Source organism: Ferrimonas balearica (assembly GCF_019802055.1).
GTDB classification, from domain to species: Bacteria; Pseudomonadota; Gammaproteobacteria; order Enterobacterales; family Shewanellaceae; genus Ferrimonas; species Ferrimonas balearica_A.
Genome location: NZ_JAHVHW010000006.1, coordinates 171093 through 284973, shown reverse-complemented (window position 1 = coordinate 284973; position 113881 = coordinate 171093). Strand labels below are relative to the sequence as shown.

111 protein-coding genes (2 of these 111 only partly in view) are annotated in these 113881 nt (G+C 60.0%); 63 read left to right on the top strand and 48 right to left on the bottom strand.

The window, feature by feature from the left end:
- The 19 genes from KUV52_RS06660 to KUV52_RS06570 all read left to right on the top strand — a co-directional run.
- Positions 1-883: the end of a formate dehydrogenase subunit alpha gene (locus KUV52_RS06660; protein ID WP_222525159.1), read on the top strand. The gene continues 1982 nt to the left of window position 1, outside the view; the window shows 883 of its 2865 coding nt (coding positions 1983-2865); its start codon lies beyond the left edge, outside the window; the stop codon is at positions 881-883.
- 15 nt (positions 884-898) lie between these two features.
- On the top strand, positions 899-1477 hold the full coding sequence (gene fdh3B, locus KUV52_RS06655) for a formate dehydrogenase FDH3 subunit beta (protein WP_222525158.1): 579 nt from the start codon (positions 899-901) through the stop codon (positions 1475-1477).
- Between the two features lie 139 nt (positions 1478-1616).
- A complete protein-coding gene (locus KUV52_RS06650; protein WP_409996472.1) occupies positions 1617-2558 on the top strand; it encodes a formate dehydrogenase subunit gamma in 942 nt (313 codons plus the stop codon).
- 395 nt (positions 2559-2953) lie between these two features.
- Positions 2954-3145 (top strand): twin-arginine translocation signal domain-containing protein, encoded by a 192-nt coding sequence (locus tag KUV52_RS06645; RefSeq protein ID WP_222525156.1) that lies wholly within the window; start codon positions 2954-2956, stop codon positions 3143-3145.
- 9 nt (positions 3146-3154) lie between these two features.
- Positions 3155-6025: a formate dehydrogenase subunit alpha gene (locus KUV52_RS06640; protein WP_222525155.1), complete on the top strand. Its 2871-nt coding sequence runs from the start codon at positions 3155-3157 to the stop codon at positions 6023-6025.
- Positions 6026-6048: 23 nt separating this feature from the next.
- Complete coding sequence (gene fdh3B / locus KUV52_RS06635) at positions 6049-6621, top strand: formate dehydrogenase FDH3 subunit beta (RefSeq protein WP_222525154.1); 573 nt, start codon at positions 6049-6051, stop codon at positions 6619-6621.
- 53 nt (positions 6622-6674) lie between these two features.
- Positions 6675-7658, top strand: a complete 984-nt coding sequence (locus KUV52_RS06630; protein WP_222525153.1) for a formate dehydrogenase subunit gamma — start codon at positions 6675-6677, stop codon at positions 7656-7658.
- 257 nt (positions 7659-7915) lie between these two features.
- Complete coding sequence (locus KUV52_RS06625; protein WP_222525152.1) at positions 7916-9670, top strand: hypothetical protein; 1755 nt, start codon at positions 7916-7918, stop codon at positions 9668-9670.
- 203 nt (positions 9671-9873) lie between these two features.
- Entirely contained in the window at positions 9874-10410 is a 537-nt protein-coding gene (locus tag KUV52_RS06620; RefSeq protein WP_222525151.1) for a hypothetical protein, read from the top strand.
- A gap of 485 nt (positions 10411-10895) precedes the next feature.
- Positions 10896-11093, top strand: a complete 198-nt coding sequence (locus tag KUV52_RS06615) for a formate dehydrogenase (protein WP_222525150.1) — start codon at positions 10896-10898, stop codon at positions 11091-11093.
- 14 nt (positions 11094-11107) lie between these two features.
- Complete coding sequence (locus KUV52_RS06610) at positions 11108-13969, top strand: formate dehydrogenase subunit alpha (RefSeq protein WP_222525149.1); 2862 nt, start codon at positions 11108-11110, stop codon at positions 13967-13969.
- A gap of 25 nt (positions 13970-13994) precedes the next feature.
- The gene (gene fdh3B, locus KUV52_RS06605) at positions 13995-14567 is read left to right on the top strand and encodes a formate dehydrogenase FDH3 subunit beta (RefSeq protein ID WP_222207714.1); all 573 of its coding nucleotides are present in this window, start codon (positions 13995-13997) and stop codon (positions 14565-14567) included.
- A gap of 60 nt (positions 14568-14627) precedes the next feature.
- On the top strand, positions 14628-15611 hold the full coding sequence (locus KUV52_RS06600) for a formate dehydrogenase subunit gamma (RefSeq protein WP_222525148.1): 984 nt from the start codon (positions 14628-14630) through the stop codon (positions 15609-15611).
- 322 nt (positions 15612-15933) lie between these two features.
- The gene (locus KUV52_RS06595) at positions 15934-16329 is read left to right on the top strand and encodes a DoxX family protein (RefSeq protein ID WP_222525147.1); all 396 of its coding nucleotides are present in this window, start codon (positions 15934-15936) and stop codon (positions 16327-16329) included.
- 70 nt (positions 16330-16399) lie between these two features.
- On the top strand, positions 16400-17377 hold the full coding sequence (locus KUV52_RS06590) for a glutathione S-transferase family protein (RefSeq protein WP_222525146.1): 978 nt from the start codon (positions 16400-16402) through the stop codon (positions 17375-17377).
- Positions 17378-17433: 56 nt separating this feature from the next.
- A complete protein-coding gene (locus KUV52_RS06585; RefSeq protein WP_222525145.1) occupies positions 17434-17949 on the top strand; it encodes an aminoacyl-tRNA deacylase in 516 nt (171 codons plus the stop codon).
- Between the two features lie 122 nt (positions 17950-18071).
- Positions 18072-18941 carry a 4-hydroxybenzoate octaprenyltransferase gene (gene ubiA / locus KUV52_RS06580; protein ID WP_222525144.1) on the top strand — a complete coding sequence of 290 codons (870 nt, stop codon included), beginning with the start codon at positions 18072-18074 and terminating at the stop codon, positions 18939-18941.
- Between the two features lie 48 nt (positions 18942-18989).
- Positions 18990-19232, top strand: coding sequence for a Rho-binding antiterminator (locus KUV52_RS06575; protein WP_222525143.1), 243 nt, complete (start codon positions 18990-18992; stop codon positions 19230-19232).
- 179 nt (positions 19233-19411) lie between these two features.
- Positions 19412-19702 carry a putative quinol monooxygenase gene (locus tag KUV52_RS06570; RefSeq protein ID WP_222525142.1) on the top strand — a complete coding sequence of 97 codons (291 nt, stop codon included), beginning with the start codon at positions 19412-19414 and terminating at the stop codon, positions 19700-19702.
- 64 nt (positions 19703-19766) lie between these two features.
- Here KUV52_RS06570 and KUV52_RS06565 read toward each other — a convergent pair whose 3' ends face one another.
- From KUV52_RS06565 to ubiD, 3 genes are all read right to left on the bottom strand, one after another.
- Positions 19767-20366, bottom strand: a complete 600-nt coding sequence (locus KUV52_RS06565; protein ID WP_222525141.1) for a GNAT family N-acetyltransferase — start codon at positions 20364-20366, stop codon at positions 19767-19769.
- A gap of 139 nt (positions 20367-20505) precedes the next feature.
- Positions 20506-21198 (bottom strand): NAD(P)H-flavin reductase, encoded by a 693-nt coding sequence (gene fre / locus KUV52_RS06560; RefSeq protein WP_222525140.1) that lies wholly within the window; start codon positions 21196-21198, stop codon positions 20506-20508.
- 10 nt (positions 21199-21208) lie between these two features.
- Positions 21209-22687, bottom strand: a complete 1479-nt coding sequence (gene ubiD / locus KUV52_RS06555) for a 4-hydroxy-3-polyprenylbenzoate decarboxylase (protein ID WP_222525139.1) — start codon at positions 22685-22687, stop codon at positions 21209-21211.
- 146 nt (positions 22688-22833) lie between these two features.
- On the opposite strand from ubiD, the gene KUV52_RS06550 reads away from it, so the two are divergent.
- The 3 genes from KUV52_RS06550 to traF all read left to right on the top strand — a co-directional run bounded on the left by KUV52_RS06550 (position 22834) and on the right by traF (position 25100).
- Positions 22834-23286, top strand: a complete 453-nt coding sequence (locus tag KUV52_RS06550; RefSeq protein ID WP_222525138.1) for a hypothetical protein — start codon at positions 22834-22836, stop codon at positions 23284-23286.
- Entirely contained in the window at positions 23264-23734 is a 471-nt protein-coding gene (locus KUV52_RS06545) for a hypothetical protein (protein ID WP_222525137.1), read from the top strand. Before KUV52_RS06550 ends, KUV52_RS06545 begins: the two co-directional genes overlap by 23 nt.
- 175 nt (positions 23735-23909) lie before the next feature.
- Entirely contained in the window at positions 23910-25100 is a 1191-nt protein-coding gene (gene traF, locus KUV52_RS06540) for a conjugal transfer protein TraF (protein ID WP_222525136.1), read from the top strand.
- Positions 25101-25165: 65 nt separating this feature from the next.
- Here the strand turns inward: traF and KUV52_RS06535 are convergent, their stop codons facing one another.
- From KUV52_RS06535 to trxA, 3 genes are all read right to left on the bottom strand, one after another.
- Entirely contained in the window at positions 25166-25318 is a 153-nt protein-coding gene (locus KUV52_RS06535) for a hypothetical protein (protein ID WP_222525135.1), read from the bottom strand.
- Between the two features lie 131 nt (positions 25319-25449).
- Positions 25450-26715 (bottom strand): transcription termination factor Rho, encoded by a 1266-nt coding sequence (gene rho, locus KUV52_RS06530; RefSeq protein ID WP_222525134.1) that lies wholly within the window; start codon positions 26713-26715, stop codon positions 25450-25452.
- A gap of 247 nt (positions 26716-26962) precedes the next feature.
- Complete coding sequence (gene trxA / locus KUV52_RS06525) at positions 26963-27289, bottom strand: thioredoxin TrxA (RefSeq protein WP_222525133.1); 327 nt, start codon at positions 27287-27289, stop codon at positions 26963-26965.
- Positions 27290-27480: 191 nt separating this feature from the next.
- On the opposite strand from trxA, the gene rhlB reads away from it, so the two are divergent.
- The 4 genes from rhlB to KUV52_RS06505 all read left to right on the top strand — a co-directional run bounded on the left by rhlB (position 27481) and on the right by KUV52_RS06505 (position 32770).
- Positions 27481-28764, top strand: coding sequence for an ATP-dependent RNA helicase RhlB (gene rhlB / locus KUV52_RS06520; RefSeq protein WP_222525132.1), 1284 nt, complete (start codon positions 27481-27483; stop codon positions 28762-28764).
- 99 nt (positions 28765-28863) lie between these two features.
- Entirely contained in the window at positions 28864-29796 is a 933-nt protein-coding gene (locus tag KUV52_RS06515) for an exopolyphosphatase (RefSeq protein ID WP_222525131.1), read from the top strand.
- A 178-nt stretch (positions 29797-29974) separates the two neighbouring features.
- Entirely contained in the window at positions 29975-31372 is a 1398-nt protein-coding gene (locus KUV52_RS06510; RefSeq protein ID WP_222525130.1) for an L-cystine transporter, read from the top strand.
- 63 nt (positions 31373-31435) lie between these two features.
- Complete coding sequence (locus KUV52_RS06505; RefSeq protein WP_222525129.1) at positions 31436-32770, top strand: CoA-disulfide reductase; 1335 nt, start codon at positions 31436-31438, stop codon at positions 32768-32770.
- Positions 32771-32823: 53 nt separating this feature from the next.
- Here KUV52_RS06505 and KUV52_RS06500 read toward each other — a convergent pair whose 3' ends face one another.
- From KUV52_RS06500 to ubiE, 11 genes are all read right to left on the bottom strand, one after another.
- Positions 32824-33195, bottom strand: a complete 372-nt coding sequence (locus KUV52_RS06500) for a DUF3718 domain-containing protein (RefSeq protein ID WP_222525128.1) — start codon at positions 33193-33195, stop codon at positions 32824-32826.
- A gap of 255 nt (positions 33196-33450) precedes the next feature.
- Positions 33451-33993 (bottom strand): thioredoxin family protein, encoded by a 543-nt coding sequence (locus KUV52_RS06495; RefSeq protein ID WP_222525127.1) that lies wholly within the window; start codon positions 33991-33993, stop codon positions 33451-33453.
- Positions 33994-34148: 155 nt separating this feature from the next.
- Entirely contained in the window at positions 34149-35159 is a 1011-nt protein-coding gene (gene hemB / locus KUV52_RS06490; protein ID WP_222525126.1) for a porphobilinogen synthase, read from the bottom strand.
- A gap of 90 nt (positions 35160-35249) precedes the next feature.
- Complete coding sequence (locus tag KUV52_RS06485; protein ID WP_222525125.1) at positions 35250-36032, bottom strand: TatD family hydrolase; 783 nt, start codon at positions 36030-36032, stop codon at positions 35250-35252.
- Complete coding sequence (locus KUV52_RS06480; RefSeq protein WP_222525124.1) at positions 36032-36577, bottom strand: hypothetical protein; 546 nt, start codon at positions 36575-36577, stop codon at positions 36032-36034. The genes KUV52_RS06485 and KUV52_RS06480 overlap by 1 nt, the downstream gene beginning before the upstream one ends.
- 37 nt (positions 36578-36614) lie before the next feature.
- Positions 36615-37367 (bottom strand): twin-arginine translocase subunit TatC, encoded by a 753-nt coding sequence (tatC, locus tag KUV52_RS06475; protein ID WP_222525123.1) that lies wholly within the window; start codon positions 37365-37367, stop codon positions 36615-36617.
- Between the two features lie 3 nt (positions 37368-37370).
- The gene (gene tatB / locus KUV52_RS06470) at positions 37371-37769 is read right to left on the bottom strand and encodes a Sec-independent protein translocase protein TatB (protein ID WP_222525122.1); all 399 of its coding nucleotides are present in this window, start codon (positions 37767-37769) and stop codon (positions 37371-37373) included.
- Between the two features lie 6 nt (positions 37770-37775).
- On the bottom strand, positions 37776-38009 hold the full coding sequence (tatA, locus tag KUV52_RS06465) for a Sec-independent protein translocase subunit TatA (RefSeq protein ID WP_222525121.1): 234 nt from the start codon (positions 38007-38009) through the stop codon (positions 37776-37778).
- 71 nt (positions 38010-38080) lie between these two features.
- A complete protein-coding gene (gene ubiB / locus KUV52_RS06460) occupies positions 38081-39715 on the bottom strand; it encodes a ubiquinone biosynthesis regulatory protein kinase UbiB (protein WP_222525120.1) in 1635 nt (544 codons plus the stop codon).
- Positions 39712-40314, bottom strand: a complete 603-nt coding sequence (locus tag KUV52_RS06455; RefSeq protein ID WP_222525119.1) for an SCP2 domain-containing protein — start codon at positions 40312-40314, stop codon at positions 39712-39714. The genes ubiB and KUV52_RS06455 overlap by 4 nt, the downstream gene beginning before the upstream one ends.
- A 5-nt stretch (positions 40315-40319) precedes the next feature.
- Entirely contained in the window at positions 40320-41075 is a 756-nt protein-coding gene (ubiE, locus tag KUV52_RS06450) for a bifunctional demethylmenaquinone methyltransferase/2-methoxy-6-polyprenyl-1,4-benzoquinol methylase UbiE (protein WP_222525118.1), read from the bottom strand.
- 154 nt (positions 41076-41229) lie between these two features.
- Between ubiE and KUV52_RS06445 the strand changes: the two genes are divergently transcribed.
- Together KUV52_RS06445 and KUV52_RS06440 are read left to right on the top strand one after the other, a co-directional pair.
- Entirely contained in the window at positions 41230-41892 is a 663-nt protein-coding gene (locus KUV52_RS06445; RefSeq protein ID WP_315900188.1) for a transglutaminase-like cysteine peptidase, read from the top strand.
- 8 nt (positions 41893-41900) lie between these two features.
- A complete protein-coding gene (locus KUV52_RS06440) occupies positions 41901-43850 on the top strand; it encodes a LapD/MoxY N-terminal periplasmic domain-containing protein (protein WP_222525117.1) in 1950 nt (649 codons plus the stop codon).
- Here the strand turns inward: KUV52_RS06440 and KUV52_RS06435 are convergent.
- Both KUV52_RS06435 and rraA read right to left on the bottom strand, forming a co-directional pair.
- Complete coding sequence (locus tag KUV52_RS06435) at positions 43824-44876, bottom strand: formimidoylglutamase (RefSeq protein ID WP_222525116.1); 1053 nt, start codon at positions 44874-44876, stop codon at positions 43824-43826. The genes KUV52_RS06440 and KUV52_RS06435 overlap by 27 nt on opposite strands.
- Entirely contained in the window at positions 44873-45358 is a 486-nt protein-coding gene (rraA, locus tag KUV52_RS06430; RefSeq protein ID WP_222525115.1) for a ribonuclease E activity regulator RraA, read from the bottom strand. The genes KUV52_RS06435 and rraA overlap by 4 nt, the downstream gene beginning before the upstream one ends.
- A 216-nt stretch (positions 45359-45574) precedes the next feature.
- Between rraA and KUV52_RS06425 the strand changes: the two genes are divergently transcribed.
- From KUV52_RS06425 to KUV52_RS06415, 3 genes are all read left to right on the top strand, one after another.
- On the top strand, positions 45575-46093 hold the full coding sequence (locus KUV52_RS06425) for a phosphatase PAP2 family protein (protein ID WP_222525114.1): 519 nt from the start codon (positions 45575-45577) through the stop codon (positions 46091-46093).
- A gap of 28 nt (positions 46094-46121) precedes the next feature.
- Positions 46122-47183, top strand: coding sequence for an MJ1255/VC2487 family glycosyltransferase (locus tag KUV52_RS06420; protein WP_222525113.1), 1062 nt, complete (start codon positions 46122-46124; stop codon positions 47181-47183).
- A gap of 96 nt (positions 47184-47279) precedes the next feature.
- Complete coding sequence (locus KUV52_RS06415) at positions 47280-48737, top strand: DUF2867 domain-containing protein (protein WP_222525112.1); 1458 nt, start codon at positions 47280-47282, stop codon at positions 48735-48737.
- 1 nt (position 48738) lies between these two features.
- Here the strand turns inward: KUV52_RS06415 and KUV52_RS06410 are convergent, their stop codons facing one another.
- The 9 genes from KUV52_RS06410 to KUV52_RS06370 all read right to left on the bottom strand — a co-directional run bounded on the left by KUV52_RS06410 (position 48739) and on the right by KUV52_RS06370 (position 55801).
- Positions 48739-48978 (bottom strand): DUF2164 domain-containing protein, encoded by a 240-nt coding sequence (locus tag KUV52_RS06410; protein WP_222525111.1) that lies wholly within the window; start codon positions 48976-48978, stop codon positions 48739-48741.
- Positions 48979-48987: 9 nt separating this feature from the next.
- The gene (gene aqpZ / locus KUV52_RS06405) at positions 48988-49680 is read right to left on the bottom strand and encodes an aquaporin Z (RefSeq protein ID WP_222525110.1); all 693 of its coding nucleotides are present in this window, start codon (positions 49678-49680) and stop codon (positions 48988-48990) included.
- Between the two features lie 54 nt (positions 49681-49734).
- Positions 49735-50196 carry a methyltransferase family protein gene (locus tag KUV52_RS06400; RefSeq protein ID WP_222525109.1) on the bottom strand — a complete coding sequence of 154 codons (462 nt, stop codon included), beginning with the start codon at positions 50194-50196 and terminating at the stop codon, positions 49735-49737.
- A complete protein-coding gene (locus tag KUV52_RS06395) occupies positions 50193-50360 on the bottom strand; it encodes a hypothetical protein (RefSeq protein ID WP_222525108.1) in 168 nt (55 codons plus the stop codon). The genes KUV52_RS06400 and KUV52_RS06395 overlap by 4 nt, the downstream gene beginning before the upstream one ends.
- A 109-nt stretch (positions 50361-50469) precedes the next feature.
- The gene (locus tag KUV52_RS06390; protein ID WP_222525107.1) at positions 50470-51096 is read right to left on the bottom strand and encodes an NTP transferase domain-containing protein; all 627 of its coding nucleotides are present in this window, start codon (positions 51094-51096) and stop codon (positions 50470-50472) included.
- A gap of 216 nt (positions 51097-51312) precedes the next feature.
- Positions 51313-51705 (bottom strand): gamma-butyrobetaine hydroxylase-like domain-containing protein, encoded by a 393-nt coding sequence (locus KUV52_RS06385; protein WP_222525106.1) that lies wholly within the window; start codon positions 51703-51705, stop codon positions 51313-51315.
- Between the two features lie 9 nt (positions 51706-51714).
- On the bottom strand, positions 51715-53043 hold the full coding sequence (hslU, locus tag KUV52_RS06380; protein ID WP_222525105.1) for an HslU--HslV peptidase ATPase subunit: 1329 nt from the start codon (positions 53041-53043) through the stop codon (positions 51715-51717).
- Positions 53043-53579, bottom strand: coding sequence for an ATP-dependent protease subunit HslV (gene hslV / locus KUV52_RS06375; RefSeq protein ID WP_222525104.1), 537 nt, complete (start codon positions 53577-53579; stop codon positions 53043-53045). Before hslV ends, hslU begins: the two co-directional genes overlap by 1 nt.
- Positions 53580-53773: 194 nt before the next feature.
- Positions 53774-55801, bottom strand: coding sequence for a methyl-accepting chemotaxis protein (locus tag KUV52_RS06370; protein ID WP_222525103.1), 2028 nt, complete (start codon positions 55799-55801; stop codon positions 53774-53776).
- A gap of 240 nt (positions 55802-56041) precedes the next feature.
- Between KUV52_RS06370 and phbB the strand changes: the two genes are divergently transcribed.
- A complete protein-coding gene (gene phbB, locus KUV52_RS06365) occupies positions 56042-56782 on the top strand; it encodes an acetoacetyl-CoA reductase (protein ID WP_222525102.1) in 741 nt (246 codons plus the stop codon).
- Here phbB and KUV52_RS06360 read toward each other — a convergent pair.
- From KUV52_RS06360 to priA, 5 genes are all read right to left on the bottom strand, one after another.
- Positions 56757-56954 carry a hypothetical protein gene (locus KUV52_RS06360; RefSeq protein ID WP_222525101.1) on the bottom strand — a complete coding sequence of 66 codons (198 nt, stop codon included), beginning with the start codon at positions 56952-56954 and terminating at the stop codon, positions 56757-56759. The two genes, phbB and KUV52_RS06360, sit on opposite strands and share 26 nt — an antisense overlap.
- 74 nt (positions 56955-57028) lie before the next feature.
- Complete coding sequence (locus KUV52_RS06355; RefSeq protein ID WP_222525100.1) at positions 57029-57619, bottom strand: tRNA-uridine aminocarboxypropyltransferase; 591 nt, start codon at positions 57617-57619, stop codon at positions 57029-57031.
- Between the two features lie 25 nt (positions 57620-57644).
- On the bottom strand, positions 57645-58217 hold the full coding sequence (locus KUV52_RS06350; protein WP_222525099.1) for an SPOR domain-containing protein: 573 nt from the start codon (positions 58215-58217) through the stop codon (positions 57645-57647).
- Positions 58218-58221: 4 nt separating this feature from the next.
- Positions 58222-59970: an arginine--tRNA ligase gene (gene argS, locus KUV52_RS06345; protein WP_222525098.1), complete on the bottom strand. Its 1749-nt coding sequence runs from the start codon at positions 59968-59970 to the stop codon at positions 58222-58224.
- A 106-nt stretch (positions 59971-60076) separates the two neighbouring features.
- On the bottom strand, positions 60077-62263 hold the full coding sequence (gene priA, locus KUV52_RS06340; protein WP_222525097.1) for a primosomal protein N': 2187 nt from the start codon (positions 62261-62263) through the stop codon (positions 60077-60079).
- 226 nt (positions 62264-62489) lie between these two features.
- On the opposite strand from priA, the gene rpmE reads away from it, so the two are divergent.
- From rpmE to KUV52_RS06310, 6 genes are all read left to right on the top strand, one after another.
- Entirely contained in the window at positions 62490-62705 is a 216-nt protein-coding gene (gene rpmE / locus KUV52_RS06335; RefSeq protein WP_013347023.1) for a 50S ribosomal protein L31, read from the top strand.
- A gap of 324 nt (positions 62706-63029) precedes the next feature.
- Positions 63030-64280, top strand: coding sequence for a malic enzyme-like NAD(P)-binding protein (locus tag KUV52_RS06330; protein ID WP_222525096.1), 1251 nt, complete (start codon positions 63030-63032; stop codon positions 64278-64280).
- Positions 64281-64398: 118 nt separating this feature from the next.
- Entirely contained in the window at positions 64399-65694 is a 1296-nt protein-coding gene (locus KUV52_RS06325; RefSeq protein ID WP_222525095.1) for a MipA/OmpV family protein, read from the top strand.
- 113 nt (positions 65695-65807) lie between these two features.
- Positions 65808-66194, top strand: a complete 387-nt coding sequence (locus tag KUV52_RS06320) for a VOC family protein (RefSeq protein WP_222525094.1) — start codon at positions 65808-65810, stop codon at positions 66192-66194.
- Positions 66194-66667 (top strand): nuclear transport factor 2 family protein, encoded by a 474-nt coding sequence (locus KUV52_RS06315; protein WP_222525093.1) that lies wholly within the window; start codon positions 66194-66196, stop codon positions 66665-66667. The genes KUV52_RS06320 and KUV52_RS06315 overlap by 1 nt, the downstream gene beginning before the upstream one ends.
- Before the next feature lie 12 nt (positions 66668-66679).
- Positions 66680-67171, top strand: coding sequence for a GNAT family N-acetyltransferase (locus KUV52_RS06310; RefSeq protein WP_222525092.1), 492 nt, complete (start codon positions 66680-66682; stop codon positions 67169-67171).
- Positions 67172-67780: 609 nt separating this feature from the next.
- Here the strand turns inward: KUV52_RS06310 and KUV52_RS06305 are convergent.
- Both KUV52_RS06305 and metJ read right to left on the bottom strand, forming a co-directional pair.
- Positions 67781-68512 (bottom strand): sulfite exporter TauE/SafE family protein, encoded by a 732-nt coding sequence (locus tag KUV52_RS06305; RefSeq protein WP_222525091.1) that lies wholly within the window; start codon positions 68510-68512, stop codon positions 67781-67783.
- Positions 68513-68579: 67 nt separating this feature from the next.
- Positions 68580-68900: a met regulon transcriptional regulator MetJ gene (metJ, locus tag KUV52_RS06300; protein WP_222525090.1), complete on the bottom strand. Its 321-nt coding sequence runs from the start codon at positions 68898-68900 to the stop codon at positions 68580-68582.
- A 184-nt stretch (positions 68901-69084) separates the two neighbouring features.
- Between metJ and metB the strand changes: the two genes are divergently transcribed.
- The 3 genes from metB to metF are packed head-to-tail and all read left to right on the top strand — an operon-like array spanning position 69085 to position 73535.
- Positions 69085-70230: a cystathionine gamma-synthase gene (gene metB, locus KUV52_RS06295; RefSeq protein ID WP_222525089.1), complete on the top strand. Its 1146-nt coding sequence runs from the start codon at positions 69085-69087 to the stop codon at positions 70228-70230.
- A 21-nt stretch (positions 70231-70251) separates the two neighbouring features.
- A complete protein-coding gene (metL, locus tag KUV52_RS06290; RefSeq protein WP_222525088.1) occupies positions 70252-72612 on the top strand; it encodes a bifunctional aspartate kinase/homoserine dehydrogenase II in 2361 nt (786 codons plus the stop codon).
- Positions 72613-72641: 29 nt separating this feature from the next.
- Positions 72642-73535: a methylenetetrahydrofolate reductase gene (metF, locus tag KUV52_RS06285; RefSeq protein ID WP_222525087.1), complete on the top strand. Its 894-nt coding sequence runs from the start codon at positions 72642-72644 to the stop codon at positions 73533-73535.
- A gap of 41 nt (positions 73536-73576) precedes the next feature.
- On the opposite strand, the gene KUV52_RS06280 is transcribed toward metF, so the two are convergent.
- Positions 73577-74464, bottom strand: coding sequence for a M28 family peptidase (locus KUV52_RS06280; RefSeq protein WP_222525086.1), 888 nt, complete (start codon positions 74462-74464; stop codon positions 73577-73579).
- 127 nt (positions 74465-74591) lie between these two features.
- Between KUV52_RS06280 and KUV52_RS06275 the strand changes: the two genes are divergently transcribed.
- From KUV52_RS06275 to KUV52_RS06260, 4 genes are all read left to right on the top strand, one after another.
- Complete coding sequence (locus tag KUV52_RS06275; protein ID WP_222525085.1) at positions 74592-76166, top strand: PAS domain-containing methyl-accepting chemotaxis protein; 1575 nt, start codon at positions 74592-74594, stop codon at positions 76164-76166.
- A 107-nt stretch (positions 76167-76273) separates the two neighbouring features.
- Positions 76274-76729 (top strand): DUF2059 domain-containing protein, encoded by a 456-nt coding sequence (locus KUV52_RS06270; RefSeq protein ID WP_222525084.1) that lies wholly within the window; start codon positions 76274-76276, stop codon positions 76727-76729.
- Between the two features lie 186 nt (positions 76730-76915).
- Positions 76916-78175: a DUF3137 domain-containing protein gene (locus KUV52_RS06265; RefSeq protein ID WP_222525083.1), complete on the top strand. Its 1260-nt coding sequence runs from the start codon at positions 76916-76918 to the stop codon at positions 78173-78175.
- Positions 78176-78201: 26 nt separating this feature from the next.
- Positions 78202-78771, top strand: a complete 570-nt coding sequence (locus KUV52_RS06260; RefSeq protein WP_222525082.1) for a LemA family protein — start codon at positions 78202-78204, stop codon at positions 78769-78771.
- Between the two features lie 329 nt (positions 78772-79100).
- Here KUV52_RS06260 and KUV52_RS06255 read toward each other — a convergent pair whose 3' ends face one another.
- Genes KUV52_RS06255 through KUV52_RS06240 form a run of 4 tightly spaced genes read right to left on the bottom strand, consistent with a single transcriptional unit; the run spans position 79101 to position 86083 of the window.
- Complete coding sequence (locus KUV52_RS06255; RefSeq protein ID WP_222525081.1) at positions 79101-79556, bottom strand: GNAT family N-acetyltransferase; 456 nt, start codon at positions 79554-79556, stop codon at positions 79101-79103.
- Positions 79556-80401, bottom strand: coding sequence for a hypothetical protein (locus tag KUV52_RS06250; protein WP_222525080.1), 846 nt, complete (start codon positions 80399-80401; stop codon positions 79556-79558). The genes KUV52_RS06255 and KUV52_RS06250 overlap by 1 nt, the downstream gene beginning before the upstream one ends.
- Positions 80394-83252, bottom strand: coding sequence for a BRCT domain-containing protein (locus KUV52_RS06245; RefSeq protein WP_222525079.1), 2859 nt, complete (start codon positions 83250-83252; stop codon positions 80394-80396). The genes KUV52_RS06250 and KUV52_RS06245 overlap by 8 nt, the downstream gene beginning before the upstream one ends.
- Positions 83253-83269: 17 nt before the next feature.
- Positions 83270-86083: a hypothetical protein gene (locus KUV52_RS06240; RefSeq protein ID WP_222525078.1), complete on the bottom strand. Its 2814-nt coding sequence runs from the start codon at positions 86081-86083 to the stop codon at positions 83270-83272.
- A gap of 91 nt (positions 86084-86174) precedes the next feature.
- Here KUV52_RS06240 and KUV52_RS06235 point away from each other — a divergent pair, with 91 nt between their 5' ends.
- A complete protein-coding gene (locus tag KUV52_RS06235; protein WP_261389910.1) occupies positions 86175-87404 on the top strand; it encodes a VWA-like domain-containing protein in 1230 nt (409 codons plus the stop codon).
- Between the two features lie 6 nt (positions 87405-87410).
- Complete coding sequence (locus KUV52_RS06230; protein ID WP_222525077.1) at positions 87411-88517, top strand: AAA family ATPase; 1107 nt, start codon at positions 87411-87413, stop codon at positions 88515-88517.
- Between the two features lie 347 nt (positions 88518-88864).
- Here KUV52_RS06230 and KUV52_RS06225 read toward each other — a convergent pair whose 3' ends face one another.
- Entirely contained in the window at positions 88865-90280 is a 1416-nt protein-coding gene (locus tag KUV52_RS06225; protein WP_222525076.1) for a multiheme c-type cytochrome, read from the bottom strand.
- Positions 90281-90558: 278 nt separating this feature from the next.
- On the opposite strand from KUV52_RS06225, the gene KUV52_RS06220 reads away from it, so the two are divergent.
- Together KUV52_RS06220 and KUV52_RS06215 are read left to right on the top strand one after the other, a co-directional pair.
- Positions 90559-91188 (top strand): trimeric intracellular cation channel family protein, encoded by a 630-nt coding sequence (locus tag KUV52_RS06220; protein ID WP_222525075.1) that lies wholly within the window; start codon positions 90559-90561, stop codon positions 91186-91188.
- Positions 91189-91242: 54 nt separating this feature from the next.
- Positions 91243-92886: a phosphoethanolamine transferase gene (locus KUV52_RS06215; RefSeq protein WP_222525074.1), complete on the top strand. Its 1644-nt coding sequence runs from the start codon at positions 91243-91245 to the stop codon at positions 92884-92886.
- Between the two features lie 63 nt (positions 92887-92949).
- Here the strand turns inward: KUV52_RS06215 and KUV52_RS06210 are convergent, their stop codons facing one another.
- Positions 92950-93237, bottom strand: coding sequence for a hypothetical protein (locus tag KUV52_RS06210; protein ID WP_222525073.1), 288 nt, complete (start codon positions 93235-93237; stop codon positions 92950-92952).
- A 173-nt stretch (positions 93238-93410) separates the two neighbouring features.
- On the opposite strand from KUV52_RS06210, the gene KUV52_RS06205 reads away from it, so the two are divergent.
- Entirely contained in the window at positions 93411-94658 is a 1248-nt protein-coding gene (locus tag KUV52_RS06205; RefSeq protein WP_222525072.1) for a cation:proton antiporter, read from the top strand.
- Between the two features lies 1 nt (position 94659).
- Here KUV52_RS06205 and KUV52_RS06200 read toward each other — a convergent pair whose 3' ends face one another.
- Complete coding sequence (locus KUV52_RS06200) at positions 94660-95010, bottom strand: DMT family protein (RefSeq protein WP_222525071.1); 351 nt, start codon at positions 95008-95010, stop codon at positions 94660-94662.
- 308 nt (positions 95011-95318) lie between these two features.
- On the opposite strand from KUV52_RS06200, the gene KUV52_RS06195 reads away from it, so the two are divergent.
- The 3 genes from KUV52_RS06195 (at position 95319) to KUV52_RS06185 (ending at position 98784) form a co-directional block, all read left to right on the top strand.
- Positions 95319-96176 (top strand): hypothetical protein, encoded by an 858-nt coding sequence (locus KUV52_RS06195; RefSeq protein ID WP_222525070.1) that lies wholly within the window; start codon positions 95319-95321, stop codon positions 96174-96176.
- Between the two features lie 303 nt (positions 96177-96479).
- Entirely contained in the window at positions 96480-97664 is a 1185-nt protein-coding gene (locus KUV52_RS06190; RefSeq protein ID WP_222525339.1) for a PrnB family protein, read from the top strand.
- Positions 97657-98784, top strand: a complete 1128-nt coding sequence (locus KUV52_RS06185) for an aminotransferase class V-fold PLP-dependent enzyme (protein ID WP_222525069.1) — start codon at positions 97657-97659, stop codon at positions 98782-98784. Before KUV52_RS06190 ends, KUV52_RS06185 begins: the two co-directional genes overlap by 8 nt.
- Positions 98785-98859: 75 nt before the next feature.
- On the opposite strand, the gene KUV52_RS06180 is transcribed toward KUV52_RS06185, so the two are convergent.
- Complete coding sequence (locus KUV52_RS06180; RefSeq protein ID WP_222525068.1) at positions 98860-99540, bottom strand: cation transporter; 681 nt, start codon at positions 99538-99540, stop codon at positions 98860-98862.
- Positions 99541-99633: 93 nt separating this feature from the next.
- On the opposite strand from KUV52_RS06180, the gene KUV52_RS06175 reads away from it, so the two are divergent.
- Complete coding sequence (locus tag KUV52_RS06175; protein WP_222525067.1) at positions 99634-100062, top strand: MerR family transcriptional regulator; 429 nt, start codon at positions 99634-99636, stop codon at positions 100060-100062.
- A 4-nt stretch (positions 100063-100066) separates the two neighbouring features.
- Here KUV52_RS06175 and KUV52_RS06170 read toward each other — a convergent pair whose 3' ends face one another.
- Positions 100067-101170, bottom strand: a complete 1104-nt coding sequence (locus KUV52_RS06170) for a GlxA family transcriptional regulator (protein WP_261389909.1) — start codon at positions 101168-101170, stop codon at positions 100067-100069.
- A 29-nt stretch (positions 101171-101199) separates the two neighbouring features.
- Here KUV52_RS06170 and KUV52_RS06165 point away from each other — a divergent pair, with 29 nt between their 5' ends.
- Positions 101200-101808, top strand: coding sequence for a LysE family translocator (locus KUV52_RS06165; protein ID WP_222525066.1), 609 nt, complete (start codon positions 101200-101202; stop codon positions 101806-101808).
- Between the two features lie 71 nt (positions 101809-101879).
- Here KUV52_RS06165 and KUV52_RS06160 read toward each other — a convergent pair whose 3' ends face one another.
- The 3 genes from KUV52_RS06160 to uvrA form a co-directional block, all read right to left on the bottom strand.
- Entirely contained in the window at positions 101880-102338 is a 459-nt protein-coding gene (locus KUV52_RS06160; protein WP_222525065.1) for a hypothetical protein, read from the bottom strand.
- Between the two features lie 880 nt (positions 102339-103218).
- Positions 103219-103413, bottom strand: a complete 195-nt coding sequence (locus KUV52_RS06155; RefSeq protein ID WP_222525064.1) for a hypothetical protein — start codon at positions 103411-103413, stop codon at positions 103219-103221.
- 246 nt (positions 103414-103659) lie between these two features.
- Positions 103660-106482: an excinuclease ABC subunit UvrA gene (uvrA, locus tag KUV52_RS06150; RefSeq protein ID WP_222525063.1), complete on the bottom strand. Its 2823-nt coding sequence runs from the start codon at positions 106480-106482 to the stop codon at positions 103660-103662.
- Positions 106483-106756: 274 nt separating this feature from the next.
- On the opposite strand from uvrA, the gene KUV52_RS06145 reads away from it, so the two are divergent.
- From KUV52_RS06145 to mshL, 8 genes are all read left to right on the top strand, one after another.
- On the top strand, positions 106757-108115 hold the full coding sequence (locus KUV52_RS06145) for an MFS transporter (RefSeq protein ID WP_315900187.1): 1359 nt from the start codon (positions 106757-106759) through the stop codon (positions 108113-108115).
- Between the two features lie 93 nt (positions 108116-108208).
- A complete protein-coding gene (ssb, locus tag KUV52_RS06140; protein WP_222525061.1) occupies positions 108209-108895 on the top strand; it encodes a single-stranded DNA-binding protein in 687 nt (228 codons plus the stop codon).
- A 250-nt stretch (positions 108896-109145) separates the two neighbouring features.
- On the top strand, positions 109146-111056 hold the full coding sequence (locus KUV52_RS06135) for an EAL domain-containing protein (RefSeq protein ID WP_222525060.1): 1911 nt from the start codon (positions 109146-109148) through the stop codon (positions 111054-111056).
- A gap of 190 nt (positions 111057-111246) precedes the next feature.
- Positions 111247-112104 carry a hypothetical protein gene (locus KUV52_RS06130; protein WP_222525059.1) on the top strand — a complete coding sequence of 286 codons (858 nt, stop codon included), beginning with the start codon at positions 111247-111249 and terminating at the stop codon, positions 112102-112104.
- The gene (locus tag KUV52_RS06125) at positions 112088-112690 is read left to right on the top strand and encodes a PilN domain-containing protein (RefSeq protein ID WP_222525058.1); all 603 of its coding nucleotides are present in this window, start codon (positions 112088-112090) and stop codon (positions 112688-112690) included. Before KUV52_RS06130 ends, KUV52_RS06125 begins: the two co-directional genes overlap by 17 nt.
- Complete coding sequence (gene gspM / locus KUV52_RS06120) at positions 112687-113355, top strand: type II secretion system protein GspM (RefSeq protein WP_222525057.1); 669 nt, start codon at positions 112687-112689, stop codon at positions 113353-113355. Before KUV52_RS06125 ends, gspM begins: the two co-directional genes overlap by 4 nt.
- Positions 113309-113620, top strand: coding sequence for a hypothetical protein (locus tag KUV52_RS06115; protein WP_222525056.1), 312 nt, complete (start codon positions 113309-113311; stop codon positions 113618-113620). The genes gspM and KUV52_RS06115 overlap by 47 nt, the downstream gene beginning before the upstream one ends.
- On the top strand, positions 113611-113881 hold the 5' portion of the coding sequence (mshL, locus tag KUV52_RS06110) for a pilus (MSHA type) biogenesis protein MshL (protein WP_222525055.1). 1391 nt of this gene lie beyond the right edge of the window; only the first 271 of its 1662 coding nucleotides appear in the window; the start codon lies at positions 113611-113613; its stop codon lies beyond the right edge, outside the window. Before KUV52_RS06115 ends, mshL begins: the two co-directional genes overlap by 10 nt.

Sequence of the window (113881 nt, the reverse complement as noted above, 5' to 3'; positions counted from 1 at the left end):
CGACACCTCCAAGAACGTGATGGAGGGGGGCGGTAACTTCCGTGCCCGCTTCGGTGTGGAGTACGAAGGGGAGAATCTGTTGGCGGATGACCCGGGCTCACTGGGTAACGACATCGGCGCCGGCTTCCCCGAGTTCACCGCCGACATGCTGAAGCAGCTGGGCTGGTGGGATGAACTGACCGCCGAAGAGAAAGTCGCGGCAGAGGGCCGAAACTGGAAGACCGACCTCTCCGGCGGTATCCAGCGGGTGGCGCTGATGCACGGTTGTATCCCATACGGCAATGCTCGTGCCCGCTGTCGGGTATGGACCTTCCCGGATGAGATCCCGGTACACCGGGAGCCTCTCTACTCCCCGCGTCGTGACCTGATGGTGAAGTACCCGAGCTACGAAGATCGTCAGGTGGCTCGTTTGCCGACCCTGTATCGCTCCATCCAGGAGAAGGTGATGGCCGAAGACCTGGATAAGAAGTTCCCGCTGGTGGTGACCTCCGGGCGCCTGGTGGAATACGAGGGCGGTGGTGAGGAGACCCGTTCCAACCCATGGCTGGCGGAACTCCAGCAAACCATGTTTGTGGAGATCCACCCGTCGGATGCGGCGGATCGTGGTATCCAGGACGGCGATGCCGTAGTGCTGCACTCTCCGGAGGGACCGAAGATCTACATCCATGCATTGGTGACCGAGCGGGTGACAAAGGGTGAGTGCTTTATGCCCTATCACTTTGCCGGGATCTTCGAGGGCGAATCACTGGTACCCCGCTATCCGGACGGTACCGTGCCCTATGTCCAGGGTGAGTCGGCCAACACGACCATGACCTACGGCTATGACATCGTGACGCAGATGCAGGAAACCAAAGTGTCACTCTGCCAGATCAGCAAGGCTTAAGGACGGGAGTCACTTATGGCTACGATGAAATTTCTGTGCGACACCAAACGCTGCATCGAGTGCAACGGTTGTACTGTCGCCTGTAAGAACGTCAACAACAGCGCCCTTCAGTGGGGGATCGCGCGGCGACGCGTGGTCACCATGAATGACGGGATCGAAGGAAAAGAGGTCTCCATCTCGGTGGCTTGCATGCACTGCTCCGATGCCCCTTGTATGGCGGTGTGCCCGGCGGACTGCTTTGAGCAGACTGCCGATGGCATTGTCCGTCACAGCAAGGATAAGTGCATCGGTTGTGGATACTGCTTGTACGCCTGCCCCTTTGGTGCGCCTCAGTTCCCGAAGAAGACCGCGTTCGGCTCCAAGGGCAAGATGGACAAATGCACCTACTGTGCTGGCGGCCCGGACGCCGAGCCGGGTTCCGAGAAGGAAGCCGAGCTCTACGGCGCCAACCGGATTGCCGAGGGCAAGCTGCCCTTCTGTGCGGAAGTGTGTTCCACCAAGTCGCTTCTGGCGGGTGACGCCGAGGTGATCTCCCAGATCTTCCGTCAGCGGGTCGCGGTGCGCGGTGCGCCTGAAGCGGGCTGGGATGGCTGAGCAAGGAGGAAGGGTTATGAAACTCTTAATCACGTTCCGACGCGCTCTGGCGATCCTGGCGTTGGGTGCGGCATTCGCCGTGCCTGCGCTGGCCGCTGAGTCGCCACCGGATGCGGATGCCCAACTGGTGCAGGCGGTGATGGCTGCCCAGGCTGCGGAGGTGGCGGGCGAAGAGTCCGCCATTAAGCAGCAGGGGGAGCTGGATCCATTCTGGAGCGCCGTCAAAGCTGGCGAAGTGGGGAGCAGCAGTTACCCTGGCCAGTTTAATGGCACCCTGATCAACACCTACGATCCAACGCTGATTCAGGCGCGGGCCGGGTGGTTGTCTCAGGTGCTGGCCCTGGCGCTGTTCGGGATGATCGTGATCTTCGCGCTGTTTGTGCTGGTGAACGGAGCCGCCAAGCTGGAGAAAGGCTTCTCCGGCGTGGAGGTACTGCGCTGGTCCAAGCTGGATATCCTGGTGCACTGGTTGATGGCGATCCCCTGTGTTCTGTTGATCCTGACGGGACTGTCTCTGATGGCGGGGCGCTTTGTGTTCGGCTCCTTCCTGGGGCCGGATGGGGTCGCGGCACTGGCGGCCATCGCCAAGCCGATCCACGACTACATGGCGATCCCCTTTGCCATCTTTGGCGTGATAGCCATGCTGCGCTGGATGAAGCACAACTTCCCGGCCGCCTACGACCTTAAGTGGTTTATGGTGGTGGGAGGCTACCTCAACTTTGGGCCGTTTAAAGGCCAGCACCCGGACTCCGGGTTCTCCAATGCCGGCGAGAAGTTGTGGTTCTGGAGCTTCACCATCTTTGGTCTGGCGTTGATCGGTTCCGGCGTCGTCATGCTGTTCCCCGAACAGATTGAGCCAAGTCGTACTGCCAGTCTGACCGCCCTCTACATCCATGGCATCTCCGCCATTGTCATCACCGGTTTCACCGTGGTGCACATCTTTATGGCGACGGTGCTGTCGGAAGGCGGCTTCCCGGCAATGACCAGTGGCTATGTCGACGAGAACTGGGCCAAGCAACACCACAATGTCTGGTATGACGAGATCAAAGCCGATGGCAGCATCCAGTATAAACAGGGCTGACCAAAGTAATTGAGAGGCGTTCTTATCGCCATGCTCATACCCCGCAAAACCCCGCTACGGCGGGGTTTTTTTGAACAGTTTGGTGCGTGATCCAGTCCGCAAAAGTCACATTTTGTGGCTTTGGCAGGAACCCTGTAATCAACGTGTCGAAATAACCATAAATGACTCTCAAAGAGGCCCACTTTGACGTGGAATATTTGGGAGGGACAAAACGGCCCAACCTTTACAAATCCCTAACAGGTGGGGATTTACCCCGCCGAATTTTCGGAAATTACGGCAAATTTCTTCGTGAGCCGGATCAATTTTCTCAAGTGCCCAGTAAGCGATCCTTAGCGCCGCTTGTGAGTGGGTCGCCATATCGGCGCGCCCCGCTTCATGAACGACAAAGGATGATTATGAAAAACCAACCCTCTCTGGCTCGTCGCCAGTTCCTCAAGCAGGTAGCCACCGGCACTGCGGCTGGTGCCGCTGTGATGGCGGTACCGGCTGCCGTAGCGCAGGCTCAGCCTGCAGCTGAGGCCAAGAACAAGGGCTATCAAGAGTCCGAACACGTTCGCAACTACTACGCCGCGGCTCGCGGTCTGTAAGGAGAACCGATGAAACTGACTCCGAACAAGCAAGCTGTTGCGACCAAGACTGATGCCCCGCTGGGCCTGAACCGTCGCCAGTTTCTGAAAAATGCCGGTATCACCACCGGTGGTATCGCTGCTGCGTCCATGCTGGGTGCGGGTATGGTTAAGCGCGCTGAAGCCGCTTCCCACGTTGACCCGAACGCCCCGACCGAGATCAAGCGCACCGTATGTTCTGCCTGTGCGGTAGGCTGTGGTGTTTACGCTGAAGTCCAGAACGGTGTCTGGACTGGACAGGAGCCGGCCTTCGACCATCCCTTCAACCGCGGTGGGCACTGTGCCAAAGGTGCCGCGCTGCGTGAGCATGGCCACTCCATTAAGCGTGTTAAGTACCCGATGAAGCTGGAAGGCGGCAAGTGGAAGAAGCTGTCTTGGGAACAGGCCATCGAGGAAGTCGGCAACCAGATGCTGAAGATCCGCGAAGAGTCCGGCCCGGATTCCGTGTACTTCATGGGTTCTGCCAAGTTCTCCAACGAAGGCTGCTACATGTACCGTAAGTTTGCGGCCATGTGGGGTACCAACAACGTCGACCACTCCGCCCGTATCTGTCACTCCACCACTGTAGCTGGTGTGGCAAATACCTGGGGTTACGGTGCGATGACCAACTCCTTCAACGACATCCGTCACGCCAAAGCGATCTTCTTCATCGGTTCTAACCCGGCTGAAGCGCACCCGGTCTCCATGCAGCACATCCTGACTGCTAAAGAACGCGGCGCTAAGATCATCGTGATCGATCCTCGTTTCTCCCGTACCGCTGCGCACTCCGACCTGCACGTTGGCATCCGCCCCGGTACCGACATTCCGTTCATCTACGGCATGCTGAACGTGATCTTCGAAAACGGCTGGCACGACCAGACCTTCATCGACCAGCGTGTATGGGCGATGGACGAGATCCGTCAGGAAGCGGCTAAGTTCCCGCTGGCTGAAGCTGCCGAAGTGTGTGGCGTAGAAGAGCAAGCGATCTACAACGCGGCCAAGATGATGGCCGAGAACCGTCCGGGTTCCGTTGTATGGTGTATGGGTGGTACCCAGCACACCGTAGGTAACGCCAACACCCGTGCTTACTGTCTGCTCCAGCTGGCTCTGGGCAACATGGGCAAATCCGGTGGCGGTACCAACATCTTCCGTGGCCACGACAACGTACAGGGCGCGACCGACCTGGGTCTGCTGTTCGATACTCTGCCGGGCTACTACGGTCTGACCAGCGCTGCCTGGAAACACTGGACCCACGTTTGGGATCTGGAAGAGAGCTGGGTTAACGGCCGCTTTGACCAGGGCGAGTACCTGGGCAAGAAGCCGCAGAACACCCCTGGCATGCCGTGCTCCCGTTGGCACGACGGCGTTCTGGAAGACAAGCAGAAGCTGGCTCAGCGCGACAACATCCGCATGGCCTTCTTCTGGGGTCAGTCCGTGAACACCGAGACCCGTCAGCGCGACGTGCGTGACGCTCTGGACAAGATGGACACCGTGGTTGTGGTTGACCCGTACCCGACCATGGCTGGCGTAATGCACCGTCGTAAGGACGGCGTATACCTGCTGCCCGCTTGTACTCAGTTCGAGTCCACCGGTTCTCTGTCCAACTCTGGCCGTTCCGTTCAGTGGCGTGAGCAAGTGGTTGAGCCGCTGTTCGACTCCAAGAACGACATCGAGATCATGTACCTGCTGGCCAAGAAAGTTGGCTTCGCTGAGCAGTACACCAAGCGCATTCAGGTAAAAGGCAACGCACCGGTAGTGGAAGACATCACCCGCGAGATCAACCGCGGTATGTGGACCATCGGTATGTCCGGCCAATCTCCGGAGCGTATCAAAGCTCACACCATGAACTGGGGCGCCTTCTCCGTAGAAGACCTGCAGGCCAAAGGTGGCGAGTTCAAGGGCGAGACTTACGGTCTGCCGTGGCCGTGCTGGGGTACTGCAGAGCAGAAGCACCCGGGCACCCACATCCTGTACGACACGTCCAAGCACGTGCTGCAGGGTGGCGGTAACTTCCGTGCCCGTTACGGCGTGGAGTACCAGGGTCAAAACATCCTGGCCGATGGCTCCTTCTCCCTGGGCGCTGAGATCGAAGACGGTTACCCGGAATTCACCGCCGACATGCTGAAGCAGCTGGGCTGGTGGGACGATCTGACCGCAGAAGAGAAAGCCGAAGCGGAAGGCAAGAACTGGAAGACCGACCTGTCTGGCGGCATCGTACGCGTTGCCATGAAGCACGGTTGTATCCCGTTCGGTAACGCCAAAGCCCGTTGTAAGGTTTGGACCTTCCCGGATCCGATGCCGGTACACCGCGAGCCGCTGTACACCCCGCGTCGTGACCTGATCGCCAAGTACCCGACCTATGACGACATGCAAGTACACCGTCTGCCGACTCTGTACAAGACCATTCAGGACAAGGTGATCAGCGAGAACCTCGACAAGAAGTACCCGCTGGTGATGACCTCTGGCCGTCTGGTTGAGTACGAAGGGGGCGGTGAGGAATCCCGTTCCAACCCGTGGCTGGCCGAGCTGCAGCAGGAGATGTTCATCGAGATCAACCCGGTGGATGCTGCTGACCGCGGTCTGCGTGACGGCGACACCGTATGGGTGGAAGGCGCTGAGGGTGGCCGTATCAAGGTACAGGCCATGGTAACCGAGCGCGTTAAGCCGGGCGTAACCTGGATGCCGTACCACTTCGCTGGTGTGATGCATGGCGTTGACCTGGAGTACCCGGAGTCTGGCGACATCAGCACCAAGCCTTTCGTTGTCGGCGAATCCTGTAACACCGCGATGACCTATGGCTACGACCCGATCACTCAGATGCAGGAGACTAAGTCTTCCCTGTGTCAGATCGAGAAAGCCTAAGGTTCACGAGGAGATAAGCCAAAATGGCCACTATGAAATTCATGTGTGACACCAAACGCTGCATCGAATGTAACGGCTGTGTCACCGCTTGTAAGAACGAAAACAACTCCGCTCTGGAGTGGGGCATCCAGCGTCGTCGCGTTGTAACCATCAACGACGGTAAGCCGGGTGAAGCCTCCATCTCTGTAGCTTGTATGCACTGTGCTGACGCGCCTTGTATGAAAGTGTGCCCGGTGAACGTATTCAGCAAGACTGAAGACGGCATCGTTCTGCACGACAAAGAGCGTTGCATCGGTTGTGGTTACTGCCTGTACGCCTGTCCGTTTGGTGCGCCTCAGTTCCCGAAAAAAGCCGTATTCGGCTCCAAGGGCAAGATGGACAAATGCACCTTCTGCGCCGGTGGCCCGAACACCGAAGCGGGCTCCATCAAGGAGCAGGAGCTGTACGGTGCCAACCGTATCGCTGAAGGCAAGCTGCCGATGTGTGCCGAGCTGTGTTCCACCAAGGCCCTGCTGGCGGGCGATGCGGGCATGGTGTCCGACATCTACCGTGAGCGTGTGGTTAACCGTGGCCACAAAGACGGCGCCTGGAGCTAAGGCGTGACGAGCCGGGGCAGCGTGCTGCCCCGGCCCATCCACTAGGAGCAATCATGTTCTATAAGATGCTGAAACCCTTGCTGCTGATGGTGGCGCTGCTGCCGGGCCTGGCTCTGGCCAGCGACGCCGGTATGGTAGCGGCTCAGGCAGGGAACGAAGCAGAAGTGGTATGGCAGGCGATCCAACAGGGCGCCGAAGGCCGTACCGTTTCTGATTCTGAGTTCCACGCTCAGCTGATCAACCCGCAGGACGAGCGTCTGCTGCCTCTGCGCAGCGACATCCTGGCCCCGGGCCTGGCCCTGGCGCTGTTTGGCATGATCGCCGTATTTGCTGCGTTCATCGCAGTGAACGGCATCTCCAAGCTGCACCACGGCTTCTCCGGCAAGATGGTCTACCGCTGGTCCAAAGCGGACGTGGCGATCCACTGGTTGGGTGCCATTCCCTGTCTGCTGCTGATCCTGACCGGTCTGACTCTGCTGGCGGGCCGCCTGATCATCGAGCCCTACCTGGGCCAACAGACCTTCGCCACCATGGCAGCGATCGCCAAGCCGGTTCACGACTACATGGCCATCCCGTTCATGCTGGGTTGGTTGCTGATGACCGTGAAGTGGGCCAAGAACCAGATCCCGGCCAAGTACGACATCGCCTGGTTTATGGTGGTGGGTGGCTACATCAACTTCGGCCCGTTCAAAGGCAAGCACCCGGATGCGGGTTTTGCTAACGCCGGTGAGAAGCTGTGGTTCTGGACCTTCGCGGCCTTCGGTGCGGTGATCTCTGCCTCTGGTGTGGTCCTGCTGTTCCCCGAGTATGTGGAGCCGTCTCGTAACCTGAGCCTGCTGTCGCTGATCATCCATGGCATCTCCGCCATCATCATCTGCGCCTTCTCCATCGTTCACATCTTCATGGCGACCGTCATGTCCGAAGGTGGTATGGAGTGTATGGTGTCTGGCTACTGTGATGAGAACTGGGCGATCCAGCACCACAACGTGTGGTACGACGAGATCAAAGCCGACGGTACTCTGAAGTACAAAGAGTAAGGGGTTGCGGGAGTCAGATACTGCCTCCATACGCTGAACCTTCTACCAAGATTAAGCCGCCGAAAGGCGGCTTTTTTTGTGCCTGTTGATATCTCATACTCTGTTGGCGCTCCTGGTGTAGGCAGCCCTTCTTCATTATTGACCTTAAAAAGCGCTTTCAATTGAGAAAAATTATTAGTTATTAAACCTCACGCTTTGGATGAAACGGATGTTTAAAATTTTCGCAATATCAATCGGCATTAAGGAGATATTGCGTAATGGAAATACACAACATCCACCGAAACCCAAGGTGGTTAACCGGTCTGACTCTTAAAACACTTCTGTTTGGCACTTTGATTTCAACGGCATCTACCAGCCTGGCTATCGGTATCACCGACGAGAAATTTACTGATCTGGCGGGCGAATTAAGTGCTGACGAAACCGCGGTCAACCTGGCTTATGGCCAACTCAACGAGGCATCACTGGCATCGCACTTTAATCCTGTGGGGATGCTGCTGGCTGGCAACTTAAGATGCACCGCGACCTGGCTGGGCAGCGAGGAGGACTCCGCCTATATCGTGACCGCCGCGCATTGTGTTTATGGGGACAACAAAAGCGAGGAGTCGAGATATATCGGAGAGAGGGCCACATTCCGAACGGGGGACGGACGAATCCTGGCTCATGGTATCGCCACCACAAATTTCGCTGGCTATACCCAGTGCAGTAATGACATTGCAGTGGTGGAGCTCCCTCTTATTGCAAACCCAATAGACTCTAATGGTCAGCTTGTTCCCAAGCCGGTGTTTGCGGATCAACCTGAGTTTACCGGCTTTCAATATCAGCCCATGACTCTGGCGGGTTATGGCTATTGGGGAACCCCCACACTGGGAAATCTTGGTTGGGGGCGTGCTTTCGGGCAAGGGGGTATACCGCTGGATTTTGGCGGTTGCCTGTTGAACCAGGCAGACTCCGAGGAGGCGTGGGCTTTTGGCGCGCCCGGTGACAGCGGTTCCGCGTCCTGGCACTGGCGTGACGGACAGTTTATTGCCACTGGTATCGCTTCACGATGGCTTGGCTGGGCAGGGCGCTCCTCGTTACACACTCGCATTGCGCCTCACCATCAGTGGCTGAAGCGCGTGTACCCCCAAATCAATACGGTGACCCGTTCTCGAACATTGACTGAGTCATCGCCCATCGAGTTGGGCAGTGTTGAAAGGAGTGTAAAAGGATCGGTCTATTACAATGCCGGTGACAATACACTAGGGCCAAGGGATTCCCAATGGGATTACCCCTCTGGGTTCACATACTTGGGTGTGTATTTGACCGATCAAAGTGAAAGGACAAGCAGACTGGTCATATTAAGAGCGCAGCGCCTGACTCATTGTGGCTGGGGCGAAATCAATAATGGCGTTTATTGTCGTGGCGGTGCGAACAAAGGGGATCTCAAAGTCTGGTTTGAACACGAAGATAACGCCGGTCTCGTACCTGGCCTTTATCAGGGCACGTTCACGCTGGAGGCCAAGGGTTGGCACGATGAATCTTACCAATCCAGCATTGCGCTTAAGGCGAACATCCTGATGGAAGGGAATCGCGGTATTGAAGGGACGGTGACCGAGACCAAGGCAACCCGAACCATCCCTTATGACAGCACAGTGCGTGGCACCATTTATTATCAGGCGCACGGCAGCACCAAAAGTGATACGGGCGGGCCGGTCTGGAATGGGGAGGGGGGACGCTGGTCGACACTGGATGTTCTGGTGCGAAATCGTGATACCAAAGAGGCCCACTCGGTGAAGCTCAGAGCTTCTCGGCTTGCCAGCGGCTGTATGTGGGTAACCATGAACAATGCCGTTTCGTGTCAGGGCGACGAGCAGGGCTCGTATGGTCAGCTCGATATCTCCTACCATGAGTCAGATAACCCTGACCTGCCTGATGGTCGATATGAGAGTTACTTCAATCTCAAAGCCATCGGATGGCATACGAACTTCCATAAAGTCCTGACTTTCCGCGTTGATGTGAATAAGGGCGGATGATGAAGCGAAGGTTGATTGGCGGTGCGCTGGTCATCGCAGTGGTCATCGCTGCCTATCTTTCTCTAAGGGTGAGCCCCTCTCCCTTAGAGGGCGCGGTGGAGATGGCGGTGCCAAAAACGGCTCGGTCACCCGGCACCGTGCAAGTGAGCCCTCCTTCAGGTGGTGATCAGGATGAGGTTGCAGTTCGGGATGCGGGGCCAATGATGGCTCCGCGTTCCGACACCATCGAAGCGTACCTTCGGGATGTTGAAGCGATGAACCCGGAGTTGGCTGTGCCGTCCTCTCCGCTGCCGCAAGAAAAGGAAGAGGTGGTGGTGCTCTATGACCTTGACCTTACACTGTGGCGCGCCTCTGCGGCCGCGAAGTCTGTCTTTGCGAACTACGCCCTGAATGTGCAGCTTGATGAGAGCCACTTTGTGGAGTTTGACGAGAGCACTCTGGATATTCTGGAACCAGGCCAGCGATTTTCCCTTCCCCCCCTCAATGGCCTATCTCAGTCGGTCATCGTCAAAACACAGGAGAGCCTGAGGCAAGATGCCATCAACTGGGACTTGGTGGACGATCGTGGCGTGTCCGTTGGCAGCATTACCCGAATCGGTGATGCCGTTGAGGGGATCTTTTTTGTCTCCGCTGGCACTTATCACTTAAGGGCTGTAAATGGTGTTGGCTGGGTGGCGGATGACGCTACGCTCACTGCTTTTCTTGAGAATGAGGCTAAGGCAAGCGAGTTGCCACAGTGAAATGCCGCATTGCGGATTGAGTGACCCCCATCTCTCAATCGATCTCAAGGGCCAATTTTCACCTGTTTGCTCGCTTAAATACGAATGTCTCCTATTCACCCCAATGCCCCGCACTGCGGGGCATTTTTTCGAATGCGATTTTAGGTGATCCAGATCACAAAGTGGTGAAATTAATGAGGATTTCTTACCGGAACGAACGCGGAAAGTAAGAAACCGAAAATCCTTTCCTGTGACGCCCGGCAAAGCTGTCGACTGGGTCACCTGGACACAATGACTCACCTTAAAGGGGGTTTTTACAAAAACCGCGACTTTTTCGAGCCAACGCACGTTTTTCGGCAAATTCCGGCTTGCGCCAGATCAATATATCTTCTCTTTCGCCAAGTCATGATGCCTCCGTCACATGACCATGACCGCTCCGATGATCTGTGTCTCATTGTTTGTCCGAAGGGGCCGAGACGTTTGGATCTGACGACCTAAGGAAGCCTATGAAAACCGAAAAACCATTGGCTCGACGCCAATTCCTCAAAACGCTGGCTACCGGTACTGCTGCCGCTGGCGCCGCTATGGCCGCTGCGCCTGCCGTGATGGCTGCTGAAGCCCCTGCCGCGACTGAAAGTCAGTCCAAAGGGTACCGCGAGTCCGAGCACGTGCGTCGTTACTACGCCGTGGCCCGTGGCCAGTAATTGAGGAGAGAACCATGAAACTGACTCGTAAAGGCACTTCAGTTCAGGCTGGCAATGGCCTGGGCCTGAACCGCCGCCAATTTCTGAAAAACGCCGGTATCACCACCGGTGGTATCGCCGCTGCCTCCATGCTGGGCGCCGGTATGGTACGTAAAGCTGAAGCCAAAGCCGTATCCGCTGAAGGCCCGATTGAGCAGGTGAAAACCATCTGTTCCCACTGCTCCGTAGGTTGTGGTATCTACGCCGAAGTTCAGAACGGCGTATGGACCGGTCAGGAGCCGGCGTTTGACCACCCGATCAACCGTGGCGGCCACTGCGCCAAGGGTGCCTCCATCCGTCACCACGGCCACAGCGAAAAGCGGGTGAAGTACCCGATGAAGCTGGAAGGCGGTAAGTGGAAGAAGCTGTCCTGGGACCAGGCGATCAACGAGATCGGCGACCAGATGCTGAAGATCCGCGAAGAGTCCGGTCCGGATTCCATCTACTTTATGGGTTCCGCCAAGTTCTCTAACGAACAGGCCTACCTGTACCGTAAATTTGCGGCAATGTGGGGCACCAACAACGTCGACCACTCTGCCCGTATCTGTCACTCCACCACCGTAGCTGGTGTGGCCAACACCTGGGGTTACGGCGCACAGACCAACTCCTACAACGACATGCACAACTGTAAAGCGATGCTCTTTATCGGCTCCAACGCCGCTGAAGCGCACCCGGTTGCCATGTCTCACGTGCTCACCGGTAAAGAGCGCGGCGCCAAGATGATCGTGGTCGATCCTCGCTTCACCCGTACTGCAGCGCACGCTGACGAGTACGTGCATATCCGACCCGGTACTGACATCCCGTTCATCTACGGCCTGCTGTGGCACATCTTCGAGAACGGCTGGGAAGATAAAGACTTCATCCGTCGCCGTGTTTACGGCATGGACGCGATCCGTGAAGAAGTGAAGAAGTACACTCCGGAAGAGGTGGAAGATCTGACCTCCGTTTCCGGTGAGCAGATGTACCGTGTGGCCAAGATGCTGGCCGAGCACCGTCCGGGCACCATCGTATGGTGTATGGGTGGTACTCAGCACACCGTAGGTAACGCCAACACCCGTGCGTACTGCATCCTGCAGCTGGCTCTGGGCAACATGGGCGTATCCGGCGGCGGTGCCAACATCTTCCGTGGCCACGACAACGTACAGGGCGCCACCGACTTCGGTCTGCTGTTCGACAACCTGCCGGGCTACTACGGTCTGTCCGAAGGTGCGTGGAAGCATTGGGCCAATGTTTGGAACCTGGAGTTCGATTGGGTGAAAGCCCGCTTCGACCAGGGCTCCCACCTGGGCAAAGTGCCGATGAACACCCCCGGTATCCCGTGCTCCCGTTGGCACGATGGTGTACTGGAAGACAAAGCCAAGATCGGCCAGAAAGACAACATCCGTCTGGCGTTCTTCTGGGGTCAGTCTGTGAATACCGAAACCCGTGGCCGTGAGGTGCGTGAAGCACTGAACAAGATGGACACCGTGGTGGTGGTTGACCCGTACCCGACCATGGCCGGTGTAATGCACCAGCGCAAAGACGGCGTTTACCTGCTGCCTGCTGCGACCCAGTTCGAAACCTACGGTTCCATCTCCGCCTCCAACCGCTCTCTGCAGTGGCGTTCCAAGGTCATCGAGCCGATGTTCGAGTCCCTGCCGGACCACGTGATCATGTACAAGATCGCCAAGAAGGTGGGTATTGCTGACCAGATGTTCAAGCACATCCAGGTCAACAACGACGAGCCGCTGGTTGAAGACATCACCCGTGAATTTAACAAGGGCATGTGGACCATCGGTTACACCGGTCAGTCTCCTGAGCGTCTGAAGCAGCACCAGGAAAACTGGCACCTGTTCAGCTGGGAAGACCTGAAAGCCCCGGGTGGCGCAGTGAAAGGCGAAACCTACGGTCTGCCGTGGCCGTGCTGGGGTACCCCGGAGCTGAAGCACCCTGGTACTCACATCCTGTACGACACCTCCAAACACGTTATGGAAGGTGGCGGTAACTTCCGCGCCCGTTTCGGTGTAGAGCACGATGGCGTCAGCATCCTGGCTGAAGATGCCGGTTCCAAAGGCAACTACTTCCAGGACGGCTTCCCTGAGTTCACTGCTGACATGCTGAAGCAGCTGGGCTGGTGGGACGAGCTGACTGCGGAAGAGAAGCAGCACGCTGAAGGCAAGAACTGGAAGACCGACATCTCTGGCGGTATCCAGCGCGTGGCCATGAAGCACGGTTGTATTCCGTTCGGTAACGCCAAGGCCCGTGTGAAGGTTTGGACCTTCCCGGATGAGATCCCGGTACACCGTGAGCCGCTGTACACCCCGCGTCGCGACCTGATCGCCAAGTACCCGACCCACGAAGACATGCAGGTTCACCGTCTGCCCACCCTGTTCAAGTCCATCCAGGACCGGGTGATCAGCGAGAACCTGGACAAGAAGTTCCCGCTGGTGGTGACTTCCGGTCGTCTGGTTGAGTACGAAGGGGGCGGTGAAGAGACCCGTTCCAACCCGTGGCTGGCTGAACTCCAGCAGGAGATGTTCGTTGAGATCAACCCGGTGGATGCGGCAGACCGTGGCATCCGCGATGGCGATGACGTCAAGCTGAAGTCGCCCGAAGGTGCGGTCATTGGCATGAAAGCCATGGTGACCGAGCGTGTATCCGTAGGCGAAACCTTTATGCCGTACCACTTCGCTGGTGTGTTTGAAGGTGAAGAGCTGCAGTACCCCGAGTCCGGTGGTATCAGCACCAAGCCCTACGTGGTGGGTGAATCCGCCAACACCGCGCTGACCTACGGTTACGACCCGGTGACCCAGATGCAGGAGACCAAGGTGTCCCTGTGTGAAATCGTCAAAGCTTAACGTCGGCCTTAGGAGATAAGCCCATATGGCGACTATGAAATTCATGTGTGACACCAAACGCTGCATCGAATGTAACGGCTGTGTCACCGCTTGTAAGAACGAAAACGACTCCGCTCTGGAGTGGGGTATCCAGCGCCGCCGCGTAGTGACCATCAACGACGGTAAGCCGGGTGAAACCTCCATCTCCGTGGCTTGTATGCACTGTGCTGATGCGCCCTGCATGAAGGTGTGTCCGGTCAACGTGTTCAGCAAGACCGAAGACGGCATCATCCTGCACGACAAAGAGCGCTGCATCGGTTGTGGTTACTGCCTGTACGCCTGTCCGTTTGGCGCACCGCAGTTCCCGAAACAGTCTGCGTTCGGTTCCAAGGGCAAGATGGACAAGTGCACCTTCTGTGCCGGTGGTCCGAACACCGAGGCGGGTTCCGCCAAGGAGAAAGCCCTGTACGGTGCCAACCGTATCGCTGAAGGCAAGCTGCCGATGTGTGCCGAGCTGTGTGCTACCAAGGCCCTGCTGGCCGGTGATGCGGGCACTGTGTCCGACATCTACCGCGAGCGTGTGGTAACCCGTGGCCATAAAGACGGAGCCTGGGGCTAAGTCCCACTCCCAGGGGGACGGCTTTTACAGCCGTCCCCGCTGTTGTCTAAAGGAGCGACTATGTTCAAAACTCTGCTCAAGCCGCTGCTGATGCTCTTGGTATTGGTTCCTGGTTTGGCCCTGGCGTCCGACCCGGGCACCGTGGCTGCCCAGTCCGGCAACGAAGCGGAAGTGGTGTGGCAGGCGATTCAACAGGGCGCTGAAGGGCGTACCGTGTCTGAGTCCGAGTTCCATGCCCAGCTGATCAACCCGCAGGACGAGCGTCTGCTGCCTTTCCGCAGTGACATTCTGGCTCCGGGTATGGCGCTGGCGCTGTTTGGCATGATCGCCGTATTCGCTGCGTTTATCGCGGTGAACGGCATCTCCAAGCTGCACCACGGCTTCTCCGGCAAGATGGTTTACCGCTGGTCCAAGGCGGATGTGGCGATCCACTGGCTGGGTGCCATTCCCTGTCTGTTGCTGATCGTGACCGGTCTGACGCTGTTGGCGGGCCGCCTGATCATCGAGCCCTACCTGGGTCAGCAGGCGTTTGCCACCATGGCAGCCTTCGCCAAGCCGGTTCACGACTACATGGCCATCCCGTTCATGCTGGGTTGGTTGCTGATGACCGTGAAGTGGGCCAAGAACCAGATCCCCGCCAAGTACGACCTGGACTGGTTCCTGGTGGTGGGTGGCTACATCAACTTCGGCCCGTTCAAAGGCAAGCACCCGGATGCGGGCTTTGCCAACGCGGGTGAAAAGGTGTGGTTCTGGACCTTCGCCCTGTGCGGCGCAATCATCGCCGTTTCCGGTGTGATCCTGCTGTTCCCGGAATACGTGGAGCCGTCCCGTAACCTGAGCCTGTTGGCGCTGATCGTGCACGCCAGTGCCGCCATCATCGTCACCGCGTTCTCCATCGTTCACATCTTCATGGCGACCGTCATGTCCGAAGGGGGGATGGAGTGCATGGTATCCGGTTACTGTGATGAGAACTGGGCCAAGCAGCACCACAATGTGTGGTATGACGAGATCAAGGCTGACGGTACTCTGAAGTACAAAGAGTGATACCTTGGTGAGTCACCACTTACCCTGATGAAAAGTCCCGCCTGGCGGGACTTTTTTGTTTCTAGAGGGGGGCTAACGGTGCCCGAAATTGTCATGCCGATGCACTCGGCCACAGGCCTCTATTCAGTGACCACCAGGCGCAGATGGCATCGACAGCGTAAACCGGTTTTGCCCAGCTAATCATCCAACACTTTGTTCGCTTGTTGTCACGACTGTTCTATTGAATCGAATAGTGGCGCCACATTTTTGCGATTTTTATATCAGTAAATCGCACTAAACTGACACCTGTCTTGTTAACCATTTCGACCTCAAGGACCGACTCATGACTGACCCACGTAATCACGCTCTTGCTGCTCCCACTGACCTGCTGGCCCGTGCCCTGATGGCCTTTATCTTTATCGCAGCTGGCTTCCATAAAATTGGCGGCTTCGCTGGTACCCAAGGGTGGATGGAGTCGATGGGCGTGCCCGGCATCCTGCTCTACCCGGTGGTGGTGCTGGAGCTGTTTGGCGGCCTGGCGATTCTGCTGGGATTCAAAACCCGCATCATCGCCTTCCTGCTGGCGGGTTTCTGTGTGCTCTCCGCGGTGATTTTCCATGGCGACCTGGCCAACGACTTCAATGCCTTTGCCAAGAACCTGGCGATGGCAGGGGGCTTCCTGCTGCTGACCATCAACGGTGCTGGCAAGCTGAGCCTGGACGCCAAGCTGGCCAAATAACATCAGAGCGGGGCGAACTGCCGCCCCCTCGTTATCACATTGCCTAGCCAACACACTTCAGGAGCTGACCATGGGACAACTGGTTAACGGCGTCTGGCATGACGTCTGGTATGACACGGAGACCAGCAAGGGTGAATTTGTTCGTGAGCAGGCCAAGCTGCGCAACTGGATCACCCCGGATGGCTCCCCTGGCCCCACTGGAGAGGGTGGCTTCAAAGCGGAGAAGGGACGCTACCACCTGTATGTTTCCTATGCCTGTCCTTGGGCCCATCGCACCCTGATCTTCCTCGCTCTGAAAGGGCTCCGGGATTACATCGATGTGTCCGTGGTCAGCCCCGATATGCTGGATAAGGGGTGGAGCTTTGATCTGGCCTCAGGCTCCAGCGGCGATAAGCTGCATGGCTTTGATTACCACTACCAGGTCTACACCGCCAACCAGGCGAATTACACCGGCCGAGTGACGGTGCCGGTACTGTGGGACACCCAAACCCATCGCATCGTCAACAATGAGTCATCGGAGATCATCCGGATGCTCAACAGCGCATTTGACCACCTCACCGGCAACCAGGATGACTACTGGCCGGAAGCGCTTCGGGATGAGATCGAATCGGTCAACAAGGATGTCTACGACAACATCAACAACGGGGTATACCGGGCGGGTTTTGCCACCACTCAGGAGGCGTATGAGGCCGCTTATGATCGCCTCTTTGACGCCCTGGATCGGCTGGAGAGCCGACTGAGTCAGCAGCGCTACTTGCTGGGAGAGCGTATCACTGAGGCGGATTGGCGCCTGTTCACCACCCTGGTGCGGTTTGACGCGGTCTACTTCGGACACTTCAAATGCAACCGGCAGCTGCTCTCCAGTTTCCCCAACTTGTCCGGGTATGTGCGGGAGTTGTACCAGTGGCCCGGAGTAGCAGAGACCGTCAACATGGCGCACATCAAGCGCCACTACTACTACAGCCATGACATGATCAACCCGACCCGGGTGGTGCCCAAAGGGCCGGAATTGGATTTTCTGACACCCCATGGCCGGGATCACCTCTGAATGTCGGCGCAACGCCTAAAATTAAAGGTGTGGCCGACGTTGCCAGGAGGTGCCTTATGGGTGTTGCCATTAAAGTCAGTGATTACCTCAAGTCTCTTGGGGTTCAGTACGAACTGGTTCCCCACCGCCATAGCCAGTCTGCGTTGCAGTCTGCGGTGAGTGCGGGTGTGCCAGCCAGACAGACCGCCAAAGCGGTGATTCTTGAAGATCATGAAGGCCGACGGGTGATGGCCGTGGTGCCCGCTGCCAACCGCGTGCTGCTGCATAAACTGGGTGAGCATCTGGGCCGTGAACTGCACCTGATCCCGGAATCACGGCTGAAAAACGCCTTCGACGATTGCGAACTTGGCGCTGTGCCCGCTGTGGGAGACCCCTACCAGGTTCAGGCGGTTTACGACGATCAACTCAGTGAGGAGAACGAGATCTTCCTCGAAGCGGGGGATCATGAAAACCTTATCCGCATCAACAAAGAAGCCTTTATGGCGCTGATGGCCAATCACATTCATGGCCGCTTCAGCGTGGTCAGAGGCATCGATTACGGCCAGACCCGGCGGGCCTGGGACTGGCAGTAAATCCGAGATTAACCCCTTGCCGGGAGTCGCCAAAGCGCGGTCTCCCGGCTTTTTTGTGGGCTGACAGGGTGAGGCCAATCACGCATAATGGCGGCCAATTGTGATCATGAAAGGCAGGGACCATGCTGGCTGTTTTGCAGGGCCGCTTTGACGCTTACTGGCGCCTCGCGCGCCTCGATCGACCCATTGGCACATTTCTTCTGATGTGGCCGGCGCTGGCCGCTCTGTGGCTGGCGGCCGACGGCCTGCCCGATCCCTTTGTGCTGGGCATCTTCTTTGTGGGCGTTTGGCTGATGCGCGCTAACGGTTGCATCATCAATGACTTTGCGGACCGAAAGCTGGACAGCCATGTTGAGCGCACCCGTTCCCGCCCTCTGGCCAGTGGCGAGATCAAGGCGAAGGAGGCACTGGCACTGTTCGTGGTGTTGGGGCTGGTCTGTTACGCCCTGGTGCTGCAACTCAATGCGCTGACGGTCAAGCTGGCCTATGTGGGCATTGTGCTGACGGTGATCTACCCCTTTACCAAGCGATTCCTGCCAGCACCCCAGATGTTTCTGGGCATCGTCTGGAGTTGGTCCATTCCCATGGCGTTTGCGGCCCAGACTGGTGAAGTGCCGACCCTGGCATGGTATCTGTTTGCCGCCAACTGGTGCTGGACGGTGGCCTACGACACCATGTACGGCATGGTGGATCGCGAAGACGATTTGAAGATCGGGATCCGCTCCAGCGCCATCTGGTTTGGCCGCTGGGATCGTTTCTGGATTGGCCTGTTCCAGGTGGCCACTCTGGTCCTGCTGCTGGGCATCGGTCTGCGGCTGGAACTGGGGCTTATCTACCAGTTGGGCTTGCTGGGTATGGCCGGGTTCTTTGTTTACCAGCAATACCTGATCCGCGAGCGTGAGCGCGGCGCCTGTTTTACGGCGTTTCTCAACAACAACTGGGCCGGCCTGGTGCTGTTTCTGGCGGTGGTTGGGGAGTACGGCCTCAGATAATCAAAAGGCAGCCAGGGGCTGCCTTTTTTGATCCGGGATGGAGGGGTTATGAGGTGTCAGGAGTACGACTTCATCGAGATCGTCTGCCTGTTCCATTACCCGGTAAGGCTGACACTTAAGTCAGGAGAGAGTCTGGAGGGTACCGCACTGGATACGGTGTGGGACGACGCCAGGCAGGAGTGCCTGACCCTGAAGCAGGGGAAAACGGTACGGAGTGTGGTGCTGGCTAGCTTGATGATGCTGGAGGTGCTGGTGGAAAACCCCCACTTTCAGCTGGCGCGATTTGATTGAGGGAGCCAACGGCTGCACCCCTGCCGAATCCGCATTATCAAATAGTGATTGAAGCTCTCTCTTGGTTGGTCACCTTTATCGCCACCCACTCCAGGTCTACCATTGCTCTACATCGACACCACAGCCGACGCGGTATAGCGCGGGCTGTGGCCCTTTACCGATCCCTAGGAGAGTGAGCCATGGCCCATCTGACCATTGTTGCCAACATCATTGCTCATCCGGAGAGTGCCGAGTTGGTGAAAACCGAGCTGCTGAAGCTGATTGAGGCGACCCGGGCGGAAGCGGGCTGCGTGCAGTATGACCTGCACCAGGACAACGATAACCCGGCCCATTTCCTGTTTTTTGAGAACTGGCAAAGCCGAGCGTTGTGGCGGGATCATATGGCCAGCGAGCACATCAAGGCCTACCTTGAGGCGACGGAAGGGGCGGTGGCGGTGTTTACCGTGAATGAGATGACGCGGGTCGGCTAAGCCCTGAACGACAAAAAGCCAGCATTTCGCTGGCTTTTTTGCTTTGCTGGCAGGCGATTGGGCCTTAAGCCGCTACCGCCGGTATGGTCGGCATCGCGGTGCTGGCGACCGCCTGGGAGCGGCGGTATTGCGCCTCAGTGATGGCAAACCAGCAGCGGTCTACCGTGCCCTCTTCAAAGTAGCCGTACTCCTTGATGGTGCGGCCCAGGCCCACTTTCTCCAGCACGCGCTTGCTGGCGCGATGGTTGTCATAGCAGTCCGCTTTCACTTCGCTGGCACCCATCTGGTCAAAGGCGATGCTCAGCAGCAGGCGGGATGCGGCGGTGGCCAGACCCTGCCCCCAGGCAGAGACGCTCAACTGGTAACCCAGCTCAAACACACCGGATTCGTTGTTTTTTACCAATGCGGCCATCCCCACAAACGCCTGCTCAGCGTTCACAATCGCCACTACCGGAGCCTGGCGCTGAGCCTCCATGGTCAACAGCGGGCCCAGGTGGCCGTGATACACCTCATCGGCGGCCGGCGCGAAGAAAAGGTGACGGTTTACCTGCGGGTCATTCAGCATGTCGCAGCAAGCGGGCAGGTCGGTGGGCAGCATCAGACGAAGTTGAAATTCGCTTTTCAGCGGAAGGGTTTGGCCGTTGAGCAGGGTGGTCAGGGTCATGGCGGTCTCTGGGTCGAAATTTGGGCGGCGGAATTATCCTCAATTGGCGCAGCGGGATCCGTGATCCTGACCTAAATAGGCGACCGTGTACCAACAAAAACGGAACCGATTGGTTCCGTTTTTTTGGCTGACTGGGGGCTTACTTCATAAAGGCGTAAGCGTCGCCATACAGGTGGGCATCCAGCACGCCCTGCTGGCGGAATCTTTCCCGCGCTGCACCGGCCATCTCAAAGCGCCCGGCGATGTAAACGTCATAGTCGTGCAGACTGACAAAGTCCTCACACACCGCATCGATAACGGTGCCCTGGCGATGGCCTGGTACTGCGTCATCAAAGACCGGAATGAAGGTCAGGTGGGGGAATTGGCTGGCCCACTTATCCGCCAGTGCTTTGAGGTACATGGCATCCGGGTCCCGCGCGCCCCAGTAGAGGAAGGTGGTGTGGCTGTCGCCCTGGCGCAGCAGGGTGTCCAACAGACTGTGGATGTAGGAGAACCCGGTACCACCGGCAATCAGGATGCGGGGACGGCCACTGTCGTGACGCAGGTAGGCCTCCCCGAAGGGGGCCTCGATCTCAATGTGGCTCTCCTGACGCAGGCGGTCGACCACCTGCATGGCAAAGCTTTCCGCGACCGAAGCACCGATGTGCAGCTCAATCTTGCCATCCAGCGGGCTGGAGGCGATGGAGAAGGGGCGCTTGTCCTCTTCGCTCATCACGACGGTCAGGTATTGGCCGGGCTTAAAGTCCAGCGGCTGTTCCGGAGTGAGTACCGCCTTAAAGACGGTGTCACTCATGGGGGTCAGTTGCTCTATCTGACAGCGGATACGACTCATGGCGTTCTCGTTATTTTTTTATGGGGTCCAGACCCAGCTCAGCCCAGCGCTCATCCACGCGGGTCTTGATCGCCTCGTCCATAACGATGGGTTCACCCCATTCGCGATCGGTTTCGCCGGGCCACTTGTTGGTGGCGTCCATGCCCATCTTGGAACCCAGGCCTGCCACCGGAGAGGCAAAGTCCAGATAGTCGATGGGAGTGTTTTCAATCATCACCGTGTCCCGGGCGGGGTCCATTCGGGTGGTGATGGCCCAGATCACGTCTTCCCAGTTGCGGGCATTCACGTCGTCGTCGCAGACCACGATGAACTTGGTGTACATGAACTGGCGCAGATAGCTCCAGGCCGCCATCATCACGCGCTTGGCGTGGCCCGGGTACTGCTTCTTGATGGTGATGACCGCCATCCGGTAGGAGCAACCCTCCGGCGGCAGGTAGAAGTCCTGAATCTCAGGGAACTGCTTGCGAAGAATCGGCACGAACACTTCGTTCAGGGCCACACCCAGCATCGCTGGCTCATCCGGCGGACGGCCGGTGTAGGTGCTGTGGTAGATGGCGTCTTTCCGCATGGTGACGTGGGTGACGGTCAGCACCGGGAAGGATTCCACCTCGTTGTAGTAACCGGTGTGGTCACCGTAGGGGCCTTCCGGGGCTTCCAGGCCGGGCTCAAGGTAACCCTCCAGTATGATCTCGGCGGTGGCGGGCACCTCAAGGTCACAGGACAGCGCCTTGGTGACCTGAGTGCGTTCGCCACGCAGCAGGCCAGCAAAAGCGTACTCGCTCAGACCATCCGGTACCGGGGTGACGGCCCCGAGAATGGTGACCGGGTCGGCACCCAACGCCACCGCGACCGGGTAGCGTTCACCAGGATACTTCTGCTGGAAGTCGCGGTAATCCAGTGCGCCACCACGGTGAGCCAACCAGCGCATGATCAGCTGGTTCTTACCCAGCAGTTGCTGGCGGTAGATCCCCAGATTCTGACGCTTCTGATTGGGTCCTTTGGTGATGGTCAGGCCCCAGGTTACCAGGGGCGCAACATCCCCCGGCCAGCAGTGCTGAACCGGCAGTTTGGTGAGGTCCACCTCATCACCTTCGAACACGATCTCCTGACAGGGTGCCTTGCTGACGCGCTTGGGCGGCAGATTCAGGGCCTGCTTGAACATCGGCACCTTGGCGATGGCGTCCTTAAAGCCTGAGGGTGGCTCAGGCTCTTTCAGAAACGCCAGCAACTCTCCCACCTCCTTCAGCGCGGAGGTGTCTTCACGGCCCATCGCCAGGGCGACCCGGCGCGGCGTACCGAACAGGTTGGCCAGCACCGGCATCTCGCTGCCCTTGGGGTTCTCAAACAGGAGCGCCGGGCCTCCGGCCCGCAGTACGCGGTCGCAGATCTCGGTCATCTCCAGGTGAGGGTCCACCTCGGCGGTGATGCGCTTGAGCTCGCCCTGCTGCTCAAGAAACTGGATAAATTCTCGCAAGTCACTGAACTTCATTAGATTTTATTCTCTGTGCTGGTGTGACCTTCGTCAAAGTGCCGGGGTATTATAGCGGTGCGACCGTCGCCGGGACAGGGCAGGTGGAACCCGGGGCGGGTCACGGGGCCTAAACTGTCATCAGAGCGGAAACGGGGGAGAGCCTGATGGGGATCACCACCACACTGTTACTGGCGCTGACCGTGCTGGCCAACCAGCCACCCAACTGGAACGCAGGATATAAGTCTCAGCGCCCCATCGGTGCGCCGCCACTGGAGCAGCGCTGGCAGCAGCAACGGGAGTGGCAGCAAAACCAGCGCTGGAATCAGCAGACCTGGCAGGAGCAGTACCGTGAGCGCCATGACCCGGCCCGTTGGCAGGGCGTGGATGACCCATTGGCTCAGACGCCACCCCGGTTGAGGCTCGAGGGGGACGCCAAACCCCGTACCGAGTTCGATACCCTGGTTACCCCTCCGACCGGCCCCAATCCGACTCTGGGCACGCCCCCGCCCGGGGCAGTTGAGCGGGAGTCTCCCCAGGGGCGATACTGGAAGAACGAAGTGGGTTGTTACCGAAAAAGTTGGATGACCAACGACTATGTGCCGATACCCTGCCCTTAATCGCCAGACTCTGTTGGCCAGTTTGCTGCTGGCAATCAGCGGCGGAGCCCTGGCCGGGGACTGGGGCTGGTCGATTCACTACGGCTCCCCATCGGTGAGCTATGGCCACTATCGTTATGGTGACCCCTACTGGTCCAGTCGCTGGCGCTACCCCTGGTATCCCTCGCACTGGGAGCGTCGCTACTGGCGTGACTGGGGATACCGTTATCCCTACCGTTACTCCACACCAGACAGGGCAAAACCTCAGCCTAAACCGCTGGTTGTACCCACCGACACCACCCTACGGCAGGCGCAGACTCCCCGTAACAGCCGGGCCTCACTCCCCGCCAATGCCCGCTTGATTCAAACCGCGAACGGCACCCGCTACCAGTGGCAGGGTCAATGCTATCGCTACGACTTTCTCTCCGACCGCTACCAGGCCGAATCCTGCCCGCAGCCCACACCGTAATTTCATTCAAGTTTGACCCGCTCCCGGTCGTTAACAAAAGGGGGCGTTACGGCTGTCGTGCTGTGACCACAAGGTGTCAGGATCGTGAGCCCGCTCCCAGCCTCAGAACTCGAACAGGGTTAGATTCCACCCTTTTTAAGGCTCCGTCCGCCGTTATTGGACAAGGAAGTAATTGATGAAACGCGTATACCTTGGCGCCGCGACTTTGGCGCTTCTCCCCCTGCTGACACCCTCCGCCTCCGCCACCGTTTTTGCCGATGCCCGCGCTGGCGGCATGGGCGGGGTTGGTGTGGCCTCCGGTGATTTTACCCGCGCCAGCCAGAACCCGGCTTTGCTGACCCGATTTAAAGAGGGTGAGGATTTCTATTTTCAACTGGGCGCCGGGGTATTGGCCCGGGACTACGAAGAGGCCATTGACGACATTGATGCGCTGCAGGCCAACCTGGACCGCTTCGAAGCCCTGATCAACAGCGGTGATCCGAACGCTGCCCCGGAAGCCTTGGCATTGAAGGATGAGATCGTCGGCCAGTTGGAGAATCTGGACCAGACTAAGCCGGAAGCCAACGGCGGTGCCCTGCTGGGCTTCTTTGTGCCCAGCAAGAGCCTGGGTTTTGGTCTATCCCTCAACACCTTCCTGGTGGGCAATGGCCTGATCAACTACATCGAAGAGGATGAGCAACTGCTGGACGACGCTCTGGCTGGCGCACCCTTTGACCAGAACGACATCCAGTCCAACGCCGATGTGCAGGCGGTCGGGATCACCGAAGTGGCCCTGAGCTTTGCCCGCGAGTTTCAAAGCCCCTGGCTGGGCCAGTTCTCCGTGGGTGTGGCGCCCAAAATGCAGCGTATTGACACCTATTACTACAACGCCACCGTCAGTAACTTCGACGAGGATGACATTACCTCCGATGACAACCTGACCGACCAGACCGAGTTCAACCTGGATGTGGGTTTCCAGGGCAGCTATGGGCCCTGGCAGTATGGCCTGGTGGGGCGCAACCTGATCAGCCAGTCTTTGCGTAACACCAACAATCAGGACCTGGAACTGAAGCCCACGGTGATCGGTGCGGTGGCGTTCCAGCAGGGCGGCTTTACCGCCGCGCTGGATCTGGACCTGATCAAAGATGAATCCTTTGCCGCCCTAACCGATCCGCGCCAGTGGGCCCGCTTCGGTGTGGAGTACGATTTCGGTGGCCACGCGCAGCTGCGTGCCGGTTATCGTCACGACCTGGAAGGCAATTCGGAAGATGTGTTGAGCCTGGGCCTGGGGATCTCCCCCGGTGACGTGTTCACACTGGATCTGGCTGGCCAGTTTGGTGACGACGACGAACGCGGCGCTGTGGTGCAGTTGGGCCTGAAGTTCTGAGCCCGAAATAACGCGCGTAAGTCATACAGAAACGCCCCGGCTGGTCCGGGGCGTTTCTGTATTGCTCAATGGCCGACGGCGCGGTCCTCATGGCGGCGGTCGCTGATGCGGCGATCGCCCCTGTCATCGTCGAACCGGGTCTCTTCACGCCGTTCATGATGCTGACGGCGCTCCTGATGCTGGCGTCGCTCAATCGGTTGTTGTGCCCGTTCACCCATGTTGCTATCCCCCTTTACTGTCCTCCCCTGGTTATAGTCCAGCGGGAGCGCAGCGGTAGCCTTCCGGGGAGCCGGGCAGAAATAAAAACACCGCCCGAAGGCGGTGTTTTTTAGGCGGGTTCAGAACCAACTCAGGACTTGGCGCGCTTCATCGCGTCAAAGAACTCGTCATTGGTTTTGGTCATCGCCAGCTTGTCGATGAGGAACTCCATCGCTTCCACTTCCTGCATCGGGTTGAGGATCTTACGCAGGATCCACATCTTCTGCAGCTCTTCGCTGCCAGCCAGCAGCTCTTCGCGGCGGGTGCCGGAGCGGTTAAAGTCGATGGCCGGGAACACGCGGCGCTCGGCGATCTTGCGAGACAGGTGCAGTTCCATGTTACCGGTGCCCTTGAACTCTTCGTAGATCACTTCATCCATTTTGGAGCCGGTGTCGATCAGCGCGGTGGCGATGATGGTCAGGCTGCCGCCCTCCTCAACATTACGGGCCGCACCGAAGAAGCGCTTGGGACGGTGCAGGGCGTTGGCGTCCACACCACCGGTCAGTACTTTACCGGAGCTCGGTACCACGGTGTTGTAGGCACGGGCCAGACGGGTGATGGAGTCCAGCAGGATCACCACGTCTTTCTTGTGCTCAACCAGACGCTTGGCCTTCTCGATCACCATTTCAGCAACCTGAACGTGGCGGGAAGCCGGCTCGTCGAAGGTGGAGGCCACCACTTCGCCCTTCACCAGACGCTGCATCTCAGTCACCTCTTCGGGACGTTCGTCGATCAGCAGCACCATCAACACACAATCGGGGTGGTTGTAGGCGATGGATTGGGCAATGTTCTGCAGCAACAGGGTCTTACCGGCTTTCGGCGGGGCCACAATCAGACCACGTTGACCTTTACCGATGGGGCTGGCCAGATCCAGTACGCGAGCAGTGATGTCCTCGGTGGAACCGTTGCCTCGCTCCATGCGCAGACGATCGTTGGCATGCAGGGGAGTCAGGTTCTCAAACAGGATTTTGCTGCGGGAGCTTTCAGGACGGTCGAAGTTAACTTCGCTGACTTTCAGCAGGGCAAAATAGCGCTCGCCCTCTTTCGGCGGTCGGATCTTACCTGAGATGGAATCACCGGTACGCAGGTTAAATCGACGGATCTGACTGGGGCTGACGTAGATGTCATCCGGGCCGGCAAGATAGGAAGAGTCCGCGCTGCGAAGAAAGCCAAAGCCGTCTTGCAGGATCTCCAGGACGCCGTCGCCGTAGATATCTTCACCGCTTTTGGCGTGCGCCTTGAGGATGGCGAACAGAATATCTTGCTTCCGTGCACGAGCCAGGTTCTCCAGGCCCATGGACTCGGCCAGGGCAACCAGTTCGGAGACCGGTTTCTGTTTCAGTTCGGTAAGGTTCATATGGGTGGGTCTTTTGATTGTGCACTCACGAAAAGAGCGCGGCTATGTCACTGTTGCTGTGATTTAAAAATGGAGATTTGCCCTGTTAGGGCGAGAAATGTACTGGCTATTAAGCTAGCACCAATGTTTAGGACCGTCCAGCGTTTTGGGGGGGATCCCGGACATAAAAAAGGGCCGTCCGAAGACGGCCCTGTCAAGCAATCAGTGCTAACTCGACTGCCCGATTCCTTTCGTCGCGGCCCCTGAATTACAGGTGGGCGTCGATAAACTCTTTCAGCTGGGTCTTGGAAGCCGCACCTACCTTGGTGCCAGCCAGTTGACCATCTTTGAACAGCAGCAGGGTGGGGATACCACGGATGCCGTACTTCGGCGGGGTTTCGCTGTTCTGGTCAACATTCAGCTTACCGATGGTCAGCTGGTCGCCGTACTCTTCAGCCAGCTCATCCAGTACCGGAGCGATCATTTTGCAAGGACCACACCATTCGGCCCAGAAGTCCACCAGGACAGGCTTGTCGGCTTTCAGTACGTCGTTCTCGAAGCTGCCATCGGACAGCTGTACAATCTTGTCGCTCATTATTGACTCCGTTTCAATGTCGGTAAGCGTCTCCGGGACGCCCCATGAGGTCCTATTTGGGGACACCGCCTTCGGCTTTCAACCCCAATCGTAAAACGGGATTGAACAGGGGGCCGAACCCGGTGAGATATGGCGATTATTTGACTTGATTAGGTTCCCAATGGCAAGCGCTTCCGATATGCTGCACCGTTATGACTAAGACCCATTTGACCGAAACCAAATTCGCCGATTTTCCGCTGGCTCCCCAAGTGGTTGAAGCCCTGGAATCAAGCGGATTTACGCACTGCACGCCGATTCAGGCTCTGACCCTTCCTATTGTATTGTCCGGTAAGGACATTGCAGGTCAGGCCCAGACCGGTACCGGCAAAACCCTGGCGTTCCTGGTCGCCACCTTCCATGAGCTGCTCAAGCAGGACGCTCCGGAAGGTCACGACGGCAAGAGCCCCCGCGCCCTGATCATGGCGCCGACCCGTGAGTTGGCGATCCAGATCTTCAAGGATGCCGAGCCCCTGTCCAAGGCCACCGGTCTGAAGCTGGGTCTGGCATACGGCGGCGAAGGCTACGACAGCCAGCGCGCCACCCTGGAAGCGGGCGTCGATATTCTGATCGGCACCACCGGTCGCCTGATCGACTACTACAAGCAGGGCACCTACAAGCTTAATGGCATTCAGGTGATGGTGCTGGATGAAGCGGATCGCATGTTCGATCTGGGCTTTATCAAGGACATCCGTTACCTGTTCCGTCGCATGCCGCCGCCTTCTGAGCGCCGTAACATGCTGTTCTCCGCCACCCTCTCCTTCAAGGTGCAGGAGCTGGCGTATGAGCACATGAACGAGCCTGAGCATGTGCAGGTGGAGCCGGAGCAGAAAACCGGCAAGCGCATCAAGGAGGAGCTGTTCTACCCCTCCAACGAAGACAAGATGCGTCTGCTGCTGACTCTGATTGAAGAGGATTGGCCGGATAAGGCGATCATCTTTGCCAACACCAAACACCGCTGCGAGGACATCTGGGCCTGGCTGGCGGGCGACGGCCACCGTGTTGGCCTGCTGACCGGTGACGTACCGCAGAAGAAGCGCGTGAAGATCCTGGAGCAGTTCAAGGCGGGCGAAGTCGACTTCCTGGTGGCCACCGATGTGGCGGCCCGTGGTCTGCACATTGCCGACGTGACCCACGTCTTCAACTATGACCTGCCGGACGACTCCGAAGATTACGTACACCGCATCGGCCGGACCGGACGTGCGGGTGCGACCGGGCACTCCATCAGCTTCGCCTGTGAGCAGTATGCTCTCAACCTGCCGGCGATCGAGGAGTACATCGGCCACCAGATCCCGGTGAGTGGCTACGATGCCTCTGCACTGTTGACCGACATTCCGCGTCCGCAACGGATCCAGCGTAACCGCCGTCCCGGTGGTCGCGATGGTCAGCGACGTGATGGCCGCAGTGGCGGCGGTCGAGGCCCACGGCCTCGGCGTTAAGACGGACAACGGCGGCCTTGTGGCCGCCGTTTTGCCATTAGCCTGAGCTGATGGCCTGGACAATCACTCTGCGGGCATCGCCCGGTATCCGTTTCCTCTATGGCAAAACCCCACGCAAATAACTCCGATACCCTGGTTGCCGCCATCACTCTCGGCTCCAACAGTTTCAATATGCTGATCGCCAGGACCGGCAGTCCCGTGCCCACCATCATCGCCAAACATAAGCGTAAGGCGAGACTGGCCCGGGGGCTGGCACTGAACGGCCACATCGGTGACAGCGCGATGACCGAAGGACTGGAGTGCCTGGCCTGGTTTGGCGAGTTGCTGCAGCAGTACCAGCCCGCCAAGGTGGCGGTTCTGGCTACGGCGGCCCTGCGACAGGCGGATAACGCCGCCGACTTTATCGCCCAGGGTGAGCCGCTGCTGGGGCACCCCATCGAGGTGATCAGCGGCGAGCGGGAAGCGACGCTGATCTACCAGGGGATGCGTGCGGCTACGGCGGTGTCCGGCACAGTGATGGTGCTGGACATTGGGGGCGCCAGTACCGAGTTGGTGGTGGGCGATGAGCAGGGGATGGCGTTTAAGCACTCCTTTGAGTTGGGGTGTGTCACCACCATGCAGGGGCCGCTGGCCAACGGCATCAGTGCTGATGGGTTTGCTGCAGTGCAGGAGACCGTCGAACAGGCCCTGGCGCCGTTTGCCGATGCACTGACGCCCTATCATGGCCTCCCTGCACTCGGCGTATCCGGAACCGTACGCAGCCTGTTTGAGTTGTTTGAGACGCGGGGCGTACCACTGGAAGCGATTACCCCAATCGAACTTTCTGAAATCACCCAGGAACTGCAGAGCCTGGGGCACAACGCTTTGCCAGGGCTGGACGCGGAGCGGGTGCCCACCTTTGCCGCTGGCGTTGCCCTGCTGACGGGCTTTATGGACTGCCTGCAACTGCCGAGGCTGGAGTTGGGAGGCGGTGCTTTGCGGGAAGGGGTTTTGGTGGAGTTGGCCAAGGAACTGGCGGAAGAACAGAACTAATATCCTGAATAGACTTTGTTATTCCATTTGGGCATAAAGGATCTGGCGCGTGATTGGGTATCCTGCGCGTCAAAGGGAGAGACCCAGAGCGATCCTTTGGGTTTGAACATAATTACAAATCACTCCCGCCAGTTTTTCGAGGCGAACCGGAGTTATCTCCGGAAAAGGTACGACTACTATGAATTTATTCGTTTTGCTCAACGTCGTGGTGATGCTGGGCCTGTTCTATCTGTTGTTCAACCTGCAACAAAAGCACGTCAAGTTTACCCGCCGGGTGTTCATGGCATTGGGTTTGGGTATCGGCTACGGCGCGCTGCTGCAGTGGGTCTACGGCAGCGGCTCACCGGTTCTGAGCCAGTCCATTGAGTATTTCGATATTGCCGGTAAGGGCTATGTCCAACTGCTCAAGATGATCGTCGTGCCGCTGGTGATGGTGTCGATCATCAGCGCCATTCTCAAGCTTAAGGATGGTCAGTCTCTGGGTAAGATCTCCGCCCTGACCATCGGTGTTCTGCTCTTTACCGTAGCAATTGCCGGCCTGATTGGCATGGGCGTGGCACACCTGTTTGGCCTCTCTGCCGAGGGGCTGACCGAGGGTGCCCGTGAAGCGGAACGTGCTGCGGCCCTGCTGGCCCGTGAAGGTGCAGCGGAGCAGATCTCCATCGCCCGTACTCTGGTGGAGCTGATCCCGGCCAACCCCTTCCTGGATATGACCGGTGCCCGTGACACCTCCATCATCTCCGTAGTGATCTTCTCCGCCTTTGTCGGCATCGCCGCTTTGGGCGTACATAAGAAGCAGCCGGAGCTGGCGGACAAGTTCGACAGCTTTATGCAGGTGGCTTACGCCATCGTGATGCGCATTGTTACCCTGGTGCTGCGCCTGACTCCCTACGGTGTACTGGCGCTGATGACCAAGGTGCTGGCAGGCTCCAACTTTGCTGACATCCTCAATCTGTTCAACTTTGTGCTGGCCTCCTACCTGGCTCTGGCGCTGATGTTTGGTGTGCATCTGGTGTTGGTGGCAATGGCGGGTGGCAACCCGGTAACCTTCGTGAAGAAGGTGCTGCCGGTACTCTCCTTCGCCTTTACCAGCCGTACCAGTGCGGGCACCATCCCGCTGACCGTACAGACTCAGACCCGTCAGCTGGGGATCCCGGATGGCATCGCCAACTTTGCCGCCTCCTTTGGCGCCACCATTGGTCAGAACGGTTGTGCGGGTATCTACCCGGCCATGCTGGTGGTGATGATTGCGCCGGTGGTTGGCATTGACCCGATGAGCCCGATGTTCATCGCCACCGTGATCGCCACCATCGTGGTGGGCTCCTTCGGTGTGGCGGGCGTGGGCGGTGGTGCCACCTTCGCGGCCCTGATTGTGCTGACCGCTCTGGATATGCCGGTGGCCCTGGTGGGTCTGTTGATCTCCATCGAGCCGTTGATCGACATGGGCCGTACCGCTCTGAACGTGAACGGTGCCATCACCTCCGGCTTTATCACCAGCCGGGTGCTGGGTCAGACCGACATGTCCGTCTACAATGGCGAGCAGGAGTTGGAACTGGATCTGGAATCGGTATCCTGATCCCAACCATTTTTGCCCCGGGCCGCCGCATTGGGCGGCCCGTTTGTTTTTGTGGGAAGTCCTATGAAGATTCTGATCATCGGCGCGGAAGCGGCTGGTATGAGTGCGGCAGCCAAGGCACGTCGCAGCGCCCCTGACGCCACCATTACTGTGTTTGAACAGAGCGACATCGTCTCCTTCGGCGCTTGCGGTCTGCCCTATTTTGTCGGCGGCTCCTTTGATGAGCCGGGCTACATGGCGGAGCGCAGTGCCGAGCAGTTTCGCGCGTCCGGCATCGATCTGCGCACCCGCCACCGGGTTGAGCGCATCGACGCAGAAGCCCGGGTGGCCACCGTCACCAACCTGGCCACCGGAGACACGTTCGAGTACGGCTACGACAAACTGATGATCGCCACCGGCGCCTCGGTGGTTCGCCCGCCGATTGCTGGTCTGGAGCTGAACAGCGTGTTCTTCCTCAAGACCATGAACGATGGCCTGCAACTGCGGGAGTTGGCAGAGCAGGAAGCGATTCGCGATGTGGTGGTGATCGGTGCCGGTTACATCGGCCTTGAGGTGGTGGAAGCGATGCATCACCGGGGCAAGCGGGTTCGTCTGATCGAACTGGCGGACCGGGTTCTGGCGGAGTCCTTTGATGCCGAGATGAGCGAGGTGATGGAGGACGCCATTCGTCGTCACCAGATTGCACTGCATCTTGGCGAGCGGGTTGAGGCGCTGGAGGGCGAGGGTTCAGTGCAGCGCGTGCGTACCGATAAGGGCGTTTATGACGCGGACCTGGTGGTGGTGGCCACCGGCGTGAAACCCAACACCGAGTTCCTGACCAACACCGGCATCGAGCGACTGGGCAACGGGGCCATCGTCATTGATGAACAGGGTCGCACCAGTCTGCCGGATACCTACGCGGCCGGTGACTGTGCCACGGTATGGCACCGGGTGCGCCAGGAGGCCGTGTACATCCCTCTGGCGACGACCGCCAACAAGATAGGCCGACTGGTCGGTGAGAACCTCTGCGGCGCTGAGAAGGCGTTTCCGGGCACTCTGGGCAGTGCTGGCGTGCGGGTACTGGATGTGGAAGCGGGCCGCACCGGTTTAGGCCAGCGTGAAGCGGAAGCGCTGGGGCTGAAGGTCAAGAGCGTGGTGATCGACGACAAGAACACCACCAACTACGTACCGGAGCAGGCCGCCATTCGCGTCAAGCTGGTGTATGAGGCGGACAGCAAGCGCATCCTCGGCGGTCAACTGGCCGGTGGAGCGGGTGCCGTGCTGCGGGTGGATACTCTGGCCGCTGCGATTCAGGGCAACCTGACGACAGCGGATCTGGGGATGCTGGATCTGGTTTACGCGCCGCCGTTCGCCCGTACCTGGGATGCACTCAATGTGGCCGGAAACGTGGCCAAATAATGCCGCGAAGAACGTAAGAAAAGGGCAGCCAGTTGGCTGCCCTTTTTGCTGCCTCAGTGATAACGACCGCTTAGGGCGACCACCATCGGCGTTTCAGAACGCTGCGATTCGACACTCACCTCCTGGATGGTGACGGTGCCTTGTGGTGCGTAGATACTGAGGCGACGAACAGAACGCTTGTCTGGGTTGTAGCGGGCCGCAAAGGCCGCAATGTTTTGGTCGTTACATTCAATGGCCCGAACAACCCCCTGCTCGGTCAGTCCCTGATACTTGATGGCCTGATGAAGCTGCATCGGATGCATCGTAGCGGCAGCGATGCAGAGCTTGGTGGCCGGGGTGTTATCCAACGGCACAAACTGCACCTCTGCGGCTTGAACGCCACCAAGTGCCGCCGTCAGCAGGGTGGTGAGTACGAGGGCTTTCATGGGCTCACTCCTTCTCCAGTGGGGCTTCTTAAACCATGGTCACTGGAGGAGCTTTGCGGGGGGAGAGACCCGGCAGTGAATGTAACCAAATCCCTTCGCTCCAAAGGCCGCTATCGCAGGAAGCTTCAGAGTTTTGAGGGGAAAGTGAGGAATGGCTTACCGTGAGCCGACACAGGCGGTCACACTTTTTGGAGGTGGTGGCCGAGGGGCACAAAAAAGCCCGCCATAAGGCGGGCTTCAGCAATCAGGTAACCATTACTCGGTGGTACCGAGAATGTTCAGCAGGTCCTGCTCCAGACTCTCTGAAGTGGGGCGCTCAACGATGCGACCCTGCTCTTCGCCACCCTGGAATACCATTACGGTCGGGATGCGCTGGAAGTCGTACTGAGCGGCCAGGCCTTCCGGATCGGTGCGGGTACGGTCGATGCCGATGTACTTCACCGTCAGGTTGGGGTTGTTGGCTTCGGCAAGGATCTTGGCCAGACGCGGAGTTTCACGGTGGCAGTCCGGGCACCAGGTGCCAACGATCACCACCAGCTCGGTGGGGGTATCGATGGCGGCCAGTTTCGCGATCAGGGCCGCGTCGGCCTGGTAGGCGTCAAAATTCGCTTCGTAACCCGGTTGCTGGCGCAACTCTTCGAAGCCGAGGATTCCGGTCAGAATCACTTCCTTTTTCTCCTCCTCGCAGGTGGCAAACAGGCCACCGTCGGCTTTGTCGAAACCGCAACCGCCCTGAGCGGCCATTGCCGGGCCCATCATCATTGGGGCCAGTACCAGGGCTAACAGAGTGCGTTTCATGGTGAATCTCCCTTGTCCGTTCACGTCTGTGTTCCCAGTATGAAGTGCTTTGTCGGAAAAGTGCTTATGGGCAATGGGAAGTGTGAGGTGGGACAAAAAAGCAGCGTAATCGTGAAAACGGGCAGGAGACCTGCCCGTTTTTTGTGAGAGCCGAATTACTCGGCTTCTTTCAGCCAGCGTGCAACCGGCTTGGCGAAGTAGGTGAGGATGCCGTCAGCACCGGCACGCTTGAAGCACAGCAGGGCTTCCAGTACCACCTTCTTCTCATCCAGCCAGCCGTTTTGGGACGCGGCTTTGAGCATGGCGTATTCGCCACTCACCTGGTACGCGAAGGTGGGAACCTGCAGTTCGGTCTTCACGCGGCGAACGATGTCCAGGTAGGGCATACCCGGCTTCACCATCACCATGTCCGCGCCTTCCTGGATGTCCATGGCCACTTCCTGGATCGCTTCGTCGCTGTTGGCGGGATCCATCTGGTAGGTGTGCTTGTTGCCGCTGCCCAGGTTGCCTGCGCTGCCCACAGCATCACGGAACGGGCCGTAGAAGCTGGAGGAGTACTTGGCGGAATAAGCCATGATCTGGGTGTTGACGTGACCGGCTTCTTCCAGCGCGTCGCGGATGGCGCCAATACGGCCATCCATCATGTCAGACGGGGCTACCATATCCGCACCGGCTTCGGCGTGAGACAGAGCCTGCTTCACCAGCACTTCGGTGGTGATGTCGTTCAGGATGTAGCCGGACTCATCGATGATGCCGTCCTGACCGTGAGTGGTGAAGGGGTCCAGTGCAACATCGGTGATCACACCCAACTCCGGGAATGCGCGCTTCAGGGCACGTACCGCTTTCTGAGCCAGGCCTTCCGGGTTGTAGGCTTCCTCGGCACCCAGAGACTTCTTCTCCTGAGGGGTTACCGGGAACAGGGCAACGGCGGGTACGCCCAGGGCCACCAGCTCGGCCATCTCTTCCAGCAGCAGGTCAATGGACAGCCGCTCTACGCCAGGCATGGATTCCACCGCTTCACGGCGGTTATTGCCTTCCAGGACAAACACCGGGTAAATCAGGTCGTTGACCGTCAGTGTGTTCTCCGCGATCAGGCGACGGGAAAAGTCGTGTCGACGGATGCGACGGGGACGTCGACGGGGAAAGGCTCCGGTTACTTGGCTCACGGATCACTCCTTGTAGTGAAAATGGACGATCGCCACAGCGATTTCAGTGCGTCATGTTAGCAAACTGGTGCGCCGGTTGTATGGCCGAGGTCACAACTGAAACAACTGCTTGACGTTGGTCTCGGTGACCTCACTCAGATGCTGTTCGCTTTGACTGCGCAGTTGCGCCACGGTTCGCGCAATATGGGGCAGATTAGCCGGTTCATTGCGCCGATGTTTCGGTTTGGGCCTCAGATCACGGGGCAACAGGTAGGGGGAGTCGGTTTCCAGCAGCAGCCGGTTGTCGGGAATGCGGGTGACCAGTTCCCTCAACTCGGTGCCCCGCCGCTCATCGCAGATCCACCCGGTGATGCCGATATGGAGATCCAACCCCAGGGCCGCATCCAACTCTTCGCCGGTACCGGTAAAGCAGTGCAGCACCGCACCGGGCAATCGATCCCGATAGCGGGCGACCATCGGGATGAAGTCGTCGTAGGCTTCCCGACAGTGCAGTACCAGTGGACGGTTGTGTTCAACGGCCAGTTCGAGCTGCGCCTCAAACGCTTCGCGTTGCGCTTCCCGGGAGGAGTAATCGCGAAAGTAGTCGAGCCCACACTCTCCAATGGCAATCACAGCCGGGTGTTGCATCAACCTGACCAGGCGGTCGATGCGGTCACTGCCCCATTCGCTGGCATGATGGGGGTGAACGCCAGCGGTCAGCTTCAGAGCCGGATAATCCGCCTGAATGGCCTGCAGTGCAGTGGCTTCGGCCAGGTCACTGGCCAGCGCGACTACCCGATGAACCCCTGCGGCTTCGGCGTGTTTCAGTGTTGGGCCAATCGCTCCAGCCAGTTGGCTGGAGAGCAGGTTGACCGCGATGTCTGTCCAGCGCATCAGTCGACTCGTTTGACCCGTGTGGTGCCGCCACGGCCCTCAACGGAGAGCAGGAAGGAGCCTAGGGCAGCGCGCTCAATGGTGACGAGTTGGCCACTCTTCACCTTGTAGCTGCGGGACTCGGTCTGGCGCCAGCGCTGGCCATTGGCCAGGGTGATGGTCCACTGTCCATAGGGATCTTTGCTGATCTTGGCGATGGGGCTGGTGATGGTTTCGATGGTCTCGGCTCGCGGTTCGGCCAGGCCGAATGCCGCTTCAGGACTGGCATTGGCGACAGCAGCAGGGGCCGGGGCCGGTGCTTTGGCCGGAGCGGCGGTTTGGGGAGCGGGAGCCGGTGAGACCGGGCGTCCAGCGACTTCGCTGAACTGGTCATAACAGAGCAGGCGATCCAGTTGATCATTCTGGCCAGCGCACTGCGCGATGGCTTCAGCCAGCTGGTCGTAACAGGCCAGTCGGGCCCGTTGGTCGGTTTCGTTGGTGCAACCAAAACCGGCGGCATAGGTGCCGCCGGAGATCAGGGTCAGGAGCAGCAGGGTGGCGCGCATTATCCCTCCTTGGAGGTGATGGCGGCGCCATCACCGGTTAATCCGTAGCGTGTTCGCCCTCTTCCTCTTCCTCGTCGTCCTTCGGTGTGTAGAAGCGTGCGAAGAACAGGCCCGCCTCAAACAGCAGCAGCATGGGGACAGCCAGCATGGACTGAGAAATCACGTCCGGCGGAGTCAGCACCATACCGATAACGAAGGCGCCCACGACGATGTAGGGGCGTTTCTCTTTCAGGCTGTCCACGTCAGTGGCGCCCGTCCAGCACATTAGCATTACCGCAATGGGGATCTCAAACGCCAAACCGAAAGCAAAGAACAGCTTGAGCACGAAGTTCAGATAGCTGTTGATGTCGGTTGCCACCTGGACCCCTTCCGGCGCCACGCTGGTAAAGAAGCCAAAGACCACCGGGAAAACCACGAAGTAGGCGAAGGCGATACCGGCATAGAACAGCAGCGTGCTGGAGGCCAGAAGCGGCATGAGCATCTTGCGTTCATGCTTGTACAGACCCGGCGCAATAAACGCCCACATCTGGTACAGCACGTACGGGATGGCCAGGAAGAAAGACACCACCAGGGTCAGCTTAAAGGGCGCGAAGAACGGCGATGCCACATCGGTGGCGATCATCGACGCGCTCTCAGGCATCACCTCGAGGAGTGGCTTGGAGAGGTAGTGATAGATGTCTTTGGACCAGTAGGCCAAGGAAAAAAACACCACCAGAACGGAGCCGATCGCATGCATCAATCGCGTGCGCAGCTCCATCAGATGGCTGATCAAGGGTTGCTGGTCAGACATGCTTTACTCTTTGGCCTTGGACTCAGCCGGCGCGGGGGCTGCCGGTTTGGTCTCAGTGTCCGAGGTGACCGCAGTGGACTCGCTGGCCGGAGCCTGAGCGTCACTGGCGGCATAGGGACGGTTTACCGATTGAGCGGCGTCCCGCAGTTCCTGAATGGATTGCTGCAGGCCGGGGTCGAGATCTTTCAGCCCCTTGGCTTCCGCCTTTTTCAGATCCGCCTGGAGCTGCTCGATCTTCAGCTCCTGCTCCAGTTCGGTACGAACAGAGCCAGCCATCCGCTTAATGGTGCGGACCCAGCCGGAGACGGTGCGCACCGCCACGGGCAGCCGTTCGGGACCGAGCACAATCAGGCCCAGTACCACGACCACCAGCATTTCGAAAAAGCCGAACCCGTCGAACATAAGGGATTACGCCTGCTCTTTGTTCTTCTGCTCAGTGGTGTTCTGGGCAGTGGTGTCTTTTGCAGAATCTTCCAGTGCCTTCTTGTCGGCAGCGGCTTGCTCTTCGTCGGACATGGCTTTCTTGAAGCCTTTCACGGCACCGCCGAGATCGCTACCGATACCGCGCAGCTTCTTAGTTCCGAACAGCAAGACGACGATCAGTGCGACGATCAGAAGTTGCCAGATGCTGATGTTGCCCATTAGTGGCTCCCATTTAAGGTTTGCGGCTGTCAGTCAGCCTAAGAAATCATCTTCAAGTGTACCGTGGTTGATCACGGTTTCCTAATCCGCCAGCAAGTGATCCAGGCCACAAACCCGGCCGCTGCAAGCGCCATTGAAGGCCAGATTGTAACGGTTTTACCAAAGAGGATTGTGCTGGAGATCACCAAACATCCACCTATCACGAGGAAAATGTGACTTCTGTGCTGACGTCGGCGTTCCTGAATGTAGGGTTCTAACACCTGTCTTGGGTTGGTGAGCAGCGTGCGTCCCAGGGTCAGGTTGTCGTGAAGCAGGTCGGGCAGTTCGGGCAGCTTTTCAGCCCAGAACGGCGCGGCGTCCTTCAGGCGTTGCCAGTGGGCTGCGGGTCCCATCTGCTCGGACATCCACTGCTCCAGGAAGGGCTTGGCAGTTTCCCAGAGATCCAGCTCCGGGTAGAGCTGACGTCCCAGCCCCTCGATATAGAGCAGAGTCTTTTCCAGCAATACCAACTGCGGTTTGACCACCATGCCAAACTGATGAGCGGTGCGGAACAGGTCCACCAGCAACTGGCCGAAGCTGATCTCGGCTAGGGGCTTGTTCTCCAGCGGACTGAACACCTGCTTGAGGGCGTGTTCAAAAGCGATGGGGTCCGCCTCGGCATCAACCCAGCCGGTCTGCAGGAAGATCTGGGCCAGACGGCTGTAGTCCTGGTTGAAAAACGCCAGGAAGATCTCCGCCATATCCCGCTTATCCTGTTCGGACAGACGACCGACGATGCCGCAGTCGATGCCGATGTACATGGGATCGTCCGGATGCTGCCGGGACACAAAGATGTTGCCGGGGTGCATATCGGCGTGGAAGAAGTTGTCGCGGAACACCTGGGTGAAGAACACCTCCACTCCGCGTTCAGCCAACTTCTTCATATTGGTGCCCTGGGCTTTAAGGGCGTCGATGTCGGTGACCGGGATGCCGTAGATCCGCTCCATCACCATCAGGTCACGATGGCTGAACTCGCCGTAGACTCTGGGGATGTAAAGGGCGTCGGAACCTTCAAAGTTGGCGCGCAGACGCTGGGCGTTATCCGCTTCACGGGTCAGGTCCAGCTCCGCCAGGATGGTGCGACGATAGTCCTCGACCACTTCCACCGGATGCAACCGTTTGCCTGCGGGGCTGGCAGCCACCAATCGGGCCACCTGTGCCATCAGGGCGAGATCCGCGTGGATCACCGACTCAATGCCGGGTCTCACCACCTTAATCACCACCTCATCGCCACTGCCTTTCAGTCGGGCGGTGTGCACCTGGGCCACCGAAGCAGAGGCCAGGGGAGAGGGGTCAAACTCGTCGAACCGAGTGTCGATAGGCTCGCCCAACGCGGATTCGATTCGGGCGACCGCCTGATCGGCATCGAAGGGGGGCACCTGGTCCTGCAACAGTGCCAGCGCGTCCGCCAGGTCGTCCGGCAGCAGGTCCCGTCGGGTTGAGAGCATCTGGCCAAACTTGATGTAGACCGGCCCCAGAGCCTGCAGCGCCAGCTTCAGACGCATTGCCGGTGGTTCATTCTGCGCGGTGCGGGGCAACCAGAACAGCAGGCGGTCAAGCCAGATCAGCAGGCCGGGGCGACGATCCTCCGGCAGCAGGTCCAGCAAGCGGTACTGATGGAGGGTGCGGGCGATCTGCCAGCTTCGACGCAAAGAGGCCAGCGTCATGGGCGGCGCTCCAGTCGGGCCAGGCGGTCTGCCAGCTTACCGACCCGAGCGTGTAACGCCTCGACCTGTTCAACAAAGTGGGCGACTTCGCGGGGGCCAGGTGCCAGTTGCAACTCCTCCCGCAGTACCTCACCGGTATGTTGATGCAGGCGGGCCAGATCGGTTTCGGCGCGAGCCAGCAAGCTGCGACCCACCTGATCAACCCGATAGGCCATGGCATCGCCAAGGTAATCACTCAGCGGTTCTGCCAGGTCCGGCTCAATGGCGCCGAGCAGATTGGCCAGCTTGCCAACCAGCTGCATGTCACCCTCAATCTCCAGTGCACCCTCTTTCACCAGTGTGGAGAGTGAAGCACCCTGTGAGAGTTGTCGCAGAGTCAGCAGGCTGAGGCTCAACTGGGCATCAGTGTCACCGTCGTACTGGCTGTAGACCTGGATGGGATCCCGCAGGATAAGGAAAAGGGGGAAGGGCAGCTCACTGAGCTGCAACCGGACTACCTGGCCCTTCCAGCGGGCCAGGGGAGCCGGTTCAGGATGGAAACGCAACAGTTGGGCCAGGGTGGTTTCCATTACCCCGGCCACGAGGGTAGCGATCCGCATCGGCTTTAGAACTTGTAGCCGCGGTGCAGTGCCACCACACCGTTAGTCATATTGACGTAATCCGCCTGATCAAAACCGGCATCCAGCATCATCTGCTTCAGGGTTTCCTGGTCCGGGTGCATGCGGATGGACTCGGACAGATAACGGTAGGATTCTGCATCGCCTGCCACCATGGAGCCCATACGGGGGATCACCTGGAAGCTGTAGAAGTCGTAGGCCTTCTGCATCAGCGCGTTCTGCGGCTTGGAGAACTCCAGCACCAGCAGTTTGCCGCCGGGCTTGAGGATGCGCTGCATGGAGCGGAGCGCTTTCTCTTTTTCGGTCACGTTGCGCAGGCCAAACGCGATGGTGATGATGTCAAAGTGGTTGTCCGGGAACGGCAGCGCTTCGGCGTTGGCCTGAACGTAGTTGACGTTACCCACGACGCCCAGGTCGTGCAGCTTGGCGCGGCCCACTTTGAGCATGGAGTCGTTGATGTCAGCCAGCACCACTTCGCCGGTCTCGCCCACCAGGTGAGAGAACTTGGCGGTCAGATCGCCGGTGCCGCCAGCCAGGTCCAGCACCTTCATGCCCGGACGCGCAGCGGCGCACTCGATGGTGAAACGCTTCCAGTAACGGTGTACGCCGAAGGACATCACGTCGTTCATCAGGTCGTACTTGGAGGCGACAGAATGGAATACGTCCGCCACCATCTCCGCTTTCTTGTTTTTGTCTACTTGCTGGTAGCCAAAATGAGTTTTGTTGTCAGCGCCGTCGGCCATGCTGTTCTCAATCCTGTGAAGCCATCTTTACGTTGGGGCCACAGTCTACACTTTAAACCAATTAACAGAAACGGTGCTTGCGCTGCGGGACGCTGTCTACTTCCTGAACTGTGATCCTGCCGAAAGCTCAAGCCGATCAACCCTGTGATCCCCGGTGCGTCTGACAGTCATTCTGGTTTTGCTTTTAAGCCTGCCGCTGTGGGCCGATTCGCCCGCGAATCAGTGGCGACGCTTCTTTTCACCCAAACGTCTCGATGCGCTCGAGGCGCAGTTTGGCGAGCCTGGCCGTCAGCGGGCTGAAGCGTTGGCGGCCTTTATTGAAGCGGAACTGGCGCAGGACCGTCCGGTTGAGCAGAAGCTCGAACGGGTCAATGACTATTTCAACCGCCTGACCTTCGTGGATGATCAGACCCACTGGGGGCAGCCGGACTACTGGGCCACGCCGCTGGAGTTTGTGGCCAGTGGCGGCGGGGATTGCGAGGACTTTGCCATCGCCAAGTATTTTACGCTTCGGGTACTGGGAGTGGAGGCGGCGCAGTTGCGGCTCACCTATGTCAAGGCCGTCACCCTGAACCAGGCCCATATGGTGCTGACCTATCTGCCGACGCCCTCGGCCATGCCCCTGGTGCTGGATAACCTGAATGCCACGGTGTTGCCCGGGAGCGAGCGCCCCGACCTGGTGCCGGTATACAGCTTTAACGGGGAAGGGCTGTGGCGAGCCCGCGCCTTTGACCAGGGGGTGCGCCTCAAGCATGGGGAGAGTGGTGTGGACCTGTGGCAGGACCTGGTGGAACGCATCACCATCGAGGGGGAGTAGGAGGGCTCATGACTCTGTTTCGACTGTTATTGATCGCCCTTGTGGTGCTGGTGAGCAGCCTGACAGCCAGCAGCCTCTGGCTCTATCTGCGTACGACCCAGGACTTTCTGAGTCAGCAGTTGGCGGTGCACGGTGCGGATACGGCCACCTCTCTGGGCCTCTCGCTGGCGCCGGTACTGGCCGGCGATGACTGGGTGCTTGCCGGTTCCATGGTGGATGCCATCTACGACAGTGGCGAGTACAGCTTGCTGGTGGTGGAGGAACTGGAAGGGAAGCAAAGCATCGTCCGCCAAAGCGTCACTTTTGGTGAGGAGACCCCGGCCTGGTTCCGCCGCCTCTTCCCTCTGAAAGCTCCGGTGATGGAAACGGAGGTGACCGGGGGGTGGATCACGGTGGCTCGACTTTCGGTTCAGGCCAACCCTGCCCGGGCGCAGGATCACCTCTGGCAGTTGACGGAGCGCTCGCTCTGGATCGCGCTGGCACTGGCCTTGATCGCCATCGGCATCGGCGCGCTTCTGTTGCGGCGCATCCTGGAACCTCTGGCGGCCGCCCGGCGACAGGCCGACGGCATTCGCAAGCGTCGTTACCTGCGTCAGCCGGAATTGCCGAAGATCCGGGAGCTGCGCTCACTGGTGCTGGCGATGAACCAGATGGTCACCACCTCAGAGGCGCTGTTCAAGGAGCAGTGTCAGCGCATTGAACGCCTGCGCCAACAAACCCTGCTGGACGCCGACACCGGATTGGGCAATCTGACCCGGGCACGCAAGCGATTGTGCCAGGTGCTCAAGGACCGGGAGTTGGACGGCGGCATGGTGGCCCGCCTTCATCTGGTGGGGCTGGATAAGGTGGAGCTGGCCCGGGGCGTGGACGGCGAGCAGACCCTGATGCAGCAACTGGCGGACATCCTTAATGAGTGGATACTGAAGCTGCCCAATGCCCGGGTTTACCGGGTGGGGTTTGCGGACTTTTTGCTGCTGCTTCCCGGCAGTGGAACGGCCGACCTGAGTCAATGGGAGGGGGAGCTGCGCCAGCGAGTGCTGGTCACCCTGAAGCAGTGGGGCGGACAGCGGGTGCTCTTGGTGGCCAAGGCCTATCGGTTGGATGAGGAACAGAGCGCTCTTGAAGGGGGGCTGGAAGCACTGCTGTCGCAAGTATTGGGCCGGGAGGAGGACAGTCTCTACCTGCTCGGTGAGGAGGACGGTGGCGAGGCGCCCTCGCTTCAGCAGCAGGAGCAGCAGTTGGCGAGAGTGCTGAATCATCCTCCCCGCTTGATGGTGCAACCGATCCAGGATGCCAAAGGTGAGACTCTGTTCCAGGAGGTGCTGGCCCGCTTCCACGATGGAGAACGCTGGATTGCGCCGGGGCCGGTTATGGTGATGGTGGCGCGGCAGCAGCGACATCAGGCTCTCGACGGTCTGGTACTGGATACGCTCCTGAGCCGGGCACCGTCGGCACGGCCACGCACCGTCAATCTGACGGTGGAGTCGGTGTTGGACCCCCTGTTTCTGCCTGAGCTGCGGCGACGCTTGCAGGGCCGGCTGGGCACGCTGGCGCTGGAGGTGCCTGAACGGGCTTACCTGGTGGAGCCTACACTGACCAGCCGCTTTATCGACGCGATGGCGGAGTTAGGAGTACCGGTCTGGCTGGATCACACCACCCCATCCGGATTGCCGTTGTTGATGCAAACCGGTCTGACCGGCATCAAGCTGGATGCGGCCTACACCCGCAGCGGACTGGAGGAGGGGTGCGATCTAATCGAGATGATGGTGGCGGCCGCCCATGCCCGGGGCGTTCTTGTCGTGGCAGAGCAGGTGGAGGATCCAGAGTTGGCTGAGCGTTTGTGGCAGCTCGGCGTGGATGGCGTTCAGGGCTTTGCGGTGATGGCGCCCAGACCACTGGGGCCGGAGGATGGTCCGGCCCCGGTTTCGCCCTCAAATGGTGGCGTTGGTCCGGCCTGACAGGTAGCTGAGGACCAGCTCGGACAGGGCCTGCCCCACCGCGCGCCGTCCGGCAATTTCACCGGCCGGATGACAGCGTGGTGCCCCTTCGCACAGGTGCAGGTAGCGGGTATCCCGGTACTGGGCCAGGCGGTAGATCACATGGCAGGCGTCCAGCATCGGCACGCCGATCCGAGATTCGGCTGAGGAGGGCATCGACTCGATGGCATCCAGATCCAGCTCAATCCCCAGTGGGCGGGGCTGTACCGCCAGCTCAGCCAGCGCCTCATCCAGTGCCTGAGTAAGGCTCAACTGGCGTCGTACCCAGACCTGCTGGAAGCTGGTGCAGTGAATGCCGAGGCTGCGCATCTGCGCCAGCGCTGAGGCGTTGTTCTTCTGTTCATGCAGGCCGATCACCCGGTAGGCGTTCAGTGCCCCGCTTTTCCAGGCATAGGCAAACCCATTGCCGCTGTGGCGACCCTCGGTGGCGCGAAAATCCGCATGGGGGTCGAGGTTAACGGCCGCCAGCGGCTTATCGAGGGCGTGGCTGGCCCCCATCAACAGAGGGAAAGCGTTGTTGTGGCCGCCGCCGATCACCACCGGCTCCAGCCCGGCCCCAACAATGGCCTCAATCACCGGCATCAGACGCTGGTCCAGTTCGGCGGTCAGCTCTCTGAGCTGCGCCAGCTGTTCCGGCTCCATATTGTCGAGCCCTTCAGCCTGCTCCTGCAGGTCTGAAACGTCCAGGTGACCCAGCAGCAGGATCTCGCTGCCATCGCAGAAGTCATTGGCTTGCAGGTTCAGAAACAGGGAGAGGAACGCCTCCCAGGCCCCATCACTGCCGCCCCGTCCACAATTGGCGCGAGGGCCGATATCCTCCGGAACCCCCAGTAATACATAGCGGGCACCGTCGGTCCGGGCCTGAATCAGCACATCGGCAAGCGTTTGCCCCTGCGGCAGCAGCAGGTGTTCACCCAGGTGTTGCTCTCCGGGGCGAGCGTTGCTGTAACGGGCCAGGGTGGCGGCGTTGGCGTAGATCAGGTTCATTCGATGTCCAGCGGATCCTGAGAGAGAATGATGCCGGTGCTGTCCGCATAGAGGTGATCCTCGGGCAGGAAGGTTACACCGCCGAAGTTCACCGGGATATCAAGGCTGCCTTCGCCATTTTCACCCGCACCCACCGGAATGGACGCCAACGCCATGATGCCCAGGTCCAGCTCTTCAAGCGCGTCCACATCCCGGACGGAGCCGTAAACCACCAGACCTTCCCAACGGTTGTTGACCGCCAGAGTCGCTACATCGGCGTCGATCAAAGCCCGGCGCAGAGAGCCACCGCCATCCACCAGCAGCACCTTGCCCTCTCCCTCCTGTTCCAGTGCTTCCAGAATGGCGCTGCAATCCTCGAAGCATTTGACGGTGCGTAACTCCCCGCCAAACGAGGGGCGACCGCCAAAGTTACTGAACATGGGTTCCACCACATCGACTTGATCACCAAAAAGGTCACAGAGTTCGGAGGTGTTGTAGTGCATGCTGACTCCTCGCGTTACACGCTGGAAAGGGGCTTTGCCTTCAAAGTAATGAAAAACCGGGGCTTTGCAATGCCAAACGAGGATATTGCCCGGATTTTGTGCAGCGTCCCTTGTCACAGAACCATCTTAACTCTGTCATCTCTTCGACCTGCCCCTGTCAAACGGTTGTCATGGCGGCTCCCTAGCTTTGTCGGCAAAGGCTCGGAGGTGAAGCTGATGTGGCAAAGGATGGACAGTTGGGACCGTGGCCTGATGCTGCAACTGCAGCGTCTGCCTGCTCCCGGATTCTGGCGGCCGGCTGCTCGCTGGCTCTCCCTCAGTGGGGACGGTGCAGGCTACCTGCTGATGGCGTTGCTGATTGCTGAGTTGGGCGGGAGCCGGGGACATCTGTTCCTGCTGGCGGGGCTAGCGGCTTACGCTCTGGAGCTGCCTCTCTACTGGCTGCTGAAAAACACCCTCAAACGCGCCCGACCCTGCCACAACCTCGGTGGCGTGGTGGCGGCGGTGGACCCCCACGACAAGTTCAGTCTGCCCTCGGGTCACAGTGCCGCCGCCTTTCTTTTTGCCACCTTGCTGGCCTGGTACTGGCCACCATTGGCACCGCTGGCCTACGGCTGGGCCACGCTGGTGGGTCTGTCCCGGGTGCTGCTCGGTGTGCACTACCCCGGTGACATTGTGGCGGGTGCGAGCCTGGGGCTCTGGGCCGCCAACATGGGGTTGTTCTGGGTTCTCTAATCTGATGAAGACAAGAAAGGACGCGCAGATGCGGATTCTTTACGGAGTGCAGGGCACAGGTAATGGTCACCTGACCCGGGCCCGGGTGATCGCCCCGGCCTTTGCCCGGGCAGGGGTGGAGGTGGATTACCTGTTTTCCGGACGCCCCCGGGAGGCGTTTTTCGATATGGAGGCGTTTGGGGAGTTTCAGTGCAAACGTGGCCTGAGCTTTAGCACCCGCAAGGGCGAAATCAGCCTGCTTGGGACGGCGCGGGACAACAAGCTGATGACGCTGTGGCGGGACATCCGTCAACTGGACCTCTCCGGCTATGACCTGGTGCTGAACGACTTTGAACCGATCTCCGCCTGGGCCGCGAAGCGTCAGGGCAAGCCCTGCATCGGCATCAGTCACCAGAACGCCTTCAACCACCCAGTGCCCATTACCGGTGATCGTTGGCACAACCGGCTTATCATGAAGCACTTTGCCCCAACCAGCGTGGCACTGGGGTGCCACTGGCACCATTTCGGCTGCGACCTTCTGCCCCCCTTTATTGAAGCAATTGAACCGGCTCCGACCGAAAGCGGCAAGGTACTGGTGTACCTGCCCTTTGAGGAGGTTGGCGATATCGTCAATCTGCTCAGGCCGCTGACCGGCCACCGCTTTGTGATCTACCACGGCAGCCCGGCGCCGGAGGCGCTGCCTGAACATCTGAGCTGGAACGGTTTTTGTCGGCAAGGGTTTCAGCGGGATCTGGCCAGCTGTTGCGGTGTGATCTGCTCCGCCGGTTTTGAGCTGGTGTCTGAAGCGCTGGTATTGGGCAAGAAATTGCTGCTGAAGCCGCTGCAGGGCCAGTTTGAGCAGCTGTCCAATGCCCTGGCGCTGGAGTTGCTGGGGGCCGCCGAGTCGATGAAAACACTCTGCCCGGACCGGGTCGCGCACTGGTTGGATAGCCCTGCGATTGAGCCGATCCAGTACCCCCAGATGGGGGACACCCTGGTGACCTGGTTGCTGGCGCGGCAGTGGGATGATGTCAGCGGTCTCTGTCAGCAAGCCTGGGCAGAAGCCAGACTGCCGGAAGCCTGGCAACACAAATGGGCTTACGCCTACTGAAGTTCGCGTACCGGAAACCGCGGCGCCATAAGGCGCCGTTTTTTGATCCCGGCGCCGGGCTGTGCCGTAACCAGAACATCGACAAGGGGGTGAGGCATGGCACAGCTGCGAAACGTCGTGGTGTTTGGGGCCAGTGGGTTCATTGGCGGGAACCTGGTGCCCGAACTTTTGGCTCAGGGTTATCAGGTTCGGGCGGTCAGTCGCCGCCCCGAACGGCTGGCCGAGCGAGGTTGGCCCGGCGTAACCACCTTCGGCGCCGATGTGTTGCAGGCGGAGACGCTCGGCCCGGCTCTGGCGGGTGTCGACGTCGTCTACTACCTGGTGCACGGCATGACTGAGGGCGGTGGCTTTGATGAGCGTGAACATCGGGGCGCTCAGAACCTGGCGCATGCTGCTGAGCAGGCTGGTGTGAAGCGCATAGTGTATCTGGGGGCGTTGCATCCGAAGGGCGCAGACTCTCTGCACCTTCGCAGCCGCAGCGCCACCGGAGAAGGCTTGCGGCGGGGCCCGGTGCCCGTGACTGAGATCCGCGCCCCGATAGTCATCGGTCCGGGCTCCGCCGCTTTCGAGGTGATGCGCGATCTGGTTTACAACCTGCCGGTTATGGTGACCCCGAAATGGGTACGTTCCTCCATGGCGCCCATCGCGCTACCTAATCTCATTCACTACCTGATCGGCGTGTTGCAGTTGGCCGATGATAACGATCAGGTGTACGACGTTGCCGGTCCCGAGATGCTGACTTACGAGAGCCAGATGAGTCGCTTTGCCCATTTGGTGGGGAAGCGGGTCCGCATCTTGCCGGTACCTCTGCTCAGCCCGGGTCTGTCCGCCCGCTGGCTTCGGTTTATCACCTCGGTGCCGACCGGCATCGCCAAGGCGCTGGTTGGGGGATTAAAGCAGGATCTGCCCGCTGACGACTCAGAGATTCGGCAGCGTCTGCCTCAGCGATTGCTGGGCTTTGATGAAGCGGTCAGTGAGGCGTTGCGGCAGGAACGTCAGCAGGTGGCGGAACAGCACCCCAAACGGGCCAGTATTGTGCGTCGTCGTTGGCGACCAAACTTCAGCTTCTATCCCAAGGCGGATGGGGCCACCGCCACCATCGATGCACCGGTGGAGCGGGTCTGGCAGGAGATCTGTCGCATTGGCGGGCGTCCGCGCTACTTTGCACTGGACCCGTTGTGGCGGATCCGCGAAGGGTTTGATGCGCTGATTGGGGGTAATGGGTTGGACTATTACCGGCGGGATCCGAACCAGCTCCGCCCCGGCGATCGGGTCGACTCCTGGAGTGTGGCTGAGCTTCAGCCGCTGCGCACCCTGACACTGCTGTTTGGCATGAAGGCGCCCGGGATGGGGGGGCTGACCTTCGAGCTCAAACCGGATGGCAAGGCGACTCAATTAACCCTGACGTGCTGGTGGTATCCCGCGGGCGCATGGGGGCTGCTCTACTGGTGGGCGATGTTGCCCGCTCATCTGATCCTGTTTCGCCGGATGGTCGCCAATATCGGCGAACTGGCTGAGGGGCCGGGAGGGCACAGTTCACTGGTCGGGGTTTGAGTTATTCCGGCACCTTCTCCAGTTCATGCAGGGACTCCAGCACCAGTTCCAGCCGGGGCTGAAGCAGGGCCTGGGCGTCATACAACCCCTGGTTGTAGAGCACCGGGCCAAGGGTTTTTAGGATGAAATCCAGAAGAAACTCCGCTTCAAACTGGCCCAATTCCCGGTCCAGCTCCTCTTCGCAGTAGTGGCTCAACTGACGCAGCAACGCCTGCCGCTGCGCCGGTTCCAGTGTGATCATGTCCTGCTCTCAATCGTCAGTCAGGGCGCCAAGGTAGCGGTAAACGACTGCACCGAGCAAGGCACCTGCAATGGGCGCCACCCAGAACAGCCAGAGCTGACTGGTTGCCCAATCGCCGACATAGATGGCAACGCCGGTGCTGCGGGCCGGGTTGACCGAGGTGTTGGTGACCGGGATGGAGATCAGGTGGATCAGGGTCAGACAGAACCCGATGGCGATAGGTGCAAAGCCGGCCGGAGCCCGCGGGTCAGTGGCGCCCAGAATGACGATCAGGAACATCATGGTCATCACTATTTCGCAGATCAGGGCGGCGGTCAGACTGTATCCGCCGGGGGAGTGTTCGCCGTAACCGTTGGAGGCGAAGCCTGCGCTGAGATCAAATCCGGCCTGTCCGCTGGCGATCAGGTAGAGCACCCCACCTGCTGCAATGCCTCCCAGCACCTGGGCCAGGATGTAGGAGAGGACCCGGTCACCGCCAAAGCGTCCTCCGGCCCACAAACCGATGGTAACGGCGGGATTGAGGTGGCAGCCTGAGATATGGCCGATGGCAAATGCCATGGTGAGAACCGTCAGGCCGAAGGCGAGTGCGACCCCCAGCAGGCCAATGCCAACATCGGGAAAGGCGGCGGCCAGAACGGCGCTGCCGCATCCCCCCAAAACCAACCAGAAAGTACCAAAGAACTCTGCTACCTGGGCGCGCATCGTCGCCTCCTGTCAGTGAGGGTTGGCTTCCAAGTATGGTCGAAGAAAAGGGTTTTAGATCCAGCGGCGTACCCGCTGGCAATAGCGGTCAAAGTCGTAGCCAAAACGGGCCCGAAGAGCGCGCTCCTCAGGCGCAATCTGGAACCGGTTCAGGTAGAGCATAAACAGGGGGATCATCGCCAGTGCCGCGGGCGACGCCAGATAGACGCCCCATCCTATCAGCAGCACCAGCATCCCCAGGTACATGGGGTTGCGGCTGCGACGATAGATCCCGCGAACCACCAACTGACGGCTGGCTTCCGGAGTGGTGGGATTCACCGTGGTTTGGGCCTGGCGAAACGCCAGAGCGCCGCTCACAAGAATGGCGGGACCAATCAGGCAAGCCACCACAAGGGCGCTTAGCCGCATGGCGTTACTCAGAGCCAAAGCGGGAGTGATACTGGCCAGCCCCCACATCAACAGGCCGATCAGCAGCATCAGAAGCAGAGGGGGGAGTTTCAGTTCCAGTCGAGTCATCTTTGGCGTCGCTCCAGCTCCGTCATCCGCTGCTCCAGCGAGGCAATGCGCTGTTTCAGCTGAGGCTCCCGACGGCGAAGGCTGTGCAGGCTGCTGGCTTCAATCAACAGGATGACGGCGATCCCGCCCAACAGTGCCCAAGTAATAAGATCCGACAAAACCATTAACGACTCCATTCGTTTTAACGAACTAAGAACTTATCGCCTGAACTCCGGTTTGGCTACCCCACGGGAATTAAGTGGGGGTGGGTTTCTTTGGTGCGCTTCCTTTTCCTTAGCGCCATAACTTCCTTCCTGGCTGAAATCGGCTTACCAAAGTGCGCGACTGAGGAGGTGTCGGGGGGAATCGGAGCAGATCGTCCGGTGTGTCGATATCGAGGGCGGCACCGGGCATCTCTATCTTGTTAAGGCCCGGCAGAGCGGCAAGCCATACCCCAGCCCCTTTGTCGCCAAAGGGCATCATCAATCTGGGAAACAGTGGCTTGGGGAAGATGGCGGGGATGCCCAGGCCATTGTTGTAGCGCGCGCACACCGGATGGCCGTCGGTCAGGTAGCGGTCCACCATCGCGCAGTAGTTCTGTTCGGTGATGCCCACCTGGTCTGCCAGAGCGATCAACACCGCATTGGTATCGGCAGCCAACGCAGAGACGCCTGTGGCGATCGAGTGCCCCAGACCTTTCTGGTATTCCGGGGCGATCAGGAAAGGGGTGTCCCCCAGCAGAGGGATAAGGTGCTCAGCATCGTGGCCAAGCACCACCAGAATTTGGTGGCCCAATACCGCTTTCAGTGCGCTGAGACTGTGCTGAATCAGGGGGTGGCCGTTCACCCTGCTAAGGAGCTTGTTACTGCCAAAGCGGGTGGATTGCCCGGCGGCCATCAGTAAAGCGGTAACCGGCGCCATTACCGCTCGTCACTCAGTGTATGGGTCTTGGTTGTCGGGGGCAGAGCAATGGTCACCGACTGGGTGGGGATGAACGGATGCTGGAGAGGGAGATAGAGAGTCATTGGCCGCCCCTGTGGCAAAACTTTACGAAGTGTAGACAAAGGGGAGTGGGGCCGATGGACAATCTTGAAAGGCGTTTGGTGCAATAAAAAAGCCGCCCGAGGCGGCTTTCTCTTACTTCTTGTCCGGGTCGTAAAACTGGACATTCAGCGGGATCAGGGGCTCCCGTGTGGCTTTGGCGGCTTTCAGCCGCGCCAGGTAGTCCGCCCAGTGCTGCTCCTGGTTGCGCCCCAGTTCATGAAGCACTTTCCAGGAGTAGAGGCCACTGTCGTGGCCATCGTCAAACACCAGCTTGACCGCGTAGTTGCCTACCGGTTCTATCCCGGTGATGTTGACCTCTTTTTTGTTGGTCACCAGCACCGGATTGCCATGGCCATGCACCTCAGCTGAGGGGGAGTAGACCCGCAAAAGCTCACAGGCCAGGACGAAGTGATCGCCGTTGTCGAACTGCACCTCCAGAACCCGGGAGCCCTGCTTGAGTTTCAGTCCGGTGACTTTTGGGGTCATGGCAGCTCCTTACAGGATAAAGCGGGCCAGGTCTTCGTCTTCCACCAGGGTATCCAGATGGTCGTTGACGTACTTGGCGTCGATGGTCAGGGCCTGGCCGCTCTTGTCGGAGGCGTCGAAGGAGATCTCCTCCATCAGTCGCTCCATCACCGTGTGCAGACGACGGGCGCCGATGTTCTCGGTGCGCTCGTTAACCTGCCAGGCGGCTTCGGCGATGCGCTCGATGCCGTCCGGAGTGAAGTTGATCTCCACGCCTTCGGTGCCCATCAGGGCCTTGTACTGCTCGGTCAGGCTGGCGTGCGGTTCGGTCAGAATGCGCACAAAGTCTTCCGCAGTGAGGGAGTCCAGCTCCACGCGGATCGGCAGACGGCCCTGCAGCTCCGGGATCAGATCGGAGGGCTTGGACAGCTGGAACGCGCCGGAGGCGATAAAGAGGATGTGGTCGGTTTTGACCATGCCGTGCTTGGTGTTGACGGTGCAGCCCTCCACCAGCGGCAGCAGGTCACGCTGAACCCCTTCGCGGGAAACATCGGGACCGGAGACTTCGCCACGCTTACAGATCTTGTCGATCTCATCGAGGAACACGATGCCGTGCTGCTCAACCGCTTCGATCGCCTTCTCTTTCAGCTCTTCAGGCTTCACCAGCTTGGCCGCTTCCTCTTCCACCAGCAGTTTAAAGGCGTCTTTCACCTTCATCTTGCGGCGGTCTTTCTGCTGGCCACCCAGGTTCTGGAACATGGACTGGAGCTGGTTGGTCATCTCCTCCATGCCCGGAGGCGCCATGATCTCCACGCCCATCTGGGCCTGGGACACGTCCACTTCGATCTCTTTGTCGTCCAGCTGGCCTTCACGCAGTTTCTTGCGGAACACCTGGCGGGTGGCGGTGTTGTCGGCTTTCTGCTCGTTGCCCCACTGGTCTTTGGGGTTCGGCAGCAGCGCGTCGAGTACCCGCTCCTCGGCGGCTTCCTCGGCGCGGAACTTGTTCTTGGTCATCTCCTGTTCGCGGGTCATCTTGATGGCCGCGTCGGTCAGGTCGCGGATGATCTGCTCCACTTCCTTACCCACGTAGCCCACCTCAGTAAACTTGGTGGCTTCCACCTTGATAAAGGGGGCGTTGGCCAGTTTGGCCAGACGGCGGGCGATCTCGGTTTTACCCACACCGGTGGGGCCGATCATCAGGATGTTCTTCGGCGTCACTTCCTGGCGCAGATCAGGATTCAACTGCATGCGGCGCCAGCGGTTGCGCAGGGCGATGGCCACGGCCTTCTTGGCACCGGACTGGCCGATGATGTGGTTATCCAGCTCGGAGACGATCTCTCTTGGGGTCATTTCAGACATCAGTTCGCCCCCTTGGCGTCAAGTTCTTCGATGGTTTGAGACAGGTTGGTAAAGACGCAGATCTCACCGGCGATGGTCAGGGCCTTTTCGCAGATTTCGCGGGCACCCATATCGGTGTTTTGCAGCAGAGCCAGACCGGCCGCCTGGGCGTAGTTGCCGCCGGAGCCGATGGCGATGATGTTGTGTTCGGGTTCGACGACGTCGCCGTTGCCGGAGATCAGCAGGCTGGTTTCCGCATCCGCGACGATCAGCATCGCTTCCAGCTTCTGCAGGGAGCGCTCGGTACGCCAGGCTTTGGCCAGTTCTACGGCGGCCCGGGTCAGGTGGCCCTGGTGAGCGGTCAGTTTGGACTCCAGCAGTTCAAACAGGGTAAAGGCATCGGCGGTCGCGCCAGCAAAACCGGCCAGTACCTTGCCGCCGTGCAGGTGGCGCACTTTGCGGGCGTTACCTTTCATCACGGTGTTGCCCAGAGAGACTTGGCCGTCCCCGGCAATCACCACTTTATCGCCGCGACGGACGGACACGATCGTGGTCATGAAAACCCCTTATCTACAAGGCGGCCAAGGGTGGCCGCCAACTGGAAATGGTGCGAAGGGCGAGGTACGCCCTTCGCTTGTTAGTGTAGATGTGGGGATGATCCGGGGGCGGTTCAACCCCTGCCACAGGGATTTCGTGGGATGTTGTCCATCCTGGCAGAGGATTGCCCTGATGGGTTGGCAGAAAAGTGAACTCAGACGGTGAAGCGACTCAGCTTCTCCCGCTGCTCGAGGGCGATGCCGGCCACCTGTTCCGACTGCACGGATAACTCGTTAATCTGATTCTGCCGGAGGTCACTCTGCTGAGCCAGATCCGACAGGGTTTCGCTGGCGTGGTGGCAGGCCTGAGTCTGCTCTGAAGTGGCGTGGGAGATGGCGGCGGCATGTTGCTTAACTGTCACTACCGCTTGCTGGATCTGGGCCATCGCCTTATCCAACTGCTGACGTAGCGCGTGGGTACGATCCATCTCGTCGCGACTGGCGAGCGCCCCATCCCGAGCGTTTCGGGCGGCGCGGTGCAGGGTGTGGATCATGGTTTCGATGGAGTCGGTCTGCTGGCGGGTTTGAGCGGCCAGCTTGCGCACCTCGTCCGCCACTACGGCAAAACCACGGCCCTGTTCTCCCGCCCGGGCCGCTTCGATGGCGGCGTTCAGCGCCAGCAGGTTGGTGCGCTCCGCAATGCTGTGGATCACTTCGGCGACGGCGCCGATCTGGTCTACCTGAGTGTCCAGCTCATTCATCCGTTGGTCATTGGCGACCAGATGGCTGGCCAGATTGTCCAGGTGCTCACTGGTGCGAACCAGCGCTTCCCGCCCCTCGTTGGCCAGGGTGGCGGAGAGCTGGCTTTGCGCCTCACTGTCCTGACTCTGATCGGCGATCGACTGCATGCTGGCATCCATCTCCGCCACCACGGCGGCGATGCGGTTAATCTGTGCCGACTGCTGACTCAGTTGCTCCTGTTGCTGATGGCTGATCCCGGCACTGATCCGGGCGGCTTCGTGCAACTCCTCCCCCCGTTGATGCAACTGTCCCAACACCTCCCGATTCTGAGCATTGGCGCGGTTCAGCCACTCTCCGAGCTGAGCCAGTTCCGTGGGCTGAGTCAGAGCGCAATGTTGCGTAAAGTCGCCCTGCGCCATCGCCTGAATCACCGCTTTCAGCGCTTTCAGACCGCGGCGCAGCAGTCGCACCAACAGCAGCGTCAGAGCGGACATCAGCACGACCCCCAGTGCCGTCAGGGCCAGCAGCAGCTGTTGGCTGTAGCTGATCGCCGAGTGGGTCTGGCGTTCACTCTCAACCACCTGGGATTGAGTGCGTGCCATCAGGGTGGACAACTGCTCGCCAATGCCGGTCAACGCCGGGCCCAGGTTCAGCAGGCCCTGACGGAGCGCCTCCTCCAGCTCCACCCGCTCCAGCTGCAGGGCAAACATCCCCTGGGGCTGGAGGCCCTGCTCCAGCGCCTCCAGCGCCAGCAGTACTGAGGGGTAGGTGTCCAGCTCGGCGTTTTCCCGTTGCAGCGCGGTGTACTGGAAGCGCATTCGGGAGATCAGGCTTTTGGCGTCGTTGTACTGGCGTTTGGCCTCGGACACTTTGGTGGCGCTCATCAGGTTCATCTGTACGGTCATCATGGCGCCCGCGTCGGAGATAAAGCTCTCATAGGCCATGCGGGCACCCTCGTTGTCCGCAAACAGAATGGGCACCAGGCGGCTCATCTCATCCCGGGCCGAGCCGATGGCGTAGAGCAGGTAGCCGCGGCCTGAACTCAGTGCCGCTTCCACTTCAAGATGACGTTGGGCCAGGCCCAGCAGCGGTGACATCCGTTGCTCAAGCTGGTGGGTAGACTGATTCAGCCCGATGGCGATGGGACGCAGAGGGTCGCCGTCAGCATCGACTCGGTTGAGCAGGTGTTCGAGGGTGCGCTGGGTATGCTGCCAGGCGAGTTCAAAGGCGTTGTTACTCTGACTGAACGCGTCCTGATCAGGGGCTGTGATCCCCTGCCTCAGGGTTTGCTCCATCTGCAACACGCCCTTATCGACACCGGCGGCCGCCGTGGCCATAGGCAGTGCCTCATTTCCGAGTCGGTTAATGGCCTGATTCAGTTGCCAGAGTCCCCAGAAGGCACTGGCTACCAGTCCCAGGGCGATCACCAACTGCAAACCCATCGAGATTATGACTCGCTGCACCAGCGTAAGCTGTTGGAATCGAGACAAAAACCACTTCATGACCACCACCGATTTGGGAAACCAGCGGATTGAATACGGGAGCCATGTGACAGGAATATGTATCGAACCATAAACAGCACAATGTGCGGTTTAGCCGGTTTTATGCAGTTTTATTAACGGTGATTATTTGTTCATCGACATCACCGGCAGTCAGGCCTCTGGCAGGACCAGTGCTGTTACGCAAATGTCACCAACCTCGGCCAGTATGAATTTTGCCCGATGACTAAGAGGATGAGTGACATGGAAAAATCAGTTGCGTTGATCACCGGCGGAGTGGGTGGCATTGGACTCTATCTCACTAAAGCGCTGGCGGAGGAGGGGTATCAGGTTGTCGCTGGCTGCCGACCCAACAGCAGTAATGCGGAACGGCTGGCGGGGGAACTGGCGCAGACCCACCCCGGAGTCACCATTCTGCCTTTCGATGTGGCGGACTTTGGTGAGTGCCAGCGCGTGGTGCTGGACATCGAAGAAACGATCGGTCCGATTACCGTGCTGGTCAATAACGCTGGCATCACCCGGGACGGGACGCTGAAGAAGATGGAGCCGAGTCAGTGGCGCTCCGTTCTCGACACCAACCTGGATAGCGTATTTAACCTGAGCCGGGCGGTGCTGCCCAGGATGCTGGAGCGGGAGTACGGTCGCATCATCAGCATCTCCTCCATTAATGGTCAGAAAGGGCAGTTTGGTCAGTGCAACTACGCGGCCGCGAAGGCGGGGATGTACGGATTCACCAAGTCATTGGCGCAGGAGGTGGCGGCGAAAGGGATCACGGTGAATACCATCTCTCCCGGCTACATCGAAACGGACATGATCCGGGCCATTGATGAGGGGATCCGGGACAAGATCCGCCGTCAGATCCCGGTGCAGCGCTTTGGTCAGCCGGAGGAGATCGCCCGTGCGGTGGCGTTCCTGGCGGATAAGGAGTCCGGTTTTATCACCGGCTCCAACCTGGCGATCAATGGCGGTCAGTATATGGCGTGACCACCAGCGGCTGGGCCTGCTCGGCCCGGTCGCACTCAACGCAATGAAGACAAAGCCGCCACAGGGCGGCTTTGGTTTCCGCATCCAACGCCTGCAGGTCAGCAATACAGAGCGCACCACTGCGAACCAGGGCGGCCAGCTTTTCCACGTCGATTCCTACCTGAACTTGCATATCGTCCTCCCACAGCGATGATTAAGTAATGAGAATTATTATCATCTATTGGGGTTCAGGCAAGGATAATTTTTTTACTCTGAGCGGTAACGCTGTCGAACCGAGCTCGGCATATGGGCCAGTTGGCTCTGCTTCAGCGCGTCAAAGGCGCGAAGCAGAGGGGCGGGGTCCAGTGACTCCAGGGCCTGAAGCGCGTAGGCGGTGGCTTCCAGCGTGGAGAGACTGTCCTCCCGGTGGGCCTTACGGATGCGGTAATCCCCTTTGGGCAGTTCGGCAAAGCTGAGCTGGGGCAGGGCCATCAGCCAGGGGTTAAGTTGAAGGATCTTGTGGGTTTTGCGCCAGGTGCCGTCAATCACCAGCAACTGGGCGGAGCCGGGAAGGGGAGCGGTTTCCACGGATTGGGCCTGCTCGCCGGGGTAGAGCAGAAAGCTTGGGCAACCGCGGATCGCGTCGCGCAGGGGGGCGAAGTCGGCTTCGGTTTCACCGGGCCAGATCCGGCACTGGTTCAGTACCGAGGCGGTCAGGGTGGCGGTACCCTTGGCGCATTTAAGCTCGGAGGGGTGCATCAGGATATGCACCGGTATCCGGTTTTCTGTGGCGGTGATGGCGTGACACAGGCAGGTGCGCTGCGGACGCTGACAGTGGGGGCAAATGGCGCGGCTCATAGTGAAAAAGGGGGCCGAAGCCCCCTCAGTTCCACAGCCAGATCTGGCAGGTGTTGATCCCGGCACGCTGGATGGTGTGACGGTCTTTCTCCGCCATCCGTTTGCGCTCGTAGGGACCCAGCACCACCCGGAACCAGACTCCATTACGCCCTTCGGAGCGACGAACCTGAGATTCCAGCCCCTGGAAGGCGATGGTGGCGCGCATGGCGTTGGCCTGATCTTCACTGCGGAAGGAGCCGCACTGCATCTGGTAAGGACCCGCACTCTCCTGCTCCGGCACCTCGACCTCCACCTCGGTATTGGGGAGAACGTCGATGTATTGCCAGTCCTCCTCCGGTTTCTCCGGCAGAGGGGCCTCCTCCTTTTTCGGCTTCGGCTTGGGCTCCGCCTTCGGCGTGGTCACCGGGGTTTCCGGTGTGGCGCCGTCCGGCTTATCGCTGGCGCCCTGGATGGTCAGCAGCAGGTATCCGAAGAAGCAGACCAGTGCGACCACCACCAGCGCCATCGGCCAGGGGAAGGGTTTTTTGGCCGGAGCCTTGCGGCGGCTCCGGGCAGGTTTTCGGGCGGGGCGCCCGCGTCCGGCATAGTCCTTTGCCATAACCTTACATGCGATCCAGGGTGTTGATGCCCAGCAGGCTCAGGCCCACTTTCAGGGTGTTGGCGGTGGCGGCACACAGGCGAAGGCGGCTTGCCTTGGCCTCGGCAGACACATCGTCTTTGTTGATGGGGCAGGCTTCGTAGAAGCTCATAAAGGCACCGGCCAGTTCATACAGGTAGGTGCACATCAGGTGCGGCATCCCTTTGTTGGATACCCCCTGCACCGCGTCGTTGAACTGCACCAGCTTCTGCGCCAGGGCTTCCTCTTTCTCATGCTCCAGCACCACGGTGCCGTTCAGCTCTGCCGCGTCTACGCCCGCCTTGCGGAAGATGGACTGAATGCGGCTGTAGGCGTACAGCATGTAGGGCGCGGTGTTGCCCTCGAAGGTTAGCATGTTGTCCCAGTCGAACACGTAGTCGGTGGTGCGGTTCTTGGACAGATCGGAGTATTTCACCGATGCCATGGCCACGGTGGTGGCGATGGTGTCCAGCGCTTCGCCCTGCAGGTCCGGGTTCTTCTCGCCGATCAGCTTGATGGCGCGCTGATGGGCCTCTTCCAGCAGATCAGCCAGCTTCACGGTGCCACCGGAGCGGGTCTTGAACGGCTTGCCGTCCTTACCCAGCATCATGCCGAACGCGCAGTGCTCGGTGGTGGTGGTTTCCGGCAGGTATCCGGCTTTACGGGCGATCAGCCAGGCTTGCTGCAGGTGCTGAGCCTGACGGGAATCGATAAAGTACAGGATGCGGTCAGCGCTGAACTGGTCCACACGGTACTTGGCCGCAGCGATGTCGGTGGTGGTGTATAGGAAACCGCCGTCACGCTTCTGGATGATCACCCCCATCGGGTTGCCATCCTTACCTTTGTACTCTTCCAGGAACACCACTTTGGCGCCCTGGTCTTCTACCGCCAGACCCTGCTTGGTCAGGTCAGCCACGATCTCGGGCAGCATCGGGTTGTAGAGGCTTTCGCCCATGATGTCATCGTTGCTCAGGGAGACGCCCAGACGGTCGTAGATCGCCTGGTTCTGAGCCATGGTGATGTCCACCAGCTTGCGCCACATGGCGTTGCAGTACTCGTCACCACCTTGCAGTTTCACCACGTAGTTACGGGCGCGTACGGCAAAATCGTCGTCCTCGTCGTAGCACTTCTTGGCTTCGCGGTAGAAGGCTTCCAGATCGGACAGATCCATATCGGCGGCGCTTTCGTTTTCCATCTTCTCGAGATAGGCGATCAGCATGCCGAACTGGGTACCCCAGTCACCGATGTGGTTAGCGCGAATCACCTTGTGACCCAGGAACTCCAGGGTACGGGTAACCGCATCACCGATCACGGTAGAGCGGATGTGGTGAACCGCCATCTCCTTGGCCACGTTGGGGGCGGAGTAGTCGGTAACGATGGTCTGGGGGGCGGCAACCGGGGCCACATTGGCGCGCGCATCGCTGGCGATGGTTTCAATCTGCTTGCCCAGCCAACCGGCGTCCAGGAAGAAGTTGATAAAGCCTGGACCGGCGATCTCAGTCTTGGCCACCAGAGTGGACTCCGGCAGGTTATCGATGATCAGGCCCGCCAACTCACGCGGGTTTTTGCCCGCCGGCTTGGCCAGCATCATGGCCAGGTTGGTGGCCAAATCGCCGTGGCTCTTGTCTTTGGTGCGGTCTACCTGGAGTCGCGGTGCGGCATCGGCCGGGATGATGGCCTGGGCTTTAAGACGGTCGACGGTTTGTTCAAGTAACTGCTGGATATGGTCTTTCATCGCGACACCAAAAGAAAACTGGGGGATCCCACCGGTACGGGTGGGCATTCGAACCGGCTATTTTAACGCTGGAACTGGATAAAAACTATATCGCAGGGGGCTGAGATCAGAGCAGATCCTGGGGATCACGCTCAATGTGCCACCGACACCGTTTGGCGCTCTCCAGATTGGGCAGCTCAGCCAGCCAGGGTTCCAGGGTTTGTTGCAGGGCGCGTCGGTCCGGTGCCAGCAACAGGGCCTGAAAGCGGAATTTCCCCGCTTTCTTCTCCAAAGGAGCGGCCATCGGGCCGATCATCTGAACCTGTCCCGCCGGTAACAGGGATTTTGCCTGTTGCAGGAAGCCCTGGGCCAGATGGGCCTGATTGGCCTCCGCCCGGATCACTGCCAACTGCCAGAAGGGCGGCAATTGGGCGTGCTGGCGCTCGGTCAGGGCGTCTTTGGCAAAAACGGCGTAACCCGCCCCCAGCAATTGGTGCAGCAGGGGGTGTTCCGGTTGGTGGGTTTGCAGCACCACCTCGCCCTTTTTGCTGGCCCGGCCGGACCGGCCCGCCACCTGGGTGTAAAGCTGAGCCAGCCTTTCGGAAGCACGGAAGTCGGCGGAGAAAAGTGCGGAGTCTACGTCCAGCAGACCCACCAGGGTGACATCGGGAAAGTGGTGACCCTTGGCCAGCATCTGGGTGCCCACCAGGATCTTCACTTCGCCGCGCCGAATCCGTTCCAGCATCGACTCCAGGCTGCCCTTACGGCTGGTGGAGTCCCGGTCGATGCGAACCGCTGGGGCATCCGGGAACAACCGCGCCAAAGCCTGTTCCAGCTGCTCCGTGCCCACGCCCCGGGTAAAGAGCTGGGTAGAACCGCACTCCGGGCACTGCCGGGGCAGGCGTTTCTGGCTGCCACAGTGGTGGCACTGCACCATATTGCTGGCCTGGTGCACGGTATAGAAGGCATCACAGCGGCTGCACTCATGCAGGTGGCCGCATTCGTGGCACAACAGTGCCGGCGCAAAGCCGCGCCGGTTCAGGAACAGCATCACCTGGTTGCCCTCATCCAGATGATGGCGGATCCGTTGAATGAGTGGCGGCGACAGGCCGGCGTCGAGCGGCAGATGGCGGATATCCTGCAGGATCTGGCGCACCGGCTGGCCCGCCCCTGCCCGGCGGGTCAGGGTCAGGTGACGATAACGCCCCTGTTGCACATTGTTGAGGGTTTCCAGCGCGGGGGTGGCGCTGCCCAGCACGATCGGCACGTTTTCCAGCTGGGCCCGCATCACTGCCAGATCCCGGCCGTGGTAGCGGAACCCCTCCTGCTGCTTAAAGCTGGCGTCGTGCTCCTCATCAATAACGATAAGCCCCAGATTGGGCAGAGGCGTAAACAGGGCGGAGCGGGTACCCAGCACGATGGCGGCGCCACCTGCCCGGGCCCGCTGCCAACTGGCCAGCCGTTCGCTGTCGTTCACCGCCGAGTGCAGCACCTCCATCGGCAGGGGAAAGCGCCGACGGAAGCGGGCAATGGTTTGTGGTGTCAGGCCGATCTCCGGCACCAGCACCAGAACACTCTTGCCCTGACGCAGTACCTGCTCCATCACCGACAGGTAAACTTCGGTCTTACCGGAACCGGTTACACCATCCAGCAGAAAGCAGCCGAACCCCTCATGCTGATTGATGGCGCTGACCGCCACCGCCTGCTCCGCATTGAGAACCGGGGGTGTTTCCCCTCCGGTCCAGTCGGGGTCCCAGGGGGTAGGGGGCTCAGGTTGTTCGGTAACGGTTTCGAGCAACCCCTTTTCCAACAGGGCCTTAAGGGCAGGACGGCTGAACTCCAGTTCGCTGATCTGCCCCTCCTCCAGCGTTTTGTCCGCTTGCAGATACGCGATCACTCGCTGTTGCTGGGGGGCGCGCTTCAGGGTGTCCAGCGCGACCTCACGACCCGCATCGGTCAGTTGCCATCGGGTCACCGGCGCAGGATCGGCGGGCTCGCCCTTACGCAGCTTGACCGGGATCATCTGTGGCAGCACCAGCCCCAGCGGCGTGAAATAGTAGCGGCTGGCGGTTTGGCCCAGCTTCCATTCGGTGGCTGAGAACAGCGAGTGCTCGTCCAGGATCGTTTGGATCGGTTTGATCTTTTTCGGATCCAGGTCCGGCTCCGGGCCGTGGCTGACCACGATCCCCACCTGGGACTGAGTACCAAACGGCACCCGGACCCGGGTTCCGGGTTGGGGCAGGGGCTGTCCCTCAATGGGGCGATAGCTGAACAGGCGCGGCAAAGGCACCGGCAGGGCAACCTGGATATACACGATGGACGGTAATGTCGAAGAGTCAGAAGGCTATACCCTACCAGAGGGAACCGGGGGGCGGAAAAAAAGCCGACGATCGGCGATCCTTTCGGCGTAGAATTTGTACAGAGTGCTTGTGGGCCGCAAGGCTTTGCTGTACCATCTCGCGCCCTGAAAGTATTTACAACCTAACGTGTGGTGTCCGGCACAGAATCGGATAGCGACACGGCCTATTTTGAGGTTTCCCATGAAACAAGGTATCCACCCGAACTACGTAGAAATCACTGCTAACTGCTCTTGCGGTAACGTGATCAAGACCCGCTCCACCGTGGCTAAAGACCTGCACCTGGACGTATGTTCCGAGTGCCACCCGTTCTACACCGGCAAGCAGAAGGTGATGGATACCGGCGGTCGCGTTGAGAAATTCAAGAACCGTTTCGGTGCCATCGGCTCCAAGAAGTAATCGAAACGATTCGAAGCAAGGGCGTCCCAAGGGGCGCCCTTTCTTTTTGCCTGCTTACTCCCCGCTCCGCCTGCCGATCGCCTTTCCCTGCCACCTCTATTCGGGTTTGGGTACTCGCCTTTGGGCGAATATGACCAGCTATGCAGACTTAATGCATTGTTTTTATTCGGCTTTGATTTTGCTTGGATAAGTCACTGGTATGAACAGCGAGCGCCTGGTCAAAATCCCCTCTATCGGCCTTGCAATTACAGCTCAGTGGAGTATGTTTTGCGCCGACTCCCCCCACCTCAATCACGATAAGCCGAATTCGGGAATAACAACATCATGTCCGATCTGCGCGAAAAAGCCCTCGAGTACCATGCCCACCCTGTGCCGGGAAAAATCAGCATTGCGCTGACCAAGCCGGCAGAAACCCAACAAGATCTGGCTCTGGCCTACAGCCCCGGCGTGGCTGAGCCGGTGCGCGAGATCGCCGCCAACCCGGCCGATGCCTACCGCTACACCAATAAAGGCAACCTGGTGGCCGTGATCAGTAACGGCACCGCCATTCTGGGTCTGGGTAACCTGGGTCCGCTGGCCTCCAAGCCGGTGATGGAAGGCAAGGCACTGCTGTTCAAGCGTTTCGCGAACATCGACTCCATCGATATTGAGGTGAAGCACCGCACCGTTGAAGAGTTTATCGATACCGTGGCCAACATCGCCGACACCTTCGGTGGCATCAATCTGGAAGACATCAAAGCGCCGGAGTGTTTCGAGATTGAGAAGCAGCTGATTGAGCGTTGCCAGGTGCCGGTGTTCCATGATGATCAGCACGGTACTGCCATCGTGACCGCTGCGGGCATGCTGAACGCGCTGGAGATCCAGGGCAAGAATCTCGAAGACGCCACCATCGTCTGCATGGGCGCCGGTGCTGCTGCCATCGCCTGTATGGAGCTGCTGATCAAGTGCGGTGCCATGCGTGAGAAGATCTACATGCTGGATCGTCAGGGTGTTATCCACACCCGCCGTGAAGACCTGAACCAGTATAAGCAGTTGTTCGCCAACAACACCGACAAGCGCACCCTGCAGGATGTGATCGCCGACGCCGATGTGTTTGTGGGCGTATCCGGCCCGGACGTGCTGTCTGCTGACGACATCAAGCTGATGGCAGACAAGCCGGTGATCTTTGCCTGCTCCAACCCGGATCCGGAGATCCGCCCGGAAGTGGCCTTTGCCGCGCGACAGGACATCATCATGGGTACCGGTCGCAGTGACTACCCCAACCAGGTGAACAACGTCCTCTGCTTCCCCTTCCTGTTCCGCGGTGCGCTGGATGCCCGAGCCAGCGCCATCAACGACGAGATGAAGGTGGCCGCGGTTCACGCCATCCGCGAACTGGCCAAGGAGCCGGTACCTCAGGTGGTACTGAACGCCTACCAGGCGGATTCCATGAGCTACGGCACCGACTACGTTCTGCCGAAGCCGATGGACCCGCGTCTGCTGCCGCGTGTGGCCAAAGCGGTGGCTCAGGCGGCCATTGAGTCCGGCGTGGCGGGCATCGAAGCCCTGCCGGAAGGCTACATGAACGAAGCCTGACATTCGGTGTGATTTACACTGCCTGCCCGAATGAAATCAGGCAGGATCCCAAAGCCCGCTTGCTTCAGCGGGCTTTTTGCGTTTTCAATAAAAACAATCACCTCTGGAGCCGATACTCATGAAACCTTTGATCCCCGCAGCCTGCGTCGCCCTGTTCAGCCTGCCAGCCCTGGCGGTGCCGGGCAGTGAGCCGCAACCCGCCTGGGGGATCGCCCTCGGGGCGCGTTACGCCGACATTCCCTACGCCACCGAGGTGGACCAGGTGATGGACATCACGCCGCTGATGTTCTTCCACACCGAGCGTTTCTACCTGCACGGACTGGAAGCGGGGGTACATCTCTGGAACGAGGAGGCCCATCAGGCTACGCTGTTCAGCCGATATCGCTTCTTCGATATTCCCCCGGAGTTTCAGAATGCGATCCGGGAGGACAGCTTCGACACCGGGCTGCGTTACCGCTATATCCCCCGTCCCAATGAGTTTCTTGATGCGGAGATCCTGAGCGACGGCAGTGGTCGAAGCTATGGCCACTTCCGCTACGGTTTTTACCACCAGGAGGGGGCGCTGGAGATCCGTCCGACCCTTCAGATCGACTGGCGCTCCGAGCAGTTCAACAGCCGCTACTACGGCCTTAATCTGGTGGATGCTGACGCGGATGTCGGGGGCTCTGCCGGGGTGGAGCTGCGCTACCACGTCTGGCGCAACCTCTACCTGTTGGGCAACGCTCACCTGTCGGTACTGAGCAATGAACTGAAAGACCTGCCCACCCTGGATTCCCGCTATAACGTCGAAACCTTTATCGGTTTTGGCTTCTTCCCGGAGCCTTCCAGCCGCGGCGAACCCTGGAGCTCGGACTCCCTTGAGGGTCACTACGTCCGGGTTGCCCACGGCTGGGCAACCGAATCCAATATGGGAGACATCCTCTCCGGTAACTGGGTGGAGGACCCTTACGGCAACCAGCTCACCTCCCTGTTCTGGGGATTGCCATTGACCAACGAGCTGTTTGGTCTGCCGCTGGACCTCTATTTCAGCCCCGGTCTGGTGTACCACCACAGCTCTGCGGTGCAGGACCCCACCTACGAAGGGGTGCTGGCGGTGAAGGCCTTCTACAACTTCAGTTGGCCGATTCGCTGGCGCATCGGGGTGGCGGAGGGGCTCTCCTACGTCAAGGACATCACCTACATCGAGCAGATCGAGATGGACCGTAAGGGCTATCAGCCCTCCAACCTGATGAACTACCTCGATGTTTCCTTCGGGGCCAACCTGGGAGACCTGTTTGGTGTCCGGTCGCTGGATCCCCTCTGGCTGGGGTACAGCCTCCACCATCGCAGCTCCATTTTTGAGACCGCCTCCCAGTTCGGTCGAATCAAAGGGGGCAGCAACTACAACTCGGTGTACCTGCAGTGGCACTTCTGATCCTCGCTCTGCTCCTGGCCTGAATCATGCGGTGTCGGCTGAGGCCGGCGCCGCGCTTGCAATCCCTCCGCTTTCTGCGACCTTAGGCTCATTGGGTGAAACGGAATTTCACAATGAGCGACTTCAATACCCGCCATAACCGGGCGGTCTGGTTCGACATCCCTGTTTCTGATCTGTCCCGGGCCCGCGCCTTCTATGAGGGGGTGCTGGGCCTGCCGGTTTACCTTGAGCAAGCTGGGGAATTTCAGTTCGCTGTGCTGGCCCATCAGCAGGGTAATGGCGGCTGTTTGGTGCCCACCGATGCCCCCATCGGCTCCGATACCGGTGTGCTGATCTACCTCAACGTAGCTGGACGACTGCAGGCTGCGGTAGCGCAGGTGACTGCGCTGGGAGGCGAGCTACTTCAACCGATCCATCCTCTGGGCCCCCATGGCTACCGGGCGCTGATTCGGGATTCGGAAGGCAACCGGTTGGCGCTCCATGCGCCCGAGGCGACCTGATGCGTCTGGCCTTGGGGATACTGACCCTGATCTGGCTATTGCCAGCTCAAGCCTCGGTGCGGGAGCATTCGGAGGCCTATTTTCAGGTGTATGCTGAACGTCAGGACTTTCCCGCCCTGCTCGCCTTCTACGCTGATGAGGCGGTGCTGGAGGACATGGTTTATGGCCATCTGGCGGAGGGTCGGGACGCGATTGCCGCGCTGCTTGATTGGTCCCGGGGCGAATTCCGGGTCGCGGATGATGGCCCGGCATTGGTGGTGGAGCAGTTGGTGGTCGAAGGCCAGACGGCGGTTGCCCGGGGCCACTTTCGTGCTTTCCTGTACGAGGGCGAAGTGCTGGGTCCCTGGCGCTTTACCATCTGGCTTGAGTGGGACGAACAGGGCCGGATCCGCCATCAAACCGACTGGATAAACTACACGCCGCGCCAGCGCTATCTGGGCGGCGACAACCGCAACCGTGCGGTCGAAGAATAAGGAGACCCCCAGATGTCATCGGCATTAATGGGCGCAGGACGCTTTAATCACCATCTGCAAAAGCGGCTGGACCCTGAGATCCAGATCCGCCCTGCCACCGTGGCAGACATTCCCGAACTCTCCCGCATCCGCCTCGCGGTGGTGGAGAATGTGCTGGCGGACCCCGGCCGTATCCCCCCGGAACTGTACGAAACCTTCCTGACCGAGCGAGGCCGGGGCTGGGTGGCGCTTTGTGGGGGCACAGCGGCAGGTTTCGCCGTGGCGGACGGCGAGGACGCCAGCATCTGGGCGCTGTTTGTTGATCCCCCCTTTGAGGGGCAGGGGCTGGGCAAAGCGTTGCTGGAGCGCGCCACCGACTGGCTGTTTGCCAACGGTGCCCGGGTGATCACTCTATCCACCGAAGTCGGTACCCGGGCGGAGGGTTTCTACCTGGCCCAGGGGTGGCACCCCGGTGCCATCGATGTGCGCGGTGAGCGCCACTTCACCCTCTCCGCACCGGAATGACCATTCACAGCCCGGCTTAAGGTAGCCGTAGCGTGGGCCTTTGGCCCACGGAACCGATGTTGATAGGGCGGTTGATATGGCCCCGCAAGGCGGTCGTAGCGTGGGCCTATGGCCCACGGAACCCATGTTGATAGGGCGGTTGATATGGCTCCGCAAAGCAGCCGTAGCGTGGGCCTTTGTCCCACGGAACCGATGTTGATAGGGCGGTTGATATGGCTCCGCAAAGCAGCCGTAGCGTGGGCCTTTGGCCCACGGAACCCCATGTTGATAGGGCCGTTGATATGGCCTCGCAAGGCAGCCGTAGCGTGGGCCTTTGGCCCACGGAACCCATGTTGATAGGGCCGTTGATATGGCCTCGCAAGGCGGTCGTAGCGTGGGCCTTTGGCCCACGGAACCCATGTTGATAGGGCCGTTGATATGGCCTCGCAAGGCGGTCGTAGCGTGGGCCTTTGGCCCACGGAACCCATGTTGATAGGGCGGTTGATATGGCCTCGCAAGGCAGCCGTAGCGTGGGCCATTGGCCCACGGAACCCATATTGATAGGCCCGTTGATATGGCTCCGTAAGGCAGTGGCAACCAAGGGGAAGCGGAAATTTCCCCGGGCGGTGATCAGCCCGTCGTCAGGGCGATAAGGGAACGGCCAATCAGCAACAAACCCGCCAGGGCACACAAGCCGAGGGTGGCGGCTTTCAGCCGCTCCGGCTCAATTCGCCCGGCCAGCCGGTCACCGATGGCAAAGCCCAGAGCGGTGGCAGGGAGCAGCCAGAACGCCCGGAGAAAATCGTCCCGACCCAGTTGCCCCGCCAGAGCCAGCAGCACCAGTGCGATGATGCAGCTGAACAGAAAGAAGCTGGAAAGGGTCTGGCGCATCTGGGCCGCGCTGCGGTGGTTATTGAGCAGCAGGGCCATCGGCGGTCCACCAATCGCCGCAATGGCGGAGAACAGGCCGGACAGATTCCCTGCCCAGAACAGGTTGGCTCGGGTGACGGGCACCGAGAATTTCTTGATCGTCAGCAGCACCGCAAGCAGCACAATCAGACCGATCCCCAGCCCCAGCCAATCCGCCGATGCCACCACCAGCAGGTAGGTGCCGAGGATCCCGCCCGGAATGCGACCCAGCAACGCGGGCGCCAGCACCCCCACATCCAGTCGGGCACGGGTGCGCGCCATGGTAAGAATGGACAGTGTCATCCCCATCAGGATGATGGGAGCCGGAACCCAGGCCGGGTCGATCATGTAGAGAATGGGCGTGACCACCACGGCCAGGCCGAAGCCAATGGCCCCCTGAACCGCAGCCCCCAAAGTGACCACAGCCAGAACTCCAAGCAGGCTGAACTCCAAACTGCTGCCTCATTAATCCGGGTAATGGAACAAGAAAAAAGCCTGCGCAACGCAGGCTTTTTCAGGATCAATCGTCCAGGTTTTCCCAGTCGATGCCCAGCGCTTCCATCATGCGTCGGGCTTCAGCGGGGACGCCGTCCGGCTTGTCCTTGCGCAGGTCATCATCCTGCGGCAACGGCTGGCCGGTATACGCGTGCAGAAACGCTTCACACAGCAGCTCGCTGTTGGTGGCGTGGCGCAGATTGCCGATCTGACGACGGGTACGTTCATCAGTCAGAATTTTGAGTACTTTCAGCGGGATGGAAACGGTGATCTTTTTGACCTGCTCGTTCTTCTTGCCATGCTCCGCATAGGGACTGATGTACTCCCCATTCCACTCGATACTCATCGATGCACCTTTAAGTCGTGATTACGGTTGCAAATTTTAACCACACCATCTGTAGAGTCAAATTGTTGCCATCTCGACCCATATACGTTTAGACGTCCAAACGTCTTGACGCCTGGGTGGATCATGGTTAGTTTATGGACCTCACCCCCATAAAAAAGCTTGCGTCAGACTGGAGGATGCATCGATGAGCCAGCACCATTTCGCCACTATCGCCGCCCGAGAGGGCATTGATACCGATACTCAGCATGGGGCGGTGGTGCCTCCGATCTACCTCTCTACCAACTACACCTTTGAAGACTTCGGTCAGCCCCGTCAGTACGACTATGCCCGCAGTGGCAACCCTACCCGTTCAGCCCTGGCCGATGCCCTGGCCAAGCTGGAGGGCGGCGCCGGAGCCGTGGTGACCGCCACCGGCATGGCGGCGGTGACGCTGGCAACGGCCCTGCTGGGCCCGGACGATCTTCTGGTGGTGCCGCACGACTGCTACGGCGGCAGCTACCGACTGTTTACCTCCCAGGCGCGCAAGGGGGCCTTTAAGCTGGCGGTTGTGGACCAGGGCGACGAAGCGGCTCTGACCGAGGTGCTGGCTCAGGGTCCGAAGATGGTGTGGCTGGAAACCCCCTCCAACCCGCTGCTGCGGGTGGTGGACGTGGCCGGCATCGCTGCCCGGGCCAAGGCCGCCGGTGCCCTGGTGGTGGCGGACAACACCTTCCTATCCCCGGTGCTGCAGCAGCCCCTAAGCCTGGGCGCCGACATCGTTATCCACTCCACCACCAAGTACATCAATGGCCACTCCGATGTGGTCGCGGGTGCCGTGATCGCCAAGGAGCCGGAGCTGGCGGAGCAGTTGGCCTGGTGGGGCAACTGCCTGGGCATCACCGGTGCCCCCTTTGACGCCTGGCTGACCCTGCGCGGCCTGCGCACTCTGCCGCTGCGTATTCAACAGCATCAGGCCAATGCCGAAGCGGTGGTGGCTCTTCTTGATGGGCATCCCTCCGTGGCCAAAGTGCACTACCCGGGTCTGACCAGCCACCCTCAGCATGAGCTGGCCAAGCGTCAGCAGGCGGGTTTTGGCGCCATGCTGAGCTTTGAATTGAAGGGCGGGGAAGCGGAAGTGCGCGCCTTCCTGTCCCGGCTGAAGCTGTTCTCCCTGGCGGAAAGCCTGGGAGGGGTCGAAAGCCTGGTGGCCCACCCGGCCACCATGACCCACGCTGCCATGGATCCGGAGGCCCGTCGTGTGGCTGGCATCTCCGACACCCTGATCCGCCTCTCCGTGGGCATCGAAGACCCGCGGGATCTGGTCGCGGATCTGAGCCAGGCTCTGGGCTGAAGGTAGGGGGAGAGCAGTACCATGGCGCGAAGTCACCTGCATAAATTTGGCGGCTCCTCTCTGGCGGACGCAGATTGTTACCGCCGGGTGGTGCACATTCTGCTGACTCAGGGGCAGTCGGATGACCTGGTGGTGGTTTCCGCCGCTGGCAAAACCACCAACACCCTGATCGAGCTTATTGAGCGGGCACAACGGGGCGACGATTTGAGTGCCCCGCTGGCGGCCCTGCAGACGTTTCAGTTGCAACTGATTGCACAGCTGTTGATCGGTGACGAAGCGCACTCTCAGCAGGCTCAGCTGAACGCCGACTTTGCCCGTCTGGGCCAGTGGCTGGCGGAGTCTGATATCCCGCGTAACCGCATCCAGGCGCTGGGCGAGTGTTGGTCTGCCCGGTTGCTGGCGGCGGCACTGCGTCAGCTGGGGGTGGCGGCAGCCAGCCTGGATTCCCGTGAGTTTCTGACGGTGACCCCGGGCATCACGCCGCAGCCGATCGAAGCCTACAGCCGCGACCTGCTGGAGCAGCGTCTGGTGGCCCAACCCAATACCCGGTTGGTAATCACCGGCTACATTGCGGCAGATGAGCAGGGCGACACCGTACTGCTGGGGCGTAACGGTTCCGACTACAGCGCCACTCTGATTGGCAGTCTGGCCGGGGTCGAGGGCGTCACCATCTGGACCGATGTAGAAGGGGTGTTCAACGCCGACCCCAACCTGCTGGATGATGCCCGTCTGCAAACCACTCTGACTCTCGGTGAGGCGGACCGGCTGGCCCGGCTCGGCTCGCCGGTACTCCACCCCCGCACTCTGCAGCCTCTGAAGCAGAATGCCCTGAATCTGAATGTGCGCTCCAGCTACACACCGGAGCGCCCCTATACCCGCATCCTGGCAGGCGACGCGGATGCCGAGCCGGTGGTGACCAGCCTGAGCCGGGTGGCGCTGCTGCACTGCGAAACCGCGCCGGGGCCGGAACTGGCCCGCTTGTTCGAGCAACTGGAGCAGCAGGGTCTGACGGCTCTGGTGAGCTATCCGGAGCGGGGCGCTGTCGCCGTGCTTGAGGAGCAGGCGGATGCCGCGGAAGCGCTGTTGAAGAGTGCGCTCGGGATCCAGGTTCGCCGGGACCTGAGTCAGGGGCTGGTGGGGCTGGTGAGCCGCAATGCCGGTCGCCTGCGTGGCGCGTTCTCTCGTTTGCTGGGCCGTCAGGCCTGGCCGCTCAAAGCGGATCCCTTTGCCCTGGTGACGCTGGTGCCAGCGGAACAGGTGGCGGATCTCACCGCCCGGGTGCACCGCCGCTGTGCTGGTGCCCGTAAGCGCATCGGCCTGATTGTGGCGGGTAAGGGCAATATCGGCAGTGCCTGGCTGGATCAGTTTGCCGGTTACCAGAGCCGCATCCGTCAGGATCTGGAAGCGGAGCTGACCCTGGTGGCCATTCTGGGTCAGGAGCAGGCGCTGGTGCAGTCCGGGGGGATCGTTCCCGGGCAGTGGCAGGCACAGTTTGATGCGCAGGCCAAACCCTATGAGCTGGATGCGGTAATTCGGGAGCTGGCGGCGCTGCCTTTTGATGAGCTGGTGCTGCTGGACATTACCGCCAGTGCCCGCCTCAGCCTGGCCTATCCCAAGTTGCTGGAAGCGGGGATCCACTTGGTCAGCGCCAACAAGCAGGCGGGTAGCGGCCCGTTAGCGTTCTATCAGCAACTGAAACAACACCTGGCAGAGCGCCACCTCTATTGGCGCTACAACGCGACCGTGGGGGCCGGGCTGCCGATCTTCTACGCCCTGGACGACCTGCGTCGCAGTGGCGATCAACTGCAGCGGATCGACGGCGTTTTCTCCGGCACGCTCAGCTGGCTGTTCCACCACTACGATGGCCAGCGCCCCTTTTCGGAGCTGGTGCTGGCGGCCAAGGCGGAAGGGCTGACAGAGCCCGATCCCCGGGACGACCTTTCCGGTGTGGATATGCAGCGCAAGCTGCTGATCCTGGCCCGTGAACTGGGGGTGGATCTGGAGCTGGAGGAGGTGGCCCTAGAGTCTCTGGTGCCGGAGAGTCTGAAGGACTTGCCTCTGGAGCAGTTCCTCAACCGCATTAACGAACTGGACCAGCCGCTGGCCGATGCCGTGGCTGGAGCCGAAGCTGAGGGTAAGGTGCTGCGTTACACCGCCGCGCTCTCACTGGAGGCGGACAAACTGGTGGCGCGGGTTGGACTGGAGGCGGTAACACCGGAGCACCCCTTCGCCAGCCTGCCGGCAGGGGATAATCAGTTCCTGCTGCGCAGCGACTACTACCCCGATGGCCTGGTGATCCAGGGCCCGGGTGCCGGACGGGCGGTGACTGCCGCCGCGGTGCAATCGGATCTGGTGGCGATCTGCCGCCGCTTACTGCATTAATTGAGTTGGACTGAAAGGGAGTCGGGGAGATGGGATTTCATCACGCGCAACAGGTGGAAGCGTTAAACGAGCGGTTGAGCTCACTGCGGGACATTCAGGTCTCTTTCGAGTTCTTTCCGCCCTCCACGCCGGAGATGGAAGCGACACTGTGGCAGTCCATTGAACGGCTGGCACCGCTGAAACCCCGCTTTGTTTCGGTCACCTACGGCGCCAACTCCGGCGTTCGGGACCGCACTCATAAGGTGATCGAGCGGATCCACAACGAAACACAGTTGCAGGCTGCGCCCCACCTGACCCTGGTTGACGCCTCCGACGACGAATTGCGGACCCTGGCGCAGCAGTACTGGGATCAGGGCGTGCGTCATATCGTGGCGTTGCGGGGAGATGTACCCAAGGGGCAGCCCAACCCCAACCGCTACGCCTCCGATCTGGTCACTCTGTTGCGGGAGGTGGGGGACTTTGAAATCTCCGTGGCGGCTTACCCCGAGTGCCACCCGGAGGCGCTGTCTGCCCAGGCGGACCTGATCAATCTGAAGCGCAAAGTGGACGCGGGCGCGAACCGGGCGATCACCCAGTTCTTCTTCGACATTGAAGCCTACCTGCGCTTCCGGGATCGCTGTGCCGCAGCGGGGATCGACGCGGAGATCGTGCCGGGGATCCTGCCGGTCACCAACTACCAGCAGCTGCTCAAGTTTGCCGATTTCGCCAAGATCCGGGTGCCCAACTGGCTGCACCATATGTTTGATGGTTTGGACAATGATCCCGCCACCCGCAAGTTGGTGGGTGCCAACATCGCCATTGAGATGGCCAAGGTGCTGGCCAAGGAGGGGGTGGAGGAGTTCCATTTCTACACCCTGAACCGGGCCGAACTCTCTTATGCCATCTGCCACGCTCTGGGCGTTCGTCCCGGCGTCGAGGGGTAACCCAGGGCCCCAAGAAAACGGAGACTCAGATCTCCGTTTTTTTATGGCCTATTCAGCAGTGCCCAGCTTGCAGCCAGTACCCGGCTCATAAAGGGGTAATCAAGCCGCTCTGCCCGATCATTGGGGCTGTGGTAATCCCGGTGAGGGGGCACCCCCAGGTAGAGCCAGTTCACGCTGGCCTGATGGAACGGGTAGTGGTCTGAAGCATGCAGGCTGTCGTAGTGGATCCCATCCTGTCCCTTCATCCGCCGCCGCCCCGCTTCGGTGCAGAGATGGGGCTGAAGGGTGTTGAGTGCCTGCTCGCCGCCCTGCCAGCCGTGACGCCACCACAGCTGGGCCCGGCCATCTTTGGGTGGGCGACCCACCATATCTAGATTCAGCACCCACTCCAGTTCAACGCCGGTGAGCTGTTGCACCAGGGCTTTGCTGCCATAGAGACCATTCTCTTCCGCATCCAGCGCCGCAAAGATCACCCCCTGCGCCGGAGGGTGCTGCTGTGCCTGCTCCGCCAAGGCCAGCAGCACGGCAACCCCACTGGCATTATCGTCCGCGCCCGGATGGAACTGACCCTGTTTGCGCCCCAGGTGATCGTAGTGGGCCATCACCAGGCGATAAGGGGGCGGGCCGGGCACCCAGACCACCAGATTCTCTCCGGACTTTGCCAGCCAGCCGGGGCCGTACTGAAAGGGGTGACGAATGGAACCGTGCCACGGCGTCATGCCAAGAGTCGAAAACCGCTCAACCAGATAGTCCGCAGCCAGTCGGGCCCCCTCGCTGCCGGTTTTTCGACCCGCCATCTCCGGTGTGGTCAGCGCGTTAACATCCCGCTGCAGGGAGTCGGGCACAGGTGGGGATGGAACCTCGCAAGGCACCGACTGGCTCTGGCATCCGGAAAGGGCTGCCGCAAACAGCAGAACGGCCACTCTCATCCAATCACTCTGATTTGTATCTATTTTTACCAAAATTCATGGGTTTCCTGTGATCCTGAACAACGTCTGGCTCAAAGGCTTTTGGCAACATGTCTGACCATCCCCCACGCGACGGAATCGACGGGACATGCGCAATAACCAACCTATCACTGGCCAGGAAAAACGCTACCCTGGCGACGCGATCCTACTCTCCACCACGGATCTGAAAGGCAACATCAAGTACGCCAATCCAGACTTCTCCGAGATTGCCGAGTTCAGCGCCAAGTCGTTGCGTGGGCAGCCCCATAACGTGGTTCGACATCCCGATATGCCTCCGGCGGCGTTTGCCAGCATGTGGCAACGGATCAAGTCTGGCCAATCCTGGTTCGGTCTGGTTAAAAACCGCACCAACTCCGGGGACCATTATTGGGTAAACGCCTACATCTCACCGGTGGTGGAGGATGGGGAGATCCATGAGTACCAATCCGTGCGTCGCCGCCCCACCGATGCTCAGATCGATCACGCCGAATCGATCTACCAGGCGATCAATCAGGGCAAAACGCCCACTTGCCTGAAGCCCGCCCGCCTGGGCTACCGCCATCGTCTGCTGCTGATTGCGCTGTTTTCCATCGGTCTGACTGGTGCCCTGGCCAGCTGGCAACCGCTGCTGGGCACCCTGATCGGCATGGTAATTGGCGCGGGCCTGCTGCACTTCTGGCTCCGCCCTATGGCGAAGCTGGTAGAGCAATCCCGGGAGATCATCACCGACCCGCTGGCCCAGGGGGTGTTCACCGGTCGTAACGATGAACTGGGCGAGATTGAGCTGGCAATGCACTTCCTCTCCACGGAAACCGGTGGGGTGGTGGGGCGGATGGCGGACAGCGCTTCCGCTCTGTGCGATAAGGGCCGCAAGCTGAATGATGCGGTGCTGCAGACACAGGACCGGGCTCACCGTCAGCATGAACAGACCACTGCTGCCGCCGCTGCCGTGGAGGAGATGAGCGCCAGCTTCGGGGAAGTGGCGGACAACGCCGAGCGGGTAGCCGAGTCGCTCTCCCGCAGCCAGGAGATCGCCAACGAAGGCAGTCAGGTGCTGGGACGGGTGACCTCCTCCATCGATTCTCTCAGCTCCGAAGTGGCCCGCATCGCTCAAGAGGTGGCCACCATTGAGCGGGACAGCCAGGCGATCGCCAAGGTGCTGGATGTGATCCGTGAGATCGCCGAGCAAACCAACCTGCTGGCACTGAACGCCGCCATTGAAGCGGCCCGGGCGGGAGAATCAGGCCGGGGCTTTGCCGTGGTGGCGGACGAGGTACGCAACCTCTCCAAGCGCACCGCCGAATCCACTTCTCAGATTGAGAGCATCGTGGCGCAGTTCCAGAGCTCCAGCCGCAGCGCCAGCGTGGCGATGCAGCAGGGCCAGCAAGCGGCGCAGGATACCGTGGTGCTGACCCGAGAGGCGGACAAAGCCTTTGAGCTGCTGCGTGCAGACGTCGTGGAGATCAATAAGATGAGTGACGCCATCGCCGCGGCCATGAGCCAGCAGCGGGTGGTGACTGAAGACATCAGCAGCGCCATCCAGACCATCAGCGAACTGGCCCAGTGCAGCCTCAACCAGGCCGCCGACGCCGCGAAAGGGGGCCATGAGATGTCGCGTCTGGCCAGTAAGCAGGCGCAGCTGGCCCAGCAGTTCTGGCAGCAAAGTGTCATGCGGGCAATTTGAATCGGGACAATGACTTACAACGACAGTAGCGGTTATCTCTAGGTGGCGGTGGCGTGCCCTGCTTTAATGGAGGCAGACGGCAGGTGCCGTACGCGAAGGAGTGAAAGATGAAACGGATTTTAGGTGGCGCGCTGCTGGGCTTGTGTCTGGCCATGCCCGCACAGGCTCTGGATGAGGATGCGGTGGCGGCGGCTCGGGATCTGCTGGAGGCATCGCGCACCGAGCAGATGCTGGGCATGGTCACGGAGCAGATCAAAGCCAACATTCTGGTGGCAGATCCGGATGCCGGGGCTCACGCCGAGGTGATCAGCCAGTTTTTTGCCGAGCATCTGGGCTATCAACAGCTGGAAGCGGACCTGATCACCCTCTATGCCGAAGCCTTTACCACCGGTGAACTGCGTGAGCTGGCCCACTTCTACCGTAGCCCCGTCGGCCAGAAATCCCTCGACCTGATGCCGGAATTGATGCAGAAGAGCAACGCGCTGACCCTGCGCAAACTGCAGGAGAATCTGCCCAAACTGGAAGCTCAACTCAGAGCGCTGGAAACCCCAGAGCAGCAATGATTCCCCACCGCCCGGCCCCGCCGGGCGGTTTCATGTCGGGATACTCTCACCGTCACGCCCCGCTGTATTGCAGAGCATCATTCGAAAATACGCTCTGAATCCTGTTGTTTTTTCACGGCTTTAGTAAAATTTCTGGCTTTGCCGTCCGCCTAAAGTGGGCAGTCTTAAGCGCGACAAGGAACTTCCATGAGTCACAACCGAAAGGTGAAGCAGAATATCGCCCAGCTCGAAGCTGATGTGGCCGCAGCTGACAGTCAGGAGGCGTTGGTTAAGGTGGTGCGCTCGGTGGCTGAACACCCGGGGCCACTGGATTATCGTGATGGTCCCTGGTGGGGCCTGTTTGGCCTGCTGATGGCGGTGACGGTCTTTGTGATGGTGGCGAACGTGCTGTACGGCTATATGGGGGTGTTTGACCTGGTCGCCGGCAACATGAGCTACTGGATTTTGCCGCTGCTGGGCTTTTTCCTGGCCCGCCGTTTGGAGCGCCAGAAACGCTGGCTGCCCCTGCCCAATATGCTGGCCAAACCCAAAATCCGCATCGGGGTGATCACCCTGCTCTGCGGGCTGCCCGCCCTGCTGCCGATATGGCACCAGCTGTTCTGGAACACCCTGTTCAGCGTAGTGGCGCCGATGGTTCATTACCTTGGTATGGCGCCTGACCCGCTGGTGATGGTGATCGCTTTTGGCCTCGCGGTCAGTCTGTGGTTGTGGCTGCGTAAGCGCCAGAACTGGCGTTACCCGCTCACCGACGCCATCGTCCTCAAGGACGCGCTGCTCAACAACGGGCTCAAGGAGATCAGCTCGAAAGGGCGGATGGACCAACTGCTGCGTGCTTTCCGCGAGTTTAACCGTGGCAATGATCTGAAAGAGCTGGTGGCGCTGTATCAGGGCCGTTACCAGGGCGATGTCCATCAGTTCGATTACGAGCTTTATCACTACCACTATATTGAGCGCCGTACCGAAACCTACACCGACTCCAACGGCAACACAAAAACCCGCACCCGCCGTACCAGCTACTACCGTCATGGCTTGTTGCTGGAGTTCCCTTTTGCCCGCTCCCTGAGCCTGGCCGGTGATAACCGCTTGCGCTTCAAGGGCGAGGATTACCGCACCGCCTCCAACGCCTTTAACCGCCGTTTTAAAGTGAAAGTGGCTGACCAGATGGTGGCGGCCCGCCTGCTCTCTCCGGCGGTGGTGGAGAGCCTGAACACGCTGGGTGAGAACGTGAAGCGTCCGGTGATTGAGATTAACGACGCTGGCCAGTTGTGCTTGGCGTTTGATGACAAGGATCTGCTGGCGGTGGAGTGCCGGTACAACCTGGACAACCCCGTAGAGTTTGCCGAAGAGATTGCCGGTCACGCTGAGCTGGGCAAGCTGGACGCCCTGCTGGAGACGCTGCACACCCTGATGCGTCTGAGCGATAACAATTTCCGGGCCAGCGCCTGACCCGATAACCATAAGGACTAATCGTAATGAACGAGACCCTGCTTTTTGTTGTGATCCCGCTGGTGCTGGCGATCATCATCATCATCCTGATCTACAACGGCATCATCGGTAAGCACAATGCGGTAGACCGCGCCTGGGCCTCCGTGCTGACCCAGGAGCGCCAGAAGAACCAAATCATCCCCCATGTGGAGAAGATGGTTGAGGACTACAAGCTGCATGAAGCGTCCGTACTGAAAGAGGTGACCGCCCTGCGCAGTGCTATCGCTGATCTGGATAACGGCGTCGACGCGGGCAAGCTGGCCAAGGCGGAGCAGTCCACCCAGGCCCTGATGAACGGCCTGAAAGTGGCGGTGGAAGCCTATCCGGACCTGAAAGCCTCCGACACCTACCTGAAGGTGATGGCGGAGATCAGCGAGCAGCAGGAGCAGGTGGGTGCCGCCATCCGCATCTTCAACCACAACGTGGAAGAGTTTAACAACGCCATCCAGATGTTCCCCGGCTCGCTGGTCAACGGCTTGCTGTGTCGCAAGTCGCGGATTCAGAGCTTTACCGACAGTCAGGCCCAGGCGGGATTCGAATACAAGCCGAACCTGTAATCCGGGGTGTTTCCAACCAAGAAAAAGCGGGCCAATCGGCCCGCTTTTTTGTGTCCCGATATCGCCGTTCTTTCTTCGTAGCGTGGGTTTTGACCCCACGATTTGGTGCGCGTTTTACCGCTCGGGTTGGAGTTTGGGGCTTCGTAGCGTGGGCTTATAGCCCACGGATTCGGCGCGCTGGATTGCGTGCGGCCGTTTGGGTTGGCGCTTCGTAGCGTGGGCTTTGAGCCCACGGATTTGGTCCGTCGAGTTGAGTGTGGCCCGTGGGCTATAAGCCCACGCTACAGATCTACGCTACAGGCCACGCTACAGGAGGAGCGCTCTGTGGCTCAGGGCGTCCAGGCCAACACCAGCCGGGGGGAGTCCGGGCCGAAGTAGTCCGGTTCCCGATCCACGGTGACAAAGCCGAGGCTCTGGTAGAGCGCCAGCGCCGGGGTGTTGGCCGGGTCCACGGTGAGCTTCAGGCGGGCGTAGCGCCCGGCCTCGCTCAGTGCCTGGTTCAGCAGGGCACGGGCCAGGCCCCGGCCCCGGGCGGCTTCGGCCACCGCCAATGCCAGGATCCACCCCTCCTGCTGCTGGCCCGGGGCCATCAGCAGGTAGCCCAGCACCTCGCCATCCTGTTCGGCTACCCAAAGCTGGTCACCCCAGCAGTCGAGAGCCTGGCGGAAGAAGAAGTCCGGGTAGCTGTGGTGGCCAAAACAGGCCTGTTCCAGCGCCAGCAGGGCGGGCAGATCGGACTTGGTGGCGCGGCGCAGGCCGGCGTGTTCAGGGGTGGGTTGTTTCATCAGTTCGGCATGGCCCGATAAAGCGTAACGCGGAATCCGCGGGTGGTGACGCCCCGGCGCAACGGTATCGAGTACGGCGGTGCAGGCCGGGCGGCGTAGTCTAAGTGTTCAGGGGTGGTGAAGTAGAACACCCCACGGAATTGTGGCGCCAGATCGTCCTGAGTCAACAGTTCCAACTGAGACGAGTAGGGGCGTCCCTCCTTGATCTCGATGGGCACCCCGAGCTGATCGGCCAGGCCCCGGTTGGCCCGGGTGGCGCCAGCGTCGGTCACCCAGTTGGGGATAAGGCGGCCATCGGCGGCGCGCTTCACCGGCATCAGGAAGGTGTCCTGCATCCGCGGCACCTCGTCGATTTTCGCCAGCTGGTCCTGCTGGCTCAGCAAACGCAGGCGTTCCGACGGTGACACCGGATCCATATGGGGCGCGTTGATGCCGAGCACCAGATGGCTGCAGGCGATGTTGTCTTTTACCCCCACCTGCTGACACAACGCACCCCAACCCGGCAGGGTGACCTCCACCAGCGCCGCGCCGTAGCCATCGGGTTCGAAGTGGGCGCCCAGCACCCGGTGCTCGGTGGTGGCGCGCTCGGCCAGCCAGCGGGCCTGAAACGCCGGGCTGCGCTCGCCTTCACAATAGGCCAGTGGGAACGGCAGCTTGTTGCCTGCCTTGGCGGCGGCAAACATCGCGTCCCGCTCCTGCTCGCTGTACTGGCAAAGATCGAGCTGGTGCAGCAGCCCGACCACCTCGTCGGCGTGACGGGGTGGCAGCAGGCTGCAGCCGCCCAGGATGCTGACCAGCAGCGCCCCTTTCAGGGCGCGGCTCAGGGTGGGGCCAGGGTTACTCATCTTCCAGGATCTCGCACTGTGGGAACGTCTTGCGGAAGGCCTCGGTGGCGCGCAGGGGCTCGTAACCCTCTTCGGTGTCGTAGCCACTGCGGTATTCCGGCGGCGAGGCACGGCGCAGATCCAGACGCTTCAGCTTCTTCAGCTTCATCAGCACCTTCGGGAACTCATAGAAGTGGTTGAAGGAGAGGTCCAGCTCCTCCAGTTCGGTGAGTTTGGCCAGCTTGGGCGATAGCGTCTCGATGTGGTTGAACCGCAGGTTCAGCCGGGTGACGTCGGTGTAGTGCTCAATGTTGGCCGGCAGGCTGTCCAGATAGCAGTTGTGCATATCCAGTTCGGTGATGCGGGTGTCCCGGGGCAGGGCTTCCGGCAAGCGGGTTTTGGGGCTGCCGAGGTCGAAGCAGTGCTGCATGTAGATGTCCGGAGAGCGGTGGCAGTTCTCCAGGCGCTCCTCGTCGGCGCCCTCCAGCACCCGTGCCATGCCGCAGCCTTTGTGCCAGTTGAGGGTTTCGCCCTCCACCAGGGTGTCGATGATGGCGCGGCGCTGGGGGCACTCCTCTTTCTGGGTCAGCACCCACATCAGGCCCTCGCCGTAGCGATCGAAGTAGGCTTTGGCGAAGTCGATCACCAGCGGTCGGCCCCAGCGCTTGGGCAGGGTTTTCAGCTTCTTCAGCATCGGGCCTTCGCCGGTGGGGTGGCCCTCCCAGTCAACGCCGCGCAGCTCGTCTTCGAAGTAAACCCGGTCATTCACCGCCAGCTGGAAGTCGGCGTTGCCCAGCCCGGCCAGCAGGCCCTGAATAGTTTTGCGCATCGCTTTGTCGCTGGTGGTTTTCAGGGCCAGGAACAACGGCATCAGCATCGGCTCGGTGACGCCGCCCTGCTCCAGCATGGAGACGGCCACCTTGTGGCTGTTGTGGTCCGGTGAGGCCAGCATCTCCAGCACGGTTTCCACCATCCCTTCGCTGCCGGATTGCTGCAGGAAACGGGGTTGGGCGGCATCAAACCACTGCTTCAGGGCGCTGTCGTCGATGATCAAGCATTGGTCCGGATCGATGGCACGGGTGTTTTTCGGGTTGCTCCCCAGCACCACGTGAGTGACGGTATCGTTCAGGGTTTTGCTGAGGGTAAAGCCCAGCTCCGCCGCTTTCTCTTTCAGCTCGGCGGCCTTAAAGCCACTCTTGCCGCAGATGAACAGCACCGCGGAATCGTCCAGGGGACGCGCCTTCACGCTGGCCTGGCTGGTGCGTTGCAGCCAGCTGTGGGCCAGGGACTTCAGCGGGGTGTGCTTGCCCTCCAGCATCGCCATATGGAACGGGGCGTCGAGCAGGTTGTCGTCGGTGGGCAGGTCTTTGATCTTCGGGGTGTCCAGCAGCACCCGCCAGTAGCGGCGTTTCTGCTCTTCGGTGAGCTCGGCATTTTTGATGATGCTCAGCTGCTTGGAGAGCTGCTCCCCCCGGCTGCCGCGATTGAACAGGTCAACCATACAGAAGACGTTATGGGGCAGGCAGGCCAGTGCTTCGGCGCCGGTGGCCTCTTCCTGATCCTGCGGCAGGTCGAGCCTGACGGACTCCAGACCGGGCAGGGTGAGGGCGTCGTCCAGGTTGGGCACCACGTAGTTGCGGCCGTTGTGGTCATTGCCGCCAATGCGCAGGTGGCGCACGCCGGTCATGGCACTGAGGTCACCCAGGGTGGGCATCTCGGGCAGGCGGATCTGCAGCGTCTCCACGTGGGTGTTCTGGCGCAGGGGCAGCGGCAGTTCCGCCTCTTTGATGTCACTCAGCACCAGTTCCTGGGTCGTAATGCGGCCCAGCAGGGCGCCGTCACCCAGCGGGCCGGGTCGGTTCAGCACCAGCTTGGACAGCTTCGGGCAATCGCTCAGCCAGCCGAGCTGGGACAGGGGTGTGCCATCAAACTCAGCGCGGGTCAGCGCGGGCAGGCTGACCGGGCCCACGAACTCCGCCAGGCTGCATTCGTACATGTGCAGGCTCCTGAGTTGCGGCCGGTTGCCGATAAGCGCAGTGAGGTTGGCGCGGGTGCCGTGCAGCCACAGCCACAGGGAGTCCATCGCCTCAATGCCGTCCAACAGACCGTCCGGAACCGGGCTGCCGTCGCGGCTGTTGAGGTGCAGCAGATCGATATGGGCGGCCTCGCCCAGGGTGCCGGGAGCCAGCGTCAGCTGTTGGCTTTGCATGCGGATCTGCCCGGCTTTGGTGCCCGCCTGAAGCAGGGGGCCGGACAGCGCCACTTTGCCCTGGGTAGTGAGGTCGAACTCTTTGATGCTGCGGGGCATCTGCACCGGGCCCAGCGCCATGTCGACGCCTTCGAGGCGACCGAAGTAGTTGAAGTCGCTGAGGTGGCAGTCCTGGAGCTGGCGGGCGTGGGTCAGGTCGATGCCGAGCCGCTCTGCGGCGCTGATCTCGATGGAGAGGCTTTTCAGCTGGCTGCCTTCGGCGGCGCACAGATCGGCTTCGTGGCCATGGAAGCGCAGCTTCAGCTCGGTCAGGGCGGGCAGGGCGGTCAGTTTGGCAAAGGTGTCCGCATCCCGCACCACGATGCCGTCGATGGACGTGATCTTCGCCATGCTGACCGGGTCGATGTCGTCGCTGTTGAGCGGCAATCCCCCCAGCGACAAGTGGGTCAGCTTGGGGAAGTGCTTGTACATCTCCGGCTCCGGCGGCCGGCAGGCACTCTCTTCACGGTCGGACAGGCAGTAGTGGGTCAGGTTGGGATAACGGTGGCCCAGTGCCGCCCATTCCGGGTGATTGTCCTTCAGTTTGTAAGTGAGGACGTCGGCGTCCTCAATCACTTCACCATCCAGGGGCAGGTCGTAGTGGCGCAGGCTTTCATAACTCATGGCGGGGATTCCGTTGCTCAGGCGTCTTCAAGAATTTCACAGTGGGGCAGGGCATCGCGGAACGCCTGCGGTACCGTCAGTTTGCGGTAGTGGCGGTTGTACCCTTCGGTGTAATCCACCCGGGTGGCGCGGCGCAGGTCGAGACGCTTCAGGTTTTTCAGCTTCAGCAGCACGGCGGGGAAGGCGCTGAAGTGGTTGTAGGAGAGATCCAGCTCCTCCAGTTCGGCAAAGTTGGCCAGCGACGCGGGCAGTTTCTCAAACGCATTGAAGCTCAGGTTGAGACGACGCAGGCCGGTGAACTGCGCGCTGCCTTTGGGCAGGGTGTCGAGCAGGCAGACACTCAGGTTCAGCTCGCGAATGTTGTGGCGCTCCGCCATCCCTTCGGGGATGTAGGTGACGGCACTGCCCAGGTCGGCGTTGCGGTTAAAGCAGTACTGCGGGTGCCAGTGCAGGTCGGTGCGCTTCTTCTCATCGGCGCGCTCCAGCACCGGGCCAAACCCGGCGCCACGGTGCCAGTTCAGGCAATCACCCTCGACCAGAGTGTCGAGGATCGCTTCGCGATGAGGGCAGCTGTCACGCTGCATCATCAGGTACATCAGGCCCTCGCCAAAGCGATCGTAGTAGGCTTTGGCAAAGTCGTTGCAGAGGGCGTCACCCCACTTACGGCGCTGGCCCTTCAGCTTCTTAACCATGCTGCCCTGGCTCTGCTCGCGGCCGTGGCGATCGAGGCCGCGACAGCTGTTGAACAGGATGCGGTCGTTCACCGCCAGCTGGAATGCGTCGTCGCCATGGCCGGCCAGCAGGTTCCTGATCTGCTTGCGCAGCTCGTTGTCGGCGGTGGTTTTGAGGATCAGAAACAGCGGCATCAGCATCGGCTCGGTGACGCCGCCCTGCTCTAGCATCTGGGCCGCCACCTTGTGGCTGGCCTCGTCCGGTGAGTTCAGCATCGCCATCACCGAATCCGTCATGACGTTGCTGGTCTCCTGCTGCAGGAACTTGGGCGCCTCGGCCGTGAAACACTGCTGCAGGGTGGTGTCGTCGATCAGGGCGTGGCGCTCCGGGTCGAGCTTCTCCACCGCTTTGGGGGCGGTGCCCACCAGCACGTGCGTGACACTGTCGTTGAGGGTTTTGCTCAGGGTGAAACCGATGGTCTCGGCCTGGGCTTTCAGCTCACTGGCCTTAAAGGCGCTGCGGCCACAGACAAACAGCACGCTGTCGGCGCCAAAGGGACGCTGCTGCTCGCTGTCTTGTGCAACGCTGCGCAACCAGGCTTTGTGCTGGGCCTTAAAGCGGTTGTGCTTGGCCTCCATCATCACAAGGTGGAAATCGGCGGGCATGGCGGGCAGCTGGGCGGGTTTCTGCACCGCAATCAGCTGGTCCAGGTACTGATGCACCGTGGCGTTGTCGAGGTGGCTGGCGCGCAGGATATCGAACAGGGCTTCGAAGCGCTCAGCGCGCACCATCAAATGGGCGCCCGGGGCCAGGTTCAGCCAGTTGGGATCAAAGCGTTCCAGCTCGATGTCGAGGCGCAGCTCCTCCAGCTGCGGCAGATGGGTCAGGCCATCCAGCGGTGGCAGGTTGGATTGTTTGTCCTGCACCGGCGACAGCCACAGCTCTTTGAGGCCGGTCATTGCAGAGAGATCCCCCAACTGGCCGATCCGGAACCACAGCAGCGCCAGCGTCTCCAGGTTGGGGTTGCTGCGCACGGTGGCGGGCAGCTGGGCCATCTCTGTCCCCCGCAGCACCAGGTGCTTCAGGTTGGGCAGCGACGGCAGGTCGGTCAGGGGGTGTTTATCCAGGTACAGGCTCAGTCGCTGCAGCATCGGGCTGTGCGCCAGCCAGCCCAGCTGATCCGCTTTCAGACCGAACATGCAGGCCACTTCCAGGTCCGGCAGGACGAGGGCATCAGTGTCGCTCAGGTGGCCTGAGGCATTGAAATAGGTCAGCTGCTTGAGGCTCATATTGGCGGGCAGCAGAGGGCCTTCAATAGGGGTGTGCTCAAAGCGGAGTTCCAGCTCGTCCACCTGGCGCAGACCGGCAAAGAAGCCCGCAGGCAGGGGCGCGGTTTCCCCCTCCATCAGGAAATGGATTTTACCCACCTCGCTGAGGTCGCTCAGGGTGTCGGCGGAAAACGCAGGAACGGCCAGGCGCATCTCCAGCTTATCCAGCTTCTGGTTGTCACCCAGCAGGCGTGCCGGCAGCGGCGTTTGGGTATCGAGGTTCAGCAACAGCGTATGGAGGTGGTTGGGCAGGGTCAGGCGATCAATGACGACGTTTTTGGCTTCCGGCGGGTAGTGGCGGTTGTTGTGACCAAGGGTCAGCTCCACCACCGGGCTGGAGGCCAGGTCGATGTCGATGGCGCGAACCCGGGGGCCAAAAGCCATGCGCACCTTGGTGAGCACGCAGTCAGGGCCGGTGTGCAGGCGAACCTGCTTGTCGTCGGCCAGCACGGTCAGGCTCTCCAGCCTGGGCAGGTTGCCGAACAGGTCGAAGTCGCCGGTGCGGCAGCGGGCCAGCTCCAGTTGGCGCAGCTCGGTGAGGTGGGCCGGATTGACGCCGCTCAGGTCGGTGGTGATGGGGTTCCTTCTGTTGTTGGCGATAAACAGGCCGTGAAGGCTGGGGAAGGCGTCAAAGAACTCGTGGTTGATCAGCCGTGTGATGCCGATGTGGCCCATGTCGCTGATGCGGATCTGGGTGACGTTGGGGAAGGCGGTGGCCAGTGCTTGCCAGCTGGGGATCGGGTCATCGCAGTCGTAGATGAGCTCGGTCACATCGGTGTGGATTTTCTTCAGATAGGACTCGAGATCGTCGTATATCTTCAGCGTGCGCATGGCCATACTCCTTCAATACTGCCTGGCTGGCGGCCCGTCCACCAACGCGTTGACGAGGCAGGCATTGTATGGATAATCCCATTCGAATCATATGGTTAATCGAGTTGGAACCGTTATCGAGCCGCTGCTGTCACGAACATCAGTCAAACTGATGTTGCAGGAACCTTTCTATGGCCACTACCTGGCCAGTTTTCACAAAGTGATCCTCAGCCAGGACGACCGGAGCCACGCCCCGCTTGAGTCGGCGCCGCGAGGCAGCAGTGATGTGGAGTTGCGCTGTCGTCCTGCGTTGTGGGAGGGCTTATCGCAGACTCAACAGCTGGGGGCGCTCAAGCATGAAGCGCTGCACCTGGTGTTTGGTCATCCCTTTATGCGGGCCCGTTATGCCGATAAGGGGCGCTTTGATCGGGCCGCCGATCTGGTGGCCAATCAGTACCTCAGTGCGGATCAACTGGGCAGCGATGCGCTGACTCTGGAGCGGCTCAACACCTGGCGTGAAACCCAGGGGCTGGACCCGCTCGAACCCCACAAGGAGCTGGCCTACTACTACCAGGCGCTGCCGCCCTCCGGGGGCAAGGGCCCCGGTGCCGGCGAAGGGGTGGCCCCTCCTGGCCATGAAAGCTGGGCGGAGTTTGGTCAGCAGTCGGAGGCCGAGGGATCGCTGGCCCGGCAAACTCTGGACAACAAGCTGGAGCAGGCCGCCAACCGGATGGAGCTGGACAGCCACCAGCGGGGCCGGGGCCAGATCCCGCTGGCCATCCTGGCCCGGGTTCAGGCGCTTCTCGAACGCCGCCGGACCACCCTCGACTGGCGCCGCGCTCTGCGCCTGTTTGCCAACAGCAGCCGACGTACCTCGGTGAAGAACACCCTGCGTCGTCCCTCCAAGCGCTACGGCACCACCCCCGGTACCCGCATCATTCCGCACCAGCGCCTGCTGGTGGCGGTGGACACTTCAGCCAGCGTCAACGACCAGCAGTTGCGGGCGTTTTTCGACGAGCTGCACCACATCTGGCGCGCTGGCGCAGAGATCACCGTGGTGGAGTGCGATGTGGATATCCACCGGGATTACGTTTATCGCGGCATTGCGCCGACTTCGGTCAGTGGCCGGGGCGGCACCGATTTCAACGCCCCGGTGGCCTACGCCAATAAACACCGTTTCGACGGCATCATCTACTTCACCGACGGCGAGGCGCCTGCTCCGACGGTGCCCCCGCGTGCTTCGCTCCTGTGGCTGATTCAAGGCCGCGGATCCAAGGACGATTTTGCCCATTTGCGCAGTTGTGGCCGGGTGATCCCCATGGCCGCCCTCACTACGGATTGAGTCACCATGAGCCAACACCAGTACACCTATTACGGCCTGACCTGTCAGGCCCCGGAAGTCCGCCGCTTTGTCGAACACCTGATCCCCGCTTCGGGACAGCGTGCGACCCCCATCTGCATCTGGGGCCGTCACGGCATCGGTAAAACCCAGATGGTGGAGCAGATCGCCGTTGAGCGCGGTATGCAGTGGCGTGCCATTGCTCCGGCGCAGTTTGAGGAGATGGGGGATCTGCTGGGGATGCCCCGGGTGGAAACCGACGCCAATGGTGACACCGTCACCCGTTTCGCCGCGCCCCACTGGGTGCCCACTGAGCCGGGCCCGGGAATCCTGCTGATCGACGACGTGAACCGCGCCGACGAGCGAATCCTGCGGGGCATTATGCAACTGCTGCAGAACCACGAGCTGATCAGTTGGGCGCTGCCGGAGGGGTGGCAGATCATCTTGACCGCTAACCCGGACGGCGGCGACTACTCAGTCACGCCGATGGACGACGCCATGCTGACCCGGATGATGCACGTCACCATGGAGTTTGACGCCAAAGCCTGGGCCCTGTGGGCGGAGCAGGCGGGCGTGGATCCCCGTGGCATCGATTTTGTGCTGACCTACCCGGAGCTGGTGGACGGTGAGCGCACCACCCCCCGTTCACTGGTGCAGTTTTTCCAGAGCATTGCGGGGATTAAAGACCTGCGCGCCGAGCTGCCGCTGGTGAACATCCTGGCCCGATCCTGCCTGGATGACACCACCTGCGCGGCCTTTGTCGCCTTTGTGGAACAGAACCTGAGCCAGCTGGTGGCTCCCCAGGCCATCGTTGAGGCTAAGGATTTCACCAAGACCATCCTTCCGCAGATTGAGCGCACCGCCGGTGGCAAGATGCCGCGCATCGATATTTTGGCCACTCTGTGTACCCGCCTGTACCACTACCTCAAGGTCAACAAGGTGAAGCCCAATGCCGAGCAGATGGGCAACCTGCAGGCGTTTCTAAAGATGCCGCTGCTGCCCAACGACCTGCGCTTGGGGCTGATGCAGGACATGATGAACGGCGACAACCCGGCCCTGAAAGGGGTGCTGGCGGACGCAGAACTGGCCAAGCTGTTTTTGACCAACGCCGCTTAAGCCGGATCACCGTATCCGTGGGCTCAAAGCCCACGCTACGCGGAGCGGGTTTCCAACCCACGGTTGCGTCGATTTCGTAGCGTGGGTTTCCAACCCACGGCTGCACCGGTGTGGATACCGAGCGGGTTACCCACCCACGGCTGTGCCGGTGTGGATTTCGCCTGGTGTCAGTGGGCTCAAAGCCCACGCTACGCGGAGTCGGTTTCTAACCCACGGTTGCGTCGATTTCGTAGCGTGGGTTTCCAACCCACGGTTGCGCCGGTGTGGATACCGAGCGGGTTACTCACCCTCGGGCCAATAAAAAAGCCACCGCAACTGCGGTGGCTTTTCTCTTCTGACTCGCCCGATTACAGGCTGTTGTCGCTGCTGATCAGGCGGGTGCCCTCAAAGCGCTGGGTCAGGCGGTTCATGGTAATGGCCGGCACGGTGACGCTGTCGGTCAGCAGGTAATCCGCCACGCTCTGATCAAAGGAGCGGTAGTGCAGGGTGGTGGTCACGATGTACTGACCCTCCGCCGGCAGGGCGAAGCCGTACTCAACGGTTTTGCTGCCCTTGGCCGGGATGCTGTTCTCCACGGAGAAGCGGGCGATCTTCCACGGCTTGTGCTCCGGTTTGCCTTCCGCATCCACGGCGATGTCCTGGAACACCACGGTGTCCGCCGGCAGGCTGTTGTCGGCGTTCAGGGTGCCGGAGCGCAGCAGAATGTTGCCCTGGGCATCTTCAATCACCACTTCCAGCCACACCTGGCGGATAAAGCTCAGGCTGGTGGGCAGGTCGTGACCGGCGCGGCGATTGTGAACGGTCACGCTCAGCTGGGCTTTGCTATCGGCTTCCACCAGCGCGGTTTCCAGCTCCGCCACGGTTTGCAGACGCTTGGTCGCTTCCTGGGCGTGGGCTTCTCCCCCCTCAACACCCAGCAGGGGCGCCAGTACGGCGTTGCCGCCGACGAAGCCGTGGTCATGCACCACGGAGCGAACCGGGCCACCGCGGGCGGCCTGGCCGCTCAGGCGGTGCTGCTCCAGCGCTTTCACCGGCTTCATCTCATCGGCCACGCGTACGGCGACCTCCACCGGCACCATATGGCAGTCCTGACACTGGATATCCGCCTTGGCGTACTCGGAGTTTTTCCACTCCTCGTAGGTGTGCTCCAGCGGGAAGTTGCCGTGCACCGGGTTGAACACGTTGTGGCAGTTGGCGCAGAACTCGGAGCGGGTGTGCAGCTCGGAGTATTCGGTCTTGTGGCCACGGGCCTTGGCGTCATCAAAGGGGCCACGCTTAATCCGGTCGGTGGCCAGTTCCAGAGAGGCGTTGCCGTGTTCACCCATCTCGGTGTGGGCGATGTTGGTGGCGCTGACGGTGTGGCAGGTGTCGCAGCTGACCCCTTTCGCCGCCACGCCCTTGGTGGTGAAGCTGCCGAACTTGCCGGATTCGCTCTCGTAGCTGATCGACTCGGTTACGGTGCCGATGGGGGTGTGGCAGCCTTTGCACAGATTGTGGGTAGCGCCATCGGTTTCCTGGGTGCCCAGTGCCGCTTCAGCCTGGTAAACCGGGTCGATAAAGGCGATGGAGTGCATGGAGCCCTGCCATCCGGCGTATTGCCGCGGGTGACAACGCTTACAGCCTTCCGGATCACTGTAGTGCTTCAATGCAGGCTCGGCGCCGTCTTTGACGGTCAGATAGGAGGGGGCATAGGGCTGAGTATTGCTGGCGGCGGCAGGCAGAGCAGCACACAGCAGTAAGGCAAGCAAAGTGGGGCGATTCATCATTATTCTCAGAGTTTTTGCGCTTTTTGTCGCGCATTCGTGAGTTGAGGCTCAATCCTGAATGTGTATCCAGAAAAAGCCTTCAAACTTAATTGTTTAGTTAAGCTGCGATTGTACTTTTGTTCTGCCTTTGGCGCTGATAAGGGCCGCACACTCTTGGTTTATTACGCTCATCTGGCATTAGCGATATTCATCATCAGTTGCGCATCGGTCGCTGTCCTGTTGGCGCTTTATTAGGCAAAGTGTCGCCCTCAAATTTTCCTTTGGAGTGGCAGCCGGTGAACGAGGCGCAGATCATTACAGTGTTGTGGGTAATCGGGATTGTGGCGGAAGCCATGACCGGCGCCCTGGCTGCGGGCCGACGCCAGATGGATCTGTTTGGCGTGGTGATGGTGGGCTGTGCCACTGCCATTGGTGGCGGCACCGTGCGTGACCTGCTGATCGGCAACTACCCGCTGGTGTGGATCGAGAACGTCGAATACCTGGTGGCCATCGCCGGGGCTGCGCTGCTGACCGTCGCCATTGCCCCGGTCATGCGCTATCTCTCTCGTTTGTTCCTGGCCATTGACGCGCTCGGACTGGCGGTGTTCTCCGTGATTGGTGCCCAGAAGACCCTGGCTCTGGGCCTGGATCCGTTGGTGGCGATCGTGATGGGCGTAGTGACCGGCGTATTTGGTGGCATCATCCGCGATATTTTCTGCCAGGAGATCCCGCTGGTGTTCCGCAAAGAGCTGTACGCCATCATCTCACTGATCACTGCAGGCCTCTACGTGGTACTGGATCACTTCAAGGTCGATACTGGGTTGTCGCTGGTGGTCTGCCTCGCTCTGGGCTTCCTGTTCCGGATGCTGGCGATCCGCCGACACTGGACCATGCCCACCTTCAACTACCAGGAGCCGGTGCACTAAGGTTCAGCAACGGCTCGCCAGGGGATTACGCACTCGCCAAACATGAGGTAACGCATGACAGAAAGCACCGGTTCATTGACCTCTGGACGACCCCTCTGGCAAGTGGTGCTGGGGCTGGCGCTTTACTTTGCGCTGGCCCTCAACCTGGCCCTGGCCATGAAGCTCTGGGCCATCCTTGAAGCCCTGCCCACCGTCTCTCTCGGATTTGTCATCTCGCTGCCCTTCTTCTTTGTGGCGGCATTCAACCTGATTTTTCACTGCCTCTCCTGGCCCAGATTGACCAAGCCCCTGTTTATCCCCCTGCTGGTGGTCTCCAGCCTGGTCAGCTACACCATGGTGCAGTACGGCATCCTGCCGGACCAGGAGGTGGTGGCCAGCGCCGTGGAAACCAACGCCCATGAGTTGGGCTCCTACTTCAGTGCGTCATTGCTGCTGTGGGTTACCGGCTTTGGGGTGCTGCCCGCTCTGGTGCTGTGGCGTACCCGAATTCACTACGGTGGCACCCTTCCCCGATTCCTGCTGCTTAACAAGCTGGTGCCGATGGTGGCCTCCGTGGCGGTCATCGCGCTGATCGCCGCGCTCTACTATGTCGACTACGCCTCCGTCGGGCGCAATAACAGCTACCTGCGCAAGATGATTGTGCCCACTCACTTTGTTTACAGCGTCGGAAAGTTCGTTAAGCACAACTACCTGACGACGCCGGAGCCCTATCGGGAGCTGGGGAAGGACGCGCACATTCTTGCTGAGCCGAAAGACGGCAAACCCCGTTTGCTGGTGCTGGTGATTGGTGAGACTGCCCGGGCCGCCAATCAGCAACTCAATGGCTACGAGCGGGAAACCAACCCCTATACCTCGCAAATCGACGAGTTGGTCTACTTCCCGGACGTGGCCACCTGCGGCACCGCGACTGCGGTGTCGGTGCCCTGCATGTTCTCCGATTTTGACCGGGGCCACTTTGACCGGGCCAGCGCAACCAACCAGGACAACCTGATGGATATCCTGACCCGGGCGGGCATCGCCACGGTGTGGCGGGATAACGACGGGGGCAGCCAGAAGGTAGCGAACCACATCAGCTATGAGTCGATTTCGGCGGACAGCGATGCGGCCCTGTGCGATGGCAAAACCTGCTTCGACGAAGTGCTGCTGAAGGGGTTGGGTGAGCGGATCGATGCCATGCAAGGGGACCGGGTGGTAGTGCTGCACCTGATCGGCAGTCATGGACCCACCTACTTCAAGCGTTACCCCAAGGCGTTTGCCCACTTTCAGCCCGCCTGTGAACGGGCGGACATTGAGAACTGCAGCCAGCAGGAGTTGGTGAACGTCTACGACAATACCCTGCGCTACACCGATTGGGTGTTGAGCCAGGTGGTCTCGCTGCTTAAGGCGCGTCAGGCGGATTACCACAGCGCCATGCTCTACCTCTCCGACCACGGTGAGTCACTGGGCGAGGACGGACTTTACCTGCACGGCATGCCTTACGCCCTGGCACCGTTAGAGCAGCGTCGGGTGCCGATGATGATGTGGTTGACGCCGGATTTTCGCGGTGATGAGGGGCTGGGCTTGCAGTGCATTCAGCAGCAGGCGCAAAAGGGCGGCTGGTCTCAGGACAACTTCTTCCATACCGTATTGGGGTTGATGGAGGTGGGCTCTGATGAGTATCTGCCGACCATGGACATCCTGAGTCACTGCCGGGGATAACCCCAAGGGAAAGACCACAAAAAACGGCGCCCAGTGGCGCCGTTTCTGTTTACTGCAAGGGGGTTATTGGGAGTCCCGCGAACCCACATCCGGGTTGATCACCTTCTCCCGGCGATAGTTGCTCTGGTAGAACACCACCGGTTTGGGCTTCTGACCCCGAATCAGCATCACAACTGCTCCAATCAACATCAGCCCAAACTGCAGCAACAGCAGCAGGAAGGCGATGGGCAAAATCAGGACAACCGCCAAAGCCAGCATCAGTCCGCCAAGCAGTGAGCGTCCCAGGCTGGGGTTCTGGCCCCGGGCCAGGGCGCTGAGCTGGTGCCAGGAATGCAAAAATCGGCCGTTCACTATGCCCTCCAAAATGGGGTTGAGTTCAATTATTCGCCAGTTTGCCATATTTCAGCTGAATTGGCGCTGATCAGAGTGTGATCCTTTGTTAATCCTAAGACTCGGATTTTCAGCCTCAAGTTCCCGCCCCTATGGACTATGCTTTGGCCAGGGCTCGTTGCCCGGGGCATCCCATGGAACTGTTTTTTATCCTCTTAATCCTGCTTGTCACCACCCGCGCCTTTGGTGAGGTGGCGGAGCGTCTTGGGCAACCGGGACTGATGGGAGAGCTTGTGGCGGGGATCGCGCTGGGGACCTTTGCCGCCCATTATCAGGACGCCATTCCGCAGATCTCCGGCCTGAAAACCAGCCCGGTGTTCAGCACCATTACCGATCTGGGCATGTTCTTTATCATGCTGTTTGCCGGGGTCGAGCTTCAGCCCAGCCGGTTGGTGGAGTACTCCAAAGGGGCACTGGCAGTGGCCGTCTTGGGGATGGTGGTTCCGATGGGCCTGGGCATCGGCCTGGGCTACCTGTTTCTGCCGGACGGTCCCAACCTGCTGGCTCAGTCCGTATTTCTTGGCACTGCACTGGCGATCACCGCCGTTCCCGCCACGGTCCGTATCCTGATGGATCTTGGCCAGCTCGAATCTCCCTCCGGCCAGATCATCATCTCAGCCGCAGTGTTTGATGATGTATTGAGCCTGATTCTGCTGGCCTGGCTGACAGCCTTGATCGGCGGTGAGCCCACCAGCGGCACCATGGTGGCCATGTTGCTGCTGAAAGTGGCGCTGTTCTTCCTGATCACCGTGATCATTGGTGTCTTTATCTACCCACTCGGCGGCCGCTTTATCGGCATGATCAAGCAGAAAGAGTTTGAGTTCAGCGCACTGCTGGTGGGGGCGTTGGCGTTTTCCGTTCTGGCGGAACTGCTGGAGCTGCACTTTATTGTTGGCGCCTTTATGGCGGGTCTGTTCTTTGGTCGCAACACCATTGATGAGCGAGCCTACAACGCGGTACGAGCCAAAACCTCCGCCATGACCTTCGGTTTCCTGGCCCCCATCTTCTTCGCCTCAGTGGGGCTGCACCTGGAGTTTGGCGCGCTGACCGAAGTCCCCCTATTCGTAGTTGTGCTGCTGATTACCGCCTTTGCGGGTAAGTTTCTGGGCTCCGGCCTGGCCGCCAAAGCGATGGGGTTCTCCTGGCAGGAATCCGCTGCGGTAGGGGCGGGGATGAGTGCCCGGGGGGCGGTGGAACTGGTTATCGCCGATATCGCCCTGAAGGCGGGGCTGTTCAATAACGGCGGTCATCCGGTGGTGGCCCATATGTTCTCGGCGGTGGTGATCATGGCGGTGGTCACCACATTGCTGACCCCCTGGATGCTCAGGCGGATCTACGGTCCGCCACCACCCAATGGCCCCCCTTCCGAGTTCTCGGAGTGAATCAGGCCAGCTTGCTCCGAAAGGCAAAATAGACCGCCCCCACCAGGCAGAGCCCGGACCAGAGATAATCCAGTTTCAGCGGCTCCCGCAGATAGAACACGGAGAAGGGCACAAACACCATCAGGGTGATCACCTCCTGCAATATCTTCAACTGTCCGACATTCAACGCCGTGTAGCCGATGCGGTTGGCGGGCACCTGTAACAGGTACTCAAACAGGGCGATGCCCCAGCTGATCAGGGCGGCGATCACCCAGGGTTTGTTGTTCAGCTCCTTCAGATGGGCGTACCAGGCGAAGGTCATAAAGATATTGCTGCAGATCAGCAGGCCGATGGTGATCGGGATGGGGTTCATAAGGCTCCGGAGGGGAAAACAGCAGCGCCGCGCGCGGTGGCGGGATGATAGCGATCTGCGGCGCCGACGCCAGCGTCCCTGCGCGGTTCTGTCGGGCGGGTCATTATGGAAAATGACAGGAGTGAGAAAGGATTGGTCCGAAGAGAAAATTACGAGGTGAGATAGTGAAACTAATACCGATAAGTACCATTAACGCTAACTATGACACACCCAATCTCACCGATTAACTCAATGTTAAATTTCATCATGGATTAGATGGATAGTCTTTATGTGTTCGAATAGTTCGAACACATAAAGGAGATATGTGTATGAAAAGGACTTCATTAGCATTATTACTTGCATCTACAAGTGTAATTTCTTCTACCGCAATTTCCGAGGAACGAGTGTATGATTTACCCGCAAATTGTGAGTATGGCCAAGTGGAGTCTTTCGATCCAGATACTGGTGCACTGAGTAATGCAATTGATAGTGGTGCAAAAGTTTGGAGCGAGGGATTGATTGGGGCCAGTTTGGTTTCTTGGACCGGTTTCATTGCGGCAGTTTGGAATATTGTCGAATCGTATGATTACTTGAGAGTTGAAGTACCAAAATTTGTTGTCCAAGGTGAGTCATTTAGAGCAAAGGGTAACCTGTTTGATACTTTTGCGAATGTGAATTTTCATAACTCAGAGTTGGGATATGTAGGCACCGACAAATCAAGTATAGAAGGAAATGCATATAAGACTATGTCATTCCCTGAAACATATGGAGTCGGGTTGGTTTGGGTCAATCGTGCAAGCGGTATGTGTTCTGCTGAGTCTGTTTGGGTACAAAAAAGGCCGGTCGCGAGTAATGGATCAATGTCTCAAAGCTCTGGAAAAGTCTATGGCTCTATCGACTACGCTGTCGATCAGTACTCTAGAGCAGTTGTTGATAGTAAAAAGAATGTTGTCGTAACTCTGTATATACAAAGTGACTTCTACGGGACTGTTAGTAGTACTAGCGTTAGTAAGACTGCATCAAGTGGCAGAGTCTCACTTAATATCTTACCCCATCAAGGTGGTGGATTGTATAACGTATGGATGTCTGTTCGTGACGGAACATATACAGACAGCTTAGATCTTGGAACTGTACTTATTCGAGATTCCGACCCGATTAAGCCTTGTCCAACCTGTAATATCAACTAACTATAAAAAGCCCTGCTTATGCAGGGCTTTTTATTTGTCATCTTTAAGCCACCTCCTTTAGGGGGGATATTTCAAAGCGACCTACTAAGCAGTTGGATTTTGACTTCTCGCCCTACTTTTTGTCGCCATAGTCACCTGCGGCGATTTGGTGGCTGGGTCAATCCCCCGTTGGCAACTTGTCTGCACAGTGGCGTTCTGATCCCTTGCCACCCGCTTTCCGGCAATCCGTCCTCCGATCTTGGCGGCGCTCCCCAACCTGTTACCCTCGATGAAAACGGTATGGAAACCCGGGAGTCGATAGCGATGAACAGTAAGGTGGCGGCGTTTGACCGCTGGATCCGCACGGACTTTGTGACCTTCAATAACGAGCTGGAAGCCGGCTACTACGAGCAGGAGGACAGAGCCAATGTCACCGGCGTTGGCGAGGCGACCAAGCGTCAGCTCGAATCGGAGGGGCGCGACCACATCATCGAACTGCTGGCCCAGGGCAATACCGATGAGGGATTTGATCAGGCCTTTGACCTGCTCGGCAATGTTGGCCTCTATATGGCCGCCTGCCGCCGTCACGGGCTGACCGACCCGGACACGGACCGTACCTCTCCCCAGCATGAGGCCTCCGCGCTGGCGATGCACATCGCCGCTTCCATCGGTGTGGTTCCCCGATTCGCTACCGCTCACCTCTGCACCCATAACCGGGCCATCGACGGGCAGTACAAGCGCTTTACCGATCTGGATGACGAGCGCTGCTTTGTGGATTACAACAGCAAAGGGATCCTGGCCTTTAAGCGGGCGGCCGATGCGCTGATGCGGGTGCTGCCGCTGGGGGTGTCCCACCCCATCGCACTGGATCTGTTCAAGGCCTGTGCCCACGCTCTGGAGGAGGTGCGGGACTCCAACCGCATCCTGTTTGAAACCCTCGACCCAGACCGCTTCTTCTACTGCGTCCGTCCCTACTACAAGCCGCACCATGTGGGCAGCCAGGTCTACCGTGGCGCCAACGCCGGGGACTTTGCCGGCATCAACGTGATCGACATGCTGCTGGGCCTCTGTCAGGCCAATGAGCCCTCCTATGGCCGTATGCTGGTGGAGAAGTTTCTCTACATGATGCCGGAGGATCAGGCGATTTTGCGCGACTGTATGCGACGTCGCAGCCTGATGGATGAGTTCCTGGCCATCGCCCCGGAACATCACGGCAGCAGCTGGTACCAGGAGCATCTGAGCGCCTTCCTGCGCCTGTGCGAACTGCATGGGGAGATCGCCAGCCAGCATCATGATCAGTTGGTGCACACTTACATCGTGGGGCCTGCCAAAGCGATGGATCAGAAACATATGGGCCAGCTGACCGCCAGTGGTCCCGCGCTGCAGGGGCTGCTGAAAGCCCTGACCGACCTGCGCGACCGTCGGGCCGGGGCGCATCGGGAGGATATCCTGACCCGCCATCGCGAACTCTCCCTGCTGCGCGCCTCTCTGGGGAGTGACCATGGCTGATCGCACTGTGCTGACCGCCGCCAACTTCCATCTCGGAGCGAGCACTTACCTGCTGAATCACTCCGTGGGGCGGCCACTGAAAAGCGCGGAAGCGGCGTTCCATCAGGCCTACTTCGCCCCCTGGGCGGAGCAGGATGAGGGGATCTGGCCCGCCTGGCTCTCCACCATCGATCAGTTTCGCCAGTCACTGGGGCAGCTGTTTGATGCGCCCGCAGAGCGGTTCTGCCCCCAGAGCAACCTCTCCAGTGGCCTGACCAAACTGGTGATGTCGCTGCCTCAGCTGGTTTCTGGCCAGGTGTTGATGAGCGAGCAGGACTTTCCCACCATCGGCTATGTGCTCGCCAAGGCACTGCCAAGGGGGCGGGAGCAGATCCGCTTTATTCCTGCGGAACTGGATGTGACCGACCCCAATGTCTGGGCGGAGCATATGGGCAGTCAGACCGTCCTGCTGTTTCTCAGTCACGCCTACTCCAACACCGGCGCTCAGGCACCGTTGGCGGAAGTGGTGGAACTGGCCAGAACCCGCGACATTCTGAGCGTGGTGGATGTGGCTCAGTCCGCCGGGGTGCTGCCGCTAAGTCTGACCCACCTGGCACCGGACTTTGTATTGGGGTCCACGGTGAAGTGGCTCTGCGGTGGACCGGGAGCGGGCTACCTCTATATCGCGCCGGAGCGTCTGGCGGAGTGTCAGCCCAAAGATGTGGGTTGGTTCTCCCACGCCAACCCCTTCGCCATGAACATCCATGAGTTCCAATACCACGAGGGCAGCGAGCGGTTCTGGGGTGGCACCCCCTCGGTGGCGCCCTATGCCATCGCCGCCCACAGCGTCGGTGCGTTGGTTGGTCACGGTATTGATGCCATCCGTCAGCACAACCTGAGCCTGCAACAGCAACTGATTGAGGCATTGGGCGAGCGGGTGGTTTCCCCCTGGGAACCGGAACGGCGCAGCGGCACCGTGATTCTCCATCTTGGGGCGCACCAGTCTCAGCTGGCTCCCGCCCTGAAGGCCGCGGGTATTGCGGTGGACGAACGGGCTCAGGGCGTACGGGTTTCCCCCCACCTCTACAACAGCGCCGACGATGTGGCGCGCCTGATTGAAGTGGTTAAGGGACTGAGCTAGCCCGATAAGTTTGAGAAAAGCAAAAGGGGTCAGGCTGGAATGCCTGACCCCTTTGGGTTTGTGCTTGCCTTAGCGCTATAGCTCTTGGGGAGCTTCGGGTTCGTCGTTACGTGTCATCTGACAGGTGGAAGACTTCGCGGCCTCCCGGCTCTGACGTCGCTCCTGCATCGCCAGCTTCATGATCTGCCAGGAGGAGGAGAGGAACAGCAGCGACAACACCAGCGCCACCGCCAGATCCGGCCAGGGTGAGCCGCTGGCCCAAACCCCCGATGCTGCCAGTACCACCACCAGGTTGCCGATGGCGTCGTTGCGGCTGCACAGCCACACCGAGCGGACATTGGCGTCCCCATCCTTGTAGCGCATCAGCAATAGCACGCTGACCACATTGGCAATAAAGGCGGCGATGGCGACGCCACCCATGGTGTAGGGGTCTGGCGAGTTAAGGAAGAGGATGCGGTAGAGGGTGGAACCCATCACCCAAAGCGCCATCAGCAGCAGGCTGACCCCTTTGAATATCGCCACATTGGCGCGCACCGACAGGGCTTTGCCGATGGCCCAGAGGCTGATGCCGTAGGTGAGGGTGTCACCCAGAAAGTCCAGCGCATCCGCCTGCAATGCCTGGGACTGCGCGCCAATCCCCGCGGCCATCTCCACCAGAAACATCAGGCCATTGATGGCGATGATGACCCAGAGGATCTGGCGGTAGCGGGCGCTGGTGCCATCAAATTGGGCATTGTGGTTGCAGCATCCTGCCATGATTTTTCTCCCGATAATGGCTCGATGGCGTTACTGTAAAAGCTCTAGTCGCTAGAGCTTCAAGCGCAAATGTGCCAAAGCGGGAGAATATTGATGGCCACCACCTACGCCATTGGCAAACTGGCCAAGCTGACCGACACCAAAGTGCCCACCATTCGCTATTACGAACAGGTGGGGCTGCTGCCTGCGCCGGAGCGCAATGCAGGCAATCAGCGGCGTTACCGGGAGGTCCATCTGCAGAAATTGCGGTTTATCCGCCACAGTCGTCAGTTGGGATTTGGCCTGGAGGAGATCGCCAGCTTACTGGCTCTGCAGGAGAGCCAGGCGGACAGTGGTGAGGTGCAGCGGATCGCCCGCAACCATCTGGATGAGGTGCGGGATAAGGTGGCGCGGCTGAATAAGCTGGAGCAGGCGTTGAGCCAACTGGTGTCCTGTTGCGGCAGTGGCCAGCCTCATGACTGTCAGATCCTCTCTGTGCTGGCGGACCACAATCTGTGCCAGCACGAACATGAAGGACGGTAAGGATTTACTTCGGCTGCCCCTTACGCAGCGCTTGCGGTGTGGTGTCATAGCGCTGCTTAAAGGCGCGGCAGAGATGGCTGACATCACTGAATCCCACTTCATCCGCAATCTGACTTAAGCGCTGGGTTGAGTTGTGGAGGCGCCAGTGAACATGTCGCATCCGCAGATCCTGCCAGTAGCTGTGGGCGGTCATGCCGTGGTCCGCCATAAAGGTACGGTCCAGCTGGCGTCGACTGAGTCCAACCTGTGCCGCTATCCGTTCAATATCACTGCTGCCGCCCCCACTGAATCCCGCCAGATGCTGACGCATCAGGGCCACGGCCCGCTGGGTGGGGCGGGAGTCTCCGCCGCTCTCCGCCAGAGAGCGCAGCGCATGGGTGGCGGCGCGACTTTCATCTACCAGCATATCCGCCAGTCCCTTCAGCGCCCGGGTGGGGCCGCAGTGTCGCTCCAGCAGGGCGGTGGCAAGATCGATGGTGGCACTGCCCCCGGCGCAACTGACGCGCTTGCCATCAATATGGTAGAGCGCATCGTTATGAAAACCGATATCGGGATAGGCGGCGGAAAACTCCTGCTGATGGCGCCAGTGCAGCGCCACCTTGTGCCCCTTCAGCAATCCCACTTCGGCCAGCATAAAGCTGGCGTTATCCACTGCCACCAGGGTGACCCCAAGCCGACTGGCCCGCTGAAGCAGGGCTTTATACTCGGGGGCCAGCGCCTGCGCCATTGAGGGCTGGCGGCAGCCGAAGATCACCAGATAATCGTAACGGGTCAGATCGACCTCTTCCGCCACCACCTCAACCGCCACCTCAACCCCACTGCTGGCCCGCACCGTACCCGGCGCCAGTCCGCTGACCGTCCACTGGCAATAGCGTTGCTGGCTCAGATCCTCCTCATCGGCGGAGAAGCGCAGCTTGTCGACAAAGCCCCCAAAGGCCAGCAGCGCGTGCTCCGGCAGAGGCAGCAGAAGAAAGCGGCAATCGGGCTGGATCTGGGGTTTGGTTTGGTGGCGTGGGGTCATGGCACTGATGAACGGATCGGTGATGTCCAAATAATACTGCAAAACGTCCATATTGGGCCGGTGAGATTGCGGTGGCAGCGCGTACATTGCCGTTATTTCCAATCGGAGCAAAAAAGATGGATTGGCATACCTGGTGGCTGTTTCTGGTGGCGGTAACCGGATTGGCATTGGCCCCCGGCCCCAATGGCTTGTTGGCCCTGAGCCATGGCGCAATGTATGGCCACCGCACCGCCGTAGCCACGGTGCTGGGTGGGATCAGCGGTTTTGCCCTGATTGTGGCGGTATCGGTGCTGGGGTTGGGCAGCTTGCTGCAGGCAGAGCCGCGACTGCTGATGGGACTGAAGTTTGTCGGAGCATTCTACCTGGCGTGGCTGGGGTGGCAGTTGTGGCGCGCCCCTGCACCGGATTGGTACCGAACCACCGAAGCGGACAGTACCCGTCCATTCACCCTGTTCCGCACCGGTGCCCTGACGGCCCTGGCCAACCCCAAAGTGCTGCTGTTCTTCGGCGCCTTTATTCCGCCCTTTATCAACCCAAATGCACCGCTGCTGACCCAACTGGTGGTGATGACCCTGACCTTCTGCGCCGTGGAGTTTGCGGTGGAGTACGGTCTGGCGCGACTGGCGCACCAACTGCGTCCCCTGCTGGCAGGCTGGGGTCGCCGCTTTAACCGTGGCTGCGCGGCCGTGTTTGTGTTGATTGCGGCGGGAATACCGCTGAGTTAGCAAAGTTAAAAGGGCCGAAAGGCCCTTTTTTTGATTCAGATCTGAGGGGGTGGGACGCGGTCGCGTGGGCTTTAGTCCACGGAACCACCGGATCGCCGCATATGTACCCGAGCGTCCTGGTAACCACTCATCCATCGCTTTTCGAAACCGGCGAGCTCCTCCCGGTCTTTCGGGTATGGGCAGGCATCCTGGGGTAAACCGTCCAAACTCGCCTGCCAGCCATGGTTTCGCGCCAGTTTGTAGCCCTCATGGACCTGCTCATAGAGAGGACGCTTATAGTGCACGATGACCCGGCGGAAAAGGGCCGCAACCAGGTGTATAGCAATAACTATCAGGGCGGAGAACAGAATCATCATCGGAATGTTGTCCTGCTCAAGATAGAGTGCTACCGCCATGGCAAGTATGAAAGCCACCGAACAGACACGGTCAAAGGCTTTACCCGGACCAATCTTTGAGCCCATATAGAGACGCTCCAAGCGGTGGTATTGAGCGGCTAGGGCGAAGTACTTCAGTTGTTCTTCTTGAGTCATTGGTTCGTAAGTCAGCGAATACAGCAGGGCCCGAAGCAGACCCTAAAACACAGGCGCCACTATGTACCACAGAGCCACCCACCGCCCAAGCGAATTCCTATGAATCAGAAATGTCAGTTTTGGCGCCAAAAGCGGTCGTTCGCTGTGTTGAGGGAACTTTCGCGAGTATTAATGGGCGCATAAAGGTACCATCAGCGCAATAACTCCACTGTTAAGTATCCTATGAAGGTATCTTTCTCACGGCACATTGAAGATTTGTACATGGGGCTTGAAAGAACGCAGAGTGCAGAAGACAGGCCGCGTTATGTAGCTCTCCTTGCTCATGCTGCAATTGTGCTGGCCAAGCTTACCCTAGATGCTCCGAAGTCAGACTTGTTTGCTGCAATTGATACTTATGAGCGCTTATGGGGCAACACTTGGCTAGAAGGATGGAGTCCGGTTTATCCCGATAGCTATGATAAGTTCAAGAGCGAAGTGGGCTACCCGACCACTTAACAAGGCGCTACAGGCGGATCGCAATCGTTTGGTTGGCTGTTGCCCGTATCTCGATAATTTTAGCTAACCAAACTGTTTCCGTTGGGCGGAGCACCACGACTGGAATTTCTTAACAGCCGGTGCGTGTGGACTCTAGCCTTCCTTTGAGTCGCACTAAAGTGGGTATCCAGTTATCGTTACAGTTATCGTTAGCTAAAGAGTGCAAAGGTGGGTGTCTAATTAGAGCGCGTAATTAGAGCGGTTGATGGGCCTACTGGTGGACAAGTTCATAGGGAGACGGCACTTGGTAGCAAGTGTCGTCCACCTCACCAAAATGAGCTTAGTATCAACCAAAAGGGATGAAATTATGTGTCAGCCCTTTTGAATCGTTATGGCCCTTAATATTTCAAGAGAACTTACTTTGTAGTTTTTCGATCTGTTTCCAGCTGTGAGGGAACTTTTCCCCAAGAACAAGAAAGAAGCTGTCCATGTCCAAACTTTCCTCGACCGCTATTTCTGTAATTCGCGACAAATAAATTTCATCGGTTTCAAAGGAACGTATGGGGTGGCGTTCTAGAAAAAGCAATACTTCGGTTTTCATCGTACATACCTTGTCATTGATATAACCTAAGATAATGTAATATAGGACTCTTTCTCAGCAAAGCATCAGCCGATCAACTTCCATTCTAGCATGGTCTCGGTAGGGGTAGCGGTCGCCCGCTCCGCTCCCCCGGGCGCAAATCTTTATGCCCCACATAATGTCTGATGCCGCAGCTATCCGCTAACCGAACCCACAAAAAACGGCACTCAGAGGTGCCGTTTCTTATTGCCAAACTTACTTAACCCATCACTTCAACATTGGTTTCAGGAACCGTGCGGTATGGGATTCGGCGCACTCCGCCACCTGCTCCGGGGTGCCGGTTACCAGGATGGTGCCGCCGCCGGAGCCGCCTTCCGGGCCGAGGTCGACAATCCAGTCGGCGGTTTTGATCACATCGAGGTTGTGCTCAATCACCACTACGGTGTTGCCGTGGTCGCGCAGGCGGTGCAGTACGTCCAGCAGCATCTGGATATCCTGGAAGTGCAGACCGGTGGTGGGCTCATCAAGGATATAGAGGGTTTTGCCGGTGTCGCGCTTGGACAGCTCCTTGGCCAGTTTCACCCGCTGCGCTTCACCGCCGGAGAGGGTGGTGGCGCTCTGGCCCAGACGGATGTAGGAGAGGCCCACGTCCATCAGGGTTTGCAGCTTACGGGCGATGGCGGGCACCGGATCGAAGAAGCCACGGGCTTCCTCAACGGTCATCTCCAGCACCTCATGGATGCTCTTGCCCTTGTAGTGCACTTCCAGGGTTTCCCGGTTGTAGCGTTTGCCTTTGCACTGGTCGCAGGGCACGTAGACGTCCGGCAGGAAGTGCATCTCCACCTTGATCACCCCATCGCCCTGACAGGCTTCGCAGCGCCCGCCCTTGACGTTAAAGGAGAAGCGGCCGGGCTTGTAACCCCGTGCGCGGGACTCCTGGGTGCCGGAGAACAGCTCCCGGATCGGGGTAAAGATGCCGGTGTAGGTGGCCGGGTTGGAGCGCGGGGTGCGGCCAATCGGGCTCTGGTCGATGTCCACCACTTTGTCGCAGTGGTCCATCCCCACCACCTCTTTGTAGGGGGCGGGCTCGTCCACAGTGGCGCCGTTCAGCTCCCGGTGGGCGATCTTGTAGAAGGTGTCATTGATCAGGGTGGATTTGCCTGAGCCGGATACCCCGGTGATGCAGGTCATCAGGCCAACCGGAATGGTCAGGTCGACGCTCTTCAGGTTGTTGCCGGTGGCGCCGAACAGCTGGATCTCCTGCTTGGGATCATAGGGGGTGCGTTGGGCGGGCACCGCAATCTCCTTCTTACCGGACAGGTAGTGGCCGGTAAGGGAGCCCTCACTGCTTAGAATATCTTCCAGGGTGCCTTCCGCCACCACCTGGCCACCATGAACCCCGGCCCCCGGGCCGATATCGATGATGTGGTCGGCGGCACGGATGGCGTCCTCGTCGTGTTCCACCACTAGTACGGTGTTGCCCAGATCCCGCAGGTGGGTGAGGGTGGCCAGCAAGCGCTCGTTGTCGCGCTGGTGCAGACCGATGGAGGGCTCATCCAGCACGTACATTACGCCCACCAGACCGGCACCGATCTGGCTGGCCAGACGGATACGCTGGGCTTCACCCCCGGAGAGGGTTTCGGCGGAGCGGGAGAGGGTCAGGTAGTTGAGGCCCACGTTAACCAGGAAGCCGAGGCGATCGTGGATCTCCTTCAGCACCTTCTCGGCGATCTTGGCCTTCTGGCCCTCAAACTGCAGCGCGCCAAACCACTCCAGTGCCTCACCGATGGACCACTCGGTCAGCACCGGCAGCGGGGTGTCCGCTACATAGACGTGACGGGCCTCTTCCCGCAGACGGGAGCCACCGCAGCTGCGGCAGTGGGTAGTGGAGATGTACTTGGCCAGCTCCTCCCGCACCGAGTTGGACTCGGTCTCTTTATAGCGGCGCTGCATGTTGTTGAGGATCCCCTCGAAGGGGTGGCGGCGCACCACGGTATCCCCGCGGTCGTTCACATATTTGAAGTTGATGCTTTCGCGGCCGGAACCCTCCAGCACCAGCTTCTGCACCTTATTCGGCAACTCATGCCAGGGCGCTTCGATATCGAACTCGTAGTGCTCCGCCAGAGAGCGCAGCATCTGGTAGTAGTAGAAGTTTCGGCGGTCCCAGCCACGGATGCAGCCCCCGGCCAGGGAGAGGTCGGAGTTAGTGACCACCCGCTCTTCATCAAAGAACTGCTGCACCCCCAGGCCATCACAGGTAGGGCAGGCGCCTGCTGGGTTGTTGAAGGAGAAGATGCGGGGTTCCAGTTCGCTCATGGAGTAGCCGCAGTGGGGGCAGGCAAAGTTGGCGGAGAAGATCAGGGTTTCGCCGTTACCCTCCATCGGTGCCACGGTGGCGATGCCGCCGGAAAGCTCCAGCGCGGTCTCAAAGGATTCCGCCAGACGCTGCTTGAGGTCATCGCGCACTTTAAAGCGGTCCACCACCACTTCGATGGTGTGTTTGACGTGCAGATCCAGCGTCGGCGGATCGGACAGGTCGCACACCTCGCCGTCGATGCGGGCCCGGATAAAGCCTTGTGCTGCCAGAGATTCCAGCAGCTTGATGTGTTCCCCTTTACGGCCCTGCACCACCGGCGCCAGCAACATCTGCTTGGAGCCCTCCTCCAGCGTCAGCACCTTGTCCACCATCTGGGACACGGTTTGCGCGGTCAGCGGCACCTGGTGCTCCGGACAGCGGGGTTCGCCGACGCGGGCAAACAGCAGACGCAGGTAGTCGTAGATCTCGGTGATGGTGCCCACGGTAGAGCGGGGGTTGTGGGAGGTGGATTTCTGCTCGATGGAGATGGCGGGCGAGAGGCCCTCGATGTGGTCAACATCGGGCTTCTCCATCAGCGACAGGAACTGACGGGCGTACGCAGAGAGTGATTCAACATAGCGTCGCTGTCCCTCGGCATAAAGGGTGTCGAACGCCAGCGAGGACTTGCCGGAACCGGACAAACCGGTGATCACGATAAGCTTGTCCCTCGGGATGGTGAGATTGATGTTTTTCAGGTTGTGGGTGCGGGCACCCCGTACGTCTATTTTGTCCATCAGGCTCGGCGCTTAGCAGAAAAACGAAACGACCATCATACCCCGCCCTGGATAAAAAAACAGTACTTTGGCCGGGACAGAGTCAAGGATCAAAAGTGCTACTCGTGTCCCAGTTTAGGCGGTTGGCGGGCACAGGAGGAGAGTGGCGATTGTCAGAGGGGAGTCCGGGCGCTAGCCTGTTTCGACCTTTTGCAGCGGGTATTGGCCTCAACAGAGGATTAACCTCTGGTACACTGTCGCCCATTTCCCGCAACACACGATGAGGAACCGCCCAGTGAGTCAGGGCCTCAACGCCATCGAAAAACGCGCTGCCTTCTCTCTGGCCAGCGTCTACGGCCTGCGGATGTTTGGCCTGTTTCTGATCATGCCGGTGCTTGCCACCTACGGGCAGAGCCTTGAGGGCTTCTCCCCGATGTGGGTAGGGATTGCCATCGGTGCCTACGGCCTGACCCAGGCGTTGCTGCAGATCCCCGCTGGGATGGCGTCGGACCGCTTTGGCCGCAAAACGGTGATCACCATTGGCCTTATCCTGTTTGCCATCGGTTCTGTGGTGGCGGCAGTGGCCGACTCCATCTATCTGGTGGCGCTTGGTCGCGCCCTGCAGGGGATGGGGGCCGTGGCGTCGGCGGTGTTGGCGCTGGCGTCAGACCTGACCCGTGACGAGCAGCGGCCCAAGGTGATGGCGGTGATCGGTTCCTTTATCGGCCTCTCTTTTGCCGTGGCGCTGGTGGCGGGCCCCACTCTGGCCCGCAGCACCGGCTTGCATGGCCTGTTCGCCCTGACCGCGGTGCTGGCTTTAGTGGCGCTGGTGGTGGTGCACCTGATGGTGCCCAACTCGGTGCAGAAAGCCCCCGCGGGGGATCTGGTGGCGGTGCCTGAGCGTTTGTGGTCACTGCTGAAAGACCCTCAGTTGCGCCGTCTTGACCTCTCCATCATGGTGCTGCACCTGCTGATCACCGCGCTCTTTGTGGCCCTGCCGCTGGCGCTGGTGGACGCAGGAATGGATAAGGCGGATCACTGGACGCTCTATCTGCCAGCGATGGTGCTGGCGCTGGTGCTGATGGTGCCGATCATCCTCTACGGCGTGAAGAAGAAAACCAGCCGTAAGCCCTTTCTGTTTGCCATTGTGCTGCAGCTGGTGGCGATGGTGGTGCTGGCGTCCGGGGTGCATACCATTGCGGCGCTGGCGATTGGCACCGTGTTGTTCTTTGTGGGCCTGAACTACCTGGAAGCGGCGCTGCCGAGCCTGATCTCCCGCCTCAGCCCGGCCGGGGATAAAGGGTCTGCCATGGGGATCTACTCCACGGCTCAGTTCAGCGGTGCCTTCCTCGGCGGCGTGCTGGGTGGCGTGCTGTATCAGCACCTCGGCGCCCAGGGCGTGTTCGGCCTGTGTGCGGCGCTGATCCTGCTGTGGCTGGGTTACATGTGGTCGATGCCGGAGCCGGAGATGGCCAAGAGCCTGACCCTGGAAGCCCCGGTGCGGGACCGCGTCCACGCCGGTGAAGTGGCTGCCGCCCTGATGGCCCTTCCGGGCATCAAGGAAGTGATTGTTATCCCTGAGCAACAGGCGGCTTACCTGAAAGTGGACGATCTGTTCGACATCCAGCAGGCTCGGGCGCTGTTGCAAAGTTAAGCTTTTTTCGCGCTACTCGATAGCGACGACAGGTGAAGAAAGGCACGCCCCTGTGGTAGGCTGTGCGGATCAAATTAAGGTTTGGAGAGAACGATGGCCGGTGGCATCAACAAAGTCATTTTGGTAGGTAATCTCGGGCAAGATCCCGAAGTGCGTTATATGCCCAATGGTAACGCGGTGGCGAACATCACCGTGGCAACCTCTGAAAGCTGGAAAGACCAGCAGGGCCAGCGCCAGGAGCGTACCGAGTGGCACCGGGTGGTGTTGTTCCGCCGTCTGGGCGAAATCGCCGGTGAGTACCTGAAGAAGGGCGCCAAGGTTTACATCGAAGGCAAACTGCAAACCCGTAAGTGGCAAGACCAGAACGGTCAAGACCGCTACACCACTGAGATCGTGGCTGACCAGATGCAGATGCTGGACTCCCGCGGTGGTCAGGGTGGCGGCAGCTTCGGTGGCGGCCAGCAGGGCGGCAACTTCGGTGGCGGCCAGCAGGGCGGCAACTTCGGTGGCGGCCAGCAGGGCGGCAACTTCAGTGGCGGCCAGCAGGGTGGCAACTTCAGTGGCGGCCAGCAGGGTGGCAACTTCAGTGGCGGCCAGCAGGGCGGCAACTTCAGTGGCGGCCAACAGGGTGGCCAGCAAGGCGGCAACTTCGGTGGCGGCCAGCAGAGCGGCGGTCAGTCCCGTCCGGCGGCTAAGCCTGCTCCGGCTCAGAATCAGAACGCCAACCAGAACTTCACTCCGGATCTGGACGAGGGTTGGGACGACGATATCCCGTTCTAAGCGCCAGGATGTGGATCTCAGTTTGAAGAAGCCCCGGTTACCCGGGGCTTTTTTGTGTCTTTGTGAGCGGGATTCAAAGCGCGAGTGAGCCGGTAGCCTTCTTCGGTTTTGTCCGGACGCCATTCGATGCGATGATAGCCACTGACTCGAGGAAGTACGCGGTCGGAGGATGGCGTCCTCGGTTGGCAGTCTTGCCCCGAATTTTGCGTGACGCTTACAAGGCGCCACCGGTTGTTTGACAGAGTCACGGATGAAGAAACGACACGAACAAACCCAAAGGTTGATCAGCTTCTGGATCGCCTCTCTCACCATGGTGGCACTGGCCCTGTTGCTCAGTGCCTGGACCGCCAGTTTTTCCCACGCCAACCGCAACCAGGACCTGGCCGTCAGTGCTCTGGCCCGGGTTGTCGATATCCAGTACGAACGGGGTGTCCCTCTTGAGCAGATGGTGGTGTGGCTGCCCGATATGCTAAAGAGCTACCGGGCCCGGGATTTTGTGTTGTTGCGTTCCGGTGAGCCGGTCTACCAGTGGCAGGCGGAAACCGAGCCGGACAGACGCCCCTCCGTCACCTATCAGCGCACGCTGCGCAGCGGCAATATCATGCGGATCACCCTGGCCCGTCCCATGCTGCTGCTGGGGTTCGGTTTTGAGGAGTGGATTCTGATCTCCGTTGGCTTGATCGCCGCATTTGTGGTGGTTGGGGTGGGCACCGTGTGGCTCAATCGCGAGATGGCAGGGGTGGAGATCCTGGCCTACCGGGCCCGGAAGATTAACCGGGGCGATCTGGACGCGGCGGCCCAACCGCTCAAAGGGGAGCGCCCCCTGTCGGTTGGCCGTGCGATGATCAGGCTGCACCGGCAGTGGCGCAAAGAGCGGGAGGCCAAGCTGGAGCTGGATCGTCGCATCCGCGCCAACACCTTCCTCGACAGCGAGCTGGGGCTGGGCAACGCCATGTTCTTTGAGAGCCGACTTCAGGCTCAGACCCACAGCGGCATGATGGAGGGGCAGGGGATGGTCTGCCTGATCCAGTTCAGTGGACTGGACGGGTTGCCGGCCCAAACCCGCTTGCCGGTATTGCGCCAGTTTGCGGAGTTGTGTGAACCGCTGCTTTCAGAGCACAGCGATGGGGTGTTTGCCCGTCGCCACTGGCTGGAACTGGCACTGCTGGTGCCGATGTTGCCACTCAAGGAGGCGGAAGCGCTGGCGGCCCGTTTGCAGCGTATCGCTGACCGGCTTGATCTGCCCAAGGGGGCGGATCGGGAGCAACTGGTCCACATCGGCCTGGCTTACTACAACCAGGGTGACCAGCCGGACCAGGTGCTGGAGGAGGCGGAGATGGCACTGCGTGCTGCGCAGCTTCAGGGCCACAGCAACTGGTTTATGTATGACAAGGGTGCGGTAGACCGGGAGCTGGCACAGGGCACAGTACGTTGGCGCAGCCTGATTGAGAACGCGTTGGGCCGACGCGCCTGGGCCACTTTCTATCAACCGATACGTGGGCGCGATGGCGAACTGCTCTGCCATGAGCTGTTCAGCCGCATGCGTGACGCGAAGGGGCAACTGGTCCGGGCCGCCCTATACCGCCCGATGGCCCGGCGCTGTGGTCTGATCCCCCGTATTGAACGGGTACTGATGGAACTGGGGCTGCAGCAGATGCGCAACAGCGGCAGCGATACGCCCTTTAGCGTGAACATCGCGGCGGAGTCGCTGCTCCATCCTCGCTTCGGCAAGTCCGTGGCGATGTTGCTGGCCAACTATCAGGCGCGCCGGTCGCAGCTGATCCTGGAGCTGAATGAGCGGGAACTGGTTCAGCATGCGGAAGCGCTGACGCCGGTACTGCAGGAGTTGAAGAGGGTGGGGGTACAGCTGTCGGTGGATGGCGTGGGCCACACCGTAGAGAAAACCGACTACATCGACCGCTTTGATATCGACTGGATCAAACTGCATCCCAGTCTGGTCAGGCAGTTGCCTCTGCGCCCGGAAAACCAGCTGTTCATCACCAGCCTTATCCAGGCTGCCAGCCACTCCAAAGTGAAAGTGCTGGCGGAAGGGGTGGACGATGAATCGGATTGGCTGGCGCTGAAGCAATTAGGTGCAGATGGGGGTCAGGGTATCTGGTTCGGCGACGCAGTGGCTTACGATGAATCTGCTGCATCCTGACCCTAATATTCTTCAGGTCACAAAAATAGCGCCGTCAAACTATTGACGGCATAATGTACTCTTGCCAAAGTCTTTTAAGTTACAGAATATAGTAACTGGCTGTATTACTAAGAAAAAGTTTCGAATTGTTCCGGTTTGAAGTGGTATTCCCAAGGTGGGTTTATCACCTTTAGCCGTTTTAGGGGGCCCAGTGCTCAGTTGGTTTACAAGGAGGTCGACCTCCACCCCGCTGCTCGGCGGGACCGTTTACGATGACGGCGTATCCTTGCTTAACCGCCATGGTGAACTGGTGCAAATTGATGGCTGGCGCCGCTCGGTTTGGTCGGATTGTGCCAAACAGGTTGGCCCGGCCCGTCTGCAGTGGGTGCTGACCGACCCGCTCTATCAGATCCATGTCATTGATCGTCCGAAGGTGGATGACGCTGAACTGCCAGCGGCGCTGCCCTTTGCCATCAAGGATCTGGTCAATATCCCCATCAACCGAATCCACCTCGATTACTTCCAGCTTGCTGTGCAACCCGCGGGCAGCGACAAGTTGCAGGTGGTGGTTGCCGATAAGGACAAGCTGTCCCGTCTGGCCACCGCTCAGGAGCTGGCCGGATTCGCGCCCGGGGTGATCACCATTGAAGAGCTGGCGCTGGTGAACCTGTTGCCGGTTCATCCCCGTCCCCAGATGCTGCTTTGGCACCGTCCCGGTCAGGCTCTCAAGCTGCTGATCGGCGTTGAGGGCCAACTGCTGCTGAATCGTCAGATCCGCGGTTTCAACCAGCTGGACTCGCTCAGTGAGATTGAGCTGGAGCAGGGGCTGGTGGACGCGTTGATTCTGGAGCTTCAGCGCTCCATCGATTACCTGGACCGACAGCTGCATCAGCCCGCCATAGCGGGGATCAGTCTGTTGCTGCCTCTGCCTCAACAGGCGGTAATTCAGCGTTTGCTGGAGAGTCAGCTTGAAGTGCCGGTTCGGGCTATGACGACGGAACAACACCCTATTGATCACTGGCTGGCCCATGGGGCTGCCCTGGAGCGTGTCGATGAAACGTCGAGTTAATCTCTACGCCCCATCGCTGCTGCCTGAGCGTGCCCGCCTGACGCTGCCGCGGCTGATTGTGGCGAGCGTGGTGGTGCTGGTTCTGGCGATCGCCGTTGGCGTGATGCTGAATTTCCAGTCCCGTGGACTGGAGAAACAACTGGCCGCAGCCCGTGACAGTCAGACTCAGCAGAGTGCTGAACTGGCTCGGTTGGCTGCCCAGGTGCGTGCCCACCAGCCCCGTCCCGAACTGGTGGCCAAGGTGGAGCAGGCGCGTAAGCAGCTGGAGAGTTTCCAGCGGTTGACCTCCGTGCTGGATCAGGACGAACTGCTGACCCACCCCGGCTTCTCCAACCTGATGGCGGATCTGGCCAGCAGCGCTGACAACCAGGTGTGGCTGGAGCGTTTCCAATTGGCCCGTGATCAGGTGCTGCTCAGCGGTCAGGCCCGTCGAGCCGCTGCGGTGCCCGCCTGGCTCGATAAGCTGGGCCAACAGCCCTCCCTGCAGGGGCGTGCCGTCAGTCAGCTCAGCATCAAAGGGGAAGCGGGTAAACCGGTGCACTTTGTGGCAGGCCATGGCCTGGCGTCCAAGGAGGAGTCGCAATGAAAGCGTTAAGACACTGGTCTGAGCGTTTTGCTGCGCTGTCCCGTCGGGAGCGGGGATTGATCGCCCTGACGGCGGTCGTGGGCCTGCTTCTGCTGGTTTGGGCGCTGTGGCTGGAGCCGGCGATCAACGCCAATGGCGTAAAAGCACGACAGCTGGAGAGCACCCTGTCCCAGACCCGCAACATGGCGCAGGAGGCGGAGTCTCTTCGTCAACAGCTGTCGGCCAACCCCAATGACAAGATGGAGCAGGAGCTGGCGGATCTGAAGCGGCAACTGGCTCAGCACCAGGCCGATCTGGACGAGGAGCTGGTGGACTTGATTCCGCCAGAACAGATGTCCGCGGTTCTGGCGCAACTGCTGGCCCGTGCAGAAGGGGTCACTCTGATCGAGATGAATATTCAGCCTCCGGTGGCGCTGGTTAACGAAGGCGGGCTCTATCGCCATGGCGTCAAGCTGGAGCTGGAGGGCAGCTACTTCAAGCTCAAGGCGGCGCTGGAGCGCATGGAGCAGCTGGAACAACGATTTTACTGGCGTTTCCTGGATTACCAGGTGACCCACTACCCCAAAGCCCGGCTGCAGTTGCAACTGGACACCCTAGGTACTGAAAAGGAGCCGATCCGTGTGGGCATTCATCCCGGCACTGTTGCTGCTGATCTCTCCCGCTGAGGCGGCACAGGATCCAACTCAACCGCCGGCCTGGCTCAACGGGGCGGCGGCTCAGTCACGTCCGGCGGGAGAGCTGCAAAGCATTCTGGTGGACGGCGACAACCGTCAGGCCGTGATAGGTGGCGAAATCTATCGTGAAGGCGACCGTTTTGGCGCCAGCCGGATTCAGAATATCCGGCGCGACGGTGTGGAGCTGAGCAATGGCCAGTTCCTTAGCCTTTTCCCCAAATTCAGCGAACGGAATCAGGAGACACGATGGGACTGACCATGCACAGGGCGATGGCACTGGCGCTGTGCGCCGGAGCGCTGGCGGGTTGCCAGAATCTGCCGGAGCAGCGCCCGGAACCGACCCAAAGCAAAGCCGCCCTGGCCCAGGCCAGCGAAGCGGCCAAGCCGGTTGCACCGCCACCGGCCTTGTCCCCCTTGCTGCAACAGGAGCTGGAGGGGGGGCGCAGCCCCGCGATGACTCAACCTCAGGCACCGCGCATCGACGTGGCCGCCCGTGGTGTGGACGCCCAACTCTTCT

Coding starts and splice junctions, on each gene's coding strand:
- KUV52_RS06440 (WP_222525117.1), top strand. CDS start 41,901: ATGACTCTGTTTCGACTGTTATTGATCGCCCTTGTGGTGCTGGTGAGC.
- metB (WP_222525089.1), top strand. CDS start 69,085: ATGAGCCAGCACCATTTCGCCACTATCGCCGCCCGAGAGGGCATTGAT.
- KUV52_RS06215 (WP_222525074.1), top strand. CDS start 91,243: ATGACAGAAAGCACCGGTTCATTGACCTCTGGACGACCCCTCTGGCAA.
- KUV52_RS06615 (WP_222525150.1), top strand. CDS start 10,896: ATGAAAACCGAAAAACCATTGGCTCGACGCCAATTCCTCAAAACGCTG.
- KUV52_RS06510 (WP_222525130.1), top strand. CDS start 29,975: ATGAATTTATTCGTTTTGCTCAACGTCGTGGTGATGCTGGGCCTGTTC.
- KUV52_RS06505 (WP_222525129.1), top strand. CDS start 31,436: ATGAAGATTCTGATCATCGGCGCGGAAGCGGCTGGTATGAGTGCGGCA.
- tatB (WP_222525122.1), bottom strand. CDS start 37,769: ATGTTCGACGGGTTCGGCTTTTTCGAAATGCTGGTGGTCGTGGTACTG.
- fre (WP_222525140.1), bottom strand. CDS start 21,198: ATGAGTCGTATCCGCTGTCAGATAGAGCAACTGACCCCCATGAGTGAC.
- KUV52_RS06260 (WP_222525082.1), top strand. CDS start 78,202: ATGAACGAGACCCTGCTTTTTGTTGTGATCCCGCTGGTGCTGGCGATC.
- rho (WP_222525134.1), bottom strand. CDS start 26,715: ATGAACCTTACCGAACTGAAACAGAAACCGGTCTCCGAACTGGTTGCC.
- traF (WP_222525136.1), top strand. CDS start 23,910: ATGAAACGCGTATACCTTGGCGCCGCGACTTTGGCGCTTCTCCCCCTG.
- KUV52_RS06480 (WP_222525124.1), bottom strand. CDS start 36,577: ATGCGCGCCACCCTGCTGCTCCTGACCCTGATCTCCGGCGGCACCTAT.
- KUV52_RS06570 (WP_222525142.1), top strand. CDS start 19,412: ATGGCCCATCTGACCATTGTTGCCAACATCATTGCTCATCCGGAGAGT.
- KUV52_RS06165 (WP_222525066.1), top strand. CDS start 101,200: ATGGATTGGCATACCTGGTGGCTGTTTCTGGTGGCGGTAACCGGATTG.
- KUV52_RS06230 (WP_222525077.1), top strand. CDS start 87,411: ATGAGCCAACACCAGTACACCTATTACGGCCTGACCTGTCAGGCCCCG.
- fdh3B (WP_222207714.1), top strand. CDS start 13,995: ATGGCGACTATGAAATTCATGTGTGACACCAAACGCTGCATCGAATGT.
- KUV52_RS06160 (WP_222525065.1), bottom strand. CDS start 102,338: ATGACTCAAGAAGAACAACTGAAGTACTTCGCCCTAGCCGCTCAATAC.
- uvrA (WP_222525063.1), bottom strand. CDS start 106,482: ATGGACAAAATAGACGTACGGGGTGCCCGCACCCACAACCTGAAAAAC.
- KUV52_RS06330 (WP_222525096.1), top strand. CDS start 63,030: ATGTCCGATCTGCGCGAAAAAGCCCTCGAGTACCATGCCCACCCTGTG.
- KUV52_RS06425 (WP_222525114.1), top strand. CDS start 45,575: ATGTGGCAAAGGATGGACAGTTGGGACCGTGGCCTGATGCTGCAACTG.
- KUV52_RS06240 (WP_222525078.1), bottom strand. CDS start 86,083: ATGCGCACGCTGAAGATATACGACGATCTCGAGTCCTATCTGAAGAAA.
- KUV52_RS06265 (WP_222525083.1), top strand. CDS start 76,916: ATGAGTCACAACCGAAAGGTGAAGCAGAATATCGCCCAGCTCGAAGCT.
- KUV52_RS06420 (WP_222525113.1), top strand. CDS start 46,122: ATGCGGATTCTTTACGGAGTGCAGGGCACAGGTAATGGTCACCTGACC.
- KUV52_RS06350 (WP_222525099.1), bottom strand. CDS start 58,217: ATGGCAAAGGACTATGCCGGACGCGGGCGCCCCGCCCGAAAACCTGCC.
- rpmE (WP_013347023.1), top strand. CDS start 62,490: ATGAAACAAGGTATCCACCCGAACTACGTAGAAATCACTGCTAACTGC.
- KUV52_RS06175 (WP_222525067.1), top strand. CDS start 99,634: ATGGCCACCACCTACGCCATTGGCAAACTGGCCAAGCTGACCGACACC.
- KUV52_RS06190 (WP_222525339.1), top strand. CDS start 96,480: ATGAACAGTAAGGTGGCGGCGTTTGACCGCTGGATCCGCACGGACTTT.
- KUV52_RS06390 (WP_222525107.1), bottom strand. CDS start 51,096: ATGGCGCCGGTTACCGCTTTACTGATGGCCGCCGGGCAATCCACCCGC.
- KUV52_RS06255 (WP_222525081.1), bottom strand. CDS start 79,556: ATGAAACAACCCACCCCTGAACACGCCGGCCTGCGCCGCGCCACCAAG.
- KUV52_RS06310 (WP_222525092.1), top strand. CDS start 66,680: ATGTCATCGGCATTAATGGGCGCAGGACGCTTTAATCACCATCTGCAA.
- metL (WP_222525088.1), top strand. CDS start 70,252: ATGGCGCGAAGTCACCTGCATAAATTTGGCGGCTCCTCTCTGGCGGAC.
- KUV52_RS06195 (WP_222525070.1), top strand. CDS start 95,319: ATGAAAAGGACTTCATTAGCATTATTACTTGCATCTACAAGTGTAATT.
- KUV52_RS06645 (WP_222525156.1), top strand. CDS start 2,954: ATGAAAAACCAACCCTCTCTGGCTCGTCGCCAGTTCCTCAAGCAGGTA.
- KUV52_RS06535 (WP_222525135.1), bottom strand. CDS start 25,318: ATGGGTGAACGGGCACAACAACCGATTGAGCGACGCCAGCATCAGGAG.
- KUV52_RS06395 (WP_222525108.1), bottom strand. CDS start 50,360: ATGGTTTTGTCGGATCTTATTACTTGGGCACTGTTGGGCGGGATCGCC.
- fdh3B (WP_222525154.1), top strand. CDS start 6,049: ATGGCCACTATGAAATTCATGTGTGACACCAAACGCTGCATCGAATGT.
- KUV52_RS06500 (WP_222525128.1), bottom strand. CDS start 33,195: ATGAAAGCCCTCGTACTCACCACCCTGCTGACGGCGGCACTTGGTGGC.
- KUV52_RS06135 (WP_222525060.1), top strand. CDS start 109,146: ATGAAGAAACGACACGAACAAACCCAAAGGTTGATCAGCTTCTGGATC.
- KUV52_RS06610 (WP_222525149.1), top strand. CDS start 11,108: ATGAAACTGACTCGTAAAGGCACTTCAGTTCAGGCTGGCAATGGCCTG.
- KUV52_RS06280 (WP_222525086.1), bottom strand. CDS start 74,464: ATGAGAGTGGCCGTTCTGCTGTTTGCGGCAGCCCTTTCCGGATGCCAG.
- KUV52_RS06550 (WP_222525138.1), top strand. CDS start 22,834: ATGGGGATCACCACCACACTGTTACTGGCGCTGACCGTGCTGGCCAAC.
- KUV52_RS06325 (WP_222525095.1), top strand. CDS start 64,399: ATGAAACCTTTGATCCCCGCAGCCTGCGTCGCCCTGTTCAGCCTGCCA.
- KUV52_RS06125 (WP_222525058.1), top strand. CDS start 112,088: ATGAAACGTCGAGTTAATCTCTACGCCCCATCGCTGCTGCCTGAGCGT.
- KUV52_RS06360 (WP_222525101.1), bottom strand. CDS start 56,954: ATGCAAGTTCAGGTAGGAATCGACGTGGAAAAGCTGGCCGCCCTGGTT.
- KUV52_RS06625 (WP_222525152.1), top strand. CDS start 7,916: ATGGAAATACACAACATCCACCGAAACCCAAGGTGGTTAACCGGTCTG.
- gspM (WP_222525057.1), top strand. CDS start 112,687: ATGAAAGCGTTAAGACACTGGTCTGAGCGTTTTGCTGCGCTGTCCCGT.
- KUV52_RS06565 (WP_222525141.1), bottom strand. CDS start 20,366: ATGACCCTGACCACCCTGCTCAACGGCCAAACCCTTCCGCTGAAAAGC.
- metJ (WP_222525090.1), bottom strand. CDS start 68,900: ATGAGTATCGAGTGGAATGGGGAGTACATCAGTCCCTATGCGGAGCAT.
- metF (WP_222525087.1), top strand. CDS start 72,642: ATGGGATTTCATCACGCGCAACAGGTGGAAGCGTTAAACGAGCGGTTG.
- KUV52_RS06180 (WP_222525068.1), bottom strand. CDS start 99,540: ATGGCAGGATGCTGCAACCACAATGCCCAATTTGATGGCACCAGCGCC.
- rhlB (WP_222525132.1), top strand. CDS start 27,481: ATGACTAAGACCCATTTGACCGAAACCAAATTCGCCGATTTTCCGCTG.
- KUV52_RS06585 (WP_222525145.1), top strand. CDS start 17,434: ATGGGTGTTGCCATTAAAGTCAGTGATTACCTCAAGTCTCTTGGGGTT.
- KUV52_RS06320 (WP_222525094.1), top strand. CDS start 65,808: ATGAGCGACTTCAATACCCGCCATAACCGGGCGGTCTGGTTCGACATC.
- KUV52_RS06185 (WP_222525069.1), top strand. CDS start 97,657: ATGGCTGATCGCACTGTGCTGACCGCCGCCAACTTCCATCTCGGAGCG.
- hslU (WP_222525105.1), bottom strand. CDS start 53,043: ATGTCTGAAATGACCCCAAGAGAGATCGTCTCCGAGCTGGATAACCAC.
- ubiB (WP_222525120.1), bottom strand. CDS start 39,715: ATGACGCTGGCCTCTTTGCGTCGAAGCTGGCAGATCGCCCGCACCCTC.
- KUV52_RS06315 (WP_222525093.1), top strand. CDS start 66,194: ATGCGTCTGGCCTTGGGGATACTGACCCTGATCTGGCTATTGCCAGCT.
- KUV52_RS06630 (WP_222525153.1), top strand. CDS start 6,675: ATGTTCTATAAGATGCTGAAACCCTTGCTGCTGATGGTGGCGCTGCTG.
- KUV52_RS06245 (WP_222525079.1), bottom strand. CDS start 83,252: ATGAGTTATGAAAGCCTGCGCCACTACGACCTGCCCCTGGATGGTGAA.
- KUV52_RS06435 (WP_222525116.1), bottom strand. CDS start 44,876: ATGAACCTGATCTACGCCAACGCCGCCACCCTGGCCCGTTACAGCAAC.
- KUV52_RS06170 (WP_261389909.1), bottom strand. CDS start 101,170: ATGTACGCGCTGCCACCGCAATCTCACCGGCCCAATATGGACGTTTTG.
- rraA (WP_222525115.1), bottom strand. CDS start 45,358: ATGCACTACAACACCTCCGAACTCTGTGACCTTTTTGGTGATCAAGTC.
- KUV52_RS06575 (WP_222525143.1), top strand. CDS start 18,990: ATGAGGTGTCAGGAGTACGACTTCATCGAGATCGTCTGCCTGTTCCAT.
- KUV52_RS06270 (WP_222525084.1), top strand. CDS start 76,274: ATGAAACGGATTTTAGGTGGCGCGCTGCTGGGCTTGTGTCTGGCCATG.
- KUV52_RS06250 (WP_222525080.1), bottom strand. CDS start 80,401: ATGAGTAACCCTGGCCCCACCCTGAGCCGCGCCCTGAAAGGGGCGCTG.
- KUV52_RS06155 (WP_222525064.1), bottom strand. CDS start 103,413: ATGAAAACCGAAGTATTGCTTTTTCTAGAACGCCACCCCATACGTTCC.
- tatA (WP_222525121.1), bottom strand. CDS start 38,009: ATGGGCAACATCAGCATCTGGCAACTTCTGATCGTCGCACTGATCGTC.
- KUV52_RS06640 (WP_222525155.1), top strand. CDS start 3,155: ATGAAACTGACTCCGAACAAGCAAGCTGTTGCGACCAAGACTGATGCC.
- KUV52_RS06205 (WP_222525072.1), top strand. CDS start 93,411: ATGGAACTGTTTTTTATCCTCTTAATCCTGCTTGTCACCACCCGCGCC.
- KUV52_RS06355 (WP_222525100.1), bottom strand. CDS start 57,619: ATGAGCCGCGCCATTTGCCCCCACTGTCAGCGTCCGCAGCGCACCTGC.
- KUV52_RS06590 (WP_222525146.1), top strand. CDS start 16,400: ATGGGACAACTGGTTAACGGCGTCTGGCATGACGTCTGGTATGACACG.
- ubiA (WP_222525144.1), top strand. CDS start 18,072: ATGCTGGCTGTTTTGCAGGGCCGCTTTGACGCTTACTGGCGCCTCGCG.
- KUV52_RS06410 (WP_222525111.1), bottom strand. CDS start 48,978: ATGATCACACTGGAACCGGCGCAGCGGCAGGCGTTGCTGCGTCAGTTG.
- KUV52_RS06415 (WP_222525112.1), top strand. CDS start 47,280: ATGGCACAGCTGCGAAACGTCGTGGTGTTTGGGGCCAGTGGGTTCATT.
- KUV52_RS06370 (WP_222525103.1), bottom strand. CDS start 55,801: ATGAAGTGGTTTTTGTCTCGATTCCAACAGCTTACGCTGGTGCAGCGA.
- KUV52_RS06455 (WP_222525119.1), bottom strand. CDS start 40,314: ATGCGGATCGCTACCCTCGTGGCCGGGGTAATGGAAACCACCCTGGCC.
- ubiE (WP_222525118.1), bottom strand. CDS start 41,075: ATGGCCGACGGCGCTGACAACAAAACTCATTTTGGCTACCAGCAAGTA.
- ubiD (WP_222525139.1), bottom strand. CDS start 22,687: ATGAAGTTCAGTGACTTGCGAGAATTTATCCAGTTTCTTGAGCAGCAG.
- fdh3B (WP_222525158.1), top strand. CDS start 899: ATGGCTACGATGAAATTTCTGTGCGACACCAAACGCTGCATCGAGTGC.
- phbB (WP_222525102.1), top strand. CDS start 56,042: ATGGAAAAATCAGTTGCGTTGATCACCGGCGGAGTGGGTGGCATTGGA.
- ssb (WP_222525061.1), top strand. CDS start 108,209: ATGGCCGGTGGCATCAACAAAGTCATTTTGGTAGGTAATCTCGGGCAA.
- KUV52_RS06595 (WP_222525147.1), top strand. CDS start 15,934: ATGACTGACCCACGTAATCACGCTCTTGCTGCTCCCACTGACCTGCTG.
- KUV52_RS06545 (WP_222525137.1), top strand. CDS start 23,264: ATGTGCCGATACCCTGCCCTTAATCGCCAGACTCTGTTGGCCAGTTTG.
- KUV52_RS06620 (WP_222525151.1), top strand. CDS start 9,874: ATGGCTCCGCGTTCCGACACCATCGAAGCGTACCTTCGGGATGTTGAA.
- KUV52_RS06400 (WP_222525109.1), bottom strand. CDS start 50,196: ATGACTCGACTGGAACTGAAACTCCCCCCTCTGCTTCTGATGCTGCTG.
- tatC (WP_222525123.1), bottom strand. CDS start 37,367: ATGTCTGACCAGCAACCCTTGATCAGCCATCTGATGGAGCTGCGCACG.
- aqpZ (WP_222525110.1), bottom strand. CDS start 49,680: ATGCGCGCCCAGGTAGCAGAGTTCTTTGGTACTTTCTGGTTGGTTTTG.
- KUV52_RS06650 (WP_409996472.1), top strand. CDS start 1,617: ATGGCTGCCCAGGCTGCGGAGGTGGCGGGCGAAGAGTCCGCCATTAAG.
- argS (WP_222525098.1), bottom strand. CDS start 59,970: ATGAAAGACCATATCCAGCAGTTACTTGAACAAACCGTCGACCGTCTT.
- KUV52_RS06385 (WP_222525106.1), bottom strand. CDS start 51,705: ATGACCCCAAAAGTCACCGGACTGAAACTCAAGCAGGGCTCCCGGGTT.
- KUV52_RS06495 (WP_222525127.1), bottom strand. CDS start 33,993: ATGAAACGCACTCTGTTAGCCCTGGTACTGGCCCCAATGATGATGGGC.
- trxA (WP_222525133.1), bottom strand. CDS start 27,289: ATGAGCGACAAGATTGTACAGCTGTCCGATGGCAGCTTCGAGAACGAC.
- KUV52_RS06225 (WP_222525076.1), bottom strand. CDS start 90,280: ATGAATCGCCCCACTTTGCTTGCCTTACTGCTGTGTGCTGCTCTGCCT.
- KUV52_RS06200 (WP_222525071.1), bottom strand. CDS start 95,010: ATGAACCCCATCCCGATCACCATCGGCCTGCTGATCTGCAGCAATATC.
- KUV52_RS06515 (WP_222525131.1), top strand. CDS start 28,864: ATGGCAAAACCCCACGCAAATAACTCCGATACCCTGGTTGCCGCCATC.
- KUV52_RS06600 (WP_222525148.1), top strand. CDS start 14,628: ATGTTCAAAACTCTGCTCAAGCCGCTGCTGATGCTCTTGGTATTGGTT.
- KUV52_RS06275 (WP_222525085.1), top strand. CDS start 74,592: ATGCGCAATAACCAACCTATCACTGGCCAGGAAAAACGCTACCCTGGC.
- hslV (WP_222525104.1), bottom strand. CDS start 53,579: ATGACCACGATCGTGTCCGTCCGTCGCGGCGATAAAGTGGTGATTGCC.
- KUV52_RS06485 (WP_222525125.1), bottom strand. CDS start 36,032: ATGCGCTGGACAGACATCGCGGTCAACCTGCTCTCCAGCCAACTGGCT.
- KUV52_RS06235 (WP_261389910.1), top strand. CDS start 86,175: ATGGTTAATCGAGTTGGAACCGTTATCGAGCCGCTGCTGTCACGAACA.